Annotated in this window: 99 protein-coding genes, 1 other RNA gene, 1 pseudogene and 1 riboswitch (1 of these 102 running past the window's edge); of the genes and pseudogenes, 68 read left to right on the plus strand and 33 right to left on the minus strand. The window is 47.8% G+C overall.

The window, feature by feature from the left end; genetic code table 11:
* A protein-coding gene (locus ACFPXP_RS21500; RefSeq protein WP_379896528.1) for a glycine betaine uptake BCCT transporter crosses the window boundary here: on the minus strand, positions 1-1,307 show its 5' portion. The gene continues 250 nt to the left of window position 1, outside the view; the window shows 1,307 of its 1,557 coding nt (coding positions 1-1,307); the start codon lies at positions 1,305-1,307; its stop codon lies beyond the left edge, outside the window.
* A 319-nt stretch (positions 1,308-1,626) separates the two neighbouring features.
* Between ACFPXP_RS21500 and ACFPXP_RS21505 the strand changes: the two genes are divergently transcribed.
* Positions 1,627-3,378 carry an ABC transporter ATP-binding protein gene (locus ACFPXP_RS21505; protein ID WP_379896529.1) on the plus strand — a complete coding sequence of 584 codons (1,752 nt, stop codon included), beginning with the start codon at positions 1,627-1,629 and terminating at the stop codon, positions 3,376-3,378.
* The gene (locus tag ACFPXP_RS21510) at positions 3,359-5,182 is read left to right on the plus strand and encodes an ABC transporter ATP-binding protein (RefSeq protein WP_379896530.1); all 1,824 of its coding nucleotides are present in this window, start codon (positions 3,359-3,361) and stop codon (positions 5,180-5,182) included. The genes ACFPXP_RS21505 and ACFPXP_RS21510 overlap by 20 nt, the downstream gene beginning before the upstream one ends.
* A 154-nt stretch (positions 5,183-5,336) precedes the next feature.
* On the opposite strand, the gene ACFPXP_RS21515 is transcribed toward ACFPXP_RS21510, so the two are convergent.
* Positions 5,337-5,825: a CarD family transcriptional regulator gene (locus tag ACFPXP_RS21515; protein ID WP_379896531.1), complete on the minus strand. Its 489-nt coding sequence runs from the start codon at positions 5,823-5,825 to the stop codon at positions 5,337-5,339.
* A 407-nt stretch (positions 5,826-6,232) separates the two neighbouring features.
* Between ACFPXP_RS21515 and uxaC the strand changes: the two genes are divergently transcribed.
* From uxaC to ACFPXP_RS21545, 6 genes are all read left to right on the plus strand, one after another.
* Complete coding sequence (uxaC, locus tag ACFPXP_RS21520; protein ID WP_379896532.1) at positions 6,233-7,633, plus strand: glucuronate isomerase; 1,401 nt, start codon at positions 6,233-6,235, stop codon at positions 7,631-7,633.
* A gap of 148 nt (positions 7,634-7,781) precedes the next feature.
* A complete protein-coding gene (locus ACFPXP_RS21525; RefSeq protein ID WP_379896644.1) occupies positions 7,782-9,377 on the plus strand; it encodes an ABC transporter substrate-binding protein in 1,596 nt (531 codons plus the stop codon).
* Between the two features lie 19 nt (positions 9,378-9,396).
* Positions 9,397-10,389, plus strand: coding sequence for an ABC transporter permease (locus ACFPXP_RS21530; RefSeq protein WP_379896534.1), 993 nt, complete (start codon positions 9,397-9,399; stop codon positions 10,387-10,389).
* The gene (locus ACFPXP_RS21535; RefSeq protein ID WP_379896535.1) at positions 10,386-11,258 is read left to right on the plus strand and encodes an ABC transporter permease; all 873 of its coding nucleotides are present in this window, start codon (positions 10,386-10,388) and stop codon (positions 11,256-11,258) included. Before ACFPXP_RS21530 ends, ACFPXP_RS21535 begins: the two co-directional genes overlap by 4 nt.
* 76 nt (positions 11,259-11,334) lie before the next feature.
* The gene (locus tag ACFPXP_RS21540; RefSeq protein ID WP_379896536.1) at positions 11,335-12,258 is read left to right on the plus strand and encodes an ABC transporter ATP-binding protein; all 924 of its coding nucleotides are present in this window, start codon (positions 11,335-11,337) and stop codon (positions 12,256-12,258) included.
* Positions 12,248-12,868, plus strand: coding sequence for an ABC transporter ATP-binding protein (locus ACFPXP_RS21545; protein ID WP_379896537.1), 621 nt, complete (start codon positions 12,248-12,250; stop codon positions 12,866-12,868). The genes ACFPXP_RS21540 and ACFPXP_RS21545 overlap by 11 nt, the downstream gene beginning before the upstream one ends.
* Before the next feature lie 112 nt (positions 12,869-12,980).
* On the opposite strand, the pseudogene ACFPXP_RS21550 reads toward ACFPXP_RS21545, so the two are convergent.
* From ACFPXP_RS21550 to ACFPXP_RS21560, 3 genes and pseudogenes are all read right to left on the minus strand, one after another.
* A pseudogene (locus ACFPXP_RS21550) lies at positions 12,981-13,584 on the minus strand (FMN-binding negative transcriptional regulator).
* A gap of 116 nt (positions 13,585-13,700) precedes the next feature.
* Positions 13,701-14,219: a GNAT family N-acetyltransferase gene (locus tag ACFPXP_RS21555; RefSeq protein WP_379896539.1), complete on the minus strand. Its 519-nt coding sequence runs from the start codon at positions 14,217-14,219 to the stop codon at positions 13,701-13,703.
* Positions 14,220-14,243: 24 nt separating this feature from the next.
* The gene (locus ACFPXP_RS21560) at positions 14,244-14,696 is read right to left on the minus strand and encodes a MarR family winged helix-turn-helix transcriptional regulator (RefSeq protein WP_379896542.1); all 453 of its coding nucleotides are present in this window, start codon (positions 14,694-14,696) and stop codon (positions 14,244-14,246) included.
* A 299-nt stretch (positions 14,697-14,995) separates the two neighbouring features.
* Here ACFPXP_RS21560 and ACFPXP_RS21565 point away from each other — a divergent pair, with 299 nt between their 5' ends.
* Both ACFPXP_RS21565 and def read left to right on the plus strand, forming a co-directional pair.
* Positions 14,996-15,238, plus strand: coding sequence for a helix-turn-helix domain-containing protein (locus ACFPXP_RS21565; protein ID WP_379896544.1), 243 nt, complete (start codon positions 14,996-14,998; stop codon positions 15,236-15,238).
* 4 nt (positions 15,239-15,242) lie between these two features.
* Positions 15,243-15,764: a peptide deformylase gene (def, locus tag ACFPXP_RS21570; protein WP_379896545.1), complete on the plus strand. Its 522-nt coding sequence runs from the start codon at positions 15,243-15,245 to the stop codon at positions 15,762-15,764.
* Positions 15,765-15,841: 77 nt separating this feature from the next.
* Here the strand turns inward: def and ACFPXP_RS21575 are convergent, their stop codons facing one another.
* Together ACFPXP_RS21575 and ACFPXP_RS21580 are read right to left on the minus strand one after the other, a co-directional pair.
* Positions 15,842-16,531, minus strand: coding sequence for a CidB/LrgB family autolysis modulator (locus ACFPXP_RS21575; RefSeq protein WP_379896547.1), 690 nt, complete (start codon positions 16,529-16,531; stop codon positions 15,842-15,844).
* The gene (locus ACFPXP_RS21580; protein ID WP_379896548.1) at positions 16,528-16,899 is read right to left on the minus strand and encodes a CidA/LrgA family holin-like protein; all 372 of its coding nucleotides are present in this window, start codon (positions 16,897-16,899) and stop codon (positions 16,528-16,530) included. The genes ACFPXP_RS21575 and ACFPXP_RS21580 overlap by 4 nt, the downstream gene beginning before the upstream one ends.
* A 117-nt stretch (positions 16,900-17,016) precedes the next feature.
* Here ACFPXP_RS21580 and cidR point away from each other — a divergent pair, with 117 nt between their 5' ends.
* Positions 17,017-17,928 (plus strand): cidABC operon transcriptional activator CidR, encoded by a 912-nt coding sequence (gene cidR, locus ACFPXP_RS21585; protein ID WP_379896549.1) that lies wholly within the window; start codon positions 17,017-17,019, stop codon positions 17,926-17,928.
* Positions 17,929-18,049: 121 nt separating this feature from the next.
* Complete coding sequence (locus ACFPXP_RS21590) at positions 18,050-18,535, plus strand: DUF456 domain-containing protein (RefSeq protein ID WP_379896550.1); 486 nt, start codon at positions 18,050-18,052, stop codon at positions 18,533-18,535.
* A 342-nt stretch (positions 18,536-18,877) separates the two neighbouring features.
* Here the strand turns inward: ACFPXP_RS21590 and ACFPXP_RS21595 are convergent, their stop codons facing one another.
* Genes ACFPXP_RS21595 through ACFPXP_RS21605 form a run of 3 tightly spaced genes read right to left on the minus strand, consistent with a single transcriptional unit; the run spans position 18,878 to position 19,880 of the window.
* Positions 18,878-19,303, minus strand: a complete 426-nt coding sequence (locus tag ACFPXP_RS21595) for a hypothetical protein (RefSeq protein WP_379896551.1) — start codon at positions 19,301-19,303, stop codon at positions 18,878-18,880.
* Positions 19,300-19,518: a hypothetical protein gene (locus ACFPXP_RS21600; protein ID WP_379896552.1), complete on the minus strand. Its 219-nt coding sequence runs from the start codon at positions 19,516-19,518 to the stop codon at positions 19,300-19,302. Before ACFPXP_RS21600 ends, ACFPXP_RS21595 begins: the two co-directional genes overlap by 4 nt.
* Positions 19,519-19,559: 41 nt before the next feature.
* Complete coding sequence (locus ACFPXP_RS21605; RefSeq protein WP_379896553.1) at positions 19,560-19,880, minus strand: hypothetical protein; 321 nt, start codon at positions 19,878-19,880, stop codon at positions 19,560-19,562.
* Positions 19,881-20,164: 284 nt separating this feature from the next.
* On the opposite strand from ACFPXP_RS21605, the gene ACFPXP_RS21610 reads away from it, so the two are divergent.
* From ACFPXP_RS21610 to ACFPXP_RS21625, 4 genes are all read left to right on the plus strand, one after another.
* A complete protein-coding gene (locus tag ACFPXP_RS21610) occupies positions 20,165-22,147 on the plus strand; it encodes a beta-galactosidase (protein WP_379896554.1) in 1,983 nt (660 codons plus the stop codon).
* Positions 22,148-22,220: 73 nt separating this feature from the next.
* On the plus strand, positions 22,221-22,622 hold the full coding sequence (locus ACFPXP_RS21615) for a GNAT family N-acetyltransferase (RefSeq protein WP_379896555.1): 402 nt from the start codon (positions 22,221-22,223) through the stop codon (positions 22,620-22,622).
* Positions 22,623-23,124: 502 nt separating this feature from the next.
* Positions 23,125-23,517: a Fur family transcriptional regulator gene (locus ACFPXP_RS21620; protein ID WP_379896556.1), complete on the plus strand. Its 393-nt coding sequence runs from the start codon at positions 23,125-23,127 to the stop codon at positions 23,515-23,517.
* The gene (locus tag ACFPXP_RS21625) at positions 23,496-24,305 is read left to right on the plus strand and encodes a winged helix family transcriptional regulator (protein WP_379896558.1); all 810 of its coding nucleotides are present in this window, start codon (positions 23,496-23,498) and stop codon (positions 24,303-24,305) included. The genes ACFPXP_RS21620 and ACFPXP_RS21625 overlap by 22 nt, the downstream gene beginning before the upstream one ends.
* Before the next feature lie 189 nt (positions 24,306-24,494).
* Here ACFPXP_RS21625 and ACFPXP_RS21630 read toward each other — a convergent pair whose 3' ends face one another.
* From ACFPXP_RS21630 to ACFPXP_RS21655, 6 genes are all read right to left on the minus strand, one after another.
* Positions 24,495-25,103 (minus strand): GerMN domain-containing protein, encoded by a 609-nt coding sequence (locus ACFPXP_RS21630; RefSeq protein WP_379896559.1) that lies wholly within the window; start codon positions 25,101-25,103, stop codon positions 24,495-24,497.
* A gap of 51 nt (positions 25,104-25,154) precedes the next feature.
* The gene (locus tag ACFPXP_RS21635) at positions 25,155-26,540 is read right to left on the minus strand and encodes a sensor histidine kinase (RefSeq protein WP_379896560.1); all 1,386 of its coding nucleotides are present in this window, start codon (positions 26,538-26,540) and stop codon (positions 25,155-25,157) included.
* Positions 26,537-27,229, minus strand: a complete 693-nt coding sequence (locus ACFPXP_RS21640) for a response regulator transcription factor (RefSeq protein ID WP_379896561.1) — start codon at positions 27,227-27,229, stop codon at positions 26,537-26,539. The genes ACFPXP_RS21635 and ACFPXP_RS21640 overlap by 4 nt, the downstream gene beginning before the upstream one ends.
* Positions 27,230-27,321: 92 nt before the next feature.
* Positions 27,322-27,660, minus strand: a complete 339-nt coding sequence (locus tag ACFPXP_RS21645) for a L,D-transpeptidase (RefSeq protein ID WP_379896562.1) — start codon at positions 27,658-27,660, stop codon at positions 27,322-27,324.
* Positions 27,661-27,965: 305 nt separating this feature from the next.
* Complete coding sequence (locus ACFPXP_RS21650) at positions 27,966-29,309, minus strand: FAD-dependent oxidoreductase (protein WP_379896563.1); 1,344 nt, start codon at positions 29,307-29,309, stop codon at positions 27,966-27,968.
* A gap of 117 nt (positions 29,310-29,426) precedes the next feature.
* The gene (locus ACFPXP_RS21655; RefSeq protein WP_379896565.1) at positions 29,427-30,458 is read right to left on the minus strand and encodes a LacI family DNA-binding transcriptional regulator; all 1,032 of its coding nucleotides are present in this window, start codon (positions 30,456-30,458) and stop codon (positions 29,427-29,429) included.
* Positions 30,459-30,774: 316 nt separating this feature from the next.
* Between ACFPXP_RS21655 and hrpB the strand changes: the two genes are divergently transcribed.
* From hrpB to ACFPXP_RS21670, 3 genes are all read left to right on the plus strand, one after another.
* A complete protein-coding gene (gene hrpB, locus ACFPXP_RS21660; protein WP_379896566.1) occupies positions 30,775-33,270 on the plus strand; it encodes an ATP-dependent helicase HrpB in 2,496 nt (831 codons plus the stop codon).
* A gap of 158 nt (positions 33,271-33,428) precedes the next feature.
* Entirely contained in the window at positions 33,429-34,133 is a 705-nt protein-coding gene (locus tag ACFPXP_RS21665; RefSeq protein WP_379896567.1) for a GNAT family N-acetyltransferase, read from the plus strand.
* Positions 34,134-34,768: 635 nt separating this feature from the next.
* Positions 34,769-36,964, plus strand: coding sequence for a DNA topoisomerase III (locus tag ACFPXP_RS21670; RefSeq protein WP_379896568.1), 2,196 nt, complete (start codon positions 34,769-34,771; stop codon positions 36,962-36,964).
* Positions 36,965-37,179: 215 nt separating this feature from the next.
* Here ACFPXP_RS21670 and ACFPXP_RS21675 read toward each other — a convergent pair whose 3' ends face one another.
* Together ACFPXP_RS21675 and ACFPXP_RS21680 are read right to left on the minus strand one after the other, a co-directional pair.
* Positions 37,180-37,419, minus strand: a complete 240-nt coding sequence (locus ACFPXP_RS21675) for a hypothetical protein (RefSeq protein ID WP_379896569.1) — start codon at positions 37,417-37,419, stop codon at positions 37,180-37,182.
* Between the two features lie 82 nt (positions 37,420-37,501).
* The gene (locus tag ACFPXP_RS21680; protein WP_379896570.1) at positions 37,502-39,046 is read right to left on the minus strand and encodes an MDR family MFS transporter; all 1,545 of its coding nucleotides are present in this window, start codon (positions 39,044-39,046) and stop codon (positions 37,502-37,504) included.
* Positions 39,047-39,361: 315 nt separating this feature from the next.
* Here ACFPXP_RS21680 and ACFPXP_RS21685 point away from each other — a divergent pair, with 315 nt between their 5' ends.
* Together ACFPXP_RS21685 and ACFPXP_RS21690 are read left to right on the plus strand one after the other, a co-directional pair.
* The gene (locus ACFPXP_RS21685; protein WP_379896572.1) at positions 39,362-40,249 is read left to right on the plus strand and encodes a cation diffusion facilitator family transporter; all 888 of its coding nucleotides are present in this window, start codon (positions 39,362-39,364) and stop codon (positions 40,247-40,249) included.
* 380 nt (positions 40,250-40,629) lie between these two features.
* Positions 40,630-41,814 (plus strand): hypothetical protein, encoded by a 1,185-nt coding sequence (locus ACFPXP_RS21690; RefSeq protein ID WP_379896573.1) that lies wholly within the window; start codon positions 40,630-40,632, stop codon positions 41,812-41,814.
* Positions 41,815-41,841: 27 nt separating this feature from the next.
* Here ACFPXP_RS21690 and ACFPXP_RS21695 read toward each other — a convergent pair whose 3' ends face one another.
* Together ACFPXP_RS21695 and ACFPXP_RS21700 are read right to left on the minus strand one after the other, a co-directional pair.
* Positions 41,842-42,378 (minus strand): hypothetical protein, encoded by a 537-nt coding sequence (locus ACFPXP_RS21695; protein ID WP_379896574.1) that lies wholly within the window; start codon positions 42,376-42,378, stop codon positions 41,842-41,844.
* A gap of 166 nt (positions 42,379-42,544) precedes the next feature.
* A complete protein-coding gene (locus ACFPXP_RS21700; protein WP_379896575.1) occupies positions 42,545-43,576 on the minus strand; it encodes a YeiH family protein in 1,032 nt (343 codons plus the stop codon).
* Between the two features lie 119 nt (positions 43,577-43,695).
* On the opposite strand from ACFPXP_RS21700, the gene ACFPXP_RS21705 reads away from it, so the two are divergent.
* Entirely contained in the window at positions 43,696-44,574 is an 879-nt protein-coding gene (locus tag ACFPXP_RS21705) for a LysR family transcriptional regulator (RefSeq protein ID WP_379896577.1), read from the plus strand.
* Positions 44,575-44,781: 207 nt separating this feature from the next.
* Here ACFPXP_RS21705 and ACFPXP_RS21710 read toward each other — a convergent pair whose 3' ends face one another.
* Entirely contained in the window at positions 44,782-45,267 is a 486-nt protein-coding gene (locus ACFPXP_RS21710; protein WP_379896579.1) for a FixH family protein, read from the minus strand.
* 275 nt (positions 45,268-45,542) lie between these two features.
* On the opposite strand from ACFPXP_RS21710, the gene ACFPXP_RS21715 reads away from it, so the two are divergent.
* The 7 genes from ACFPXP_RS21715 to ACFPXP_RS21745 all read left to right on the plus strand — a co-directional run bounded on the left by ACFPXP_RS21715 (position 45,543) and on the right by ACFPXP_RS21745 (position 54,521).
* Positions 45,543-46,589 (plus strand): ABC transporter substrate-binding protein, encoded by a 1,047-nt coding sequence (locus ACFPXP_RS21715; RefSeq protein ID WP_379896580.1) that lies wholly within the window; start codon positions 45,543-45,545, stop codon positions 46,587-46,589.
* 15 nt (positions 46,590-46,604) lie between these two features.
* On the plus strand, positions 46,605-47,390 hold the full coding sequence (locus ACFPXP_RS21720; protein WP_379896581.1) for an ABC transporter permease: 786 nt from the start codon (positions 46,605-46,607) through the stop codon (positions 47,388-47,390).
* 1 nt (position 47,391) lies between these two features.
* Positions 47,392-48,132 carry an ABC transporter ATP-binding protein gene (locus tag ACFPXP_RS21725; protein ID WP_379896583.1) on the plus strand — a complete coding sequence of 247 codons (741 nt, stop codon included), beginning with the start codon at positions 47,392-47,394 and terminating at the stop codon, positions 48,130-48,132.
* A 40-nt stretch (positions 48,133-48,172) separates the two neighbouring features.
* Complete coding sequence (gene cysK / locus ACFPXP_RS21730) at positions 48,173-49,099, plus strand: cysteine synthase A (RefSeq protein ID WP_379896584.1); 927 nt, start codon at positions 48,173-48,175, stop codon at positions 49,097-49,099.
* Positions 49,100-49,334: 235 nt separating this feature from the next.
* A complete protein-coding gene (locus ACFPXP_RS21735) occupies positions 49,335-52,244 on the plus strand; it encodes an EAL domain-containing protein (RefSeq protein ID WP_379896585.1) in 2,910 nt (969 codons plus the stop codon).
* Positions 52,245-52,287: 43 nt separating this feature from the next.
* The gene (locus ACFPXP_RS21740; protein WP_379896586.1) at positions 52,288-52,776 is read left to right on the plus strand and encodes a GAF domain-containing protein; all 489 of its coding nucleotides are present in this window, start codon (positions 52,288-52,290) and stop codon (positions 52,774-52,776) included.
* 80 nt (positions 52,777-52,856) lie between these two features.
* The gene (locus tag ACFPXP_RS21745; protein ID WP_379896587.1) at positions 52,857-54,521 is read left to right on the plus strand and encodes a glutamine--tRNA ligase/YqeY domain fusion protein; all 1,665 of its coding nucleotides are present in this window, start codon (positions 52,857-52,859) and stop codon (positions 54,519-54,521) included.
* A 76-nt stretch (positions 54,522-54,597) separates the two neighbouring features.
* Here the strand turns inward: ACFPXP_RS21745 and ACFPXP_RS21750 are convergent, their stop codons facing one another.
* Positions 54,598-55,947: a hemolysin family protein gene (locus ACFPXP_RS21750; RefSeq protein WP_379896588.1), complete on the minus strand. Its 1,350-nt coding sequence runs from the start codon at positions 55,945-55,947 to the stop codon at positions 54,598-54,600.
* Positions 55,948-56,195: 248 nt separating this feature from the next.
* Between ACFPXP_RS21750 and ACFPXP_RS21755 the strand changes: the two genes are divergently transcribed.
* Together ACFPXP_RS21755 and ACFPXP_RS21760 are read left to right on the plus strand one after the other, a co-directional pair.
* Positions 56,196-57,506 carry an MFS transporter gene (locus ACFPXP_RS21755; RefSeq protein ID WP_379896589.1) on the plus strand — a complete coding sequence of 437 codons (1,311 nt, stop codon included), beginning with the start codon at positions 56,196-56,198 and terminating at the stop codon, positions 57,504-57,506.
* A gap of 201 nt (positions 57,507-57,707) precedes the next feature.
* A complete protein-coding gene (locus ACFPXP_RS21760) occupies positions 57,708-58,592 on the plus strand; it encodes a hypothetical protein (protein ID WP_379896590.1) in 885 nt (294 codons plus the stop codon).
* Between the two features lie 101 nt (positions 58,593-58,693).
* Here ACFPXP_RS21760 and ACFPXP_RS21765 read toward each other — a convergent pair whose 3' ends face one another.
* Positions 58,694-59,314 carry an HD-GYP domain-containing protein gene (locus ACFPXP_RS21765; RefSeq protein WP_379896591.1) on the minus strand — a complete coding sequence of 207 codons (621 nt, stop codon included), beginning with the start codon at positions 59,312-59,314 and terminating at the stop codon, positions 58,694-58,696.
* Between the two features lie 245 nt (positions 59,315-59,559).
* Between ACFPXP_RS21765 and deoC the strand changes: the two genes are divergently transcribed.
* The 5 genes from deoC to ACFPXP_RS21790 all read left to right on the plus strand — a co-directional run bounded on the left by deoC (position 59,560) and on the right by ACFPXP_RS21790 (position 62,306).
* Positions 59,560-60,249, plus strand: a complete 690-nt coding sequence (gene deoC / locus ACFPXP_RS21770; RefSeq protein WP_379896593.1) for a deoxyribose-phosphate aldolase — start codon at positions 59,560-59,562, stop codon at positions 60,247-60,249.
* A gap of 92 nt (positions 60,250-60,341) precedes the next feature.
* On the plus strand, positions 60,342-60,617 hold the full coding sequence (locus ACFPXP_RS21775; RefSeq protein ID WP_379896594.1) for a hypothetical protein: 276 nt from the start codon (positions 60,342-60,344) through the stop codon (positions 60,615-60,617).
* Positions 60,618-60,840: 223 nt separating this feature from the next.
* A complete protein-coding gene (locus tag ACFPXP_RS21780; protein WP_379896645.1) occupies positions 60,841-61,623 on the plus strand; it encodes an aldo/keto reductase in 783 nt (260 codons plus the stop codon).
* Positions 61,624-61,752: 129 nt separating this feature from the next.
* Positions 61,753-61,995, plus strand: a complete 243-nt coding sequence (locus tag ACFPXP_RS21785; RefSeq protein ID WP_379896595.1) for a hypothetical protein — start codon at positions 61,753-61,755, stop codon at positions 61,993-61,995.
* Positions 61,992-62,306: a hypothetical protein gene (locus ACFPXP_RS21790; protein ID WP_379896596.1), complete on the plus strand. Its 315-nt coding sequence runs from the start codon at positions 61,992-61,994 to the stop codon at positions 62,304-62,306. Before ACFPXP_RS21785 ends, ACFPXP_RS21790 begins: the two co-directional genes overlap by 4 nt.
* A 54-nt stretch (positions 62,307-62,360) precedes the next feature.
* Here ACFPXP_RS21790 and ACFPXP_RS21795 read toward each other — a convergent pair whose 3' ends face one another.
* The gene (locus ACFPXP_RS21795) at positions 62,361-62,489 is read right to left on the minus strand and encodes a hypothetical protein (RefSeq protein ID WP_379896597.1); all 129 of its coding nucleotides are present in this window, start codon (positions 62,487-62,489) and stop codon (positions 62,361-62,363) included.
* A 519-nt stretch (positions 62,490-63,008) separates the two neighbouring features.
* On the opposite strand from ACFPXP_RS21795, the gene ACFPXP_RS21800 reads away from it, so the two are divergent.
* From ACFPXP_RS21800 to ACFPXP_RS21810, 3 genes are all read left to right on the plus strand, one after another.
* On the plus strand, positions 63,009-64,913 hold the full coding sequence (locus ACFPXP_RS21800) for an LTA synthase family protein (RefSeq protein ID WP_379896598.1): 1,905 nt from the start codon (positions 63,009-63,011) through the stop codon (positions 64,911-64,913).
* 190 nt (positions 64,914-65,103) lie between these two features.
* Entirely contained in the window at positions 65,104-65,634 is a 531-nt protein-coding gene (locus ACFPXP_RS21805) for a hypothetical protein (RefSeq protein WP_379896599.1), read from the plus strand.
* 180 nt (positions 65,635-65,814) lie between these two features.
* Complete coding sequence (locus tag ACFPXP_RS21810; protein ID WP_379896600.1) at positions 65,815-67,506, plus strand: zinc ribbon domain-containing protein; 1,692 nt, start codon at positions 65,815-65,817, stop codon at positions 67,504-67,506.
* Positions 67,507-67,582: 76 nt separating this feature from the next.
* On the opposite strand, the gene ACFPXP_RS21815 is transcribed toward ACFPXP_RS21810, so the two are convergent.
* A complete protein-coding gene (locus tag ACFPXP_RS21815; protein WP_379896601.1) occupies positions 67,583-68,395 on the minus strand; it encodes a zinc ribbon domain-containing protein in 813 nt (270 codons plus the stop codon).
* Positions 68,396-68,533: 138 nt separating this feature from the next.
* Between ACFPXP_RS21815 and ACFPXP_RS21820 the strand changes: the two genes are divergently transcribed.
* Positions 68,534-69,355, plus strand: a complete 822-nt coding sequence (locus ACFPXP_RS21820; protein WP_379896602.1) for a lipoate--protein ligase family protein — start codon at positions 68,534-68,536, stop codon at positions 69,353-69,355.
* Between the two features lie 4 nt (positions 69,356-69,359).
* On the opposite strand, the gene ACFPXP_RS21825 is transcribed toward ACFPXP_RS21820, so the two are convergent.
* Positions 69,360-70,091: an alpha/beta hydrolase gene (locus ACFPXP_RS21825; RefSeq protein ID WP_379896603.1), complete on the minus strand. Its 732-nt coding sequence runs from the start codon at positions 70,089-70,091 to the stop codon at positions 69,360-69,362.
* A 367-nt stretch (positions 70,092-70,458) separates the two neighbouring features.
* On the opposite strand from ACFPXP_RS21825, the gene pdhA reads away from it, so the two are divergent.
* The 6 genes from pdhA to hflC all read left to right on the plus strand — a co-directional run bounded on the left by pdhA (position 70,459) and on the right by hflC (position 77,269).
* Positions 70,459-71,541: a pyruvate dehydrogenase (acetyl-transferring) E1 component subunit alpha gene (gene pdhA / locus ACFPXP_RS21830; RefSeq protein WP_379896604.1), complete on the plus strand. Its 1,083-nt coding sequence runs from the start codon at positions 70,459-70,461 to the stop codon at positions 71,539-71,541.
* Positions 71,542-71,544: 3 nt separating this feature from the next.
* Positions 71,545-72,525, plus strand: coding sequence for an alpha-ketoacid dehydrogenase subunit beta (locus ACFPXP_RS21835; protein ID WP_379896605.1), 981 nt, complete (start codon positions 71,545-71,547; stop codon positions 72,523-72,525).
* A 21-nt stretch (positions 72,526-72,546) separates the two neighbouring features.
* Complete coding sequence (locus ACFPXP_RS21840) at positions 72,547-73,836, plus strand: dihydrolipoamide acetyltransferase family protein (RefSeq protein WP_379896606.1); 1,290 nt, start codon at positions 72,547-72,549, stop codon at positions 73,834-73,836.
* A gap of 3 nt (positions 73,837-73,839) precedes the next feature.
* A complete protein-coding gene (gene lpdA / locus ACFPXP_RS21845) occupies positions 73,840-75,246 on the plus strand; it encodes a dihydrolipoyl dehydrogenase (protein ID WP_379896607.1) in 1,407 nt (468 codons plus the stop codon).
* Between the two features lie 170 nt (positions 75,247-75,416).
* Complete coding sequence (hflK, locus tag ACFPXP_RS21850; RefSeq protein WP_379896608.1) at positions 75,417-76,400, plus strand: FtsH protease activity modulator HflK; 984 nt, start codon at positions 75,417-75,419, stop codon at positions 76,398-76,400.
* Positions 76,397-77,269: a protease modulator HflC gene (hflC, locus tag ACFPXP_RS21855; RefSeq protein WP_379896609.1), complete on the plus strand. Its 873-nt coding sequence runs from the start codon at positions 76,397-76,399 to the stop codon at positions 77,267-77,269. Before hflK ends, hflC begins: the two co-directional genes overlap by 4 nt.
* A 76-nt stretch (positions 77,270-77,345) precedes the next feature.
* On the opposite strand, the gene motB is transcribed toward hflC, so the two are convergent.
* Entirely contained in the window at positions 77,346-78,188 is an 843-nt protein-coding gene (gene motB, locus ACFPXP_RS21860) for a flagellar motor protein MotB (protein ID WP_379896610.1), read from the minus strand.
* Complete coding sequence (motA, locus tag ACFPXP_RS21865) at positions 78,160-78,981, minus strand: flagellar motor stator protein MotA (protein ID WP_379896611.1); 822 nt, start codon at positions 78,979-78,981, stop codon at positions 78,160-78,162. The genes motB and motA overlap by 29 nt, the downstream gene beginning before the upstream one ends.
* A gap of 306 nt (positions 78,982-79,287) precedes the next feature.
* Here motA and ACFPXP_RS21870 point away from each other — a divergent pair, with 306 nt between their 5' ends.
* Both ACFPXP_RS21870 and ACFPXP_RS21875 read left to right on the plus strand, forming a co-directional pair.
* Positions 79,288-79,578 (plus strand): hypothetical protein, encoded by a 291-nt coding sequence (locus ACFPXP_RS21870; protein WP_379896613.1) that lies wholly within the window; start codon positions 79,288-79,290, stop codon positions 79,576-79,578.
* A 153-nt stretch (positions 79,579-79,731) separates the two neighbouring features.
* Positions 79,732-80,382, plus strand: coding sequence for a hypothetical protein (locus ACFPXP_RS21875; protein ID WP_379896614.1), 651 nt, complete (start codon positions 79,732-79,734; stop codon positions 80,380-80,382).
* Positions 80,383-80,470: 88 nt separating this feature from the next.
* On the opposite strand, the gene ACFPXP_RS21880 is transcribed toward ACFPXP_RS21875, so the two are convergent.
* From ACFPXP_RS21880 to ACFPXP_RS21890, 3 genes are all read right to left on the minus strand, one after another.
* Positions 80,471-80,944, minus strand: coding sequence for a C40 family peptidase (locus ACFPXP_RS21880; protein ID WP_379896615.1), 474 nt, complete (start codon positions 80,942-80,944; stop codon positions 80,471-80,473).
* A gap of 4 nt (positions 80,945-80,948) precedes the next feature.
* Positions 80,949-81,084, minus strand: a riboswitch (cyclic di-AMP (ydaO/yuaA leader).
* 109 nt (positions 81,085-81,193) lie between these two features.
* Positions 81,194-82,012, minus strand: a complete 819-nt coding sequence (locus ACFPXP_RS21885; RefSeq protein WP_379896617.1) for a hypothetical protein — start codon at positions 82,010-82,012, stop codon at positions 81,194-81,196.
* An 11-nt stretch (positions 82,013-82,023) separates the two neighbouring features.
* Positions 82,024-84,042: a M1 family metallopeptidase gene (locus ACFPXP_RS21890; protein WP_379896618.1), complete on the minus strand. Its 2,019-nt coding sequence runs from the start codon at positions 84,040-84,042 to the stop codon at positions 82,024-82,026.
* A 150-nt stretch (positions 84,043-84,192) separates the two neighbouring features.
* Here ACFPXP_RS21890 and ACFPXP_RS21895 point away from each other — a divergent pair, with 150 nt between their 5' ends.
* Complete coding sequence (locus ACFPXP_RS21895; protein WP_379896619.1) at positions 84,193-84,705, plus strand: YwhD family protein; 513 nt, start codon at positions 84,193-84,195, stop codon at positions 84,703-84,705.
* Positions 84,706-84,998: 293 nt separating this feature from the next.
* Here ACFPXP_RS21895 and ACFPXP_RS21900 read toward each other — a convergent pair whose 3' ends face one another.
* On the minus strand, positions 84,999-87,089 hold the full coding sequence (locus ACFPXP_RS21900; RefSeq protein WP_379896621.1) for a transglycosylase domain-containing protein: 2,091 nt from the start codon (positions 87,087-87,089) through the stop codon (positions 84,999-85,001).
* 385 nt (positions 87,090-87,474) lie between these two features.
* Between ACFPXP_RS21900 and speE the strand changes: the two genes are divergently transcribed.
* The 4 genes from speE to argS all read left to right on the plus strand — a co-directional run bounded on the left by speE (position 87,475) and on the right by argS (position 91,616).
* Positions 87,475-88,302, plus strand: a complete 828-nt coding sequence (speE, locus tag ACFPXP_RS21905; protein ID WP_379896622.1) for a polyamine aminopropyltransferase — start codon at positions 87,475-87,477, stop codon at positions 88,300-88,302.
* A gap of 24 nt (positions 88,303-88,326) precedes the next feature.
* Positions 88,327-89,196: an agmatinase gene (speB, locus tag ACFPXP_RS21910; RefSeq protein WP_379896623.1), complete on the plus strand. Its 870-nt coding sequence runs from the start codon at positions 88,327-88,329 to the stop codon at positions 89,194-89,196.
* Between the two features lie 327 nt (positions 89,197-89,523).
* The gene (locus ACFPXP_RS21915; RefSeq protein ID WP_379896625.1) at positions 89,524-89,946 is read left to right on the plus strand and encodes a DUF1934 domain-containing protein; all 423 of its coding nucleotides are present in this window, start codon (positions 89,524-89,526) and stop codon (positions 89,944-89,946) included.
* Positions 89,943-91,616 (plus strand): arginine--tRNA ligase, encoded by a 1,674-nt coding sequence (gene argS / locus ACFPXP_RS21920; RefSeq protein ID WP_379896626.1) that lies wholly within the window; start codon positions 89,943-89,945, stop codon positions 91,614-91,616. Before ACFPXP_RS21915 ends, argS begins: the two co-directional genes overlap by 4 nt.
* A gap of 5 nt (positions 91,617-91,621) precedes the next feature.
* Here the strand turns inward: argS and ACFPXP_RS21925 are convergent, their stop codons facing one another.
* Positions 91,622-92,788, minus strand: coding sequence for a S8 family peptidase (locus ACFPXP_RS21925; RefSeq protein WP_379896627.1), 1,167 nt, complete (start codon positions 92,786-92,788; stop codon positions 91,622-91,624).
* 528 nt (positions 92,789-93,316) lie between these two features.
* Here ACFPXP_RS21925 and rpoE point away from each other — a divergent pair.
* From rpoE to ACFPXP_RS22000, 15 genes are all read left to right on the plus strand, one after another.
* Positions 93,317-93,871: a DNA-directed RNA polymerase subunit delta gene (gene rpoE / locus ACFPXP_RS21930; protein WP_379896628.1), complete on the plus strand. Its 555-nt coding sequence runs from the start codon at positions 93,317-93,319 to the stop codon at positions 93,869-93,871.
* A gap of 527 nt (positions 93,872-94,398) precedes the next feature.
* The gene (locus ACFPXP_RS21935; RefSeq protein WP_379896629.1) at positions 94,399-96,006 is read left to right on the plus strand and encodes a CTP synthase; all 1,608 of its coding nucleotides are present in this window, start codon (positions 94,399-94,401) and stop codon (positions 96,004-96,006) included.
* 152 nt (positions 96,007-96,158) lie between these two features.
* Positions 96,159-96,545: a response regulator gene (locus tag ACFPXP_RS21940; protein WP_379896630.1), complete on the plus strand. Its 387-nt coding sequence runs from the start codon at positions 96,159-96,161 to the stop codon at positions 96,543-96,545.
* Between the two features lie 220 nt (positions 96,546-96,765).
* Positions 96,766-97,620 carry a class II fructose-1,6-bisphosphate aldolase gene (fba, locus tag ACFPXP_RS21945; RefSeq protein ID WP_379896631.1) on the plus strand — a complete coding sequence of 285 codons (855 nt, stop codon included), beginning with the start codon at positions 96,766-96,768 and terminating at the stop codon, positions 97,618-97,620.
* A gap of 156 nt (positions 97,621-97,776) precedes the next feature.
* Entirely contained in the window at positions 97,777-99,033 is a 1,257-nt protein-coding gene (locus tag ACFPXP_RS21950; RefSeq protein WP_379896646.1) for a UDP-N-acetylglucosamine 1-carboxyvinyltransferase, read from the plus strand.
* 69 nt (positions 99,034-99,102) lie between these two features.
* On the plus strand, positions 99,103-100,398 hold the full coding sequence (rho, locus tag ACFPXP_RS21955) for a transcription termination factor Rho (protein ID WP_379896633.1): 1,296 nt from the start codon (positions 99,103-99,105) through the stop codon (positions 100,396-100,398).
* A 167-nt stretch (positions 100,399-100,565) separates the two neighbouring features.
* The gene (gene rpmE, locus ACFPXP_RS21960) at positions 100,566-100,763 is read left to right on the plus strand and encodes a 50S ribosomal protein L31 (protein ID WP_379896634.1); all 198 of its coding nucleotides are present in this window, start codon (positions 100,566-100,568) and stop codon (positions 100,761-100,763) included.
* Between the two features lie 81 nt (positions 100,764-100,844).
* Entirely contained in the window at positions 100,845-101,261 is a 417-nt protein-coding gene (locus ACFPXP_RS21965) for a hypothetical protein (RefSeq protein ID WP_379896635.1), read from the plus strand.
* A 94-nt stretch (positions 101,262-101,355) separates the two neighbouring features.
* Positions 101,356-101,619: signal recognition particle sRNA large type (ffs, locus tag ACFPXP_RS21970), an RNA gene on the plus strand.
* Between the two features lie 141 nt (positions 101,620-101,760).
* A complete protein-coding gene (locus ACFPXP_RS21975) occupies positions 101,761-103,188 on the plus strand; it encodes an ATP-binding protein (protein ID WP_379896636.1) in 1,428 nt (475 codons plus the stop codon).
* Positions 103,189-103,277: 89 nt separating this feature from the next.
* Positions 103,278-105,017: a DNA polymerase III subunit gamma/tau gene (dnaX, locus tag ACFPXP_RS21980; protein ID WP_379896637.1), complete on the plus strand. Its 1,740-nt coding sequence runs from the start codon at positions 103,278-103,280 to the stop codon at positions 105,015-105,017.
* A gap of 2 nt (positions 105,018-105,019) precedes the next feature.
* A complete protein-coding gene (locus ACFPXP_RS21985) occupies positions 105,020-105,334 on the plus strand; it encodes a YbaB/EbfC family nucleoid-associated protein (RefSeq protein WP_379896638.1) in 315 nt (104 codons plus the stop codon).
* Positions 105,335-105,364: 30 nt separating this feature from the next.
* A complete protein-coding gene (gene recR, locus ACFPXP_RS21990) occupies positions 105,365-105,964 on the plus strand; it encodes a recombination mediator RecR (RefSeq protein ID WP_379896639.1) in 600 nt (199 codons plus the stop codon).
* A 203-nt stretch (positions 105,965-106,167) separates the two neighbouring features.
* Entirely contained in the window at positions 106,168-106,464 is a 297-nt protein-coding gene (locus ACFPXP_RS21995; protein ID WP_379896640.1) for a YaaL family protein, read from the plus strand.
* The gene (locus ACFPXP_RS22000) at positions 106,461-106,724 is read left to right on the plus strand and encodes a pro-sigmaK processing inhibitor BofA family protein (RefSeq protein WP_379896641.1); all 264 of its coding nucleotides are present in this window, start codon (positions 106,461-106,463) and stop codon (positions 106,722-106,724) included. Before ACFPXP_RS21995 ends, ACFPXP_RS22000 begins: the two co-directional genes overlap by 4 nt.
* Positions 106,725-106,975 lie beyond the last annotated feature (251 nt).

The following is a 106,975-nucleotide window of genomic DNA, read 5'->3' on the forward strand; positions in this document are numbered from 1 at the left end:
TTGACGACGTTCGGCGGATTCAGACTTCCGCCTGTCGTTTGCATCCCCAGCACGAACGTGGCTGAATCCGCGGAAGTGATAAAAAAAGTAGCGATGAGCAGTAGAGTAACTATATTTAACAGAAAAGAAAGCGGAAGCTGCTCATATACATAAAAAATAGCCGTCTCTAATGTTTTATCGGATATGATCATGCCATCAAAATGCTCCAAATGAATGGCTGTTCCTCCGAAGACTGAAAACCAGAAGGCGCATACGAGGGTGGGAATGAACAGTACCGCGATGACAAACTCCCGGACCGTGCGCCCCTTCGACACTCTGGCGATAAAGGTGCCGACGAACGGTGCCCAAGCAATCCACCAGGCCCAATAAAACACCGTCCAATTTTGAACCCAGACCGCTCTCTCCTCATTAAAGGGAGCCAGTCTGAGTCCCATACTCGGCAAGTTTTGAATGTATTCACCTAAAGCTGTGATGAAGAAATTCATTAAAAATACCGTAGGTCCGACAAACAATACCGTCAAGAATATGATAACGGCAAGCACCATGTTGGTATTGCTCAAATATTTAATGCCTTTCTGCAATCCGGTGGATGCTGACAAAATGAATAGTACGGTCACAATGGCGATGATGATGAGCTGTATAGTAAACGTGTTCGGCAGACCGGTCAAGAAGTTCAGCCCGCCGTTTATCTGTGCGGCTCCGAGACCGAGAGAAGCAGCAACGCCGAAAACCGTTGCGAATACGGCAATCACGTCAATGGTCGTGCCGATTGGCCCCTTCGTTCGATCCCCAAGCAGTGGACGAAGAGCGGCACTCATCAATCCGGGATAGCCTTTGCGAAATTTGAAATAGGCTAGGGCGAGTGCGATGGTCGAGTAGATGGCCCATGCATGCAAGCCCCAATGCAGGAAGGTGTACCTCATTGCAAGCCTAGCGGCTTCATCCGTTTTGGCTTCTCCAAGCGGTGGACTGGCATAGTGGGATATCGGTTCGGATACGCCGAAAAAGAGCAGACCAATCCCCATTCCTGCACTGAACAGCAAGGCAAACCAAGTCAGCTGCCCAAATTCAGGTTTATCTTCATCTTTCCCCAGCTTAATTTTTCCGTATTTGCTGAAGATGAGAAACAAGGCGAACAGTAGAAAAATAGTGGCGCAAAGCTGATAAAACCAACCGAACGATTCCATGAAAAACGCTTGTGCGGACAACATGGAACGGCTGAGATGGTCAGGAAACAATACACCCCACAGTACAAATACAGCGGCGATAGCTATCGATATCCAAAATACAGGTGTTCTGTTTTTCATCGTCGGTCACTCTCCTCCGGAAATCGTGCGCTGCCCCATCCTCTGTTTACGGCATTGTTCAATACCTCATGAGCAGATGTTACTCTTGCCCATTTCCAGCGAATGAAGGATATGTATTACGATACAAAGGGCTGTGCACAAAACATTTGGAATTAGTATGTTGATCTGGTCCAGATTCGATACGAATGAAGTAAACTATCCTCCTGATTGGGGTCATTAGACTAAAAATGGAATGCGCTTACAAGAAAATGCACCCCATAACAGGCAATTTCAGTTATACTATGGAGGACTAGATTGTTTAGAAACGGAGGCGGAGCCATTGCTTAAGGTATTGTCTTACATCAAGCCTTACCGCAGGTCGGCACTCGTCGCCTTGTTCCTGATGCTTGCGGAATTGTTCGTGGAACTTCTTCATCCTTTGCTGATGGCGAAAATTATTAATGATGGGGTGATGAACCGCGACCATTCTGTCATATTCGTATGGGGAGCGGTCATGGTTTTATTGGCGCTGATTGGTTTCGCGTCAGGGATTGTGAACTCTTTTTTTGCTGCTCATGTCAGTCAGGGATTCGGGTTTGATGTCAGGCAGAAACTGTTTGGGACGGTCCAATCTTTCAATTATGCAACTTACGGCAGATTTCAGACCTCGTCTTTAATTACTCGCATTACGAATGACGTCACACAGGTGCAAAATATGATTTTTATGGGTCTGCGGATTATGATGCGGGCCCCGTTGTTTTTGCTGGGCGGCCTTGTGATGGCCTTGTGGGTTGATTTCAGCTTGGCGCTTATACTTGCGCTCATTATGCCGGTGTTAGTTCTTTTTTTGTTTCAAATGCTGAAAAAGGGACTCGGACGCTTCCGCACCGTACAGGAAAGGCTGGATCACACGAATGGAGTGCTGCGGGAAAACTTGATGGGGATGCGGCTGATTAAGTCGTTCGTTCGCGGCGCACACGAGATCCATCGGTTCTCCAAATCGAATGAGCAGCTGCGAGACAAGACCGTATCTGCACTGCGCTTGATGGAGCTGACGATTCCGGTCGTCATGCTGCTGATGAATGTCAGCGTGCTGTTCATCGTATGGCTAGGTCACGAGCACATCATGGCCAGTCGTATTGAAGTAGGGGACGTCGTTGCCGTTGTTAATTACGCGACGCGCATGGCGGGGTCTTTAACGGCACTGTCGATGATCTTTACGACTCTGTCACGAGCGAGAGCATCTGCGGAGCGAATATCCGAGGTGCTGGATGCGGAGCAGCAGCCGATGCCAGCGTCAGGGACGGGAACAGAAGCCGAGAATACCAATATATCGACAGGAGAAGTGGTATTTGAGCGTGTCAGCTTCACGTATCCTGAGACGACAGTTCCTGTGCTGCAGTCCGTTTCCTTCCAAGCGAAGGCTGGGACGATGGTGGCCGTACTAGGAGCGACTGGCTCGGGGAAATCATCGATGTTTCAGCTGATCCCTCGGCTGTATGAGCCCGCAAGCGGCAGGATCCTTATAGATGGGTGCGATATTCGCAGCTTGGAGGAGGAAGAGCTCCGCCGCTGTATCGGATACGTCCCGCAACAGGCGGTGCTGTTCTCCGGCACGATCCGAGAGAATATATTGTGGGGCAAAGAAGATGCATCTCCCGAGGAGATCGTCTGGGCAGCGAAAAACGCCCAAATCCATGATACGATCATGAAGCTGCCGCAGCAGTATGAAACGGTATTAGGACAAAAAGGAGTCAATCTGTCGGGCGGTCAGAAACAGCGTCTGACCATCGCCCGGGCGCTCATCCGCAAGCCGAAGCTGCTCCTGCTCGACGACAGCACGAGCGCCTTGGATTTAAAGACGGAAGCAGCGCTGCTTCAGGCGATACACAGGCTGTCGTGTACGACGATGATCATTACACAGAAGATCAGCACCGCTAGGAGTGCGGATCATGTGCTTCTGCTCGAAGAAGGCAGGCTTATCGCGCAGGGCCGGCATGAACAGCTGCTCAGCGCCTCGCCGCTGTACCAAGCCATCAGCCGTTCTCAGTCGGGAGAGGAGGCGGTGACTCATGTCAGAACTGCAGATTAAACGTGGACAGGATAAACAAGGGTCTCCCCTACTAAAGAAGGAGACCCAGAAGAAGCGGCCTACGGTCAAGAATGGAGCGGAGACGCTTAAGAAGCTGTGGCAATTGATGTCCCCCCATAAAGGCAAACTTGCGCTTATTCTGAGCATGGTGGTCGTAAGCTCGATATTGGGGCTGCTGGCGCCTTATTTGCTGGGTGCGGCGATCGACCATCTGAATGAGGAACGCAGCGTGTTGTGGTTCATCGCTGCATTAGCCGGAGTTTATGTGCTTCATGCATCTGCCACTTGGATTCACAACATCGGCATGATCAAGGTGGCGCAGCAAGTGGTCTTCACGATGCGCGGCAGGCTGTTCGAGCAGCTTCACAAGCTTCCGATCGCTTATTTTATGAAGCGTCAGCACGGCGAACTCATGAGCCGCGCGACGAGTGATATTGAAAATGTGAGTCAAACGCTGAATAGCTCTTTCATTCAAATTTTCTCGAGCATCATCACCTTTATCGGAATGATCAGTCTCATGCTGTGGCTGAGTCCTCTGCTTACCCTGCTGACGCTCTCGATCGTACCAGCGATGTTCTTGGGTATGCGCTGGATTACAAACCGGACCGGCAAGTATTTCAAGGCACAGCAGCGCCATTTGGGGGAGCTGAACGGCTATGTAGAGGAGACGCTTTCGGGACAAAAAATCGTCAAGGCTTATTCCAGGGAGCAGGATGTGATTGCAGAATTTCATGCAAAGAATGAACAGCTGAAGGCAGCAGGATATTGGGCGCAGACGTATTCCGGCTTTATACCGAAGCTGATGAATATGCTGAATAACTTAAGCTTCGCGGTCATTGCCGGCGCTGGTGCACTATTGGTGCTCGAAGGGTACGTCTCTATTGGGATTATCGTGACGTTCGCTGAATATGCCAGACAGTTCACACGTCCGCTTAATGATTTGGCCAACCAATGGAATACATTCCTATCGGCAATCGCTGGAGCTGAACGGGTGTTTGAAGTGTTAGAAGAGAAAGAAGAAAGCAGTGATGAGGATGCTGCCGGTGATCCGGGGGCCATCCGAGGGGAAATCGAATACCGCCATGTTTCCTTTGGTTATGAACCTGGCCAATCGATATTAAGCGGTATTCATTTCAGGGCGATGCCGGGAGAAACGATTGCCTTGGTCGGACCTACCGGTGCCGGTAAGTCGACGATTGTTCAGCTGCTCTCCCGATTCTTTGACCCCAATGAAGGAACGATTCTAGTGGACGGCATTGATATTCGTAAGATCAGGCGCAGCAGTTTGCGCCAGCAGATGGGGTTTGTGCTGCAGGATGTCTTTCTGTTCCAAGGTACAATTCGCGATAATATCCGCTACGGGCGGCTGGATGCGACGGACGAGGAGATTGAACATGCGGCGAAGCTGGCGAATGCCCATTCCTTCATCATGAAGCTGCCGATGCAGTATGATACGGTGCTGAGCCAAGACGGAAGCGGCATTAGTCAGGGACAGAAACAGCTGCTGTCGGTCGCGAGGGCGATCTTGGCCGATCCGTCGATTCTAATTTTGGATGAAGCGACGAGCAGCATTGATACGATTACGGAAATGAAAATTCAAGAAGCGTTGACGGTATTGATGAAAGGGAGAACGAGCATTGTCATCGCGCACCGCTTGAACACGATTCAAAACGCTGATCAGATTTTGGTACTGGAGGACGGCCGGATCATCGAAAAAGGTACGCATCAGTCGCTGCTGAAGCAGCAGGGCGCGTATTATCAGCTGGTCCAAAGTCAATACAAAAGAGGGCGGTCCGCTGTATGACAGCGAAGCAGCTATGTCTGCAAATGGACTATAGGAACGCCCCGGGAAATAAGAGAGGCTTAAGGCAGATGAACACGAATGTGCATCTGCCTTAAGCCTCTTTATCTGTCGTCACATGATGAATACTCGATCGCTAAATCACCAATTCAAAAGCTCAGGCTTGTTTTTGCAGCGCCTGACTGAGCAGCTGCTCCGCTCGTTCCTGTTCAATGTCGCGGGATAGCACAAGCTCGCTGATGAGCAGCTGCTGCGCGTTGTCCAGCATGGAACGGTCCTCGTTGCCAAGCGTCTTTTCCCGACTTAACTGGGTCAAATCACGAATGACATCGACCCCTTCAAAAATATCGCCGGATTTGAGCTTGTTCATCAGATGGCGATACCGTTGGCTTGGGATCACTGCAGGCTCCTCAGGGCGTTCATTTTGAAAAGAGGCTAATGCCGTATCCATCGTCTCTGAATCAACCAGTCCACGAATGTTTAAATTGGATATTTTGGCCTTAGGGATCATAACCTGCATGTTATTTAAAGGCATTTGCAAAATGTAATAGAGCTGCTTTTCACCAAGTATTTCCTTCTCCTCAATGGCCTCTACGATACCTGCGCCATGCATCGGATAAAAAATCTTGTCGCCTATTTCAAACATAAGCCCACCCCCTAAAGTTATTGTCATTAAGTATACCATACATCGGTTCAATACAAAAAAATAGCAAAAGGCTAGGACGCGAGTCACTGCATAAGCCAGTCATCCCCCTTTCAGATGCTGCGATTAGGGTAAGAAGCAGTCTCGTCCTACAGTATATGAACGATGATCCCTTTTTCATGACATGGAGTCAATGGTTCTCAATACGTCGAAGTTCGCATCTCTGCATCGTATTCACGGCGATGGCTCGAGGTGAAAGAAAATTCAATCAAATAAATTGATCAAATAATCATATCATTATAATTTTTTTTAATGTTCACGTGAACATTTTTGATTGTATTTTTGATTTAGGCAGAGTACGCTTATGTTAGGCTTTTATTTTAAATATTTTAGGGCGGGGTGTTAAAGCGATGAAGAAGTTTATGGATGAAAACTTTCTGCTCACGAACGAAACGGCAAGAAGTCTGTACCATGATGTTGCCAAGGATTTGCCGATCATCGACTATCACTGTCATTTAAGTCCTCAGGAGATTTACGAAAACAAGTCGTACCGTACGATTACAGAAGTTTGGCTGTATGGCGACCATTACAAGTGGAGAGTGATGCGGGCAAACGGTGTGGATGAACGCTGCGTCACAGGCGATGCCAGCGATTATGATAAGTTCATGGCATATGCGAGAGCGCTTCCAAGCGCGATTGGAAACCCATTGTACCATTGGTCCCATCTCGAGCTGCAGCGCTATTTTGGAATTACGGACATCATTAATGAGAAGAACGCGCCTGCCATTTGGGAAAATGTAAACGCTCAACTGGCTGAAGGCGGATTTGGAGCCCGGGACTTGATCACCAAGTCGAAGGTGAAGGTCATCTGCACGACCGATGACCCGACCGATTCCTTGGAATATCACCTTAAGCTGAAGGAGGATGCCTCCTTTGAAACGAAGGTGCTGCCTTCCTTCCGTCCAGATAAGGGGCTGGAACTGAATCGTGAAGGCTTTACCGCCTGGGTGGAAAAGCTGAGTCAAGTATCCGGTCAGGCAGTGGACAGCTATGACGGATTTTTGTCTGCATTGGAAGCGCGTGTCCGCTTTTTCCATGAGGTCGGAGGCCGCGTTTCGGATCATGCCTTAGATTATGTACCGTATGCGGAAGCGACGAAAGAAGAAGCCGCCGCGATATTCCAAAAGGCGCTGAACGGTCAGAAGGTCAGCCATGAAGACGAAATGAAGTACAAAACCTATACGCTGGTGTTCCTCGGCAAGCTGTATGCGGAGCTGGGATGGGCGATGCAGTATCACATGAATGCTTCCCGCAACAACAATCCGCGGATGTTCGAAAAGCTCGGCCCGGATACCGGCTTTGATTCGATGAACGACAGCGCAATCTCCATTCCGCTGTGCCGACTGCTTGCAGCACTCGAGCAGGACAATCATCTGCCGAAGACCATTTTATACTCGCTCAACCCGACGCAGAACCACACCATTGCCGCACTGGTCGGAAGCTTCCAAGGCGGGGGCATTCCGGGCAAGATTCAATTCGGCTCGGCTTGGTGGTTTAACGATACGAAGGAAGGCATGATCGCGCAAATGAAGGCGCTGGCGGATATTGGGCTGCTCGGCCGCTTCGTCGGCATGCTGACGGATTCCCGCAGTTTCTTATCCTACACGCGGCATGAATATTTCCGAAGAATTCTGTGCAGCTTGATCGGCGAATGGGTAGAAAACGGTGAATTCCCGGACGACCGTGAACTGCTTGGACGTATTGTGCAGGATATTTCTTACGATAATGCCAAGGCGTATTTCGGATTCTAACAAACTGAAAAGCAGCTCCAGGGTTCTCGCCTCAAAGCGCGACATGCGCGGCAGGGGAGAGCCCTTGCTGTATGGAATACATATAGGGAACAGAAAGATGGATAGAGATGGAGAGGGTACAAACGTGTGGAGAACAAGGAAACGGTGGATGGCGTTGGCTTTGATGGCGCTGTGTATTGCACTTATAGCGGCAGCGGGCTGCTCAAGCGAGTCCGGTAATCCGCAGTCTGCGGGAAGCGACGTCACAAGAGATGAGCTGATTTTAGCGGTGGGAACGGAGCCGGAAATGGGATTCGACCCGACGACGGGATGGGGACGGTACGGTTCTCCATTGTTTCAGAGTACGCTCTTGAAGCGAGATGATGATTTAAACGTCGTGAATGATTTAGCGGAGACTTATGAAGTAAGTTCGGACGGGAAGGTTTGGACGGTGGAGCTTCGGCAGGGCGTTCAGTTTTCCGACGGGGAGCCGTTAACCGCGGAGGATGTCCAGTTTACGTTCGAAACGGCTGCAAGCAGCGGATCGGTATTGGATTTGCAAAATTTGCAGCAGGTCGAGGCCGTAGATAACGATACGGTTCGATTCACATTGAAGCAGGCGCAGTCGACTTTTTTGGATGTATTGATTACGACAGGCATTGTGCCCAAACATGCCTATGGAGAGGATTATGCGGAACGACCGATCGGTTCTGGACCCTACCGACTGCTGCAGTGGGATCAAGGGCAGCAGCTGATCGTTGAAGCGAATCCGCTGTATTATGGGGAAAAGCCTTTTTTTCAAAGACTCACCTTTCTATTTATGAATGAGGATGCGGCGTTCGCTGCCGCAAAGGCGGGGGACGTCGATATTGCATATATTCCAGCCGCGTTCAGTAGGCAGCAGGTGTCTGGAATGCGCCTAGAAAACGTACACAGTGTGGACAACCGAGGCATCATGTTCCCGGTCGTTCCGGCTGGCGGGGAGAATGAACAAGGCGAGCCCGTTGGAAACGATGTGACGGCGGATCTGGCGATTCGCCAAGCGATCAATATCGCGGTGGATCGGCAGGCGCTCGTAGATGGCGTATTGGAGGGCTACGGTACACCTGCGTTTACAGTGAATGACGGCCTGCCTTGGTGGAACCCGGATTCGATCATCGAGGACGGGGATCCAGAGGCGGCGGCAGCGTTGCTTGAGGCGGCCGGATGGACAGATGCGGATGGGGACGGTGTGCGTGAGAAGAACGGCTTGAAGGCGGAATTTACGCTTCTTTATCCCGCAGGCGACTTGACCCGCCAATCGCTGGCCATTGCCGCTGCAGATATGATGGTACCGATCGGTATACAGATTCAGGTGGAAGGCAAAAGCTGGGATGAGCTGCGCAAGCAGATGCACGCGAATGCGGTTATGTTTGGCTGGGGCAGCCATGATCCGCTTGAAATGTACAATTTGTACCACAGCGAAAAGATCGGCATAGAGCTGTTCAATCCAGGTTATTACAAGAATGACAAGGTGGATGCTTACTTGGATGCGGCGATGAAGGCGGTGAATGCAGAACAAGCGATGCAGCATTGGAAGAACGCGCAGTGGGACGGTGAGACGGGACTCAGCGCGAGGGGCGATGCCCCATGGGCATGGCTGGTCAATATCGATCATCTGTATGTAGTGAATGAAAAGCTGGATATTGGAAAGCAGCGTATTCATCCGCACGGCCACGGCTGGCCTGTCACCGATAATGTGGTAGATTGGAAATGGAACGAGTAGCAGACGAGGACGGGGATTCATGTTACGAAGTGCAGGGTTGTTTTTCATTCAAAAGACGGTGCGGCTGGTACTGCTGCTGACCGCTGTCAGTATCATATCGTTTCTGCTTGTTCGAAGCTCTCCCATCGATCCGGTCCAGGCTTATGTGGGAGCAGATATGGTGCGGCTTGGTCCAGAGCAGAGAGAGGCGATTGAAGCCTACTGGGGACTCGACAAGCCGCTGCTGCAGCAGTTTGGGCAGTGGAGCTCGTCGCTGCTGCAGGGAGATCTCGGCACGTCGATGATCTACCGCCGTCCGGTCGCGGATGTGATTGGGGAACGGTTTATGAATTCGGCGGCGCTGATGGGTGCGGCATGGCTGTTCTCCGGGTTCATCGGCTTTGCAGCGGGGGCTTTAGCAGCGATGCACCGCAACCGCTGGTTAGATCGCATCATCCGCTCCTACTGCTATATATTGGCTTCAACGCCGGCGTTCTGGATTGGACTGCTGCTGATGATGGTGTTTGCCGTTTGGCTGGGTTGGTTTCCGGTCGGCATGGGTGTTCCAGCCGGCGTGCTTGCGCAGGATGTGACGCTTATGGACCGTATTCACCATATGATACTGCCGGCTCTCACGCTCAGTATCGTCGGCATCTCCAGTGTGGCGCTGCATACGCGGCAGAAGCTCATCGACGTGCTTGGCAGTGATTACGTGCTGTTCGCCAGAGCGCGGGGAGAGCGCGGGATTCGGCTGTTTTGGCGTCACGGCTTGCGCAATACGGCGCTGCCGGCACTGACGCTGCAGTTTGCGTCATTCAGCGAGCTGTTCGGGGGTGCCGTGCTGGCGGAGCAGGTATTCTCCTATCCGGGACTTGGCGAAGCCGCGGTTCAGGCAGGTCTGCGCGGCGATGTTCCGCTGCTGCTCGGCATTGTGCTGTTCAGCGCGGTATTCGTGTTCGCCGGCAATACGATCGCGGAATTGGTCTATAAGCTGATCGATCCACGGATGAGAGAAAGGGGGCGCGCTGTATGATCGGCCGTCATCGCGAGATAGAGTCTGTTCGCCGAGCCCCCGCTTTCTTGAATTTGAGGCGGCGAACGCTGCTGTGGATCGGGCTGACGGCGGGACTGCTGCTGTTCACGGTGCTGGGCAGCCTGCTTATGGTGAGCGATCAGCAGCTGAATTCGAATTTAGAGCTGCGCAATGCACCGCCCTCATGGGAGCATCCTTTCGGTACGGATTGGCTGGGCCGAGATATGCTGGCGCGAACGCTGAGAGGCTTGACCTTAAGTCTGGGCGTCGGCCTGACCGCCGCACTGTGCAGTGTCGGAATTGCCTTCGCCCTAGGCCTTGCTGCGGCAGTGATGGGACGAACCGTTGACCGTCTGATCACGTGGTTAATTGATTTGTTCCTGAGCGTGCCTCATCTGATCACGCTCATTCTGATTGCATTTGTGATGGGCGGCGGCGTGAGGGGAGTCGTCATCGGCATCGCTTTCACACATTGGCCCAGTCTGGCCCGAGTGATTCGCGCGGAGGTGCTGCAGCTCAGATCGGCCCATTATGTGCATGTCTCTCGCAAGCTGGGCAAAAACAAGTGGTGGATAGCGATGAAGCATATGGTACCGCATGTGCTGCCGCAGTGCTGGATTGGACTGCTGCTGATCTTTCCGCATGCCATCCTGCATGAAGCGGCGATTACGTTTCTAGGGATGGGGCTTTCACCGCATCAGCCGGCGATCGGTATTATTTTGTCGGAGTCGATGCGCTACTTATCGATCGGGATGTGGTGGCTTGCTTTCTTTCCGGGGATGAGTCTGGTCATGATGGTGATGCTCTTTGACCGTATGGGAGAAAATGTACGACGTCTGATGGATCCAAAGCATGAGCGTTTGGAATGAATCGTATGAACGATAGGAATGACAAACGAACAGCTTTAATCAAGCATCTGTTAAGCGGTAATGAGGGGGTGAAAGGGTGCCGATCTTAGAGGTGAAGCAGTTATCGATTGCGTTCGAGCAATATGGGAAAGGATTGAGGCAGGAGACGCTTAAGGTCATTCATCGGCTGGAGCTGACGATGAATGAAGGAGAGATTACAGCGGTCGTCGGATCGAGCGGATCGGGCAAAAGCCTGCTTGCGCATGCGATCCTCGGTATTTTGCCGCAAAACGCCAAGGTGACAGGCGAGATGAAGTATGACGGTCAGCGGCTGACCCCGAGCCTTCAGTCTGTTCTGCGAGGCAAGGAGATCGCCTTTATCCCGCAATCGGTCAGCTATTTGGACCCGCTCATGAAGGCAGGCAGGCACGTACGGCTTGCGGTGCGGGAGGGCAAGCCAGCCGAGGAGCAGCGTCGCGTCTTTGAACAGTACCGATTGCCGCGGCAGGCGGAGAAGCTGTACCCCTTCCAGCTGTCCGGCGGTATGGCGCGGCGGGTGCTCGTCTCGACCGCCGTCGTCAGCAAGGCGCGGCTGGTCATTGCCGACGAGCCGACGCCGGGCCTGGACCCTGCGGCGATCGAGGAGACGCTGCGCTGGCTGCGCGAGCTGAAGGAGGATGGCAGCGCGGTGCTGCTCATCACGCACGATCTGGAAGCGGCGCTGCAGGTCGCCGACCAGGTCGCCGTGCTGTACGCGGGCACGTCCGTCGAGCAGGCGCCCGCGGCTGACTTTGCCGGCAGCGGCGAGGCGCTGCGGCACCCGTACAGCCGCGCGCTGTGGCGAGCGCTGCCGCAGAACGACTTCGCGCCGCTGGCCGGCACGCAGCCGACCCCGCGGGCTCTGCCGCCGGGCTGCCTGTTCGCGCCGCGCTGCAGCCACGCGACGGCAGCGTGCGCGCAGGAGCTGCCGGAGCAGCGAGCCGTTCGCGGCGGGAGAGTGAGGTGCATTCATGCGACTTGAAGCGGAGAAGATCAGCTTTCGCTACGGCCGTGAGCCGTGGATCCTCGGGGATGTGAGCTTCAGCATCTCATCGGGCGAAATTGTCGGACTGTCCGGCGCAAGCGGCGGCGGAAAGACAACACTTGCCCGTATTTTAGCTGGCTACGAGCAGCCCGCTCAAGGATCGGTTCGGCTGGATGGAAGACCGCTGCAGGAAAGCGGGGACGGCGCACATCCAGTTCAGCTCGTATTTCAGCATCCGGAGCAGGCGGTCAACCCGCTCTGGAAATCAGGCGACACGCTGCGCGAAGGCGGCGATCCTGATTCGGAGCTGCTGCGGCAGCTCGGCATCGAGCCAGATTGGCTAACCCGCTGGCCGAGCGAGCTGTCGGGCGGCGAGCTGCAGCGCATCTGTGTCGCGAGGGCGCTGCTGCCCTCGACCCAGTTTCTCATCGCCGACGAGATGACGACGATGCTAGACGCCATTACGCAGGCGCAAATTTGGCAGGCGGTGCTGCACATCGCGGAGCAGCGTCAGATGGGCGTGCTGGTCATCAGCCACGACCCGCATCTGCTGAAGAGACTGTGCAGCCGCATCGTTCGGCTGGACGAGCTGCAGCCGTGTCCTTGACTTTGTAACGGCCTTGTATGAACGGCTCCTCCGATGTTAGATCGTGTCTCCCTTTTTTCGGGGGCGCGAGTAAGGGGCTGTTCGGCTTATCCTCATGGTTCGTTAAATAACGTTATCTTTTTAGATTTTGTTTCATAAGAGAAGCGATCTTTTGTTCATCCTCATTTTGAATCCGTTCCAATTGATGGATGACGAGCTCCTGCCGCTCTATGGAATGGTTTTGGCTTAACTTTGCTTTTCCCTCGATCTTGGATCTTGAATCCTTGGATCCCTTTATTCAGCGCAGCGATAAGGTCTGCGTCTGCATCTTGCCATCGATAGGGATGATCGGGAGCTTCATACTTCAAAATCATGTCATGCAGGGAATCCATCAACTCTTTCTCATCCTCCATCAGGCTGACCTCGCCGTATACATGAACGGCCACATAGTTCCAAGTGGGAACGGCTTGTTTTGTTTCATACCATGAAGGAGAGATATAGCAGTGCGGACCGTGAAAAATAGCTAAAACCATTTGGTTGCCAATATCGTTCCACTGCGGATTCGGACGAGCAAAATGCCCATACAAGAATTGATTCTCCTTATCCAACATTAAAGGTAAGTGTGTAGCAAAAGGTGCTCCGTTGTGCTGTGAAATCAGTGTTGCGAAGCTATGTTCTCGGATCATGTCATAAGCGAATTGGATATCATCCATTTGAAAGTGCGAAGGAATGTACATGTTTTTGTCCCCCTTTTTTTGTTTACATGACATAGAAAGAGCGCTGCCGCATCATCAAAAAGCTCCCGGGATCACGGATGTTTAATAATTGGCATGGGCATCATTCCGGGAAAATGCTATTCAATTGCTTTCGTCATGATCCAATCGATCTGTTCTTCATCGCCCATATAGAAAGAGTGGGTTCCGGTTTGAACAAACCCCATTTTCTTATAAAAGGCAATTGCAGCTTCATTGTTTTCCCATACACCGAGCCAAACCTTCTCTTTATTTTGTTCTATCGCTATTTCCATCGCTTTCTCTAACAGACATTGGCCAAGCCCTTGTTTTTGAAAGGTGCTCTTGATATAAATTCTCTCGATTTCAAGGGATTCGTCACCCATTTTTTCAGACTGGGCATCATGGGTGTTGATCTTTAAATACCCGGCCATTTCCTCATTGGAATAAATGAAATAAAACTCCGAAGATTTATTCGATAATTCTTTTTCTAGTTGTTGCAGGTGAAATGCCCTTTCCAAATAGGCCCGCATATGCTCGGGAGAATTTTGATCCTTGAATGTTTCATAAAAGGTTTCAATACTCATTTGTTGGAGCTTGCGGGAATCTTCGGGGGTGCACTTTTTGATATGGATCGTCATTTCATGATGCCTCCTGTCATAGAATCAATACGTTCTCTCGTTTCCCTTTTTTACAAATTCCCAATCTCTTTCGATATTTTTTCTTACTTTTTGAAGAAGATTGTAAAGGGTGTCTGCTTCTCTTTCGGAAAAACCCTCTAATGCTGAACGATTGGAATGATCATTCTCTCGTTTTAAAAACGGGTAGACCTGCTGCCCTTTCTCCGTTGGAAAGAGCTTTTTGATTTTTTTGTTATGTGGATCGTCTTTCTTTTCAATAAATCCATTCATTTCAAGCTTTTTAATCGCACGAGCTGCAGTCGTTCGGTCTACTTTGATCATCTCAGCTAACTTTTCTTGTATGATTCCTGGGTTTTCATATATGCGCACAAGGTACAAATACTGCCCCTTCGTCAGGTCATATTGCTTGAATTCGATATTACTGATGGAGTCTAATGCCCTTGCGATCATGCCGATTTCACGAAGAATTTCCTTCATTTGGAACTCCTTAGTTCATATTTTTTGTTGCAAACTCAATAAAAACCATTTGTTTAATGTACTCTATTTTTGCTGCATTTGCAATAATAAGTGGAACATTTTATCTATTAGATGAACTAGCTCAATCAGCTCAACGAAATATAAAGGGGCGGCGAAATGATGAGAACCGGATCTCTTTTTTATGGGGAAAGAAAGGGATATGGACCCTTGCGCAATCTCTCAGTAAGGAATATAATGGTTGATATTAGGCAATACCTAAAAATATAAGTCGACAACTAAAATACTTGGAGGTAAAGCGAATGCTAACATGGATGCTGCGGAAAATCATGGCCGAGCGGGGGATTTGGACCGGAGCTGAATTAGCCAGACTGCTGGCGGAGAAGGCGAATTACCATCTATCCGCGCCCTCGATTAGTGCTTTGTTAACTAAGCAGCCTAGGCAGATGAAAGCCGAGACGTTGGATGCTTTATGTACAGCCTTGGACTGCACGCCGAACGATCTGTGGGTATACACACCGCCTCACAAGGTGAAGGGAGCTTAAAGAGATGACCGTAAAAGAGATTTTGCCCTTCGGAGATCCCATTTTGCGTAAAAGGGCAAAGCCGGTGGAGAAGGTGGACGAAAGAACGAAGAAAATCCTCGATGATCTCGGAGAAACCTTATATGCCAGCGAGGGGAGGGCTGGTCTAGCCGCACCTCAAGTCGGGATCCTCCGAAGGCTGATTGTTATGGATTGCGGAGAAGGCTTGATCGAGCTGATTAATCCGGAAATTCTAGAGATGAGCGGGGAACAGATCGGGCCGGAAGCCTGTCTGTCGTTCCCGGGCTATTACGGCCAAATCCAAAGGGCGGATCGTATTAAAATCAGCACCTGGAACCGGCAGGGGGAGACGGTCATTCTCGAAGGAGAGGGTTATTTGGCTCGCTGTATGCAGCATGAAATCGATCATTTGAACGGTGTGCTGTTTGTGGATCATGTGAAGGAGAAGTGGCTGTTACATGAGGAGACGAAGCAAAGAATCGATGTGATGCAGGTGATTAGGCTTACCCATCAAGGATCGAAATGATGTGAAAATCAGCCGGGTTCATAGTGCATGAAAAAGCCAGGCGAGCTCTCATTCCTGCCTGGCCGTGCGATGAATGTTCAAAGAAATGGATCGATCATCATGAATACCGAAGGTGTCAAAAAAAGTGTCACTAAGGCGGCGATAATCATTGAAACGCTGGAGACGGTGCCCGCCAAGGAACTGAATTCGAACGCTTTTGAAGTACCCGCGCCGTGGGCGCTCGTACCGAGCAGCACGCCTCTGGCGACATCGTCCTTAATACGAAACAGGCGGATGATGGCGGGCCCGATGGCACTGCCCAAAATCCCGGTCAGAATCACGAAGACCGCCGTGATCGTCGGTATGCCGCCGATCCATTCGGACACATCCATGGCGATCGGCGTGGTGACCGAGCGAGGGACGAGGCTGTAGACGATTTGCGGATTGAGATGAAGCACGAATGCCATGAGCGCAGAGGAAACGGCGGCCACCGCCGCACCGGCAAGCACGCTGATCAAGATTTGAGATGCGTGTTTTTTGATGAGCGGGTAGTGCTTGTATAAAGGAATCGCGAACGCGACGGTAGCCGGACTGAGCATATACGACAGCCATTTTCCACCGCTGTTATACGTTTCATAGGAAGTGTGGGTGAAGATCAGCAAAACGACGAGAGCCGCAGGCGTGACCAAAAGTGGTGAAAGCCAGAACATTTTTTTGGCGCTGTAAGCGCGTTTTGCCAGAATATAAACCACGAGTGTGGCAGTTAAGCTGATGAATCCGGCGATCATTTTCCTTCACGCTCCTTTACGTCGGCGAATTTTTGTGCCAGCAAGCCGCTCGACATCATGACAACAGCGGTTCCGATCCCCACAATGAGGAGGACGCGGAGTCCGTCATGCAGCAGCAGCTGCTTGTAGGAGATGATGCCAACGGCGGAAGGAACAAAGAAAAGCAGCAGCTCAGCCAGCAGAAAGCTGGCGCCCATTTCCAGCCATTCGAGTTTAAGAACGTGCATCTTGAGTAATATAAACGTAACGATGAGTCCAATAATACTGCCGGGAATCGGCAGATGGAGCCATTCGGCGAGCAGATTCGAAATCGATGCGATGGCAATAAGCAAACCGATTTGGACGGTTGATTTATAAGCAGCGACCACAAGAACCGCCTCCTTTCTGAATGAAAGTGTACATCAGTTATTTTCATAGGTAAAATGAATATATAGAATGATTTGCATTCCATTTATCTATGGATCGGGAAAAGGAGGCGCATGCCGTTGGATATTCGCCATCTGCAGTACTTTCTAGAGGTCGCCAAGCATCAGAGCTTCACGAAAGCGGCCGAAGCTTTATATATTACACAACCGACGATCAGCAAGCTGATCAAAAATTTAGAGGAGGAGTTAGGCATCCTTCTCTTCGAGCGCGTCGGCAAAAGGGTGGAGCTGACCGATGCCGGAGAGGTGCTGCTGCAGCAGGCTCAGGGAATGGTGCAGTCGTTTGAGCACATGACCGTGCAGCTGGGGGATCTGCTTGAACTGAAGCACGGCCGCATTCGAATGGGACTGCCTCCGATGATCGGTGCCAGTTATTTTCCGAAAATGATGGGAATGTTCCGCCAAAAGTATCCGGGCATTCAGCTGGAGCTGTTCGAGGACGGGGCCAAGAAGGTTGAAGCGGAAGTAGAGGCGGGGCATTTGGATATCGGGGTGGTGCTGCTGCCGACAAAGCCGGAGCTGTTCGATATGATTCCGTTCGTGGAGGATCAGCTGATGATCGTCGTCCATGCGGACCACCCGCTGCTGGAGCTGGATGAGGTCCGGTTAAAGGATCTGGAACACGAGCCTTTCCTGCTGTTTCGGGAGGACTTCGCGCTGCACGACCGCATTATCGAGGAATGCCGTAACACCGGATTTGAACCGAATATTATGTATAAGAGCTCGCAGTGGGACTTTATTAGTGAAATGGCGGCGGCTAAGCTCGGCATTGCTCTATTGCCGAATACGATCTGCAAGGAGCTGACCACGAGACAGGTACGGATCATTCCGCTGAAACAGCCAGTCATTCCATGGCATCTGGCGATGGTCTGGAGGAAAGACCGCTATTTATCTTTTGCCGCGAGAGAGTGGATTCGCTTCTCCAAGACGATGCTTGGAACGACGGAGGAGGGGTCTAGGCTGCAGGGATAACATCACCTGTCAGTCTCGATTAAAATGCGAATGGGCTCATTTTGCAACGGTCCCCTTGATCGTTCGTATGACAGTAAAGGAACTTAAATTAAGAGGTAAGCGGCCATAGGAGGCGAAGCGGTTGGAAATTGTCGCATGGATCATTGTGATTGCTTTGTTAGCCGTAGGGATGGCAGGGGCGGTCTTTCCGATTTTGCCGGGCGTACTCGCGATATACGCAGCGTTTTTTGTGTATGGCTTTATGATCAGCTTTGATCCGTTTGGGTTTTGGTTTTGGTTCATCCAGACGGTATTTCTGGTGGCGATCTTCATCGCCGATTACGTGGTCAGTGCGAAGAGTGTGACCAAATACGGCGGAAGCCGGGCTTCGGTCGTCGGTTCTACGATCGGTATTCTCATCGGGCCGTTCGTTATTCCCGTTGCTGGTCTGGTGATTGGACCTTTTCTAGGCGCGGTGATGGGGGAGTTACTGCATAAGCCGGATTTTCGCAGCGCACTCAAGGTGGGCTGGGGTTCCCTCATCGGGCTCTTGTCCAGCACAGTGATGAAAATCGTTCTGCAGATGCTGATGATCGTTATTTTCGTGGTATGGATTATATGGGGTTGATCAATAAGTTTTTTTAAAAGTTTTCCGCCGTGATATTTGTATTGCCTAATCCACATACGTGAAGCTTCATGATGAACTCCTAATGAACTTGCAATGCTAAAGACACCTTCAGTACTATTTTGATACCGATCAGTAGCCTGTAATTTCAATTCTAAAACGGTAATAAGGCAAAAAAACTTTACCTCCATTGTTAGACATGACTAACAATGGAGGTAAAGTTCACATCTTTACGGAAATAAATGAAGCTGCTGATGAAAAAAATTATTCGTTTATTTTACGGAGTTAGCATAGAATTTAGTTTTTGACTGTTCAAAAAACAGTATTGATCATTGCCTACATATATTAATTAGGTTTTACGATTTCCTCATGTGTTTCTATGCCATCTGACCATTTAATGATGATCGAATGTATATCGCTCCATTCTTTTGTTGACAGAAAAGATTCAGTAAATATACCTTCGTTTATGTTGACTATATTAGAGCCCTCAGGACCTTGAAAGGAAATTGGACTTAGCCTATTTCCTTTCAAGGTCCTAAATGTAATATCCACATTTTCTACGTTTTCTTCACCAGTATATGTTAAGAGTAAGATAAACGAATCGTTATGAAACTTTTCATCCACTACAAAATATACTTGACTCCAGTTTGCTGAGTTAATTGTTTTCACATACTTGCTAGAAGTTGTGATTTTTAAGGAGGTAAAATTAATAATAATGAATACGAGTACAAAAATACATATAAATAAAGTAAGTGTAAATTTAAATTTCATTTTAACAGCCACCCATGATTAAACCCGGAAATTAGATTTACATTCCAACCAACACCAGTACCTAACCTAGCTTCATGGTGACCTGACAACATATGATTATTATTCTCATCTACTACTCCGTTTTCATCTACTCCATAAGCTTTATAAGAATAGTATGAGGAACCATCTGCAATGTCAAATCCATCCGTCCATGCTAAGCCAAATTTATCAGTCATAGTATTAGTTGGTTCATATTTCTAATCCCAGTTGTAATTGACTAAAATGAAACGGAACCTCTTGGGGAACTTATTTCACTAAGAGTAATTGCATGTGTAAAGTTATCCCAAGCCCCCATAGTCATGATAAGATCGTTATTTTTCTCAACTAGAGTTGCATTTGTTACGGTATGAGAATGATATTGTGCTCTACTTTTGTAAATAAGTCTCTTTTGGTCAGTTTCAAATAATTGAATTAATTCCATTGGATAGTCTGCTTGTTCCAGATAAAGATTTAGTTGTTCTTCACTAACAGTTAAATAATCACCGCCCTCATTAATAGATTCTGCTACAATACTTGATGAAACTACGAAAACAAACAAAGAACTAACAATAAACCAGTGTAGTGTAACATCCTTTTTTTGTGATAATAGTATAATAAAAATCCAAAGTAAACCTTTTCTGTAATTTGATCATAATGTTGTATCGATGATTAAGCTAGGTTTCTTAATTATTTTGAGTTGGATAGAGTAGTAGTCTATAACAATAAATTATACTTTTCTAAAAAGCTTGAGAGTTTACTAATTGCATTTTCCTTCCCTCCATGCATTCGCTATACTGATACCATATTTACTACATTGAGCAGGATGCAAGGAGGCACACACATATGCGCATAGGAGTGGATTATTATCCGGAGCATTGGGATCGTTCATTATGGGAGCAGGATGCGCAGCTGATGAAGGAGACGGGCGTGAAGCTCGTTCGTTTGGCGGAATTCGCCTGGAGTCGGCTGGAACCGGAAGAAGGGAAGTTTCAGTTCGAATGGCTGGATGACGCGATCGAGCTGTTTCATCAAAAGGGTATCGAAGTCGTACTGGGTACGCCTACCTGTACACCGCCGAATTGGTTAGTCGAGAAGCACCCCGATGTCCTTCCTGTGGATGCCCAGCTGCATCCGCGGTACCCTGGAGTCAGAGGACATCGGTGCTATAACAGCCCGTCGCTTCACCGTTATACGAAGATCATCGTCGACAAGCTGGCACGAAGGTATGCGAATCATCCGGCGGTGATCGGCTGGCAGACGGATAACGAATTCGGCTTGAATGAGTGCAACTGTGAGAACTGCAATGAACAGTTCAGAGCTTGGGTGCGCGCCAAATACGGCGATTTGGAAACGGTGAACCGAGAGTGGGGAACCGTTGTGTGGAGCGGAGAGTACAGCCGATGGAGTCAGGTGACGACACCGCTCGGCGGTTCACCGCATCTGAATCCGTCGTATCAGCTGGACTACTACCGTTTTCAGATTGATTCTTGCGTGGTTTTTCAGCAAGTTCAGCTTGAGATTTTAAGGGAGCAGTGTCCGAACCAATTCGTAACGCACAATATTTGGAGCTATCCGACGATGCTGGACTATTATAAGGTGTGCGAACCGTTAGACTTCGCATCTCTCGATTATTATCCGAATACGAATCCGGACAAAGCGGATACGAATTTATACAGCGGAGCGCTGACGCTCGATTTGACAAGAGGCATCAAGAACAAAAACTTCTGGATTATGGAGACGATGAGCGGGCCGCCGGGATGCTGGTTCCCGATGTGGAGAACGCCGCAGCCTGGATTCATTCGCGCTTTCTCTTGGCAGTCCATCTCCAGGGGAGCCGATACGGTCGTCCATTTTCGCTGGCGCAGTGCCACGATCGGCGCAGAACAGTTTTGGCACGGCTTGATCGACCACAGCAATGTACCGGGAAGAAGATTTAGAGAATTCGCACAGCTGTGCAGGGAAGTGAACAAGCTGTCCGACCAGCTGGACGGTACGGAATTGCGAAATGACGTCGCTCTGCTGCATTCGCATGAGCAGTATATCGCCTTCCGCATTCAGCCTCAGGTGGAAGGGATGGATTACTTCGATAACTTGAAGGTTTACCATCGAGCTTTAACCAAGCTCGGAGCAGGCGTGGATGTGAAGAATACGACCGATTCGCTGGACGGCTATAAGCTGGTGGTGGCGCCGTCGCTGTATCTTCTGGATGAGGAGATGGCGGCGAAGCTGCACGCTTTTGCAGAGGCTGGGGGGACGCTGGTGCTCACGCACCGCACCGGTGTGAAAAACATGAACAACGTCTGCTGGATGGAGCCGCTGCCAGGACCGCTTGCGAAGACGGCCGGCATTCAGGTCGAAGAATACGATCCGATTGGAACGCATGTGCATACGTTGACGATGAACGATGATAAAAGCTACACCTGCACGCAGTGGTGTGATGTCATCAAGCCAGTGACAGCGGAGACCATCGCTGCTTACGCAGACGATTTCTTTGCGGGGAAGCCTGCGGTCACCGTCCATCCCGTAGGAAGTGGAAAGGTCATCTATATCGGAACGCAGCCCGAGGAAGCTTTCTTCGTTGATTTATTCCAAGCGCTCATGGAGGAGTCCGGTATACAGCGTTTCAAGGATCTGCCGGATGGAGTACAGATTTCTGTACGCCAAAAAAGGAACGAACAGTACTTATTCGTACTCAATTTATCTAAAGAAGTCAAAACGGTCGAAATAGGTGCGAATTATAAAAGTATGTTAACAGATGAATGGCTAGAGCCTGTAGTCGAGCTGGCACCTTATTCCGTTGATATTGTTCAGTATACGGCAGGATAGGACTTGAGAAAGGGTGACGCCAGCCTTTCACAGTGTTACAATAAATGGAAAATTGGAGATGGGGGCTGGTGCCATGGGCCGTATTGAGTACAAAGTCAATGAACCCGTTCGTGTGGAAGACGTTATTCGAGTATTTCGGAGCAGCGGCATTCGAAGGCCGGTAGATCAGGAAGAACGAATTCAGCAAATGATCGATCACTCCCATCTCATCATATCGGCTTGGGACGATGAAAAGCTGATTGGCGTGGCGAGGGCGCTAACGGATTTCAGCTACTGCTGCTATTTGTCCGATCTGGCGGTTGATGCGGATTACCAGCGCAGCGGGATCGGCGTGCAAATGATAGAACGGGTGAAAGAGAAGATCGATGAACAAACCGCACTTATCCTGCTGTCGGCTCCAGAGGCGATGGAGTATTATCCCAAGATCGGATTCGAGAAGATCGAGAACGGATTTATCATTAAGCGAAAATGGTAACTGCGGAAATAGAGAAGAATAAGAGCTGTTATGGGGATCGACCCAAGTATGTATAGTTTATTTGAAACGATCATACTCATTCCTTTGTTGTGCATGCTAGACATCGTGGTCTTTTTCCCCGGGCTCATTAAGCGAATCGTTAGCGGCAGGATGAAGCTAGTCGATTATCAGCTTAAACTCATTAGAATTTATGTTCTTTCGGCTGTCATTTTATGTTCCGTTTTGTTTGCATTTACAGACTTCTTTAGTCAAGGAGGTTAATATGTATAGCGCAAATGAGGCGGCGAGCTTTATCGTCTTCGCGTTCATTGGATAACAGAAGGAAATGATTCCATGAAATCTACTGCATATGCACTCCGTACAAGGGGTGCTTTTTCTTTTGAAAAAAGATTCACAATAAAGGGAACGAAAAAATAGGTCTTCTTGACCGATTCTCAATTAAGATTTATACTAAATCTAAATTCAATTCATCGATGACTGGAATGATCGTATGAGCACAAATATGAATAAAATCAATTTGACCACACAAAGGAAAGTAATCTACGAAATTATTCAGGAGAGGGACGACCATCCGACGGCCGCAGAAATTATCGAAAGGCTTCGAGAGAAAGGCCATCACTTCGCATACGGAACGGTCTACAATTCCCTGCGCTATTTAACGGACGTGGGATTAATTCAAGAATTGAAGCTCGGGGAATCAGCCAGCCGATACGATGCGAGAACGGATGACCACCAGCATATTATATGCCGCAGCTGCGGCAGAGTGGATGAAGTATTGACCGAAATTCCAAGAGCATGGGTAGACGCGGTGGCTGGGGAGACGAAGTACAGCATAGAACATGCCCATGCCGTATTTGAAGGAGTGTGTGCCGAATGCAGAACGCTAAAAAATTAAATGCACAGCAATTCATCTTGACCATGGCGGACACATCATCTTACGGCGGAGGCGGTATGCGTACGGAGCAGCCATCCGTGCCGGAAGGCAGCTTCTGTTCTACAACGAATCGGATTGTACTCGCCAGTCCGTTTCCGAATCAATTTCAGGATTTAATGGGAGAGCTGTCCTCCAGCTGCTTCGATCTCTTCGTCCTGCATCGCTTGGAACCGGTGCTGCTCAGAGAGAGCGGAGCCGATGTGCTGATCGTCGATCTGACGCACCCGATGGCGAGTGAGGATATTCTCAATTTAGAATGCTTATCCACGATGCAGAGACCGGGATTCAGTATCGTGTATTTAACTCGCCGGGATCAGCAGACCGATCTGTATACATTGCCCGTCCAAGGAGAGGTGCTCGTATGGCCTCTAGAGGTAGGGGAAATTGTCCAAATGCTGCAGGATATGATCAACACGCATCCTCCCGCTGCCGATGAACAGCATCGGCCGGGCATGTATTGCTTCAAAGATCTCTGTATCGATGTGAAACGGATGATTGTGATTAGACAGGAAGACCGCATTGAGCTGACGAAGACGGAGTTTGAGCTGCTGCATTTGCTGTTGACGGCCGATGGCTCCGTATATTCAAGGGAAGAGCTGATGGAGAAAGTATGGGGCAGCTCATTCCTCGGCAGCAGCAATACGGTCGATGTGCACATTAAGACCATTCGCAAGAAGCTAGGAGACAGCGCAACATCGCCGAAATATATTGCAACCGTACGCGGTGTAGGATATCGCTTGGCGATATAGTGTGAGTCAGTACTAGCGGAAATGATATATAATCTTCCGAGCTCTCAGGCATTTCCACCACATTGATCGCTCAATTAGAGAAGTTCAAATTGCATTAAATCATAATTTATACTCTGCGGTACAAGAAAAAAGGAATGGTGTCCAGTGATGGAGCACCATTCCTTTTTTGATTTCGCAGTTTTTTCGGTTCTATTCCTTCCACTCGTAGTTTTCGGGATCCTGCGATGCGTAAGGCTCATTAATCGTCATATGTCCGAGCAGCGATTCTTCGATCTGTCCTTCGATCAGGATCTGCGTTTTCTCTGCGCCGAACTGATTCATGATCAGGCCGATTTGGTCGAGAAGGAACAGCTCGCCTGTCGAGCCTAAATTGGCGTTTTTAATTTCTTTGGAAAAGCTGACGTAGGCGATGCCGTCTTTGATCTCCACTTTCTCCAGTACGACATCCGGAGGTACGAGATTATTCAATCCATCGATTTGGGGACCGTCCATCCAGGCTTCCAGTGCAGCCGTCGGCAGTTGTTCCTCGGATTCAACTGCGACCTCCTGCTTCACACGATACATCTTCATTAATTCATCGTCAGAATAGTAGAGTGTTACCGTTTCCTGTGTCAGGTTTGGTTCTTCCTCTTCAACGGGTGAAACATTGTTCTCGTTGTGCACGGCACCGTTATTCGAGCTGGAACCGGATGTGTTGTTGCTTTGGTTATTTTGATTATTGTTTACAGTCCCGCATCCGCTGAAAGCCAGAACGGCGATCATCGCGAACAGCATCAATGCCAATGTTTTTCTTTTCATGAGTGTATTCCTCCTTTGATTGGTACAATGCCATTGTAGACCGAGATTGTATCATGAGAATGATTCGGATGTAACAGTTTTGTTACGTGGGAAAAACAGCTCGAAACAGGTTCCTTCACCTGGTTTAGATTCAACGTGAATACTGCCCTCATGCAGCTCCATCATCTGCTGAACGATGGCGAGCCCAAGTCCGCTTCCTTCTTGATTCCATCCGGATGCCTTATTGGAGCGATAAAACGGTTCGAAGATGTACGGTACATCCGCAGGATCGATGCCATAGCCTTGATCGCACACTCGGCATAAGGTTTCACCGCCCATATCATGGAGGGACAGATTGATTTCGCGCTGGGCGGGCGAATAAATCAGTGCATTGGACAATAGATTGTCCAATGCAGGGAAAAACAGCCCCGGATCGGCATACAGGCCGTTTCCATCTCCACCAAATAAGATGCGAATTTGCTTGCTTTCCGACATGTGGCGAAATTGCTCTTCGACGTGTGCCTTTATCTCTTCCATCGTAATTGTTCTGCGCTGAAGCGGCTTGTCCGCCATTCGGTACACTTGAAGCATCCCTTGAATCGTTCGCCGCATCTTCGAAATTTGATCTCGTAAATCAAGAAGGTATTCTCTATGCATCGCTTCATCGTTTCGAAGATCCGGCAGGTTCTCGGCGATGAGCTGGATCGTGGCCAGCGGCGTCTTCAGTTCGTGGGAAGAGGTGCTGATGAACCGTCTCTGCCGCTGTTCATAGGCTTCGATTTGTTTCACCATGAATCGGATTTGGTCGACCAATTCACCGATCTCGTCATTCCCTCTGTATTTCATCGCGAACCTGCGCCGCTGCGGCGTCACGCGCTTTAAGTGGGTATTCATCATACGAAGCGGTCGTGTAAACCAGGAAGCGACGAAGTAAAACAGGAAAAATCCAGCTACCGAGGCAATGGCAACATAGAACAGCACGCGGGAGCGGAATGAAGTGACGTCCTCATAGACCCCGTTGATATCTTTGATGAGAAGGATATAGCCATCGGCACCGCCGTGCAGAGCCAGCAGCGAATACTGTACATAGCCGAAGTTCTCGGTATGGGTATAGTGAACCGCGGGCGGCGTTTGGTCCAGCACTTCAACACTGAGCTTATCGCCAGGCTCTATCTCCTGAAAGGCGTCATAGACGACTTGAAAATTGAAATCCAGCACGAATATGCGGGTGGAGAAGAGACCACTGTAATAATCAAGATAGCCCTCCGCGCGTTCCGGAAACTTGGGGTATAGGCCTTCAATCCGATTGGAAATCGTGTACCCTTCCGATAAGGCCAGCTGTTCGCTGTTTTTCAAAGAGCGCTTCTCATAAATCGGTGTGATAAGTGAATAAAGAATGACCATACCGATCAGCCAAAATATCGAGAAGACGATCCACAGCCGATAATGAAGCTTCATTCCTGTCCTCCGAAGCGATAGCCTAATCCGCGTACGGCATGCAGCACCTGCATTCCAGAGAGATCTGCAATCTTCTTGCGCAGACGGCTCACCGTTACATCGACGGTTCGATCGCTATAGCCTGCCGTCGTCCCCCATACTTTGTCGAACAATTCATCTCGTGTATAGACTTTCTGCGGGTGTTTCATGAACAGATCCAGCAGCTTGAACTCCGTGCTGCTTACATCGGTTTTGTTTCCATTGTAGTGGAGTGATAACGTTTCGGTATTTAACTCAAGGCCTTGGTATGTGATGAATGGGGTTTCCGTGAGGGACAACTGTCCATTCAGCTGACTTCGGCGCAGAAGCGCTTTGACCCTGGCCAGCAGCTCTCTTTGGTGGAAGGGTTTGGTCAAATAATCGTCGGCACCAACCTCCAAGCCAACCACTTTATCAATTAATTCTTCTTTGGCGGTAATCATCATAATAGGGACCGATGATGCTTTGCGAATGATGCGGCACAACTCAAGTCCATCCATGCCGGGCAAGGTCCAATCAAGCAGCAGCAAATCATACGACTTCAACTGGAAGGCTGCCCATCCTTTGTCTCCGTCATGCTCGACATCCACCTCAAGACCTTCCTTTTGTAAAATAAATGCGATGTTTTTGGCCATGACCTTCTCGTCTTCGACCAGCAATACTTTGTGCATCCCGCATCCTCCCTTCACCCTATATACTACCGCATTCTTCGGAGAATCCCCAACATTCATTTTTAGGAGAAGGCCGAGCTCGGTATGCTGAACTATGGCCGAATCGTAACAGCGGTACCTATTGGAACTTTGGCGGAAAGCTCGAGAACATCCTTATTGTGCATCCGGATACATCCTTTGGAAACTCTTTTTCCGATGGAGGACGGATCGTTCGTTCCATGAATACCGTAATGAGGCTTGGATAGTCCCATCCAAAAAGCGCCGTAAGGCCCGCCCGGATTCCGCTGTTTATTGACGATCGTATATCGACCGGTCGGTGTGGCGGTCGCGATCGTCCCGACGCCGACGGGATAGGTCTTGACCCATTTGCCGTCCTCGTATAAATGAAGCTTAAAGTCTGATAAATCGATAATGATATGATATTTGGACATGCTCTTACGCTCCTTTTCACGTCATACAATGTGTCGTTCTGCCCCTCTATCATATTGGATCCAAAATCAAGTCGTGAGATTCTCAGGCGAAGTGCGTCTCTCCAAGAATCGCACGGATTATCCTATGTGCCAAATGCGGAGTTTGCGTGGACAGTGGTTGAATGAAGTGATAGGTGGAATCTTCCGATGAACTATGCGTCATCGCTTTGAAATCATCGACATAAATGACTTCATTTCATGATAAAAAGGCCAGCTCGGGCTGATTATGAACCCTTGGCTGGCCAATGTGATGAAGGATTATAAAACTAAATTCCGAGCTCCGCGCCTGAAGCAATCAATCGCTGCTGCAGCTGCTGAATATTTATGTCACGAGCAGCCGTATGATTCTGTGCGGTTATGGCTGCTGCCGCTCCAGCAGCCTCACCGATCGCCATGCAGCTTGGTGTTAATCGGGTGGTCGCCTGAGCTTCATGGGTGGTGGAGATGCATCGGCCCGCGAGCAGCAGGTTGTCAACGTCTTTCGGTACGATTGACCGATAAGGAATGTCATAGGCGCCGCCTTCCCGAATGAAATTCGCCGTTATGCCTTTTCCTTCGGGATTGTGAATGTCGATCGGATATCCGCTGCGGGCGATGCAGTCCGGGAAGCGGGCACCGCTTAACACGTCCTCACCGTTTAAGACATATTCTCCAATGATTCTTCTCGTTTCTCGAATGCCGATTTGAGTGCCGACTTGGGATACGTAGGCGTGCTCGAATCCTGGAATCCACTGACGGAAAAAGCTCTCCAGCATAAATACCTGCTTGCGGCCTTCGATTTCCGCTTTCGACAAGTCCTCCGCCTTCAGCGGGTCAAGACCGGATACGCGCGAGACGTTGACGAGAACCTCATCTGGGCCGGGACCCGTGAAGAACAATACACCGTCTCGCGGCAGCGGGAGGTCGGCTTGTTTCCAGAGGGAGAAGAAGCCGCTGACACCGGTTAATGGCAGCTCGTCAAGCTGATCGATGAGTGATTTCTCGTAAAATTCCTGCGGGTGCTGCTGCATGTAACGTTTGACAGCTTCCAGCTGGACGCCTTTCATTCGGAATTTCATCGTCATGGGCTGAACCTTGCTGCGCTCGTTGCCGAATTCCCAGGGCGCACCGGCTAAATAGGCTAATTCTCCGTCACCGGTGGCATCTACAAAGGCTTTCGCCCGAATCGTCAATGGGCTGGATCTGCTGCGGACCGTGACGGCTTGGATCCATCCTTTTTCCATCCTAGCATCGGTCAGTACGGAGTGAAGAAGCAGCTCTACCCCTGCTTCCTCTAGCATTTCAAACGCGAGCAGCTTATACCGTTCTGGATCATAGGGGGTTAAGGTATGAACGAATCCGACGGTATCCCGCAGATGACCGGGGGATGCATTCACCTGCTGAAGCCGGTCAACAATTTCCTGTGCGATGCCCCGAATAACCTGCTGTCCCGTTGCGGTATGAAATGTCATCCATGGATAGACGAGCGCGAGCGTGGACATGCCCCCGAGGAAGCCGTAGCGTTCGACCAAGATGGTCTTGGCTCCGGAGCGGGCGGCGGAAATGGCCGCGGCGATACCGGCAGGTCCGCCTCCAAGCACGGCGACATCGTATGTTTGTTCAAAACTCATTTACAGCACAACCTTTCGTATTTGGAGCGCTCCCAAAAAGGGGTGCAGGAAATAATAAAGCGGTACGCAGGCTTCGGCGTCATCTGCTTTTAGCCTGCGGGGTGAAGGATTTGACTCTCAGTCAATCCGCTTTACTGAGCTGCCTCGAATGATCAGCTCGTTCGTGACCATGATTTCAGCCGGCTCGGAGAAGTCAGCTTCCCTCTGAATGATCTTAATGAGCAGCTCTGCCGCCTCCTGACCGAGTTTGGTTTTAGGCTGACTGACGGTCGTAAGCGGAGGATGAAAGAAGGCAGCCGCGGCGATGTCGTCATAGCCGACCACGGAAACGTCATGTGGAACGTTCAAACCATGCTCATGCAAAGCTTGAATGGCTCCCATGGCCATCAAGTCGTTTCCAGCGAATATTGCATCGAATGTGACTTCTTTGCGCAGCAGTTTCTTAACCGCTTCCGCCGCTTTATGCTGATCGGCTTCTCCCTGTACAATCAGCTCGGAATCATATGGAATGCTCGAAGCTTCCAGCGCCATGCGGTAGCCTGCAAGCTTCTCATCTTCATGGTATGAGTCGGGGATCCCCTGTATACATACGATCCGTTTATTGTTCTGCCCAAGGAGGTGCTGTGTGGCTTTATAGGCACCTTGCCGATAATCGGATGTGACACAAGGATAAGTGACATGCTCGAACTTTCTTTTCCCCACCAGTACAAAGGGGAGCTTGCGTTCGCTGTAATACTGCAAATACTCTTCTTTGATGTATTCGCCCATAATAATGAAGCCATCTACCTTGCGCTTGTCTCCGATCTGCTTCCAATACTCCTTATCGGATTCACTTCGGTTAGAGAATAACAGTAAATCATAATGATGGAGCGTAGAATGACTCTGTATTCCCTGCAGCACCTCGTAAAATAGATGATGCTTCAAGAATAGGGGATCATCTCCGAATACGACGACGCCGATATTTTCGGTTCGCCCTCCGGCCAAACTTCTCGCTTGGGAATTCGGGTAGTACCCGGTCTGCTCAATAATGCTCAGAACCTTCTCCCGAACTTCATTTTTTACGCCGGGCTGACGGTTTACTACACGCGATACCGTTCCTCTCGAAACACCCGCTAAACGGGCAATGGACTCTAATGTGTGCTTGCTCAATAGGATCACCTTATTTGGGAGCGCTCCCAGTATTATCTTAATGGTAACGTCTTCTCCTTGTGATGTCAACCGGACTTTGAAACGGATATGATGCAATCCTGAACTTTAAAGTGGTTTCATTCCCTTTATTTCCTTTTATTGTTTCCCCTCTTCCTCTTTTTCACGCTCAAATAAGCAAATCTTTATTAAAAGAGAAGGGGTGCTATTATAACTATAATAATATACTTATGATAATTAGGTTTGTTATAATGTTGCGATGAAACCGCTAGTTATGGATACTAGAAATAGGAAACCATGAACGAATCGGAGGAACAGCGTGAAGCATTTACCTATATATGATGTGCTGAATCAACTCCAAGAAGTACTCAGCCATCACAATCGAGCGATACTCGCTGCTCCGCCCGGAGCAGGGAAAACGACGGCTGTGCCGCTGGCTCTTCTGGACGAGCCTTGGCTCGAGGGTCGGCGCATTCTGATGCTGGAGCCAAGAAGAATGGCGGCGAAGTCTGCTGCGGTCTATATGGCTTCGCAGTTAGGCGAACAGGCAGGGCAAACGGTTGGATATCGGATGCGAAATGACAGTAAGGTGAGTCGGCATACCCGTATTGAGGTCATTACCGAGGGTATCTTAACACGACTTCTGCAAGACGATCCTGCATTAGAAGATACGGGAGCGGTCATCTTTGATGAATTTCACGAAAGGAGCCTGCATGCGGATCTCGGATTGGCCTTATGTCTCCAATCCCAATCGATTCTAAGGGATGACCTGCGATTGTTGGTCATGAGCGCTACGCTGGATACCGAAGCGGTGTCTGAACTGCTGGATGGCGCACCGGTGATTCAGAGCGAAGGCAGGGCTTATCCGGTAGAGACCCATTATAGGCCGGTTTCCAAGGATGAGCCGTTGTGGAAAAGCGTTGCACGACAGGTCGAAGATGCTTTTCGACAAGAACAGGGGAATATGCTGGTCTTTCTTCCGGGTGCGGGAGAGATCCGCCGCACGATGCGGGAGCTGGAGTCAGTTCATTTTCCTTCACCTGTCACGGTAGCTCCATTGTACGGACAGCTGCCGCAGGCAGAGCAGGAGAAAGCGATCATGCCATCGCCAGACGGTACGCGAAAAGTCGTGCTGGCCACGTCGATTGCAGAAACCAGCTTAACGGTGGAAGGGATACGTATCGTGGTGGACAGCGGATGGAGCAGAGTGCCCAAATTCTCTCCGAGAACGGGGATGGGCAGGCTGGAAACCGTTCCGCTGTCTAAAGCGTCCGCGGAGCAAAGACGAGGCAGGGCTGGCCGCTTGGAACCGGGAGTTTGCTATCGAATGTGGTCCCGGCGTGAGCATGACCAGCTGCCGGAGCAAAGTGAGCCGGAGATGAAGCAGGCGGATTTATCGGCATTGGCACTGGAGCTCGCAGGCTGGGGGATCGATCACCCCTCCGAGCTTAGATGGCTGGATCCCCCTCCAGAAGCTGCATATCGAGGGGCGAGACAACTGCTCAGCCAGTTGGGAGTGCTGAACGAAGATGGACGTATCACCGAGCACGGCAAAGAAATGGCGAAGCTCGGAACGCACCCTAGGCTGGCGCACATGATGCTTAAGGCACGATCCATCGGGCAAGGATGGCTTGCTTGCGTGATGGCTGCGATGCTTGGAGAGAAGGATTTTGTACGAAATGGAGCAGACCGCTTTGGAATCGATCTGCAGCAGAGGATCGAATATCTGCTCGGTGACCGGAAGGTCCAATTGCATCCATCTGTGGATGCAGGGATTTACCGGCGAATTCTAGAAGAAGCCGACAGGCTGGGACGAGAACTGGCCATTACGAAGGAGAGTGAGCCGACAGCGGAGCACTGCGGACTGCTTGCGGCATTCGCTTACCCGGATCGCATCGGTCTAAACAAAGGGAGAGGTCAATTTCTTCTTAGCAGTGGCCGAAGGGCTGTTCTGCCATCAGACTCTCCTCTTGCAATCGAACCGTATATTGTTGCTCCTGCACTGGATGATCGTCTGCCCGACAGCCGAATCTATTTAGCGGCGACTCTGTTAGAGCAGGTTATGGAGCGGAACCTAGCGCATCAAATACAAGAATATACGCTGGTAGGGTGGGATGAAGAAGCCCAAGCTGTAAAGGTGAAGCATCAGTGGAAGATTGGGTCTATCCTATGGAAGGAACGAAGTGAGGCCGATCCGAACCCGGAACGGGTGCAGCAAGCTCTGCTCGCAGGTATCCGGAAAGAAGGGATTTCGATCTTTCCATGGAGCGCAAATGCGAGACGACTGCAGAAGCGGATGCAGTTTTTGCGCCAGATGGAGCCGGACATACCCGATGTATCGGATGAGGCGCTGCTGGATTCGTTGGAACAATGGGCGGCGCCATATGTTGCAGGTATGAAGAGCAAAGCGCAGCTGCAGCGTCTGAATATGGCCGACATTCTACGCAGTCTGTTGACATGGGAACAGCAGAGACTGCTGGAAGAGGAGGCTCCGGACAAAATCACGGTGCCTAGCGGCTCGCGGATTACCATCGATTATGAACAAGAAGGCGGTCCCGTGCTCGCCGTGCGGCTGCAGGAGCTGTTCGGATGGACAGAGACACCCCGCATTGGAAAGGGGAAGGTCCCGCTATTGCTGCATATTTTATCACCGGCAAACAGGCCGGTTCAGATTACTCGGGATTTGGCACATTTTTGGCAGAATACGTATTTCGATGTGAAGAAGGATTTGAAGGGAAGATATCCGAAGCATGTATGGCCGGAGGATCCATTGACGGCACAGGCAACGAGAAGGACAAAGCCGAAGCCTACGTGAAGCTGTATGCCGTATCTGCAGGGAGCAAATCCATATCCAGTTATGGAGAATGAATAGCGGTTCAGGCAGCGATGGACTGCACAGAGCATTAAAAGTTATAATCATATGCAGAAATGAACTTCATATGGATTTGCTTCATTTAAGGTGTGAGTAGGTTCATGGAAATCAATAGTTCTAAGGATAAAGGAGGCGTCGTTATGCTGCAGTATCATCGAATTACGAGTATACAGGATCCGTTATTTGCGAAAATGCATCAATTGATGCAGGACATCTTTCCGCCCGAGGAAGTGCTGGAATTTAAGCTGTGGGAAGAGCCGCTGCAGGATCAGGGGCTTCGCGTATGTGTCGCAGTACATGAAGGGGAAGTCGTCGGGGCCACCGAATACCGCTACTATGCGCAGTGGAACGTAGCGATGACGGATTTCACGATCATTGGACGCCCTGGACTCGGCATCGGCAAATTTCTGGCTGATCAAAGAGGAGCGGATCTGAAGCAGTGGGCTGGCAAGCCCGTAAAAGGCATGTTCGCGGAAATTTATGATCCGTATCGTGTAGAGGAGCATGCCTTCGGGGGTGTGAAGCCGATGGATCCGTATGTACGTAGAGAGGTGCTCTCCCATATGGGATACAAACGACTTGATTTCCCTTATGTGCATCCTTCTTGGCAAGGTGACGGGGAGGCGGTATCCGGACTCGACTTATGCTTCCTCCCGATGGCAGAGGACTTGCAGGAGCTGGAAGCAGACTTGATTGTCGATTTCTTGAGAACGTATTATGCGATATTGCCGAATAAACCGCAAGCTTGGCTCGACATGGTGAGCGGTTTGGAACAGAAGCAAACTGTAGCGCTGCTCCCGCTGTAAGCCGAGTCAGCGGTATACACGAATTCCGGAAGAGGCTGCCGATATGAAAGCGCTGGCCTGCCCCCATGAGAATAAGTGACAATGACGTCATTTGTTGAACTCAAGGGCAGCAGAGGCGCTTTTGGGGCAGTCTTTTTTTCGAAATATAAATCATATCTTAAATAGCTGTACTATACGCCCATCAAAGCTTCCGGAACGATACGGAGCTCCACCTCACGTTGATAGGTTGTTTCATGGCGATTTTGGTTTCACTGGGGACTCCTGAATGGAGTTTCCGGCTCTTCATCTTCCCCGAGCAAAATGCCGAAACACAAATAAAGCATCGCGTTTAGAATAAATAACGGCCATTTGAGAACTTTTGGAAGGGTATTCATTGGACTTCCTCCTTAACGATATACATTGAATTCTCGGAGCGGGAATGGTGTTGATCCGTTGCCTGCACACGAAGTGAGATATCCTTGATGTGAGTATACATAAAGAGAAGCAGGCTGTTTTGATCAAAATTGCGGCATGAATCCGAGGGGAGTTCAAGCGGTTTATCCTCGAGTGACAAAATGGTACACTATATGGAATGAGTCTTAAAGATTAAAGATTAGACGCAAACAGCTTGAAATATGAAGGTAGTGAGGTAACCGATGAGTAAATCTTTAATATTGGCGGAGAAGCCCTCCGTCGCAAGAGATATCGCGAGAGTGATGAATTGCGGCAAGAAAGGAAACGGCTTCTTCGAAGGAACGCAGTATATCGTCACGTGGGCACTGGGACATCTCGTCACATTGGCAGATCCGGAAACGTACGGTGAGCAGTATAAAACGTGGAGGCTTGAGGATTTGCCGATGCTGCCGTCCAAGCTGCAGCTGGTCGTCATTCGGGAGACAGGGAAGCAGTTTCAGACGGTCAAGACACAGATGCAGCGTAAGGATGTTAAAGACATTGTGATCGCCACCGACGCTGGACGGGAAGGGGAGCTCGTCGCCCGCTGGATTATAGAGAAGGCGCACGTGCATAAGCCGCTGAAGCGGCTGTGGATTTCCTCGGTAACGGATAAAGCGATCAGGGAAGGCTTTCAGAAGCTGCGCAGCGGGAAGGAATATGAACCGCTCTATGCATCTGCGGCAGCACGTGCGGAGGCGGATTGGTTCGTCGGCATCAACGCGACAAGGGCGCTGACGACGAAATACAATGCACAATTGTCCTGCGGACGGGTGCAGACGCCGACACTTGCGATGATTGCCCGCAGAGAAGAAGAAATTCGCAGCTTCGTGCCGGAGACGTTTTACGGTGTAAAGGCCGTGACCGATCACGGACTGCAGCTGCTGTGGCAGGATGCCAAAACAAACAGCACCCGTACATTCAACAAATCGAAGGCTGAACAAGTGCTGCGAGCGGTTCAGCAAAAGCAGGGCACGATTACCGAGCTCCGCAAAACGATGAAGAAGCAGTATTCTCCTGCGCTGTATGATCTGACCGAGCTGCAGCGGGACGCAGATAAGAAGTTCGGATTTTCAGCGAAGGAAACGCTGTCGATTATGCAGCGGCTGTATGAAAATTACAAAGTATTAACTTACCCGAGGACGGACTCGAGATATTTATCATCCGATATCGTGGATACACTGCCGGAGCGTGTAAAGGCCTGTATGGTACAGCCTTATGCGGCGGCAGCTTCAAAAATATTAAAATCTAAAATTCGTGCAAATAAGTCTTTCGTAGATGACAGCAAAGTATCGGATCACCATGCCATTATTCCGACGGAGCAGCCGGCGATGCTGAGCAAGCTTAGCGATAAAGAGCGGAAAATATACGATTTAGTCGTCAAACGGTTTTTGGCCGTACTTAGCCCGCCTTTTGAATATGAACAGACATCGATTCAGGTCAAAATTGGCGAAGAAAGCTTCGCCGCCAAAGGGAAAAGAGTGATTTCCGCAGGATGGAAGGAACTATTCGGTTTGGATGCGGAGGACGATGATGCGCCGGAGGAGCTCAAGGATCAGCTGCTGCCCGAGCTGGCGAAGGGGCAATCACTGCCAATTCGCACTGCCTCTATGACACAGGGGGAGACGAAGCCGCCGGAGCCTTTTACGGAAGCGGCTCTGCTGTCGGCCATGGAAAACCCGGTGAAATACATGGCGGGAGAGAACAAGGAATTGATTCGTACCATTGGCGAAGCGGGCGGAATTGGCACCGTCGCGACACGTGCGGACATTATCGATAAGCTGCTGGGCACGTTTCTGGTGGAGAAACGGGGCAAACATCTATATATCACGTCCAAAGGGAAGCAGCTGCTTGAGCTGGTTCCTGAAGAACTCCGCTCGCCGGCGCTCACCGCAGAGTGGGAGCAGAAGCTGTCCGCGATCGCCAAGGGCAAGCTGAACAAACAATCCTTCATCGGTGAAATGAAGGGATATGCCGAGCAAGTGGTCCGGCAAATCAAAATGTCCGATAAAACGTTCAAGCATGACAACGTATCGACAACACGCTGTCCGGATTGCGGCAAGCCGATGCTGGAAGTGAAAGGGAAGCGGGGACGAATGCTCGTCTGCCAAGACCGTGAATGCGGCCATCGCAAGCAGCTTGCCCGTACGACGAACGCTCGTTGTCCGAACTGCCACAAGCGGATGGAGCTGCGCGGAGAGGGCGAAGGACAAATTTTCGTCTGTGCCTGCGGTTATCGGGAGAAGCTGTCCGCGTTCGAAGCAAGAAAGGGCAAAGAAAAGCAGGGCAAAGCATCCAAGAAGGATGTCGCCCAGTATTTAAATCAGCAAAATAAGCAGGATGATGAACCGATCAATACGGCGCTGGCGGATGCACTTGCGAAGCTGAAGCTGGAATGATGCAGGTACGATAAAAGTTGCAATGGAAACAGCAGAAAATCCTTGTTCCGTTCGTTGACCATTGGACGGAGCAAGGATTTTTATGTTGAGCGCGTTATCCAAAAAAATGATATAATTTACATAAAATTGTATGTTGGTGTTGAAGATCTGGATCAAAAAAGAAGATAGGAGCACGCTGATTTGCTCCCATCTCCCCGACATCCCCAATATTCGGTTTATACAGGTCGTACCCATACACTTAAAGCATGCTCACCTTCGGCGAAATAAGTATCGAGAACAAAGTAGAGCGCCACAGATGCGACAACCCCTAGAACGATGAACATGCCCATACGCTTAAACCGCTGCTTAAATCCTTCAACGACCGCCCAGCTGAATAAAGAGAAAATAAGGAGCAGGGAAGTGAACAGGGTTATCAGCAAGGCTCTTGATATATCGCTAATATCTACTAAAGACACACAGGTTCATCCTTTCATCGTTTCACATGTTTCTTTCACTAGTTTATCATCATGAGCTTCCAAATGGAATGAGTGTGCGGTTTTATTCGCTTACTTCAGGCTGTTCAATTCTTTTGCGAATTTCGATTCGCTCGCCGCCCATGTAAAATACCGCTGCAGCTGCTAGAGCGATCGGGATAAGGGACAGCAGGAACATGTAAGTAATCGAGGATGACATTGCATCGACGATCTTGTCCAGAACGAAATCCGGAATCTGCGCACGCTGCTCGGGTTCAAAAATTTCCCTTGGATCACCGAAATCCCCCATTTGAATGCCTCCACCAGGCGCATCCGCGAACGACTGCTCCAGCTTCGAGGCGAACGTCTTGCTTTGAATTGAGCCCAGGATGGTGATGCCCAGCGTCATTCCAAGAGAACGGAAAAACTGATTCGTTGAATTGGCCGACCCCCGGTGATGCACCTCTAAATTATGAATGGAGGCGGTAGGCAGCAGGGGGAACGAGAAGCCGACCCCGAAGCCGACGAGCACCATGAAGACCGTCAGCATCCAGCGCTCCGTATCTGGACTGATCGTACTAAGCAAGTACATTCCTGCCGCGTAGGTGATGATCGATATCACCATTAAATTGCGGTAAGACGTCTTCGTCTGAAAAATGCCTCCTATCGAGCTGCCTGCGACAGAGCCGAGCATCATCGGTGTGAGAATCAGCCCCGCACTCGTCGCCGAGCCGCCGTAAACGGCTTGAACGAAGATGGGGATGTAGACGGTCAAGCTGATGAACGTCGCACCGTACAGGAAAGCGAGAATTTGGGATGAAGCGAACAAACGACGTTTGAACATCCAGAATGATATGATCGGTTCGCTGGCCTTCGTTTCCGCGTATAGAAAGACAATAAAGAAGATGAAGAAAACAGCAAACAGGCTGATAATCGGCAGCGAGCTCCATTCCAGCACCCTGCCGCCCATCTCTTTGCCGCCTAATTCCAATGCGAACATTAAAGCGACCACCGCAATGACCAAAGTGGAAGCGCCCCACCAATCGATGCGCGGCTTGGAATGAGAAGGAGATTCCTTATAGTACTTCAGAATAAGAAACAGCGATGCTGCGCCAATCGGCACATTGACGTAAAAAATCCAATGCCAGCTTATGTATTCCGTAATATAGGCGCCCAGCAGCGGGCCGAAAACGCTGGATAATCCGAACACGGCGCCAAGAAGGCCTGTCATTTTGCCCCGTTTCTCAGGCGGGAAAATATCAAACACGATCGTGAAGGCAATCGGCATCAACGCACCGCCTCCGATGCCCTGGATGGCGCGGTAAATACTGAGCTGCACCATGCTCTGCGCGAGTCCGCATAAGGCGGATCCGACCAGAAACACCGTCAGTCCAAAGACGAAGAAACGCTTTCGCCCGTACATATCCGACAGCTTGCCGAAGATCGGCATTCCTGCCATGACGGCCACCATATAAGCCGAGGTGACCCAGACGAACTGCTGCACGCCGCCTAAATCAGCGACAATGCTTCCCATCGCCGTAGCGACAATGGTGTTGTCCATCGCAGACATAAAAATAGCCAACAATAAGCCGGCTACGACAAAGTTAATATGTTTATTCTGTTGTACCATGACTCGCCTCCGCAAAAGCAATTTTTTCCATTATATATGCAGATAGGACGAAATACAATCGCTGCTATGATTGTCCAACAATAATTCCCAAAATGTTTCCCCCAGTTAAACCGGTTGCCCGATGCAAACTGCTTTTCCACACAGCAACACTGTTTCTCTAGACCCACACGAGCTTTGAATGATACGATGACGAAGCGAATAAATCTGCTTCCATTATTATACCGGAGTATGATGGACCGGTGCATGTTCTATAGGGAAATGGGAAACATGTTACAAGATTGGAGCAGGCAACGGGATGACGGAGGAGCGGGCAGGATGGAGACGTATCAGGATTTAAAGCAGGGGGAGAAAGGTGCCTGGGTAAGTATAGGCGCATATTTATTGCTTTCGGCGATCAAGCTCGGAGTGGGATTTTATGCGGCATCTGAGGCGTTAATGGCAGATGGCTGGAACAATACGACGGATATTATCGCATCGGTGGCCGTACTGATAGGGCTGCGTATTTCAAGGAAACCCCCGGATGAGGATCATCCGTATGGGCATTTCCGCGCAGAGACCATATCCGCGATGGTCGCCTCTTTCGTTATGGCAGTGGTAGGCATAGAAGTGCTGTGGGGAGCGGTACGTACCTTTATGGACGGGACAGAGGGAACGCCGGATCCACTAGCGGCCTGGGTGGCGCTCGGCAGTGCGGTTTTCATGTACGGTATTTACCGCTATAACCTGCGTCTGGCAAAACAAATCAACAATCAGGCACTGCTTGCGGCAGCCCAAGATAATCGCTCGGATGCTTTCGTCAGCGTGGGAGCTCTGATCGGCATCGTCGGCGCTCAGTTCGGTGCAGCCTGGCTCGATCCATTGGCAGCATGCGCAGTCGGATTAATCATTTTGAAGACCGCATGGGATATATTCCGCGAGTCGTCCTTGACTCTAACGGACGGGTTTGACGCGGTGGAAGAAATCGAGGAGCTGTCCAAATGTATCGAGACGATTGCGGGTGTTCGGAATGTAAAGGACGTGAAGGCGAGGAGGCATGGCAATCGGGTGTTTCTGGATGCCACCATCGCCGTTTCACCGCAGATGAGTGTGAAGGAAAGCCATGACATTACAGAAAAAATCGAACGTCAGCTAAAGAAGCAGTATCATATCAATTACGCGCATATTCATATTGAGCCGGACGAGCAGCAACAGCGCATAACGTAATTTTTGTCGAATTATATCGAAAAATAATAGAGATAAATGATATCGTAAAATAGAATGAACATGGATGAAAACTCGTGCATTACGCACGTTTTTTTTCTAGTTTTTAAGCGAAAAATGCAGTGGTCTGATAAATGTCATTGACAAGACGTATTGGACGTATTGTTGGATTAAGCAAATTTGCAAGATTAGTAGGCTGGCTGCCAGCAGGCCGCAAGTACAGGAAAGGATGACGTCGCAAATTGCGGACGTCCGACTTTCAAATATAGACGAGAGGATGTAAATTGTTCCTTAAGCCTCTGTTCTTCACGAATGGAAATCGAATATCATGAAAGGAATGGAAACATTCTGACATCTTTGATTTTCAAGGGGTGTGAAGAAGGATGGAAACAGGAGCAACCATTCATGTTCAGCAGCAGAGAAGAATGGAACCCTTTTATTGGATTTTAACCTTTGAAGTATTCACTTTGGTTTTGCTGTTTGGCATCAGTCTAATCGTAGGCCCTGTATGGCTGTACGTTGTGTTTAAGTCTAGCTGGCTGCTGCTGCTTTTGCTGCTTATTCCGATTGGCATTTGGGTTGTAAAGCTTTCACTGCAGCAGTTGAAAAGGCGGATTTGGCACAACCGTCATCTGAACGCGTATCGGCTTGAGGCCGATCGGATTGATATCCAGGAATGGACACCTTATGAGCCGCAGCCTGTTTTTGGGAGAATAGACCTACATAAAGTGAATAAGGTGATCTGCGGAAAATATGCGGCCCAGAATCATTATGCGTATAAGTCATCCGGATGGCATGAGAGACAGGCGCGAATTCATCTGCTGCCCGTCTTGTATATTATATATTCGGAGTATCTGGGGGAGCCCAAAATTGTCCCGATCCATTTCTATGAGGACGACGGTATTAATCGGTGGCTGGCGGCGTTCAGCGGCAAGGGAGTTCCTCTCAGCTTCAGCAGCACGCTTCTTGGAGATCACCCAGATCCCGAGCAGCTTCGATCCTTGATGATTGATGAGAGTTTAATCGATTTCGAGTTTTCAGGCAATATTTATCGGCAGATGGATGAACTGATTGAGGCATCTACGGATAAGCTGTACGCGTTACAAGAGCAGACGGTCATGGAAGCGGGATCAGCTGAAACAGGGCCGCTGGTGATTAGGCCGAAGAAGAGCGGGTTTGGATCTTGGCTGGCGGCATCGCTTCCTGCGATTGCATTGCAAGTGGGCGGATTGTTCGGTCTAGTTCTGCTAGCGGAGCATGACGTCATTGATCACGATAACTTTGGGCTTTGTTTCGCTTTGCTTGGGATGACGGAGTTCGTATACTTGTGGATGCAGAAAAGAAGACATCCGCTTCATATGCTGTGGTTTATGCTGATGATCTTTGTAGTCATGACCTTTACGGGCACAGCACTTGCCGAGCGCGGACTGATTGCTGATGAAATGACCACAACGGCGATCGGCACAGTCATACTGTATGTCGTGCTTGTTTGGCTTCCATACTGGCTCATGCGCTATATCAAACCGAGCCCGAAGCAGCCATATCGAAATGAAAAAGCCGGGGGATAGTATCCCTCGGCTTTTTCACAGGTCATTCTATTCAACATCTTCTTCGAAAAAATATCGATACGTCCCCGTTTGGTTTTCTCCCCAGAAGGAGTCGATCTCTTTCTTTTCCCCTGGCTTTAACGAGATATGTTCATAGGTTTCATCTTTTATTTTTTTATCATTCTCATCATAGAAATATACCGTTACTTCTCCTTTGAACTCCAGTGTTTCACTGAAATTGCCGGCATACACCTTCATTTGGTAATCTCCGTCACGATTCTCGAATACGCCGACCGAAAGGACGACTTTATCCAATTCTGAAGGATCGCTGTAATCGACCATTTTCCGCTCATAATGCTCCTGCAGCGATTCAAACATTTGCTGCTCGGTATATTTTAAATCATAAGTTGCAACGGCAACTGGGATGGTAACGATCACATAGAAGGCGATAAAGGCTCCGGCGGTGCTCTTGAACACAGTTTTCCGTTCATATCCCCCGGCAACCATCGCGATCCAGGCGATGACACCCAGAATCAGTACAGCAACATGCCAGATCGAAATAAACATTTCTGGATATAAAGTCATTGAAGCAACCTCCACAGGCGTTTTCACTTAACCTCCATTGTATAGAAGGGACGTTCATCTGAGCAAGCACCTATTGAACTATAAAGCTGGCAGCTTTCTGATTTGATGATCGGAGCGATATCAGACTTTAGACTTAACTCCCATTTCTCTGCAAGTTCTCATTGAACTATATCCAAAGGGCGCCAAGGAAGGAAAGAAAAGAAATCACAATTGAAATAAGCAGTAAAGACGTGAGAGGCTTTATACATTGCAGGTTCATTTGTTTGAAATGAACCTTTAATCCAAGTCCAATCATAGACATGCACAGCAGCAATCCGGCGAGCGGTTCCAGCAGCAATATCAGGATCCCTCCTGCATGAAAATAAGACAATACGGTGCCGAGTACACTGAACGCTGCGAACCCGAGTAAGAACCAAGGATAGGGGAGTTTTCCGGCAGAACGAGATGCATCTGCGGACGGCAGCCTGTGTGCTATGAGCAGGCAGACGGGAATGAGCAGCAGCACCCTTCCCAGTTTGGCCATAATCGCATATGTGACGGCTTCTTCTCCGGCGGGTGCGGCAGCCATTGCTACGTGGGCTAGTTCATGAAGACTGAATCCCGTCCAAATACCATATTGAACATCGCTCAAAGGCAGAAATGGGAGCAGCAGTGAATATCCGAAAGCAAAACATGTACCGGTAATCACAATGGCACCGATACTTAATATCGTGAATTCTTCCTTCGGCTTAAGGATAGAGGACACAGCGGCGATCGCGGCCGCACCGCAGATGCCTGCGCCTGCGCCCAGCAGAAGGCTGAGCTGCTGATCGGTGCGGCGTAGTTTTCCTAAGACGATCATTCCGATGATCGCAGTGGCCACAATCAGCGAATCCACCAGGAGCAGTCCTACGCCGTGCTTCCAAAGGACGAGCAGGTTAAGTTTGAACCCATATAGCATGATCGCCCAGCGAAGCATATAATGGGAAGCGAAGCGAATGCCTTTCTCTCCAAATGAGGCGGTTCCGAACTTGTACCGGTATACGATAGCCAGTACAAGAGCCGCGCCTAATGGGCCGATTCGTTCCAGCATCGGAAGCCGTGCGAGGCCGAATGCAACAATCGTGAGCAGCAGACAGAAGCCGATGCCATTCACATAGCTTGAGATTTTAGAACCGGGAGTGCCGGCCGGATGTTTCTTTATCATGGGTAAATTCATGATGCGACCTCCTTCATATGCATCCATCATACGCTCCCTCTTTTAATTAGAAAAATAAATGATTATAATATAGTTCATAACAAAACACTTATGCATGATACAGACAGGAGTAAGACCCGATGGAACAACAACTGCAGGTTTTTATTAAAGTAGCGGAGCGGGAGAGCTTTTCACGAGCGGCAGAAGAGCTGCATATGACACAGCCGGCTGTAAGCCAGCATATCAGTTGGTTAGAGCAAAGGCTGGGGGCTAAGCTGCTCGATCGAACCAACAAATATGTCAGATTGAACGAAGCAGGGCGAATCGTCTATCGTCATGCCCTTGAAATGAGAGGAGTACATGATCGGATGGTCATGCTGCTGGATGACCTCCAGCACAAAGCGCAGGGGAGTCTTCATATTGGCGCAAGCTATACGTTCGGAGAATATGTGCTGCCTCACGCCGTATCTACCTTGAGAACCCAGTATCCGTTAATTGAACCAACCATCTATATTGGCAATACGAAAGAAATTGCAGATAAGGTTTCGGTTCACCAACTGGATATAGGGATCGTAGAGGGAAAGGTCGAACATCCACATATAAGAATGGATGAGGTTGGAGAGGATGAGATGGTTGTCATTGTAGGAAGGAATCATAAACTGGATAACCATACTCCCGTTAAGCCTGAGGCATTGAATGAGGAGACTTGGATTGTAAGAGAACCGGGTTCGGGGACTAGAAGCGCTCTAGATCGATTTTTCCTTGAGCACCGACTGCAGCCAAAGCAGCTAATGCAATTCGGCAGCACGCAAATCATTAAAGAGTCCGTCGAAGCGGGACTGGGGATTACGCTCATGTCCAGATGGGCGATCCGAAAGGAGTTAAGCCTCGGAACACTCAAGGTGCTTCAAATTGAAGGGACACCCGTACTGCGGCAATTCTACTCCATCACCCATGCGGCCACAACACCGACGAAAGCAATGAAGGTGTTTCTGAAGCTGCTGAAAGGTGAAGAGTGAACCATCCCAAGTAATGAAAGATAATAAAACAACTGCACCTTCCGGGATATACGATTTCAGCCGGATGAGGTGCAGTTTTTTATGTTAGTCCATGTTTTGTTTGAAGAATCCGTTTCAATAAAACCTTCCTTGAAAATAGCGGCCAAACAGAGCAGCTGATGCGACGGTCAACCTGAGACTCTTAAGCACCAGCCTTACTTTATTGTTCTAATGTTCGTGCTGTCCTTCATGTCCATCCATCGGCTCTTCCATATGAGATTCATCCGATTCTGTATCGGCATCGGTGCTCTCAGGCGGATTCCCGACGATGAATTCGGTCTTCGGCATGCGGTGCGCATTACGGGCGGTGACGTGTGAAACTACATAATAGATGCCTTCTTCTTCGAACGTTTTGGCAATGCTGTACATGTTTTTATCCTGCGCCTCTAATGGGATCATTTCATGCTCTTCCTGTCCTTTTTTCCACACTTCAAATTGGACCTCTGAAGCATCCTCCACAGGTTCACCTTCTAGTGACACTTCCGCAGCGATCGTTACCGTATCACCGGGCTGAATCGATTCCGGCGTAATCTCGACAGATACCTCTAATTCAACCAATTCTGGTGGAACCGATGACGAACCCGAATGGTTATTGTTATTTCCGCAAGCGGAAAGCACGAACACGAAGCATAGAGCAAGCCATATTTTCTTCATTTGCATTTAATCCTTTCCAATTCATTCTAGCCCTATTGTATAAAAACGTAAGCACAGTTACAAATGTAACAACTAAAAGCCATGATGACATGAGTATGAACGCTGAGCAGCTCTGATCACTGATGGTTTCAGATGCTTCAAAATGAATAAAAACTTGCACTTAAATTCATATTGACGAAAAGGGGTTTATCGCCTAAAATTAATCCCATTAAACCCACTAAATAAATAGGGATTGTAATGAATTGATAATGAACGATGGAAGGGGTTCAATCTCGATGTTTTCAGAAAAAGCAAGTGGATTAAAGAAATGGTCTGTATTTGTCTTATCTTTCATTTTGGTATTAAGTTTGGCTGCATGTGGTGGAAACAACAACAGCGGCAATGAAGGAGCAAGCGGCGAAGAGAAGCTGGAAAAGATTCGTATCGGTTATTTGAACGTAATGGATGATGCGCAAGCGATTCTTGCTTATCAAGCGGGAATTTACGAGAAATATGGATTGGATGTAGAAATGCAGCTGTTTACCAGCGGTACGGATTTGATTAAGCAGATGGTTGGCGGACAGCTGGATGCAGGCGTACTAGGCTTTACGAACGCATTGTCTTGGATTGATAAGGGCTCGGATTTGAAAATTGTCGGCGGAGCGCAAATGGGCTTCCATGCGATGCTTGTGCATGAGGACAGCGGAATCGAAACCTTGGATCAGCTGAAAGGTAAGAGTGTAGCTTCGCAAAAAGCGGGAAGCACCGCCGATGTCGTACTGAATGGTGTAGTATGGGAGACCGCTGGATTTGACAGAGAAGATGTTACGATGCAGTACGTATCGCCTGCCGTAGCGATCCAATCGCTCGCAGCAGAAAAAGTAGACGCTGCCTTCGTCTTTGAACCGTACAGCTCCATCGCTCAGCTCACTTATCCGGTGAAGCAGATTTATGAAATCGGGCAAGAATGGCCTTTCCCTTGCATGGTGACGATCGCAACAGGGGAAGTCGTGAAGGAGAATCGAGAGCTGATCAATAAGATGCTGGATGCGCAAAAAGAAGCGATTGAAATGCTGGAGAATGAGCCGGCTAAAGCGGCAGAATATATTACGAAGGAATTTATTAAGGAAGATGAGCTGCAAACCTCGGATGGCGGAACGGTGAAAGCACAGGAAGTAATTCAAGCGTCGATCGAATCTCAGGAATTTAGATGGGATATTACCGAGCAGGATATTCAAAGAATGGATGAAGTCGCTCAGATGATGGTCGATCAAGGAATCCTGGAAAAGAAAATCGATGTGAACCAAGCACTAGACTTGACGTGGCAGAAACAATATGAATAAACAGGGTGTTGACCAATGAATCGCAAACTACGAAAGAGCTGGAATCATCTATGGCCCTTTTTGGCAGCGGCGGCAAGTCTCTTGCTGCTGCTCCAGCTGGGGCATTTAAATAATCCGATCATTATCCCGTCTGTTGTGGATGTCTTTGATCGGCTTTTTGACGAGTTGTCCGATGGGGCCTTTTGGAGTGCGCTCGGTGCCAGTATGTACCGGTTGGGCATCGGTTATCCTATCGCCTGTCTGCTTGGGGGCTTCATGGGTCTTCTTGCAGGATTGTCCAAGAAATTTGCCATGTTCCTAAGAAGCCTGATCGCGATTTTACAGTCCATTCCTCCGATCACGTGGCTTCCGTTTCTCGTCATTATTTATGGATTTAACGATACGCCGATTATCATGATTATTGTCATCGCGAGCTTCTTCCCGATGGCGCTTTCCGTAATGAATGCTGCGGAAGGAGTCAGCCGGACACATTTGGAAGTGGCGAAGGTGCTTGGGGCAAACAAGGGGCAGCTGCTTCGCAAGGTATATTTGCCTGAGACACTGCCTGCCTTTATTACCGGTGCGCAGGTTGCTTTCGGGAATGCATGGCGGTCGCTTATTGCTGGGGAAATGGTCGGCAGTGCAGCCGTCGGCCTTGGATTTGCGATCAGCTTTTCCGGAGAAGTAGCGGATATGCAGGGTGTTGTCATGTACATTATCGTTATCGGTACGATCGCCACGATATTAGACCATGTCGTGCTGGAGCAATTGAAGCGTAAATTATTGAAATGGAGATATATTTCGGGAGGCGGGGATCAGTAAAATGCAAACTCTAGAATTGCGCGGTGTGAATAAATCCTTCGGCTCCCTGCAAGTTCTGAAAGACATCAACCTTACGATTGGCAAAGGCGAATTCGCGGCGATTGTCGGTCCGTCCGGCTGCGGCAAAAGCACAGCGCTGCGCATGTTCGCAGGCTTGGAGTTTCCTTCGGAAGGAGAGGCATTGGCAGACGGTGAGTCCATTACGAAGCCGGCGCCGAATCGGATGCTTATTTTTCAGGAACATGCGCTATATCCTTGGTCAACGGTCGAGGACAATGTCGGTCTCGGCTTGGAACTAGCTGGAATCGGCAAGGCTGAACGGAGGGAACGGATCAATGCCGTGCTTGAGAAGGTAAACTTGTCGGGATTTAACAAATATTATCCGTCTCAGCTTTCCGGCGGAATGAGACAGCGGGTCGCCATCGCAAGAGCGCTGATCATGGATCCAGACGTGCTGCTGCTTGACGAGCCTTACGGCGCACTGGACGCAATGACTCGTCTAACGATGCAGAATGAGCTGCTCAGGCTGTGGCAGGGCACGGGCAAGACGATGCTGCTCATTACGCATGATATCGATGAAGCTCTCTATTTAGCGGACAAGGTATATGTGATGAGCGCAAGGCCGGGGCAAGTGGTGCGCACGATCGATTTGGCGATGCCGAGACCGAGAAACCGGAATGGCGAGGAATTCGCAGCTCATAGACGGGAAATCATGAACTTGTTGGGATTAGACGAAGGATAATTTCAGCTGTACGCGAAGTGAAGAGGAGTGAGAGGCAGCGATGAAAATAGTTTCCTCCGTTCTGGACCTGATCGGTGATACCCCAATTGTACAATTGAATCGGGTGCCCGATCCCTCCGGAGCATCGGTTTATATGAAACTCGAATATTTCAACCCTGGAAAAAGTGTTAAGGATCGGGCGGCGTTCAATATGATCCATGAAGCAGAGAAAAGCGGAAGGCTCGTACCCGGTACGCATACCATTATCGAGCCGACATCAGGTAATACAGGCATTGGCTTAGCTATGGTGGCTGCTGCCAAAGGCTATCGCTGTATTATCACCATGCCCGAGAATGCCACGAAGGAACGGGTTAATGTGCTGCGCGCTTACGGAGCGGAGGTGCATCTAACCCCTTCGACGCAGGGGATGCGGGGGGCGATTGAGCGTGCAGAACAGCTTGCCGCTTCCATTCCGAACAGCTATATTCCGATGCAGTTTGAAAATCCTGCGAATTCGGATGCGCATCGAACCACGACCGCCGTGGAAATCCTCGAGGCTTTTGAAGGCAAGCTGGATGCGCTTGTATTAACGGCCGGCACGGGCGGTACCATTACTGGAGTAGGCGAGGAGCTGAAGCGAAAAATCCCCGGACTACAAATCTATGTCGTTGAGCCGGCGGGTTCCCCCGTGTTGTCGGGTGGAACGCCGGGTCCGCATAAAATTCCCGGCACGGGTCCAGGATTTGTGCCCCGCATTCTAAACCAGAACATCTATGATGAAATATTGCATATTCAAGATCTGGATGCCCAAAGCATGGCGCGCCAGCTGGCGGCGCAGGAGGGCATCTTGGTTGGGCCTTCATCAGCAGCATCTGCTTTTTTCGCTGTAGAAAAAGCAAAGCAGCTGCCGTCAGATGCGCGTGTACTGTGCCTGGCTCCAGACAGCGGAGAGCGTTACTTGTCTTCCGACTTATTCGCAGATGCATAAAGATTAATAGAGATCAGCAGAACGCGTGTTTTTCTTTATAAAAGAAATTCTGCTGTTTCGCAGCCCTGTTCATGCCATCAAGACATGAGCAGGGCTATTATTCATGCTTGGACTATCGATTCCCATGGCCTATTGCAAATCGGATGAGTGGATTAAGAACGGACAAAAGGAATTCACTGCAAAGTGTCGAAGTAATCCATGCTTGATGATTCTTCATATATTGGGGTGCTGTTCATTGGAATGGATCGACATAAGATATGTCATATGGATCGTCATAGCTTGTCTTGCCACCGCTTTCATTCAATATTATTGGATGAAGAAGCGGGATTCCGCCTCACGTCCAGGCGGAGACGACAAAATAGAACCTTTGCAGGCGGAGCAGGTCATGAAGCATATGGCCTATCACGATGTTTTGACTGACTTGCCCAATCGGTACATGCTTCAAGAGAAGCTGGAAGAGGCGATTGAGAATTGCAGCAAATCAGGAAAAGATGCGGCCGTGCTGTATTTGGACATCGACCGCTTTAAATCGATTAATGAGATGATGGGCTACAACACCGGCGACGCCTTTCTGAAGTTTGCGGTACAACGGATTCGCAATGTCATCCATCCCGAGGATCAGTTATTCAGGCTGGAGGGCGATGAGTTCGTCGTTCTGGTGCAGGGGACGGACGAAGAGGAAGCGGTAGAGCTCAGCAATTCGATTATCCAGTGCTTTGCCCGGCCATTTTACCTGCATCACTATGAATTTTTCTTGTCTGTCAATGTAGGGATTTGCCTATATCCAAGGCCTGGATTAGAGGAGCAAAGCCTGCTTCATTCCGCGCAGGCGGCGATGGTATATGCAAAAAAGCAGGGGAAGAACCGCTTTCACCTTTTGGATCAGGAGCATTATGAACACTTAAATCAAAAATCGGAGCTAGAATTGGAGCTGTATAGAGCCGTCGAACGCGGGGAGCTGGGGGCGTACTATCATCCGCAAATTTGTCTGGAAACCGGAAAGGTAATTGCCATCGAGGTGCTTCTCCGATGGGATCATCCACAGAAAGGGGTTATCGGGCCAAACCTCTTTATTCCACTTGCCGAGGAAAATGGCTTAATTGTTCCGATCGGAGAGCATGTCATTAGACAGGCTTGTCTTCAAATGAAAAAGTGGCTGGATGAAGGCAGTCCTTTGCAGTTTATATCCGTCAACATTTCTGCCCGGCAGTTTCTTCAATCCGATGTTCTGCTGACTGTCAAAGAAGCGCTGAAGGAAAGCGGATTGCCTGCCCATTTTCTTGAACTGGAAATCACGGAAAGCGTCATGATTGAAGTCGAGCGGACGGAACGGATTTTACATGACCTTAAGGAACTGGGGGTTCGGATCAGTCTTGACGATTTTGGGACAGGCTACAGCTCCCTTTATTATTTGAAAAGACTGCCCATCGACCGTCTGAAGATTGACCGCTCCTTCGTACAAGACAGCGTGAACGATCTCAGTGACGCGAATATTGTAAGAGCGATTATCGCCGTGGCCCGCAGCCTAAAGCTGGAGGTCATTGCAGAGGGCGTCGAATCGAAGGAGCATCTTACGTTCCTGCAGCAGTATTTATGTGATCAGGTACAGGGGTATTTTTTCGGCGAGCCTTTTCCGGCAGAACAAATGAAGGAAGCCGTAGATGAAATTGAGCAAATGCTGCCGATGTATACGATGAACTATAGACAAACCGAGGCGAGCCGTCTTGAAGAGGAATTTCGTTTAGCCAAACAAGATTTAATGGATTTGCTCCGTCAGCAGCAGGGAATGATGATGAAAATTGAAAAAGTGGAAGGGAAGTTCATTCATACGCTGTGTGAAGGAGATTTGATGTATCGGCTCGGATTCGTATCGGAGCAGATTGTAGGCAAAGAATTGAGCGATTTCCTTCCTGCCGAGAAAGCAGCGTTGAAGCTGGAATATTATGAACGGGCGTGGCAGGGCGAAGAGAACGTGCTGTATGAAGGCAGCATGAACGGCATTTATTATATCGCTTCTTTAAGACCGGTCTACCGTCAAGGTAAAGTCGTCGAAATCATTGGATCCTGTGTAGATATTACAGAGAAAAAGCAAGTAGAGGAGCGGCTTCGGAAAAGCGAGGAAAAATATAGGCTCATTACGGACAATATGAGCGATCTCATTTTTATGATTCGCAGCGATGGTACTGTGAGCTACGCTTCCCCCTCGTTTGAGACGGTGCTGGGCCATTCCCCGGCGGAGCTGCATAATCAGCAATTTATCGATTATATTCACCCGGAAGACCATCACTTTTTGCATAAGCAATTTCAGCATATGAGCCGGACCAAAAAAGCGATTGTACTCCAGTTCCGCTGTATCGACTCCGCTGGTGAAGTGGTGGTGCTGGAGGCTAATGCCACGCCGGTATTTTATACTGACGGAAAGCTTCGAAAAGTAGTGGTGGCGGCGAGGGATGTCACGGAGCAGAAAAGAGCGGAGGAGCTGGTACGCAAGTCGGATCGACTGACGGTCGTAGGTGAATTGGCCGCCGGAGTAGCTCATGAAATTCGTAATCCGTTGACGGCGATTAAGGGGTTCATCAAGCTGCTGGAAAATGATCAGGTTAAACCGCAGTATTTTCAGATCATGATGGAGGAAATGGACCGGATCGAGATGATCGTCACCGAGCTGCTTATGCTCGCCAAGCCGCAGGCGCTGCAGTTAAAGCCGGTACATATTCGGGGGCTGCTCAGCAGTGTCACGGCTTTGCTGGAAACACAGGCGATTATGAACAATATTCAAATTCAATTAGAGGCGGAGGAACGGCTGCCTGTTATATTAAGCAACAGCGGTCAGTTGAAGCAGGTTTTCATTAATCTCCTCAAAAACGCCATTGAAGCGATGCCGCAAGGGGGGAATATTACACTCTCTGCTTACGCATCGGGTGAGATGTTGTGTGTTGAGGTCAAGGACGAGGGCAGCGGAATCAGCCAGGAGCGGTTGGAGAGAATCGGGGAACCGTTCTACAGTACGAAGGAAAAAGGGGTAGGACTGGGTCTCATGATCAGCCAAAAAATGATCAAACAGCTGGACGGTCAGCTTACCATAGAAAGCGAAGTAGGCAAAGGGACTACGGTGAAAGTGGAATTGCCGCTGCAGCAAAGGTAAAATAGAGTGTATGCTTCACATCTGACCAGACGGAGGTTATCTCATGTTTCATGCATCATTGTACAATGGCACCCGGGAAGAAAACGCAAAGCTGCTGTATTCGCAGCTGGATAGCTTGCTCGAAGGGGAGCATCATCTGATCGCCAATTTAGCGAATGCTTCTGCTCTATTAAATCAGTTCCTGGATCGCATTAACTGGGTCGGTTTTTATCTTTGGCAAGAGGAAACGCAAGAGCTGGTGTTAGGACCGTTCCAAGGACTTCCGGCTTGTGTTCGCATTTCTTCTGGCCGCGGTGTTTGTGGAACGGCCGCAAAGACGAGAAAGACCGTAGTTGTTCCCGACGTGAACCAGTTTCCCGGCCATATTGCCTGTGATGCAGCGTCTCAATCGGAAATCGTCATCCCTGTCATGAAGAACGGTACACTGATCGGCGTGCTGGATATTGACAGTCCTGAGAAGAATCGATTCGATGAACAAGATCAGCGAGAGCTGGAGCTATTCGTGGAGCGGCTCGCATCTCATTTAGAATAAAGAATGTACATGGCAGACGCTGGCTATTATAATGAAATATAAGTTTTTTCGGAATAGGGAAGAAAGGCAGGGAGCAAACGATGGAGAATAAGACACAATCCTCCCATTTTATTCGCAACATTATTATGGATGATATAAAAGAAGGTCGGGCCCAGCATGTCGTGACTCGGTTCCCGCCGGAGCCAAACGGTTATCTGCACATCGGCCATGCGAAGTCGATTTGCCTGAATTTTGGAATCGCGGATGAATTTCAAGGCAGGACGCATCTTCGGTTCGATGATACGAATCCGACAAAAGAAGATACGGAGTATGTAGAGTCGATTAAAGAGGATGTGAAATGGCTCGGCTTCGATTGGGAAGCTTTATATTTTGCTTCAGATTATTTTGAGGAAATGTATGCAAGAGCGGTGCTGCTCATTCGGAAAGGCAAGGCCTATGTCGATGATCAAACAGCGGAAGAGATTCGCCTTAGCCGCGGCAGCTTCGAGGAACCGGGGAAGGAAAGTCCTTACCGCAACCGTTCGGTAGAAGAGAATTTAGAATTGTTCGAAAGAATGCGCAAAGGTGAATTCAAGGACGGGGAGAAGGTACTCCGTGCGAAAATTGACATGGCATCGCCGAACATTAACATGAGAGATCCCGTGCTTTACCGCATTGCGCACGCGACACATCATAATACGGGGGACAAGTGGTGCATTTACCCGATGTATGATTTTGCGCATCCATTGGAAGATGCGATCGAAGGCGTGACGCATTCTCTCTGCACGACGGAATTTGAGGACCATCGTCCGCTTTATGATTGGGTCGTTGCGGAATGTGAGATGGAGCATGTTCCTAGACAATATGAATTTGGCCGTTTGAACTTAACGAATACGGTCATGAGCAAACGGAAGCTGAAGCTGCTCGTTGATGAGAAGGTCGTCGATGGTTGGGATGACCCAAGAATGCCGACCATCTCCGGTCTGCGCAGAAGAGGGTATACACCGGAAGCGATTCGTGCCTTTGTTACCGAGACGGGAGTTTCCAAAGGAAGCGGTGTGGTCGATACCCGCATGCTGGAATATTTCGTGAGGGAGGACCTGAAACTAAAGGCCCCGCGTACGATGGGTGTGGTGAAGCCGCTGAAGGTGGTCATTACGAATTATCCGGAAGGCCAGGTAGAATGGCTGGATGCCGAAATCAATCCGGAGAATCCGGACATGGGCATGCGGCAAATTCCGTTCTCCAGAGAGATTTATATCGAGCAGGACGATTTCATGGAGAATCCACCAAGCAAATACTTCCGTCTGTTTCCCGGCAATGAAGTTCGGCTGAAGCACGCTTACTTCATTAAGTGCGAGGATGTTGTGAAGGATCAGAACGGGAATGTCATTGAAATTCACTGCACGTACGATCCGGAGACGAAGAGCGGTTCAGGCTTTACGGGGCGTAAGGTGAAAGGAACGATTCACTGGGTGGAAGCGTCTCATGCGGTGCCTGCGGAATTTCGTCTGTACGAGCCGCTCATTCTGGATGAAGAGATGGAAAGCTCAGACCAGTTTCTGAACCATCTCAATCCGAATTCACTGCAAATTTCAAACGGATTTGTAGAACCGGATATGAAGAACGTCAAGGGACATGATAAATTCCAATTTTTCCGTCATGGCTACTTCAACGTGGATCCGAAGCATACGACAGCGGATCAAATCGTATTCAACCTCATCGTCTCGCTCAAAAGCTCGTTTGATATCAAGAAAGCGGAATAATGATTTCCGCTTTTTTTTCCATTTTTAATGAATGAAGAGGTCTGCTGTTTCTTCGAGGGATATCTTGTCTTTCTCTTTACGTCTCCTCATGCTTTTCCAGCTGCAGCAAGCTTTCTTCCTCCAGCTTATCCATTCGCTTAATGCGAATGCGCAGAATTCGCATTTGGTCTGTCTCCTCGACGGCGAATTCAAAGCCTTCCAATCGAATGGACTGTCCCTCCTCAGGTGGAAGGTCGACCTTGGATACCATCCAACCCCCGATCGTATCATAGTCCTCGCTGTCGATATGGATACCCAGCAGGTCGTTGACTTCCTCAATCAGCATGCGCCCATCGATGGAATAACGTCCTGCATCCAGCTTTTCGATTTCCGGGCGTTCATTGTCGAATTCATCCTGAATCTCGCCCACGAGCTCCTCAATAATATCCTCCAGGGTGACAATTCCCGCTGTACCGCCATATTCGTCGAATAAGACGGCGATTTGAGTATGGTTTTTCTGCATCAGCTTCAGCAGGGCGCTAATTTCGATGGAGTCCGGTACGCTAGCTAACGGACGGACGATCGTCATCATATCCGCTTCGAGGCCGGCTTCATTTTGCAGCTTCAGCAAATCCTTCATATGAACGAAACCGACCAAATGGTCTTTATCCTCCCCCATGACCGGAAATCGTGTAAACGTCTTTTGCAGGGCAAATTCCAAGTTGTCCTGAAAGGAAGAGGAGGCCTGCAAGCAGACCATTTCCGTACGCGGAATCATTATTTCCCGCGCATTCGTATCCGCGAAGTCAAAGACGTTGTCCATTAGTGCCAGCTCCGTATTGTCAATAAAACCGCTTCGATGGCTTTCCTTCATTAATATCCGAATTTCTTCCTCTGTATGAGCCGATTCACTTTCGCTTGCAGGTTCGATGCCTATCGCTTTAAGTAACGCATTCGCAGTGCCGTTCAGCAGCCAGATGAAGGGATACATGACTTTATGAAAAGCGATCATCGGCGCGGAAGCCCAAAGTGTCACGGCTTCTGCTTTGCGGATAGCCAGCGTTTTCGGTGCCAGCTCCCCCAGTACAATATGAAGCACGGTAATGATGCTGAATGCGATAATGAAGCTGATCGTATGAATGGCAACCGTTCCGAGTCCCATGGAAACAAAAATCGGCTCCAGCAAATCCGCGATCGCTGGCTCACCGACCCAGCCTAATCCAAGGGAGGCTAGTGTGATTCCTAACTGGCATGCGGACAAATAAGCGTCCAAGTGCACGACGAGGTTACGGGCAAATTTCGCTCGCTTGTTTCCTTCTGCGATTAACGTCTCGATGCGGCTTTTTCTTACCTTTACCATGGCGAACTCCGCCGCAACGAAAAAACCATTCATAAATACAAGCAGGATGACTAAAGGGATGCTGAGCCAAAAAGGAAATGAGTCCATAACATAAACAGCCCGATTCGTAAGTGACGAAAGCAGGCTTTCCTCCTTATCGGTCGTGTGCCTTTCGTATCTATTAGCATTGAACAGAACGGGTAAAATATACGCCGGAGCAGAGCGTCAGGGAATAAAAGGAACCCTTGTATGGATGGCAAAATAAAATTTTTGTAAACGGTTTAAAATTCGATCGTTTTTTTAAATTAGACCTGTTATGCTTTGAGTATCGAGGTTATGACGAGAGGGGCAACGGAATGAATAAGAAGGCGATTCGAGGCTGGATGATGTATGATTGGGCGAATTCTGCGTTCGCGACAACCATAATGGCTGCTGTTCTGCCTGTATTTTTTTACGATGTGGCGGCAGTGGATCTGAAGGAGTCGGATGCGACGGCCTATTGGGGGTATGCCAACGCTGCGGCCGTTTTCTTGGTAGCCCTGCTCTCTCCCATCTTGGGAGCGATTGCGGATCACTCGCAGTCCAAGCTGAAATTTCTGAGATATTTTATGGGACTTGGCGTTATATCCAGCGGGCTGCTGGTATGGGTAGGCGAAGGAGATTATATTTTAGCCTTGCTGCTGATGATTGGCGGAACCATTGGTTTTTCTGGAGGAAATGTATTTTATGACGCGCTGCTGCCGTCAGTCGCACCGAAGGACAAGATCGACCGCATCTCCAATATGGGATATGCGTTCGGCTACATTGGGGGAGGACTGCTGCTTGCCATTAACCTGCTGATGATTATGAAGTATGAATGGTTTGGCTTCCCCGACAAGACGACAGCGACACAGCTCTGTTTTTTAACAGTGGCGATATGGTGGGTGCTGTTCTCTGTACCTATTTTCCGTCACGTCAAGGAATATCCATCCAGCCGAGGGGAAGCATCACATACTTCTAAAGGGACCACCGGGGCGACAAAGGAAGGATTGAGGCGGCTTCGTGTCACGTTCCGTGAAATTAGAAGGTACAAGCAGCTGTTCCTCTTTTTGCTTGCTTTCTGGCTTTATAACGACGGCATTTCGACCATTATCAAGATGGCAACGATTTACGGCAAGGATATCGGCATCGGAAGTGAGGATTTAATTGCTGCACTGCTCATTACTCAGTTTGTCGGGATTCCCTGCTCGATGGCCTATGGCAAAATCGCCGAAAAGATCGGTACCCGCAGAGCGCTGTTCAGCACATTGTGGATCTATGTCATCATTGTCGGCGTCGGCTACTTTATGACATCAGCGCTGCATTTTTACATCCTCGCCGTTGCGGTGGGTCTGGTACAGGGGGGATCACAGGGCTTAAGCCGATCGATCTTCAGCAGCATGATTCCCAAAGGGAAAGAGGCCGAATTTTTTGGATTTTATGGGGTTTCGTCTAAATTCTCCGCCGTATTTGGACCATTGTTATTTGGATTAGTTGGACAATGGACCGGTTCCAGCAGGCTGGGCATCCTCTCTCTTATCGTGTTTTTCATCGCTGGAATCTTCCTGCTGTGGAAAGTTAATATTGAGGAAGGACGAAGGCAGGCACAAACCATCACTCCTTCATCGGCGCCGCCCTTTTCCGGATAAATATAGAAGCCCTTCGGGGCTTTTTTCGTGTTTTTAGCGGCGCAGTGCATCATTAGACAAAAACCAGCGGAAAAGAAACAAGCTTCAACGAAAATAGAAGGGTTTCCCTAGGCGCCGTTAGACAAACATTTTATAGGATTAGCCCTAAACTATACGTAGAGGATGATGGAATACCAGACAACATGGTGAGGGGGCTGTCTTATGCTGTATGTAAATCATGGTCGAAAGACGGCGTGGGTATGCGGATTATCGGTGAAAAGCTATGTAGAAGTGGAAGAGGCGGTGCAGAGCAAAGTAGAAGAGCTTCAGTCATGGGACATTGGAGCGGGGGGCAGGATATGCTTACATCTCCCCGATTCGTTTACGCTGCTGGAGTGGGTGATTGCTTGCTGGCGAATGAAGATTTCTTTGCTGGTACTGGGTCAGAAGGATGATGCTTTACGGATGGGCAGCAAACTGCAGCGATTTCGTCCGCAGCTTTGTGTCGAATCGAATATTCCTCTGCATTTATCGAGTACCTATGCTTTTCGAGAGAAAATCGATTACCGAGTGAAACGAATCGGCGATTACGATGACGCCTCAGTGGTGGCGGATGAAATGAAAGATTTCAACGCGTTATATGAATTCAGTGATACGTTCGGTGAAGAACCCCGCATTCGGACAGCAAGATCCATATGGGATGAATGGCATGGACAAATGAGATCCGTCAGAAACCAAGTTGGACCAAGCAGCAGGGTGCTTTGCATGGCACCGATCCATAGAAGCTTCGGTTTAATCAGTGCGGCCCTATATACGATGCATCGGGGAGGAACCTTATACTTCACTTCCTATTACAGAAAGGAAGAATGGCTTGAACTGCTCATCTTGAATCAAATCACGCACATGTATGCATTGTCCAGCCAATACAAATGGTTTAAGGCGGCAATTGAATTGGCCTCCCCTTATTTGAAACATAGGCTGCAGCTTCTAGCGGAGCATACCCCGCTCGGAGCGGATATCGATTCATTTTATCTTCAGCATACAGGGCATCCGATTGTATCGCCATATGATGAGGTAGAAGAGGCTCTTTCACAACCCATTTCATAATAAGGAAACGAGCATAAATCAAGTCAAAATGAGTAGCGTGATGCGCCCAGCTTTGGGGGCATCATTTTGATTTTTTAGCCCATGAGATGAATGGAATAGACCTATTTCTTTTGTGATTTGCTGCTGAAAATGGACTGCAGCATCGCTGTGAAATGTTCGAGAATCTCTTTATCAAACATGATGTCATTCCAAATGTAAAGCTCTTCGATTCGGGATTTCAAGCCCTGCAGTTTAAAATGCGGGGAGCACTCCCCCAGTATGGTGGCAAAGGCATCGATGATGGTCAGCACCCTCACTTCATAAGAAAGTTCGTCCCATTTGACTTGAAAAGGAAATCCGCTTCCATCTAAATGCTCGTGGTGATACAGCACCATTTCCTCGGAAATATTGCCTATTTGGAAGTGTTCGACAATCTGCATAGTTAAGGCAGGATGTTCCTTGTATGTTTCCCAAGCTCTTCGATCGATTAAGAAATCCCTTAAACAATGGGAGGACAGATGGAGGACGCCCAGATCGTGTGCTAGCACGGAACGGATAAACGTTTGTTTTTCATCTTCGGTCATTCGGGTTGCTTCTGAAAAAAGGAGTGAAAGCTCGGCTGCGGTGAGCGTGTGCTGGTAACTTGGCAAATGATGATTTTTCAATCTTCTCAGCAGAAAGGTTAAAGCTTCATCCATATACGGTTTCAGCTGGTGATGCATCAGTAATGGAGACGGAAACATGTCTATCCCTCCTTATGGAAACGCGAGTGTAAAGTATCGTTTGCGAAAAATGAAGCTGATGCCCATAGAATTCGCAGTCGCTGATCGTTTTCAGCCCACAGCCAGTAAATCCCTTTATACATACTGACCGAAAAGAGAAACGAAAAGTTGCAGAAACCTTTTCATTTCGTCCATGTTGTCGTCTTGATTTTGGTCGAGGGTATGTTAGACTTCATTTACATATAATAAGGAAGGGTGAATCATCCATGGAAAAGGAACGAAGGAGTACAGTACAGCTGGCAAAATATATTGATCATACCCTTTTAAAACCGGATGCCGCAGAAGAGCAAATTCGTAAGCTGGTTCGTGAGGCGCAGCAGTATCAATTCGCATCGGTTTGCGTCAACCCGCGTTGGGTCAAGCTGTGTGCACAGCTGCTGGCTGATTCGCCAGTGAAGGTGTGTACGGTGATAGGTTTCCCTCTAGGCGCCGCCAGTCGAGAGGTGAAGGCTTTCGAAACCCAAAGAGCCATTTTGGATGGCGCCGAAGAGGTTGATATGGTGATATCCGTTGGCGATCTGAAAAGCGGTAATGATGAGGCGGTAAAACAAGATATACACAGCGTCGTAGAAACCGCACAAGGCAAAGCGATCGTCAAGGTGATTATCGAAACTTCGCTTTTGACAGACGCTGAAAAGAAGCGGGCTTGTGAATTGGCAGTAGAAGCCGGCGCTGATTTTGTGAAAACATCGACCGGTTTTTCCGGCGGTGGAGCAACTGTGGAAGATATCCGGTTGATGAGGTTGGTCGTAGGCGAGCGGCTGGGCGTGAAGGCTTCCGGAGGTGTGCGTACAGCAGAGGATGCCTTGAAGATGATCGAAGCCGGCGCGACTCGAATCGGGACGAGCGCTGGAACCCACATGATGAATGGAGAAGCTTCCGGTTCGTCATATTAATGGATCCGGCATCATCCGCCGAATATTTCATCCCCCTCCTTGTTATTCTATAGCTGTAAGCACAAGTATACGAATAACAGGAGGCTTTCCAAATGAACAGAAAAGATTCCAGCCTGCAATCGCAAAATCCGATTTCTCAGGCACAGAACTCTGTCGAGTCCGCCCATAATGCGGTAAGTCAAGCGCAGACCCATCCGAATGAACAAACCATCGATCAGGCCAAGCGCTCGCTTGAGCATGCACAAACGGCAGTTCATCAGGCGATGACGAGCCATAATGATCAGGCGGTTGAGATGGTTCAGGACATGCTTAGCCAGGAACAACAGGAGCTGCTGCAGGTGGAGGATCAATACCATTCTCATCAGTAATCTTAAGTTGTTAAGATTCATACAACACCAAATCGTCTTGATCCATTCATCATGAAAAAGTGAAAGTCAGACCCATGCTGTCTAAGAAGTATACATAGTATGGGTCTTTTTGATTTGGGCTGCATTCGGCCCTATGGTAAAATATAGGGGACAGCCAGTATGTTAAAAGGAGTGGAACAAGTTGAACCTGCAGGAACGTGTTACGTTAAACAACGGTGTGAAAATGCCTTGGTTTGGTCTAGGTGTATTTAAAAGCAAGGAAGGCGAAGAAGTGCAAAATGCGGTGCGTACCGCCATTGAGTACGGATATCGCAGCATTGATACCGCAGCGCTTTATGGAAATGAAGAAGGGGTGGGCACCGCGATTCGGGAAAGCGGGGTTGCGAGAGAAGAGCTGTTCATCACAACGAAGGTGTGGAACTCCGATCAAGGCTATGAGTCTACATTGGATGCTTTTCACTTAAGTTTGAAGAAGCTGCAGCTGGAATATGTCGATTTATATTTGGTGCATTGGCCGGTGAAAGGCAAGTATACGGAGACGTGGAGAGCGTTGGAGAAGCTGTATAAGGATGGGCTCGTCAAGGCGATCGGTGTGAGCAACTTCCAGCCGCATCATCTCGATGATATTTTGAAGTCTGGCGAGATCGTTCCAGCTGTCAACCAAGTGGAATATCATCCTTTGCTTCAGCAAAAGGCTGTACATGAATATTGTAAATCGCACGGTATACAGATGGAGGCATGGAGCCCGCTTGCTCAAGGGCAGCTGCTGAGCGACCCTGTACTAGAAGACATTGCGAAGAAGCACGGGAAGACGGTCGCTCAGGTCATTCTTCGTTGGGACCTGCAGAACGAAGTCGTCACCATACCTAAATCCGTTACTCCGGAACGGATCAAGTCCAATTCCGAAATTTTCGATTTTGCGCTCGATGCTTCGGATATGGAACGGATCGCAGGGTTGAATAAAGATCAACGAGTGGGCGCGGATCCAGACAATTTTGATTTTTAATCACTTAGGAAACAACGTATTGTAAGACGCCATGACGTTCATGGCGTCTTTTTTGGAATATGATCAGAATCATTCATGAAATGAATGGCATTCGGGCATAATACCTCCATGATAACGGGGGTGAGGCTTTTGGATCTGTTGACGATACTGCTGCTTGTGATTGCCGGAGTATCCATCATCGGAGTCATAATGACATATGCGCTTGGGAAAGAACAAAAAGCGAGAAAAGGCCCGAATGATTCGGGAGTTCCGCAGCCGATCGCTAAGCATAAGGTTGCGCTGAATCCGGTCTTTATGGCCTATATTCTGTTTACCATCATCATTGTTGCCGTTATTGCCATCGCAGCAACTTATTGGGGGGCTACGCAATGAAAAAGACATATTTCGTCTCCGTGCAAGCAAATTCGATATTGGAGGAAAAAGGTTCCGCCGCATTCGAATTTGAAATTCAAGCGACCGATCAGGAGTTGGATCAATTAGCGGCATTGTTCGAGGAAAAGGAAGACTCTGAGAACGCCACGTTTAGACAAGCAGGTATTTCTTCCGTCCCATACCATGAGCTAGATGATGCCAACGATACGTATGATGCGACAATGATCGACGTCTATAAAAAAATATATGAACTTGGGACAGAAGAGACCAAGAGACATATTGAACAGATGGGCATTTTGTCGCCAGCATAATGTAACTAGAAAAAACCGAGAAGTCTCGGTTTTTTCTGCATGTGCTAGAAGGGGCTAATCACAAAGGTCCTTTTTTACAACCTTACCGGCAAACGGCTCATGCTGGTCTGAAAACTGCTCTACTCGGCTGGGCTTACCGGCAGGGCCTCGGTTTTTTGGCGAATTGTTTCGTCCCGTCATCATGAACACCCCCTTTGCATGTTTAGCATGTCAAGCTAAGCGGCAGGGCATGCATACGCCCAACAACTTACAGTGGAAATAATGAACCGTTAGGATTCCTCCAACCTTATGATTCACATCTCGCACGTTTTCCCACGGAAGACGAGTCCTTTCCTATCCTTCTTATCCTTCTAAATTCTTCTCAAATTTCATCATGGATAGAAGAACCACCAATGAAACCTGTATCCTTTTCACAGCGAGATTCGTCTATTAAGTAATCCTTGAATGATTTGGGTGGACATGCCCAATTGGTCTAAAACCAGATTAAAGCGATGCAAAACAACGAAAAGAAGGGATGAAACCCCTTTATTTTCTCGATAAGCGTGAATAAGCGGAAACCTGTGCTTATTTGTTCATCGCATGTTGCAACTTTTTGTTTTACAATTCGTTAATATGAATGAGAGTTGTAAAATATAGGTTTTTATATCCATGCTTGGTGGTTTATGGCTTTAGTGGAAGAGAGATTAGGAGGATATGAAAGCAATGAAATGGATAAAAAAATGGACGGTAGATAACTGGTCCAGACTTTGGTTGTTCTATTTGGCGATCGGAATGATCTGGCTGAAAACATATTTGGTTCAAAGATTTCAGTTTAATTTACCAGTCGAGTCTCCCTATCAGGAGCTGATTTTGTTTATTACGCCGGTCAGCTCGACCATGCTGCTGCTCGGTATAGGTTTGTTGTTTTTTAAGAAGAGAAGTAATTTCTCTGTCATTTTAATCAGCTTTTTAACATCAGCTATACTGCTGGCAGATTTGATTTATTACCGGTTTTATAATGACTTTATTACCTTGCCGGTACTGTTCCAGGCAAAGAACGTTGGAGATTTGGGCAGCAGCGTTTCGACCTTATTCTCATTTACGGATCTTCTCGTATTCCTGGATACGGTGGTCTTAATTCTACTCACTTACGTGAAGAAGGTGCCGCAGGTTCGGATACAACGACCAGAACTCGTCAGCGTATTCGCATTCGCCATTATTGTGTTTTTCGTGAACTGGAGCATGGCGGAGTCCGTACGTCCTGAACTGCTGACACGTACATTTGACCGCAACATTGTCGTGAAGAGCATCGGAAATATCAATTATCATATTTACGATATCGTCCAGAGCTCGAAGATGTCTTCGAAAAAGGTTTTTGCGGACAGCAGCGACTTAATGGATGCTGAAAAATATTTGCAGCAATCGCCAAAGGATATACCATCCGATGAACTGTACGGCATTGCCAAAGACAAAAACGTATTTTTGATTTCGATGGAGTCACTTCAAGGCTTTGTCATCAATCGTAAAATGTTTGGTCAAGAAATTACGCCGTTCTTGAATGACCTTATTGAGGACAGCTATTATTTCGAGAACTTCTATCATCAAACAGGCCAAGGGAAAACCTCCGATGCGGAATTTATGATGGATAATTCGCTGTATCCTTTACCAAGCGGTGCGGTATACTTCACGCATGCGAACAATACGTATACAGCAACGCCATCGATCTTGAAGGATCAGGGCTATTATTCTGCGGTATTCCATGCCAATGATGCATCGTTTTGGAATCGCGAGTTAATGTACGACACATTAGGCTATGACAACTACTTCGCGAAGGAATATTACAACATCACACCGGAAAACTCGGTAGGCTGGGGTCTGAAGGACATTGATTTCTTCAAGCAAACCGTACAATTGGCGAAGGATTTGCCGCAGCCGTTCTATGCTAAACTGCTTACGTTAACGAACCATCATCCTTACGAATATAGTAAAGAGGATCAGATGATTCCTGAGTTTAACTCCGGAGACGGTTCCTTCGACCGTTATTTCGTGACGGTTCGTTATTTGGATGAGGCATTGAAAAACTTTTTCGATGAAGTAAAGAAAAACGGATTGTATGAAAATTCAATCTTTATTATGTACGGTGACCATTATGGGATCTCTGAAAACCATAACCGTGCGATGGGTGAATTTTTGAATAAAGAGGAAATTACTCCTTATGATTCTGTACAATTGCAGAAAGTACCGCTGATTATCCATATTCCAGGCCAGGAAGGAAAAACGCTCGATACCATTTCCGGTCAAATCGATGTGAAGCCGACTCTCCTTCATTTGCTTGGAGTAGATGATTCGCAGGCGGGCGTTAATTTCGGTCATGATTTGTTCGCAGAGAACAAGCCGCAACTGACGGTGCTTCGTAACGGAAGCTTCATTACGGATGAATATGTCTTCGCACAGGAAACATGTTATGAGAGAGAAACCGGCGTTGAAGTAGACAGTGCAAATTGTGAGCCGTTCCAAGATAAAGCAGCGAATGATTTACAGTATTCGGATGAAATTATTTACGGAGATTTACTCCGCTTTATATTACCGGAAAATGAACAAGAGGACGCCGATAAGGCTGCCGAATAATGGATAAAGCCGCATACCTTGAAGAAACCCACAGAGCTGATTCTGTGGGTTTCTTCGCGTGCAGAGGAATAAGAAGAGAGAGCCGTAATTGTCTTCACAGGAAAAAGGGGTTGGGGTAGATGTATATTTTTGTCAGCGGCTTCGCATACTACGCCATAGAATATGGCTTGAGCAAAAAGGAGATGGGTTAGTGATGAAATTACAAAAGCTGTTTTTGGCTGTGACTGCGGTCATGCTGGCAAGCAGTACACCCGCAGCAATGGCTGAATACAAGCAGGATCCAGCTTCCGGTCACATGCACATGCATGAGGCGCCGGCACTGGATGAGAGCAAACGAATGGAAATGCTGGTGGCGACGGAGCAGGAGTGGCACACGCTGAACAAGTTGATGATGGAAAAGCTTGAGAAGAAGAAGCAGGCTGTGCAGAAGAGGGACGAGCTTCTAACTTTAATTGTGAGTGCGGCGAAAAAAGGTGATACCGAGGCCCTTAAAAAGGCAAGTGAGATTAGAGGGCAGATGGGAATGTCACACGAGAATCGCAAATCGACAGGAAAGGCCGTACATGAGGCGATGAGAGCAGCCCATGAAGCAGGGAAAACAGGAGACACCAAACAGGTGAAGGTCCATCTGAAAGAGGCCATATCCGGGTTTGAACAGTCCTTGGATCAAATGGATGAGAGACTTAAGCAAATGGATCAGGCGATCCAAGCTTTGAAATAAATGAGGCAAGACTAGAATGCGGGAGCGCCATGCTTCCGTATTTTTTGTGCGTTGAGGAAGTGGTCGGCCTTTTGCAATCGTTAAAAATACGTTATTTACAGGCTGAGAAAGAGGAATACAAGCGGTTTTTGTCGAATAGAGGGAATGACTTGTTAGTTTACATATTAGGGGGAGAATGGATTGAAGTATTGCCAACAATGTGGGGCTGAGCGTGTGCAGGGTCAAAAATTTTGCGGATCCTGCGGCGCGAAATTTATTGAGACGGTTACTCAGCAGCAGGTTGACGAGCTGCAGTCTGCACAGCAAGAGAACGAACAACGACATACAGCAGACCATGAGGAACATGTGGTGGAGGAGGCTTTTGTTGCCGAGAAGCATGAGGGGAACGAGCGGACGGAGCAAATTCCACGATACGTGAAGGTTGAGCAGGAGTCAGGAGATATTGACACGCAGGGGCAAGTACCTCCATCTGAGCACGTGTCAACTTTAGAGCCGAACAAGCCGAAAGCTCCAGGAACCCAAACGGCTCAATTTAAAGTTCATTCAAAGAAGAAGCTTTCGAAGAAAATATGGATTCCTGCTTTCATCGTGCTGCTGATTGCTGCAATAGCTGTAACCGGATGGATTCTTGGCTCGAAATACAGCTCTGCGGAATACGCAATAGATCGCCTCGAACAGGCCGTTGATGATAAAGATGCGGAGGAGCTTCTAAATTTGCTCGTCTCTGAAGATAAGCAGTGGAAGCTGGACGAGGAACAAGCCGAGAGCTTCATTCAAGCCTTAGACGGCCATGGGGACTTTAGAGAAGAGTTGTTTGCTCAACTCAGAGAGGAAGCAGGCTCTTCAAGTAGTGCTAACAAGATTAAAGTTTTTGAATCGATGGGCGGCGGGTCGTCGGACAGCTCCTTCTTAACGCTCAAGAAGGAAGGGAAGCAGTGGTTTTTCTTTGACCGCTATGTCTTTGAGGTGCAGCCATTCTATATGGATGTAAGCACGAATTTGGAAGACACCGTCCTATCCATTAACGGAAAGGAAGTAGCTACAGCGGACGAAGCCGACTACGAGGAGCAGTTTGGACCGTACATGCCGGGAGTTTACGAGGTTACGGCACAATTGGAAACGGAATACGGACCGATTGAAACTACGAAGGATGTCGAATTGTTCTCCGATTCGGTTCAGCGAGTCGATCTGTTTCTGAATGCCGATTATGTGATGATCTATTCTAATGAATACGATGCGGTACTTTGGGCCAATGAGGAGGAGATCGGGACGATCCCTTCAGATGGTTTGCTGATCGGTCCACTGGCGGTGGATGGAACGGTTTCCGTGAGAGCAATCAAGGACTATGGTTGGGGTACAGCGGAAAGTGAAGAATACATTATTGAGGATGCAGCAGATGTGTATTTGGAGCTCAATCCGTTGAACGAGGACGTAAAGGCTCAACTTTATGATACATTGAATGACTTTGCAGTATCTTGGATTCAAGCCTATACACAGATGGACGCCAACTTACTGCTGAATGTAACGGATGAACAGCGTCAATTCCATAAGGATGATATGGATGCAGTCTTGAATCAAGGGTTGCTAATAACAGGAACTGCGGAATATACTACATACGATGCAGATAGCTTTTCATATTTTTACGATGAATGGGATACGAATGAACACTATGTATCCGTTGATATGATGGCCGAATATTTGATGAGTGTATATTACCAAGGAGAAGAACCCATACTGGAAATCTATCAGTATCCTTGGACTGTTTATTTAATCTACGATTCTGCAACAAGCCGATGGTTGGTAGATGGAGTAGAAGACCTGTATGATTTTTATCCTTATGAGCCAGTAGATTTTGAACTGAGCGGTATTTAATTCAATTACGAGTAGGGGCTTTCTACAGTCAGTTGACTGCGAAAGCCCCTCATTTCATTTATTGACTTGGATTTATTTAGAGAACGCCAAACAAAATCACGATAACAACGAAATAAATGAGCAGCGTTCCGTAGAATGGATCGATTCCTTTGGAATCCTCTGTCCGCATCGAATAGATCGTAAAGCCAACCGAAGCGGCGATGCTGAGAAAACCAAGCACGACTAAATAGGATGTAATGTCATTGCTGATCACTTTGAAAATCGCAACTAATAAAAAGATGGCCGAAGGAATGACGAGAAAAGAACCGAACCTGGCGGCTGTATCTAAAATGGAATGAGTCGCTTTCATCCATTTGCTGACTAGGAAGATAAGTCCGATCATCACTGCCGCAACGATGACAAAATAGATGAACGGCTTAAAGAAGTGCTCGGTGAATCGATTCGTATCTCCGTATAAATATTCCTCGAAGTCAGAAAGATCGATTCCCGCATTCAAATAAAACAGGTTGCCTTCAATAATAAAGTAGGCAAAGGCAAAGAGGATCGACATAACTCCTAATTGAATAAATCCATTAATCTTTTCCGTTTCGTTGACCTTTTCGCTGCGACGAGCGGGAGCTTTGAAATTGTCCAAAATGAACTCCCAATATTTTTTCAGGATCACAGCTGCCGGGTGCGGCTGGGATGGAGCAGGAACGGCCGTATAAGCAAATGCCCCCTGCTCTCCACTATGTTCGCTTGGAGCTTCCTGATATAATGGTTGTTGTGGCTGCGGTTGCGGCTGAACCTCCGAGGCAGCTGCGGTTTCACCTGACGGGGTTTTCGTCCCGCAGGAGGTACAGAATTTGACGGAATCGGACAATGGCTGTCCACAATGTGTGCAAAACATCAATAAATTCTCTCCTTTATGTATCATTTTCGTACTCGACCATCAGGCATTATTCGACATTTATTGGTTTAAATCCTTTCAAAATACCCAAAAAATTCACAATTTCAGTGTAGCTCATACAGAATTAGGAGGCTCTCCATGATTTCTTTCGAACAAGGCATAGATATCATCAACGTCGATCTTACAGCTGAACAAGATCTTTTACTGCCGTTCGCCTTTGAAGAAGTGCTGTGCAAACAAGTGGGCAAAACCGGGAGGCCCGCACTTCATTTGTGGACTTATCCTAAAGGGCTTGTGATGGGACTAAGAGATCGCAGACTCCCGCATGCCGCAGAAGCCATGAAGTTCATGAAAGAACGAGGATATGAAACCATCGTACGGCATTCTGGCGGAGCAGCAGTGCCGCTGGACGATGGCGTGCTGAATGTGTCGCTTATTTTGCCAAAGCCAGCAGGGACCATGGATTTTCATCGTGATTTTGATACGATGGTACATTTTATGAAGCAAGCTGCCCAATATTACAACGTAGGTTTTGATGTCGGTGAAGTAAAGGGGTCGTATTGTCCTGGAGATTATGATCTGAGCATAAAAGGGCTTAAATTTTGCGGAATCGCGCAGCGGAGACAGACGAAGTCCTTTGTCGTGCACGCCTTTATCATCGTAGAAGGCAGTGGATCGGAACGAGCGCAGCAGGTGAAGCAATTTTACGAGCGCGCTGCAGGTTCCGATCCAGCATTGGAATATCCAAGGATTAGACCGGAGAATACCGGTAGTTTGGTAAAGTTGACAAATGGCAAAATATCGTCTTTGTCTGATTTTCGGACGAGCTTGATGCAGGTCGTATTGGACAAAACACCATCGATAACGCTGTACCGAAGCTATGAACAGACAGGTCTGTCAGAGGCGTCTCTACTGATGGCACAGCATCTTAAGGAGCGTTATGACAAGCATATTTCATGAACAATCAGCTCAATAGAAAGTAGCTGAGCGCCTCAGGCAGTTCCTTCTGCCAAAAACCCCAAATGTGCTTTCCTTCTCTTTCCAAATAAACAGGTCGGACATTCTTCCGCTCGAGGATCTCCTTCGTTTCGCGGTTCAGCTGCAAGAAATCGAAGGTTCCTCGTTCGGTTTTCACCTCTGTTTCATCGGTTCCAATCAACATATAGATATCGAGAAAGGACAAGTCGGGTTCCTGCTGGAGCCTAGTGATCGTAGAGGGGAGGAATGCCCCTGATAAACTCAAAACTTTTTTGAATAATTCAGGATAATCTAAGACAAGATGTAAAGAGACTGTACCGCCTAGGGAATCTCCGGCCAAAATACGGTCATCGGGCTGTGGTCTGACAGGATAACGCTCTTCGATAAACGGAAGCAATTCTTTTGTGAAGAATTGGCAGTATGCCCCAAAACGACTTCCGTCGGGGGAGTATTCATTTGTGCGTTCCGGCATGTTGACATCTACACCGACAATAATGGCGGGCTGCAGCCCTTCATCGAGAATGAGACGTGTGGCATGTGTGGCAATTCGCCCAAAATTGAAGAATTCCTCTCCATCCTGACAATAGATTGCTGGGTAAGAATGCAGCTCATTGTATCCAGGAGGCAAATAAACACGCAAGTTTCTTTGCATTCCCAAAAACGTAGAATCCAGTTGTTCTTTGACAATCGTACGCTGATAATATTTGGAATCGCTCATGGCTTCCTCCTTAAAGTTGAATTGATTTGCTGCTTATCTGTAATTCTATAACCCTGTTACATACTGACACAGGGGGGCGAAACGATCCCTTGATGTAGTCCATCTTATCAGAAGATATTGGACATGAGAAAGTCAGTAAAAAACGGGCTCTTGCGAAGATTCAAAAGTTTTTAATAAAAAAGACACAAAGGAGATAGAAATTTGCTCAACTGTATTATATAATTATTTTAGCTGTTATATATATGGAATTGATTTTTTTTAACTATTTTCAACAGTTACAATGTATTTCTGTCCTAGAACAGAAAAGTGAAAATGGTATAACAGTTTGACAAAAGCCTTTAATTTTTATGAATGAGGTGAACGGTACATGAGTAAATTGCCGCACGAGGTTTACACCGAAGATGTGAAACCATTATCTATTCTTTCACTTGACGGGGAAGTCGTAAACCCCGATTTTATGCCTAAATTAAGTGATGATCAGCTGAAAGAATTAATGAGAAGAATGGTTTTTACCCGCGTATGGGACCAAAGAGCAGTTAGCTTGGCTCGTCAAGGACGCCTTGGCTTTTATGCTCCAGTTTCCGGACAAGAGGCATCGATGGTTGGCAGTGAGTTTGCATTAGACAAAGAAGATTTTATTTGTCCAGGATATCGGGATATGCCGCAGATCGTTTGGCATGGACTTCCAATGTATCAAGCGTTTCTGTACTCTCGGGGTCATCAACACGGGGGACAAATTCCTGAAGGCGTGAACGTGCTTCTGCCTCAAATTATTATTGGTGCACAAATCGTTCAAAGTGCCGGCGTGGCGATGGGCTTGAAGAAACGCGGCAAGAAGAACGTTGTTATTGCATATACCGGAGACGGCGGTTCCTCTCAAGGGGATTTCTACGAAGGAATGAACTTTGCGGGCGCCTTTAATTTGCCTAACATTTTCTTAGTTCAAAACAATGGTTACGCGATTTCCACGCCTTTCTCCAAGCAAACGGGTGCTAGATCGGTTGCTCATAAATCTCAGGCTGCCGGACTTCGCGGTGTACAAGTTGACGGTATGGACGTACTTGCCGTATACCAGGCTGTGAGTGAAGCAAGAGAGCATGCCCTAAACGGTACGCCTACTTTGATTGAGGCGATTACTTATCGCTTTGGTCCGCACTCCATGTCCGGCGACGACCCTACGAAATACCGCACGAAAGACGAAGAAGGCTCTTGGTCTGAACGCGATCCTTTGGTGCGTTTCCGTAACTTCATGGAGAAGAAAGGGCTTTGGTCCGAAGAAGAAGAAAATACCGTGGTAGAGGAAGCCAAAAAAGCAGTAACTGAAAATATTAAGAAAGCGGAGCAAGCTGAAAAAATGACCGTTCCGGGTCTCATTGACAGCATGTTTGAAACGACGCCTGCTCATTTGGAAGCGCAGAAGGCTCAATTTTCTGCTAAGGGGGATAAATAAGTCATGGCTCAACTGACGATGATTCAAGCGATTACTGAAGCGCTCAGATTTGAATTAGAGCGTGATCCGAATGTTCTTGTTTTTGGTGAAGATGTAGGTAAAGTGGGTGGCGTATTCCGTGCAACGGAAGGTTTGCAAAAACAATTCGGTGAAGAACGGGTATTCGACACCCCGCTTGCTGAGTCCGGTATCGGCGGATTGGCCATTGGACTTGGAGTAACTGGCTTCCGTCCGGTTGCAGAAATTCAGTTTATCGGTTTTATTTTTGAAGTCATGGATTCCATCTGTGCACAGGCATCCCGTATGCGTTACCGTTCCGGTGGACGATACAACAGCCCGATCGTATTCCGTACACCATTTGGCGCCGGCGTCCATGCACCAGAGCTGCACTCTGACAGCTTGGAAGGAATGATTATGCAGACTCCTGGCATCAAGGTTGTCGTTCCATCCAATCCTTACGATGCAAAAGGATTAATGCTTTCCGCCATTCGGGATAACGATCCCGTATTCTTCTTAGAGCACCTGAAGCTGTACCGTTCCTTCCGTGATGAAGTTCCTGAGGGAGATTACACGGTGCCGATCGGTAAAGCGAAGGTTGTTCGCGAAGGCACGGATGTAACGCTTATCGCTTACGGTGCAATGGTGCATACGGCACTGCAGGCTGCGGAAGAAATTGAAAAATCTCAAGGCGTCAAAGCAGAGGTCATCGACCTTCGCACACTCGTTCCGCTTGATATCGAAACCATTGTAGAGTCGATCAAGAAGACGAACCGTGCGATTGTTGTACAGGAAGCACAAAAATCTGCAGGTGCTGCAGCGGAGATCATTGCTCAAATCAATGAGAATGCCATTCTTCATCTGGAAGCACCAGTACTTCGCGTGACCCCTCCAGATACAGTAATTGGTTTTGGCCAAATCGAGAAGGAATGGGTACCGGATGCTGCTAGAGTGATCAAAGGCATTCAAGACGTATTAGCATTTTAATCCAAAAGGAGGAGACCTACTGTGGCTATTTATCAATATAAATTTCCTGAATTGGGCGAAGGTCTTCATGAAGGGGAGATCGTCAGCTGGCATATTAAGCCGGGTGACACCGTGGAAGAAGACCAAATCATCATGGAAGTGCAGAACGACAAGGCGGTTGTTGAAGTTCCTTCCCCTATCAACGGTAAGGTTGTTGAAGTAAAGGTATCAGAAGGTACGGTTTGTGTTGTAGGCGACGTTGTAGCAACCTTTGAAGTGGAAGGCGAAGTCGAGGGTGCAGGCGAAGAAGCTCCAGCGGCGAAAGAAGAAGCGCCGCAAGCTGCACCTCCAGCAGCGGCACCACAAGCACAAGCAGCAGCGGCTCCAGCGGCAGCAGCAAGCATCGCTGATGTAGATCCTCGCGAAGTATTGGCTACGCCAAGTGTTCGCAAATACGCACGTGAGCAAGGCGTTGATATTCGCCAAGTACAAGGTACAGGCAAGAACGGAAAAATCACAAAAGAAGATGTCGCAGCCTTCGCATCTGGCGGCGCTCCAGCAGCGGCACCTCAAGCACAAGCAGCAGCGGCTCCAGCAGCAGCTTCTCAAGCGGTTGTTGTTGGTGGAGACCGTCCAGAGGAAAGAGTTCCTTTGAAGGGAATTCGGAAAGTCATTGCCAATGCAATGTCCAAGTCGGTCTATACGGCTCCACACGTCACCATCATGGACGAAGTCGATGTGACCAAGCTTGTAGAACTGCGTAAAAAGGCAAAGCCGGTTGCTGAGCAAAAAGGCGTCAAGCTGACTTATCTTCCATTTATCGTCAAAGCGTTGGTTGCTGCAGTCCGTGAATATCCAGCACTGAATGCTTCGATCGACGATGAGAAAAGTGAAATTGTTTATAAAAAATACTACAATATCGGAATTGCGACTGATACCGATAACGGCTTGATCGTACCGGTTATCGAGCACGCAGACCGCAAGAACATTTGGAGTATTGCAGATGCAATTCGCGATCTGGCTGTCCGCGGACGTGAAGGCAAACTGGCTCCAAATGAAATGAAAGGCAGCTCGATCAGTATTACCAATATCGGATCTGCAGGCGGTATGTTCTTTACTCCGGTCATTAACTATCCGGAAGTTGCTATTTTGGGTACGGGCCGTATTTCACAAAAACCGGTCGTGAAGGATGGCGAAATCGTCATCGGTCAAGTAATGAACTTGTCCCTAAGCTTCGACCATCGTCTCATTGATGGTGCAACAGCCCAATATGCAATGAACTACATCAAGAAACTGCTCGAAGATCCCGAAATGCTAGTCATGGAGGTGTAACACATGGTTGTAGGAGATTTTTCAACAGAAGTAGATGTGTTAGTTGTCGGTGCAGGTCCCGGCGGATATGTGGCAGCCATTCGTGCCGCACAGCTAGGGAAATCTGTCGTCATCGTCGATAAGGCAAATTGGGGCGGTGTATGTTTGAATGTCGGATGTATCCCTTCCAAAGCGCTGATTACGGCAGCTCATCGTTATGAGCACATGAATCATTCTGCGGATATGGGAATTACAGCGGAAGGCGTTAAGATCGACTTCACGAAAGTACAAGAGTGGAAGTCCAGCGTTGTCAATAAGTTGACCGGCGGTGTCAGTGCTTTGCTGAAAGGCAATAAAGTTCAGATGATCCAAGGGGAAGCTTATTTCATCGATGAAACGACCGTCAGCGTCAACAGTGAAGATGAAAGCCATCGCTTTAAATTCAATCACTGCATTATTGCGACAGGTTCCCGTCCGATTGAGCTGAAGACTTTCCCATACGGAGAGCGGATTCTATCTTCCACGGGCGCGCTCAGCTTGCAGGAAATTCCTGAGAGCATGGTCGTTATCGGTGGTGGATATATTGGAATCGAGCTTGGTCAGGCGTATGCGAAATTCGGAACGAAGATTACGGTTCTGGAAGGCTCTGACTCGATCCTGCCAGGTTTCGAGAAGGATATGACTCGTTACGTTGCTAAAAACCTGAAGAAGCTCGGCGTTGAGACGGTTACTGATGCATTGGCTCAAGGATATACGGAAACAGCTGACGGCGTGGAAGTGACCTATACCGTGAAGGGCGAGGAGAAGAAAGTATCTGCTCAATACGTGCTCGTCACTGTGGGACGTCGTCCAAACACGAACGATATCGGTTTGGAAGGTATTGGCGTCAAAATGACGGACCGCGGCTTGATCGAAGTCGACAAGCAGTGCAGAACAAGCATTCCGAATATCTATGCGATCGGCGACATTGTTCCTGGTTTGGCATTGGCACACAAGGCTTCCTATGAAGGAAAGGTCGCTGCCGAAGCTATTGCAGGGCAGCCATCCATCGTGGATTACAAAGCTATTCCAGCCGTTGTATTCTCCGATCCGGAAATGTCCAGCGTAGGTATTACGGAGACGGAAGCAAAGGCACAAGGCATTGAATATGCTGTAGGCAAGTTTAATTATGCGGCCAACGGACGCGCGCTTGCATTGAACAGTGCAGAAGGCTTTGTAAAAATCGTTGCAGATAAAGCAACAGGCGTCGTTCTTGGCGGTCAAGCGGTGGGTGCGGAAGCATCTAACATCATCGCCGAAATCGGATTAGCGGTTGAAACGGCAATGACATTAGAAGATATTGCGCTGACGATTCATGCACATCCAACATTAGGCGAGATTGTGATGGAAGCCGCTGAAGGTGCATTAGGACACGGTGTTCATCAACTATAATCATCAACATTCATAAACGATAAAGGCCGTTTTCCAGCAAAGCTGGAAGACGGCCTTTTTTATTTATCCAATGCTCATAAAATGACGCCTTGGTAGCATCAAAACTGGAACCAAAGACCTTGTTTTTACGTAAGAACATATATCACAGAACAGAGAGAGGGGAACCCATAATGAACGGTCATGAACAAGAGTCCTTTCAGCTGCCAAAGCTGCCGAAGGGATTTTGGAAAAAGTTGATCATTGTTGGGGCGATCATTATCGTGATTGCCGTTGGCTATTCGATGTTTTATACCGTAGAGGAGCATGAAAGGGCAGCCATTCTAACATTTGGTCAATATTCGGCTACGGAAGGACCAGGTTTACATTTTAAACTGCCATATCCGCTTCAGGAAGTCGTCATCCTACCAGCGGAAAAGACGCAAAAGGTCCATATTGGGTATAGGGAAGTGAACGGGCAGATTGAATCTGTTCCTGAAGAATCGCTCATGATTACAGGAGATGAAAATATCGTCTCCGCTGATGCGGTCGTGGAGTGGAAAATAAGCAATATTGAACAGTATCTTTATAATATTGAGGATCCCGAGAAGTTTTTGCGCAATGCAGCTAGTGCATCGATTCGCTCGGTCATCGGCTCGAATAAGCTGGATTATGTCATTACGGACGGGAAAACTGTCATTCAAACGGAAGTGAAGAGCAAGCTCGAAGAACTTCAGCTGCAATATCAAACGGGGATTCAAATCATCGATTTGAAGTTCCAGGATATTGAACCGCCGGAGGGTGAAGTGCAGCAAGCGTTTAAGGAAGTAACCAATGCTCGTGAGGAAAAAAATACGAAGATTAATGATGCGCAAAGGTATACAAACGATAAATTACCAAAAGCTCGCGGTGAAGCACAAGCGCTATTGGAAAATGCTGAAGGGGAGAAAAAGTCCCGGATATTAAATGCCGAGGGGGATGTCGCACAATTTAATGCGATTTTCGAAGAATATATGAAGAATCCCGCGGTCACAGAGAAACGTTTGATTTTAGAAACGCTGGAGCAGATTTTACCGAATGCCAAAATTATCATCACCGATCAAGGCAGCGACACGGTAAATTATCTTCCGCTGAATGAATTGCTGAACAGCACGAAGAAAGGAAGTGAGGAGGAATGAAGAAGCGCTGGCTGATTGGTACACCGATTGTTGTGATTCTCGGACTGATCCTGCTCTTTTCCTCAGCATATATCGTTCGTGAAGGTGAATACAAAGCCGTTTTACAGTTTGGCGAAGTGCAGAGCATTAAAGAGAATCCAGGTATTCATTTCAAAATTCCGTTTATTCAAAGCGTAACGAGCCTGCCAAAGTATCAGATTATTTATGATAGTTCTCCATCGAATATATTAACTCTCGATAAAAAACCGATTATTGTCGACAATTACACCGTCTGGAGAATTGAAGATCCACAGAAATTTTTAAGAACACTGCAGACGGTTGAGAATGCGGAAGGTCGTATCGGTGATGCGACTTATAACGCGGTAAGACGGAAGCTATCTGAAATTGAATATGGAAAAATTATTTCTGAAGAAACAGCCCGCGGCAATTTAAATGATGAAATTACGAAAGAAGTGGCCTCCGTCTTGGAAAGGGACGGGTACGGCATCGCCATAACAGATGTCAGAATAAAACGTACGGATTTACCGGATGACAACAAGCAGAGTGTCTTCAATCGGATGATATCCGATCGGAAGGCCATTGCGGCTAGTTACTTGTCCGAAGGGGATGAAGAGTCTCGAAAAATCACCTCCAATGCAGACCGGCAGGCGACAGAAATCGTCGCACAGGCACAAGCGGATGCAAAACGCATCATCGCGGAAGGTGAACAAGAAGCTGCTCAAATCTATAATGAAGCTTACAGTAAAGATCCAGACTTCTACAATTTATATCGGACGCTGCAGAGCTACAGAACCACATTGAACGGTGAACCTGTCATTATGCTCCCTATCCATTCACCGTACGCAAGTATATTATTAGGCGGAGAGTAATCAGTCCATAGGGATTGGAACAGAATATGACAATAAACAAGGCTGCGATCTTGAAGTCGCAGCCTTGTTTTATATATTATTGCTGGTCTGTCGTGGAAATCTCAACCTTATCTTCTTTAAACTTACGCAGGATGGACACCTCAACGCGGCGGTTTTGTGCTCTTCCGACATTCGTGTCATTACTGGCTACAGGGCGATATTCACCGTATCCCGTCGCACTGAACCGTTCCGGTTTAAGCTGTTTGTCCTCCAGCAATATTTTCATGAAGTTCAGGGCTCTCTCCGTACTTAAATCCCAGTTAGAAGGGAATTGCGCTGTTGAGATGGGGCGATTGTCCGTATGACCGGCAATGATAACTTCATATTCAGGGTAGGCTTTCAGCAAGTCACCAATGGCATGCGCCATCTTCTCTGAATCAGCCTTCACCTCGGCGCTTCCGGAATCGAACAATGCATTATCGCGAATCGTAATGAGCAGGGAAGATTCATTCAGCTTCGTCCCTAATTGATCCTTTAACCCATTATTTTCAATATATTCATCCAGTTGTTTCTTCAGTTCTTCCAGCTCAAGCTGCTCCTGCTGCATTTGCTCCATTTTTAATTCCTGTTCTTCTTGCAGCGCGGCTAATGTATCAGAATCGATGGTAGAATCCGTAGGACTTGGATACACTTCGGTATCGGGATCGGTATATCCGCCGCTTTGATCAATAGGACTTGGTGAGGTCTCAAAGAAGCTTAATCCTCCAGTAAAAGCGTCATTGAAGGATTCTTTGATTTGATCGAACTTTTTCTGATCCACTTGACTGGATGCGAACAAAACGATAAATAAGGCCAAGAGCAAAGTTAATAAGTCCGAATACGGTACGAGCCAAGATTCATCGACGTGCTCCTCATGATGCTCCTTGTGCCGCTTCTTCATTCATCGTCTCCCCCTTCGAGTCCGCTTCTTCTAATGATTTTCTTTCTTCAGGGGTTAAGAAGACGGACAATTTTTGACTGATGGCAATGGTTGAGACACCAGACTGAATGGAAAGAAGACCTTCTACAATCATCAGCTTCATGTCGACTTCCTTTTTGGACAGCCGTTTTAGCTTGTTCGCTATAGGGTGCCATAGAACGTAACCAGAGAAAATACCGAAAAGCGTAGCAACGAAAGCAGCTGCGATCGAATGACCTAATTTTTCGATATCGGTCAAGTTCCCAAGCGCTGCAATCAAACCAACCACGGCCCCTAGTACTCCCAGTGTCGGAGCATATGTACCAGCTTGGGTAAAGATGCTTGCGCCGACCCGGTGGCGATCCTCCATCGCGGAGATGTCTTCCATCAGAACGTCTCTTACAAAATCGTGATCATTGCCGTCAATGATCATCCGCATGCCGCCTTTGAGGAAAGCATCGTCGATTTCATCAACTCGGCTCTCTAATGCAAGAAGTCCTTCTCTGCGTGTAATGGAAGCCCATTCGACAAACAGATTGATCAGTTCCTTTTTGGAAAGCAGTTTAGGCTGTGCGAAGACCAGTTTAAACAATTTTGGCACGTTTTTTAGATCTGACATTGGGAACGCCATCAATACGGCTGCGGCTGTTCCGACGAAGATAATTAAGATCGCCGCATAGTTCAACAGAACGGAGATATCCGCGCCTTTCATGACCATCCCGACACCGACGGCGATAATCGCAAGTATGATTCCAAAAACAGATGATTTCTCCATAGCTACTCTCCTTTATTTGTACCTGCAAAGCGGAATGCAGGCTGTACTTCTTTGAAAACGATTTTAACATGGGGTATTCGACAAAAACATACGCAATGTGCTGTAATCTGCACTCTTCATTGTTATCGGCAAAATGTAAGAAATTCTTAAGAGGAACTTCACGCAAGTAACTCTAAAATTCGACAGGAAAGAGATGGTTATTGGACCTGTGAATGAGAGATGCTGGGGATTGTCCTATTTTGCAATACATGAGAACAAAATGGTATGTTAGTACCAACAAGAAAAACCAAAGGAGGTGCTGGAAGGATGGGTGTTAAGTTTGGAAGAGAGTATGAACAAATTCATCAAGAACTGACCGAGGCCATTTCGAAAATAGATAAATTTTATGAGATGTTTGAAATGTCAGAATTCCATTGGTCGCATCTTGCAGAAGATGAACAACATAAATGTGCGGCGACATTGGCTGATGATATTTTCTATGCATTGGGTGAGGATCCTGAAATAGAGGTCGGAAGCGGTAAAATTACTTACGTTCATCAGCTTCACCACATCACGGTGCACGATGGACAGGATTTACGAGTCATCTCCTTAATATGAGACGAAACCGCTTCGGCTGAAGCGGTTTTTTATATGGAATAAATCAGGATGGTATGGGAAAAACTTCAATAGCAACTTTGCTTTGTCGTACGCGTATCCATACATAACAGTCCAGTAACGGAAAAAACAACATGATGGTGGGAGGAGTAATTAATGAAAAACGCCGTTGCTTTGTTGCTGCTTATCGCACTGATCACATTCCCAGCTTGTTCCTCATTCCATAATAACTCGAATGAACAAGGCATTTCGCTGACCAACGAGCAGGCCGTTCCGAATGAAAATGCCGATTCGGGAGCAACGGATGAGCAGATTGTGACGGAAAGGGCGATGGAAGCCGTACAGTTATTGAAGGAACAAAATTTTAATCAGCTGTCCAGCATGGTCCATCCGGAAAAAGGGGTTCGATTGAGTCCATACGCTTTCGTGTATTTGGATCAGGACATTACGCTTTCCGCTGATCAATTGGTCTCCGAGAGCGTTAGTAGGGAAATGAGGGTTTGGGGACATTATGATGGATCGGGAGAGCCGATTGAAGCGACTTTTAGCGGATACTATGAGCAATTTATATTTGATGTAGACTTTTCACAGCCAGATGAAACGAGCTTCAACCGCAGAATCGGACAAGGGACGACTGCCAACAATGCGTTTGAGGCTTATCCTGAAGCGCACATCGTGGAATTCCATATTCGGGGAATCGAAGAGGAAGCAGAGGGAATGGATTGGAGAAGTCTCCGCCTTGCCTTTGAACAACTGGACGGTACTTGGTATCTCGTTGGAATCATTCACGATCAATGGACGATATAATCGGGCAGGCGGTTCGTTATGAACAAAAAACACAGCTCCCTTGGAGCTGTGTTTTTTGTCTGTTATGTAGATCATATACATTCATATTCTATTGTTGCGGTTGTTCCACAGCGATCCGGTCATACAGGTATTTACCCAGCACTCGGCGGGCTTTCACATAACGCTGAGCATAGTACTTCTCGCTCATATCGCTGATGATGACGCCGTCATCAGTAGCAGAATGAACGAATTTGTTATTGCCTAGGTAAATCCCAACATGGGAGATGCCATCTCCGCTCGTGTTGAAGAACACAAGATCGCCTGCACGTAAATCCTTCTTCTCCACAGGGTTTCCTTTGGAGGCCTGTGCACTGGAAGAATGAGGTAGTTCGATGTCGAATTGCTTGAATACGTATTGAGTGAAACCGGAGCAATCGAAGCCTTTGGTTGTCGTTCCAGCCCATTCGTAATCTGTTCCCAGCAATTCGTCTACGGTTTCTTCCAGCGGTGATGCTGCCCATGCACTGCTAGAAAATGCAAGCAGCAGCACGATCGATAGCACCATGATGCTATATTTTTTCAAAGCAAAATACCCCTTCCGATGCCTGCGAGGTTAGCTTATGGGTTCGGTCGAAGGTTCCCTAAGGCTCTGAACATCAAGCCTATTCACCCGAAGTGGTTCCCCCGTTTCCCTGATTCCAGGGAATTCGGCAGTATATTTTCACAAAGAAGAGGTATTCGCCCTTAAATTGCAATTTCCTTCTTTTTCACTCGAAAAAAATTTCATCTTGTTGAAACTTGCTTTAGTTTTTCACGTTATAAGGCGAGAAAATCATTGCTGGTGATTCATTTTCCAAAGCTCATAGTGCGAGCCGATTTCCCAAAATCGAAATAATACGCGGACGAGATGGTAGACCTGATATAAAATGACTGCAAGCAGTCCTGCCCAAAGCCACGAGGCCAGGAAATACAAGGATGTAGCGGCAATCACTACGCCAAAGACCGCAGCGCTAATAAGAGCGGATCGGTGCAGCATGGTCGACAAGGAAGTGATGCCTTTGAGCAGCTCAGTTTCAGTCAGTAATCTGAACTGGTTGTACATGAAGATAAGCTTCAAAAAGATGAGATACACCAAGTAAAGTGCGAAAGTCAGCCAAACCTCCTCCAAGTACGGCAGCAGCTCATAGTGCGTTTGCAGCTTGCCGATCCATAAAGGGAGAAGCCAGTAGAGAGGGGCAGCTGTCAGCACTACCCTGAGTCCATAATATAAAGCGAACACTTTAGCATATTTTTGGACACCTTTTCGGAAGGAACGGCGCTGTCTGTGGCCTGTCACGTGGAAGGTGTAAAATAATCCGGATTGAAGAATCGGCGTGAGTACCATTCGAAGGAGAAGCAGCCCTCCTAATCCCCATAAATACGGTTCAATCATATCGGTTTTTGTCAGGCGAAAATGAAATTCAAGCCAGTACAGCTTCAGATCCATAGGGTTCAGGACATCGCCTGGATACCTCTGCAGAATGGGCACCGTAATCGATCGAATTAAACGGTAAAGGAAGAAGCCCCAGATGAAATGATAAAAGTAAAACATCAGTATTAATAAAGGGTGCCCGTAAGCTGTTCGCCAGCCGCGTAATAGTAACTGCTTCAAAACGTGTCACCTCACCATCCCAGTAGTCCAAATATAAATTCTAATGCTTGCGCAGTGCCGATATTCCATTTGGTTTCTTCTTCCTTCGGAACTTCCGCCTTCATGAAATTGTTGATTCGGAGGTTCTCCAGGGTTTGTTCGTAGGATCGATCCAGTCCCGCCCAAGACAGCGGTGCTGAATGAGTAAAGCGAAACACGAACTGCTTTTCTTTGCCTTCCCAGAGTTTGGTGACCTCCGTCCCGTCGTCAAATCGGAATAGAATGGATACTGGAATATAGCTGCCGCCGTTTCTTGTAATGGTGACGGAAGACTCGTAGGCTTTTTGTCCGTTTTGCTGAACGACTTTCGTATCGATTTGTTCGATACGATAATCCACCATTTGTCCGTCGAAAACAAATTGTTCAAAGAATTGATCCCATTCCTTTTTGGTGACTTGCTCGAGTACCGTTTGAAAGCTGGTACTGTCCGGATGTTTAAACTTCCATCGCTGAAAATAGGATCGGAGCACCTGCTGCATTTTGTTCTCTCCGATTTCATCCTCTATGGCCAGTAAAATCAGCTTGGCTCTTGTGTACACATTGTCTGCGTAATGCTGATGGTTGTCATAATGCCATGAATCCAGCTTTAATGGAGCGGGATTGGTCATATAAATCGATTCGACCGGCGTAACAGGCGAAATATCAAATTCCTTCTCCATGACTTTATCCTCGGCATATGAAGTGAACCCCTCATCCAGCCAGGCTTCTTCAAATTCATTGCTGGCCACCATGCCATACCAGTATTGATGACCAATCTCGTGGACGATGACGCGCTCCAGCTCATAACCAGGATTGGCCTCATCGGCTGCCCACCCTGTAATGAGTGTCGGATATTCCATGCCTCCCGCACCGTTTGCCCCGGCAGGAGGGACGACAATCGATAAGGTCGAGTAAGGATATGTACCATACCACTTGCTGTAGCTGCTTATCGCTTTTTTGGCTGCGTAGAAGTAGCGGTCTTTCAGCTCTTTGTGAGAAGGATCCAAATATAGCTTGATTTTCATGCCTGGTACCGCTGAGGAAGAGAACGACATTTCTTCATAAAGAAAGTTGGGAGAAGCCGCCCATGCAAAGTCGTGTACGTCGTCGGCGTAGAAGTGGTAGATTTTACGGTTTTCGGCTACTTTGGTCTTCGAGGCAGGGAAGCCCGTTGCGGCAACGATGTAATTAGAAGGGACGTTGATTTTGACATTATAGATTCCGAAGTCGGAATAAAATTCCGAATTGCCGTGATATTGGTGCAGATTCCACCCTTCATCCGTCCGCCCTCTGGTGCCTTTCGGTTCATATACCGCGATTTTTGGGAACCATTGACCCGCCATAATAAAGTCATCCGCATAACCCATGCGGGCATAGACGCGAGGAAGCTCTACTTCAAATCCGATTTGCAAAGTGAGTTTCTCGTTAGGCTGTACATCGTCCGGCAAACGAACCTTCAGCAACGTATGGTCGTCCGGATTTTCGTCATCCGGCTGCACATACTGGACTCTATGCTTCAGCTCATCTCCGTCTGTCGTTTGGATCGACGTGATTTGTATGCCTCCGAATGAGTCTTCCTGCATTTTATCAGCTCTAAGCTGTCCCCCGGATTCCTTATAGAAGGTGGTGTTCTTCGATTCAAAGGCATTGGCATACAGATGCAAATACACTTCCCTTACAGGCTCTGAACCGGGGTGCTTCCATGTGAGAGTCTCTGTACCGATTAACGATTTATCCTGTTCGTTCAGCTCCACATTCAGATGGTACTCGACAATCCGCTGACTTAGTGCGACTGGTTTGGGCTTCTCAGGGGTAATGACCGTATCCGGTGCGGGCGGAACGTTATTCAGTCCCATCCCTTGTCCTGGCTGCTGCGTGATCGGTGCATTTTGGTAGGCAGCTTGTTCAGGCTTGGCCTCAGGCACAACATAAGAAAGCACCGCAGCGGTGAGGAGGATTACCACGGCCGGAAATACGAATTTTTTTCGCAGCTTTAAGCTCGATTCCTTCATCCATTTCACCTCGTTGACAAGCATCTGTTGCATGTATATGCGGGACAAGAATAGATTAGTCTCGGGAATGAAAACTTCTTGTGCAAAAAGATGAATTGTAGGGGGGTTATCAGCTATAATGGTAGAAAAGCGTAGAGTGAAGGGTGCGAAATGATGGATAACAAAAAGCTTTCACTGAATATTATTTCAACGAAAAAAAACGCACATCAAGGGTTTGGCTCGGGTATGATCGACTTGAGCAATTTATCCAGTGTGATTATTGATGGCGACGAGGCGTATATTGACTTAGGCGCATTGCACGCCAAGAGCAAGGTGGAGCGGAGAATCAAATTTCTGACAGAACGCTCAGAGGTTCCAAACGGTCGGACGGTGTGGCTCGTCTGGGTGGCGGTAGATCGCACGGAGCAAGGCGCCTATTATGCCGGATTAACCGCATGCGAGATGTTGATCGACACGGAGGCGAGAAGAGGATGGAAAATTCTTGCCCAGCACGTGAATTTGATGGACCGCGCACTAAAGAGAAAAGTCATTCTTGATGGTTTGGGCACGAAGGAGAAAGGGCTTCTTCGTCAAGTATTGATCGACAACAATGCAGATATATGGGAACGGACACCGCAGGAAATTAAAGATCAGCTCGAAGGTGAAGGGTCTGAGCAGCAGTGATTTCTTGGAGGCAATCCAACGATTTCTTTGAATGATTGTTCGAACGAAAGTAATTCATTTTCGTTTGAACGCGAAGGTAGAAGAGTAAAGGAAATCCAACGATTTCTTTGAATGATTGTTCGAACGAAAGTAATTCGTTTTCGTTCGAACGCGAAGGTAGAAATCGTTGGATAGGGTTGTACGTTCGAAATTTTTCATATAAAATGGTGAAAGATGTTTCGGCATCACACACTAGGACAGAAAAGAGGCAGGCGCTCTGAGCGTCTGCCTCTTTTCGCTTGTTTAGCGGTGCATTAATCATTCCACCAACGCTTCAAATCCTCCAGCCAAGATCGCTGCTTTTGGGACTCGTCTGTGACCTCAGGGTCTTCTGCGGGTGGTTCGGGACTGTGTGCAGTACAATATTCGGAAGGTTCCGTCCCGCGAACGAAAGCCTCCAACCGGGCGTCTGGGCAATCAGGCGTAGCGAGCAATCCGCTTTCTGGATCAATGTAAACATGCACGACATTTTCCGGAATGGGGAACAGCTTTGGAGGAATCGCCTCCAGTGCCTTTTCGGTAAATTCCGCGAAAATCGGTGCAGCTAAAGTGGATTCTGCAGAGCTGATGACACGGCCTTTGTCATGGCCGACCCATACGGCTGTGGCCAGTTCCGGGGTGAATCCAACCATCCACGCATCGCTGTCGGTCGTGCCTGTTTTAGCGGCAACGGGTCGTTTCATCAGATGAGCGACACGGCTGCCCGTCCCACCGTTTTCAAATACGCTTTCCATTAAATAAGTCAGCACGTATGCGTGCTCCGGAGCAACGACCTGCTCATGCGTAGTCTCCGCTTCATATAGCACATTGCCCTGTGCGTCAACGATTTTGAGAATGGCTATTGGCTTCATACGTACGCCTTGATTTGCGATCGTACCGTAAGCGGAAGCCATTTCCAACGGACTCACGGGTGACGTTCCTAAAGCAAGGGAAGGGAGCGCCCTTAATTTGCTGGATATGCCGAGCGCCTGAGCGGTTTTGACAACCTCTTCGGCACCGACATCCATAATGGTGTGTACGGCGTAAATGTTATCTGAGTGGGCGATGGCGTATCTTAGATCGATTTCCTTATTCGGATACTTGTTCGCAAAATTGCTGGGCATATACGTTTTCTTTCCATTGTCATATGTGAAAGCGGTGGGTTCGCTTTTATACGTATGAGTTGCTGTGAAATCGTTGTGCTGCAGCGCCGTTAAATAAACAAACGGCTTGAAGGCCGAACCAGGCTGCCTGGAGCCGCTGAGCGCCCGATTATATGTAGATTCTTCGTATTTCCTCCCGCCAATCATGGCTTTAATATAGCCGTTTCGAGGATCGATGGCAACAAGAGCGGCCTGCGGTTCAGCCCCATCCATATATTTAGCGACAACTTCTTCTGCAGCTGCCTGCATCGATAGATCCAACGTGGTGTACACCTTAATGCCGCCTTCGTCGAACATTTTTTCGTCCAGGCCGAGTTCGTCTACGGCAATGCTTCGTACATAATCCCGAAAATAGGGGGCTAGGGAAGGCTTAGGTCCTTCTAAAGGCTTGAATTCAAGCTGTTCATCTAATGCCTGCTGCTGCTCCTGCTTCGTAATGTATCCGAGATCGACCATTTTTTGCAAAATGACGTGTTGCCGTTCAATCGCGTTTTCTTTATTCAAATAGGGAGAATAGTAGGCCGGTCCTTTCGGCACGCCTGCGAGCAGTGCGCTTTCCGCTAAAGACAGCTCGGAGGCATCTTTTCCGTAGTAGGCCTGTGCGGCGGTTTGAACACCGTATAGGGAATGGCCGTAATATACCTCATTCAAGTACATCTCTAAAATTTCTTCTTTGCTGTACTTCATCTCCAGCTGGAGTGAATACATCGCTTCTTTGAATTTCCGAGTCCACGACTTTTCATGGTTTAAGTATAAATTTCTAGCAAGCTGTTGGGTAATTGTGCTGGCGCCTTGCACTTTGTCCATATGCTGTAAATTGACTAGAGCCGCACGGGTTAATCCTTTAACATCCAACCCAAAATGGTCAAAGAAACGCTGATCCTCGATCGCTAAGGTAGCCTGAACTAAATAAGGGGATATTTCCTCCAGCGGAACGAGCTGCCGATTTTGACCGGAATAGTATTCATCGATGACTTTTCCATTTATATCGATGATTTGTGACGTTTGCGGTATGTATGTGACTGGCAGGGCTTGTCCTCTTAAATAGAGCAAAAAGCACCCTGAGACCAAAAAGCAGGCGATGAAACCGAACGCCAAAAAGGAAGAGCAGCGCTTGAGGAGGCGAAAAGACTTATTCGGTTTAGGGATAGTGGGTGCGGATTCCGATCCTTCTTCAGGGACGGTGTTATGCAGTTCAGTCATGAAGAGGCGCTCCTTTCTGCAGCGGCAAAGTTCCTTCAATTACCAGTATGGTTGATTGTTATTTTTGCTATACATTGCACCCGGATGAATTGTAGAAAATCGTTCGTACATTTGATTGGATTTTTCCTTGGCAACACTGGATATGATTGCATTTTTGCATGATTGATCTATAATACTAAGGGATGTGATCTGGTAGTGACGAAAGATCCTTACCCGTTGGATGATTGCAAGGCAAATAGGGAATTCTGGGGTAAAGATCCGCTTATGTATCGCAGCAGGGCTAGACGGGGCTGTCCCGCCTTTTGCGAAAGGCTTGCTGGCAAGTCATTTCCTTGTGTAGGGCATGGCTCTGATGAAAGAGTTCAATGAGAAAGAAGGAATGAAGATGGAGCTTTGGTATACGGAGAAACAGACGGAGACATTTGGCATTACAGCAAAAATTAAAGAGACTCTCGTGACGGAAAAAACGGAGTTTCAAGATTTGGCGATTATTGATACGGAACAATTCGGACGTATGCTCGTACTGGACGGCATGGTCATGACCACCGTTAAGGACGAATTCGTATATCATGAGATGGTGGCCCATCCGGCACTATATACACATCCTGATCCAAAGCACGTGCTGGTGGTCGGCGGCGGAGACGGTGGAGTCATCCGCGAAGTGTTGAAGCATCCGCAGGTAGAGAAAGCAGTGCTTGTTGAAATTGACGGCAAGGTGATTGAGTATTCCAAGAAGTATTTGCCGGAAATCGCAGGCGAACTGGACAATCCGCGGGTTGAAGTCATTGTTAATGACGGTTATATGCATATCCATGACCATAAAAATACGTATGATGTCATTATGGTCGATTCGACAGAACCGGTAGGTCCAGCAGTAGAGCTGTTTACGAAAGGGTTCTACCAGGGCATTTATGATGCGCTGAAGGAAGACGGCATTTTCGTGGCACAGACAGATAATCCATGGTTCAAAGCGGATTTAATTCGCAGTGTGAATAAAGACGTGAAGGAAATTTTCCCGATCGTTCGCGTATATCAGGCGAATATTCCGACCTATCCAAGCGGACTGTGGACCTTCACGATGGGAAGCAAGAAATACGATCCGCTGGAAGTCGATGAGGCGCAAATTCCGGAAATTGATACGAAATATTATACGCCTCGACTGCATAAGGCAGCATTTGCTTTGCCGAAGTTCGTTGAGGATCTTTGCAAATAGACGTAGGAAGGAAGACAAGCTACTATGCGTTTGGATCAAGCCTACTCCGGCAATATTTTTATCGCGAGCAGTGAAGACTACGCATCTGCTCAAGCTGTCATCTACGGAATGCCGATGGATTTCACGGTCAGCTTCCGGCCAGGTTCGCGTTTTGGTCCGGCCCGTATTCGCGAGGTCTCTATTGGACTTGAAGAATACAGTCCGTATCTAGACCGCACGCTCGATGAGATTCGTTATTTCGATGCGGGGGATCTGCTGCTGCCATTCGGTAATGCGGGACGCAGCTTGGAAATCATCGGAGAATACGTTGAGGGACTGCTGAAGGATGGGAAGATGCCGATCGGTCTTGGCGGTGAGCATCTCGTCAGCTGGCCGGTCATCCGCGAAATATACAAGAAGTACCCCGATTTGGCGGTCATTCATATTGATGCTCACGCAGATCTTCGAGAGCAATACGAAGGGGAGCCGCTGTCTCACTCGACTCCAATTCGGAAGGCGGCCGAGCTGATGGGCGGCAGCAATATTTATCAATTCGGCATTCGTTCCGGCACGAAGGAAGAATTCGAATATGCCAGAAAGAACATTCATTTTTATCCGTTTGATGTGCTGGAACCGCTGATGAAAGCTTTGCCAGAGCTGGAAGGTCGTCCGGTTTATGTAACGATTGATATCGACGTGCTTGATCCATCTGCTGCGCCGGGAACAGGTACAGCGGAAGCGGGAGGTATCACGTCTAAAGAATTGCTTGCAACAGTGCATGCCATCGCCCGATCGAAGGTGAACGTCGTCGGTGCCGATGTCGTGGAAGTAGCACCGGTATACGATTCGTCGGAACAGACCCAAATTGTTGCCTCCAAGCTCATTCGTGAAATGCTGCTTGGATTTGTGAAGTAGTTGGACTGAAGTCCTGCATTTGCTTTGTGTGAATGCAGGACTTTTTTTGTAATCCAAATCCGGGTATCCAATCCAACCCCATCAAATTTTTGATTATCAAGGGCTTTAATTAGAATAGAAATATGGTTTAGACACCAACCTTAATCTCATTCGCGCGGGAAGGAATTAAACTTTGAAGCTCGCTTTATGAAGGCTAGTTATTTTAAATCAGAGAGGATCTTGAATCATTGCGTTGGGCGGTCAAAGCGGATATGATACTCTATAGAACAGCGCGGCTCATCTATGGTACAATATGATAATCTTTTCTTATTCAGGAGGCTATGTAGCATGTCGCAAGCAGGGCAGCCTGTACAGATTCGGATTGACAGCAGGCAGGATGGAGAAGCTTGGTCGACTATAGTAGACGGATGGATATATCCCAAAGAATCTTCACTGTACATTCGGTACGAGGAGACAGATGAGGCGATGGGACGGACTGCGACGACGATCAAAGTGACGGAACAGGAGATCACAGTGACACGCCATGGGGATATCGAATCCAGGCAATCGTTCATACACGGACAATCCTGCGGCGGTTATTATACGTTACCGCAAGGTCGCTTGAATCTTGCAACGGTTACGCACCACATCCATAATCGCCTCGTACAAGGCATCGGAACCTTGGCATGGTCTTATGATTTGCTCATTCATGAGGAGCATGCAGGCAATGTGGAATTAACGTTACATATACAGGAGGGTCATCAATCGTGAATGTGTTGGAAAAAGTCAAGAATGGCTTGAAGGACGAAATTATGCAGGCGGTCGTGAAGGCTGGCTGGGTAGAGCAAGATGCCGTACCGGAGATTCATCTGGAAGTCCCGAAGGAAAAGGGCCACGGCGACTTCTCGACGAACATTGCGATGCAGCTTACACGCATTGCAAAATCCAATCCACGGAGTATTGCGGAGCAGATCGTAGGCCACATCCAAGGGGAGAAGGTTTATGTTGAGAAGGTCGATATCGCTGGTCCGGGCTTTATCAACTTCTATATGAATAAGCAGTACCTGCATAAGGTCATTGAGGAGGTTCGCTCCGCAGGCGAAGGATACGGACGGAGCCATGCGGGTAAAGGAGAGAGAGTGCAGGTCGAGTTCGTCAGCGCCAATCCGACGGGCAGTCTTCATCTCGGGCACGCTCGCGGGGCCGCTGTAGGTGATGCTCTATGCAATCTACTTGATTTCGCAGGTTACGATGTCTCCCGCGAATACTATATTAATGATGCTGGAAATCAGGTTTTGAATTTGGCTGCATCAATTGAGGCGCGTTACCTTCAGGCGCTCGGCAAGGAGGCTGAGATGCCGGAGGACGGCTATTACGGGGAAGATATTAAAGGGTTCGCCCAGGAGCTGGCTGCCGAGAAAGGCGACTCTCTGCTGGAACTGCCTGCAGAAGAACGCACGGCTTTCTTCCGATCTTATGGCCTGGAGAAGGAACTTGCAAAGATTAAGCGCGATTTAGCTCGTTTCGGTGTTCATTTTGACGTATGGTACAGCGAAACTTCTCTTTATGAGACAGGAAAGACGGAAAGCATTTTGCAGGAGCTGAAGGAGAAGGGACAGACGTTTGAGGAAGAAGGAGCAACGTGGCTGAGAACGACTCCATACGGGGACGACAAGGATCGGGTACTCATTAAAAATGATGGCAGCTTTACTTATTTGACTCCTGATATTGCCTACCATAAAGATAAGTTTGAACGCGGCTTTGACCGCCTTATCAATATTTGGGGTGCTGATCACCACGGCTATGTTCCGAGAATGAAAGCGGCCATGCAGGCTTTAGGCTATGAACCAGATCGCTTGGTCGTGCTCATTGCGCAGATGGTCAGCCTTTACCAGGATGGGGAAAAGGTGAAGATGTCCAAACGGACAGGCAAAGCGGTGACGTTAGAGGATTTAATGGATGAGGTAGGCGTGGACGCGACCCGCTATTTCTTCACGATGCGCAGTACCGACTCGCATCTGGATTTCGATATGGATCTGGCCGTCTCCAAGTCGAATGAAAACCCTGTCTATTATGTTCAGTATGCTCATGCACGGATATGCAGTATTTTCAGGCAAGCTGCTGAGCAGGGAATTGACAGAGTTTTAGAAGGTCCGCTGGATCTGTCTTTATTAAGCAAGGAATCGGAGTTCGATTTATTGGATAAGCTGGCGCAGTTCAGCGAGGAAATTACCGCTGCGGCGGAGCAGCTTGCTCCGCATCGCATCGTTCGTTACATCTATGAATTGGCTTCCCAGTTCCACAGTTATTATAAAGCGGAAAGAGTGATTACTGACGATACAGCGTTAACACAAGCTAGATTGGCCCTATTGGATGCTGTAAGGACCGTTTTGGTCAACGGCTTGAAGCTTATCGGTGTTTCTGCACCAGAACAAATGTAATATGGTTATTTTCGCTTGCTCTTCTTGCGAAGAAGCAAGCTGTCTACAGCCCGCAGCGCATGGACTTCGCCTGCGGTCTTTTGTTTTGTTCGGGCGATCGTTTTAAGGGGCGAAGCATGCTTCCGCAGTTTCCATTTGAGCTGCTTCAGCGTAAGACCGGGCTTGACAGCAAGCATCAGTGCGATGACACCGGTGACATGGGATGTAGCCATGGAAGTGCCGCTCAGTTCATTATAATGGTGCCGAGTCCATGTGGACAAAATCTGCTCTCCCGGCGCATAAATATCAACATCCGCGCTGCGGTTGCTGAATTTGGCGATTTTTCGATCCGTGTTCGTGGCACCGACAGATATCGTTTCTGCGAATCGGGCTGGATAGTCAATCTCGCCTCGCTTTCCGTCATTTCCCGAAGATGCCAGCACAATGCATCCAGCGTCCACGGCTCTTTGAATTGCTGCCATCAGGGCGCTGCTTTTCTCCTTCATGCCGAAGCTCATATTAATGACTTGTATGCGGTGGCGTACACACCAATCCAATCCTAAGATAATATCGGATATATAGGCGCTTCCGTTCATGTCAAATGCCTTCACAGGGTGGATAATCGCCTGGGGAGCTGCACCGAGCATCCCGGATCCGCGGGAAGAGGCAGCAATCGTGCCGGCAATATGCGTACCGTGCCCATTGTCATCGATGGGGAGATGAAAGCGACGGAGCACATTGATTCCACTTGAGATCGAATGTCTTAAATCAGGATGGTTATAATTGATGCCTGTATCGATAACCGCGACGTGGACTCCCTCTCCCATCGATTTACGCCAAGCCTTAGGAGCTCTAATTTGATGGATTCCCCAGGGAATGAATGGCTTTTCCGAAATAACTTCAACGGAGGAAGGGAAGGCGTGTACCTTGGCCTTGCGGTCTGGTTCAATGCTTCGAATACTCGGCAGCGCATCGAACACATCAGGAAGCTGCAGAGGAAACATGAACGAATGAATGAATGCGAGAGGATGGATGTGTTGGAGGTGGGACAGGCTTCGTTTTAACTGCTTTAAACGATGTAAGCACTTTTGATATTCCTTCTTGCTTTTGAACTGCACGATTTGGCGTGCGGAAGAGGCCTTTTTTTGCTTCAGAAGGGAATTCATATGATGCAGCCACCTGTAATAATCCAAAGCATCTCCCTCCCCAATTAAGTGTCAGATATGCAGTATTTTATGTGGGAGCTGGTGGCAGGGACTAAGCCAACGGCCTTATTTCCTCAGAATGGGCAAATAACGGTATCCGTTTATGATGCAGGTCCATAAGATGAAAGGAGAAGAATTTCGGGCTTAAAGCTTCGGTTATTGACCGGAATCGCCTGGCCTGGGATACAGTCTTAGCGGGGACATTGTCTTCGCTTTTTTTTAGTTCTCGTGACGGAATCATTGTCTAATTGCATGCAATGTCTTGAATCGGCGAAAGGCAGCTTATTGGCAAATTGATCATATCGATGAATAGATGTGGCAATTACACCGAAGGACAGTATAGGAAAAGACATGATGGTTAAGCTGATAAAGCTGGCGTTTGACTATGGCTGCATATGGTATCTTATGGATTTAAAGGCGGAGTTGCATTTTTGGAAAAAATAAGGTTTACTTAAGGATGATATATTACATAGTTGACGAAAGAGTCGTATATCACTTGGAAAGGAAGTGTAATGCGTGAGCAGCGAATACACTCTGAAAATTACGGACGAACAAGCTCGAGAAATGCCGATGGTTGATCTGGCTTTCCTTATATTAAAGGCCGCGAATACGCCTTTTTATTATCGGGATCTCATGCAGGAAGTGGCAAAAATCAAAGGGATTCCTGAGGAAGAAGTTTTAGATGTCATCGCCCAGTTGTACACGGAAATCAATATCGACGGACGCTTTGCTTGTGTAGGCAATAACCTATGGGGACTCAAGAGATGGTATCCGCTTGAGAAGGCAGATGATCCAATGAGTGCTTCACGTCCGCGTATCATTAACGACGACGACGATGATGATATAGATGAGGAATTGTTCGAAGACGAGCAGGAATATGAAGGCAGCGACGATGAAGACGTGGATTACGATGCTGTGGACGACGAGGAAGAGGAAGAAGAATTTGCGGATGAAGAAGTCGACGAAGATATGGATGAAGAGCTGGAAGAACTGGATGAAGAATTGATTGACGACGAGGAAGAAGATCAAGAAGAGGAAGAAGATCTTACCTTCGATGAAGAAGAGGACTAATTCCTCTCTCTTCTCTTGACAGGGCCAAGTGCAGAGAGTAAACTATTGCATGGGCTAAATAAGTGTCTAATCGTAAATAGGTACATCGAACATGTATTTTCGATTTGGAACAAATTAAAGTGCCTCGTTCTTACGGGAGTACTTTATTTTTTTTACCAAGAAAAAATGGATAAGTCTGCATTTGGCAGGGCCGCTTTAAATAAATCGGTTTTGGCCATAAAACATTTTCGTTCGATGAGCTTCAAATGATGAGTCGTTGAACCAGGTTTTACAGACGGTTTCAGAAGTAAATAACCTGTGATGATCATGAAGGTGCGAAGCATGAGGAGCGCAGGTTTTCACAATATTCCCGCGAAAAGCTGATTTTTTCGTGGGTTTATGGTTTGTTTGGGCCATTATAATATATACACCCTCGTCCAAACAGCTGCATTTCCACCATTCGGAATCCTCTATTTGGAGGAAATGATGTTAGTCCCCAAGGGAAAAAATAGACAGAACAATGCGGTGTGCTAGGAGGTTAACAGATCGTGGCAAAGTTCATTTTTGTGACCGGAGGAGTTGTTTCTTCCCTTGGAAAGGGGATTACGGCTGCTTCTTTAGGAAGATTGTTAAAAAACAGGGGCTTTAAGGTAACGATCCAGAAGTTCGATCCGTACATTAACGTGGACCCTGGAACGATGAGTCCTTATCAGCATGGGGAAGTATTCGTTACGGATGACGGTGCAGAGACGGATCTGGATTTAGGGCACTATGAGCGGTTTATCGATATTAATTTATCGAAAAACAGCAACGTAACGACGGGGAAAGTATACTCCTCGGTCATCACGAAGGAGCGCAGAGGCGAATACTTAGGCGGAACGGTGCAAGTGATTCCTCACATTACGAATGAGATCAAGGATCGAGTATATCGCGCTGCTAGAGAAGCGGGATCGGATGTCGTTATTACCGAAATCGGCGGCACCGTAGGGGATATCGAGAGTTTGCCGTTTCTTGAAGCGATTCGTCAAATTAAAAGCGAAGTCGGTCGCGAGAACGTCATGTATATTCATGTCACCTTAATTCCTTACCTTAAAGCTGCGGGTGAAGTGAAGACAAAGCCTACCCAACACAGCGTAAAGGAGTTAAGAAGCATCGGTATTCAGCCGCAAGTGATTGTTTGCCGCACAGAGCATCCGCTCACGGATGAAATGAAACGGAAACTGGCGCTGTTCTGCGATATTGATTCGAACGCTGTCGTTGAGTGCATCGACGCTGATACATTATATGAAGTTCCGCTTATGCTTAGAGATCAGGGCTTGGATGAAATTGTAGTGAATCACTTGAAGCTGCCGAATCGAGCTTTGGATATGACGGAATGGGAAAGTCTTGTTCATAAAGTCAAGAATTTGGAGAAAACGACTGAAATCGCCATAGTAGGGAAATACGTCGCTCTGCATGATGCTTATTTAAGCATTGTGGAGTCTTTAGGTCATGCCGGTTTCGATTGCAATGCCGAAGTGAAAATCCGGTGGGTTAACGCAGAGGAATTGTTCGACGATAACGTAGGTGAGATTTTAGCGGGCGTTGACGGTATTCTCGTGCCTGGAGGATTCGGTGATCGCGGTATTGAGGGCAAAGTATCAGCGATTCGCTATGCGAGAGAAAATAAAATTCCTTTCTTTGGAATCTGCTTGGGTATGCAGGTAGCTGTCATTGAATATGCAAGATCGGTAGCCAAGCTGGAAGGGGCGAACAGCTCTGAAATAAATCCAACCACATCGTATCCTGTCATCGATCTGCTTCCAGAGCAAAAGGATATTGAAGATCTTGGCGGCACGATGAGATTAGGACTTTATCCTTGCAAGATTGCCGAAGGTTCATTGGCGATGAAGTGCTATGAGGACGAGCTGGTTTATGAGCGGCATAGACACCGCTATGAGTTTAACAATGAATATCGTGAGCTGCTGGAAGGCGTTGGATTAAAAATTTCCGGCACATCACCTGATGGTCGTTTGGTTGAAATTGTCGAACTCGAGGATCACCCATGGTTTCTGGCGGTTCAATTCCACCCAGAATTTACATCCAGACCTAACAGACCTCAGCCATTGTTTAAGAACTTCGTACGGGCAGCGCTCGAATTAAAGAAGCAAGCCTAAAGCATCTGAATAACAGGATGTTTTTGTCAAAAACATGCATATTATTTTCCTTACAGAAGGAAATCCCAATTTTGTGGCGAACTTACTTTTAAGATAACGCAGATAGCTGCAAAAAAAGATGCGGTCAACCATCTCTGTTTGGAGGTAATATCATGGGGAGCGGTGAGAAGAAAAAACTGCTGATTGTCGACGATCAGAACGGAATACGCATTTTGCTGACAGAGGTTTTCAGCAGTGAAGGGTACGAGACGTTCCAAGCCTCAAATGGCAAAGCGGCGCTCGAGATCGTAAAGAAGGAAAAACCGGAATTGGTGCTGCTGGATATGAAAATTCCGGGAATGGACGGGCTCGAGATTTTGAAACATATTAAAGAATGGAACCCGGAAATTAAAGTCATCATGATGACGGCGTATGGTGAATTAGACATGATAAAAGAGGCGACTGACCTTGGCGCACTTATGCACTTCACCAAGCCTTTCGACATTGATGAGCTGCGTTCAGCGGTCAATGGACATCTTAATCATGGTTGCTCTGTGTAATGAATAGCCCTAACCCAGGGCTATTTTTTTTGCCCGTTTCAAGGATCGTATATGATTTACCCGATAAGTAATGGGGAAAAGTAATTAAGGTTGGACAGGTCAAGATGAATATTACTTAAAGTTTCCTGTTTTGTGACAAGCCTCATACCATTCCTTGCTTGGCTGTGGTATAATAAAAGGCGTGTTATTTTCGGAAACAGTTGAAGGAGGAAAAGAAATCATGCCATTGGTATCGATGAACGAGTTTTTGCCTAAAGCAAAAGCAAACAAATTTGCAGTAGGCCAGTTTAACATGAATAACCTTGAATTTGCGCAAGCCATCATGGAAGCTGCAATTCAAGAAAAATCCCCATTTATTTATGGTGTCAGCGAAGGCGCGATTAAATACATGGGATTAGAATTTACTGTCGCAATTGCGAAAGCAGCAGCTGAGAAATCGGGACTTCCGATCGCTCTTCACTTAGATCACGGCAGCAGCTTTGAAGTGGCTATGCAATGTATCCGCGCCGGCTTCTCTTCTGTTATGTTCGACGGATCTCACTATACATTGGAAGAAAATATTCGCTTGACCAAGGAAGTTGTTAAAGCGGCACATGCCATGGGCGTTTCCGTTGAAGGAGAGCTCGGTACAATCGGCGGCGTTGAGGATGACATCGCTGTGGACGAGGCACACGCTGCGCTTGCAAAACCTGAAGAAGCGATCCGTTTCTACGAAGAAACTGGCGTAGACTGCTTGGCAATCGCTGTCGGTACTGCACACGGTATGTATAAAGGCGAGCCTAAAATCCACTACGATATTATCGAAGAGGTTGCAAAGGCTGTTCCTGTACCAATCGTGCTTCATGGCGGTTCCGGTGTACCTGATGATGCGATTCAACAATCCATTAAAGCAGGCGTTGGCAAAATCAACGTAAACACCGAAAACCAAGTGGCTTGCACCGATGCTATCCGCGAAGTATTGAATAAAGATGCTAACGTATATGATCCTCGTAAATATTTAACACCTGCTCGGAATGCAATGATCGAGGTCGTTCGTTCCAAAATTAAACTGTTCGGCAGCAGCAATCAAGCATAAAATATGCATATTGCATTGGATATGCTCTAAAAACAAGGGGGAATTCATCGAAGAAACCGTTCTTGATGAATTCCCCCTTTCTTTTTTTGCTAAACCCATATAAAATGGCACTTGGGAGTTACGACTTAAACCCTCGGGGGAGGACAAGTAAACATGCTGGAAAAATTGATGGTCACCGGAGGCCGGCCCCTCAAGGGAACGGTTCGCATTAGCGGTGCCAAGAATAGTGCAATCGCTCTTATCCCTGCAGCTATTTTAGCTGAATCTCAAGTCATTTTGGACAATATGCCCAAACTCAGTGATGTGATGATTTATCAAGAACTGCTGGAGGAGCTCGGTTGCTCCGTAAAGTTCGAAGGTGAATCCATGTGGATTGATCCATCTTCGGCGATTTCTGTACCGCTTCCAAATGGCAATGTAAAAAAGCTTAGAGCATCCTATTACTTAATGGGGGCACTGCTGGGTCGTTTTGGTGAAGCTGTTGTCGGTCTGCCCGGCGGATGCAACTTTGAACCGCGGCCAATCGATCAACATATTAAAGGATTTGAAGCATTAGGTGCTGTAGTAACGAATGAGAAGGGCGCTATACACATCAAAGCTAAACAACTGACTGGAGCAAAAATTTATCTGGATGTTGTCAGCGTCGGTGCAACGATCAATATTATGCTGGCAGCCTCAAGGGCAAAAGGAACCACAATTATTGAAAACGCGGCTAAAGAGCCTGAAATTATAGATGTAGCTACATTACTGAACTCCATGGGCGCAAGAATTGCTGGCGCCGGTACCGAAACGATCCGCATTCAAGGTGTACAAGCTTTGCAGGGCTGCAGGCATTCCATCATACCCGATCGCATTCAAGCCGGTACTTATATGATTGCAGCGGCTGCTACGCGTGGAGATGTTGTTATTGATCAAATTATACCGAAGCATATGGAAGCCGTAACGGCAAAGCTTCTTGAGATGGGTGTTCAGGTTCAAGAAATGGATGAATCGATTCGAATTATTGGACAACCTCGCTATGAGGGAATCGATGTAAAAGCTCTCGTATATCCCGGTTTTGCTACAGACCTGCAATCGCCCATGACAAGCCTGTTAACTCAAGCAGAGGGCATTAGTGTTCTTACCGATTATGTATACAGCAATCGTTATAAGCATATTCCCGAATTGATTCGCATGGGTGCAGATATTAAGCTCGAAGGCAGGTCTGCGATCATACAATATTCAAAATTAAACGCTGCCAAAGTCAAAGCTACCGATTTAAGGGCCGGTGCAGCACTTGTGATTGCCGCATTGACTGCCGATGAAGGTGTTTCTGAAATTACGGGTCTGGAATACATTGACAGGGGTTATGATCAACTTGTTGAGAATTTAACCATGCTCGGAGCCGAAGTATGGAGAAAAAAGGAAGAATGAATAAGGTATAAGCGACAAGGCAATGCTATATAATAAATAAATTTCTAGATTAAGTGTGGTGTAATGCATATGGAGAGTTCCCAGTTATCGCTTGCCGACCTAGAGGCACTCAAACTGACAGAACTTTATGCTCTAGCAAAAAAATATCAAATTCAATATTATGGTCAATTAAAAAAGAAAGAACTTATTTTTGCGATATTAAGAGCTCAGGCAGAGCAAAGCGGACTTATGTTTATGCAAGGTGTATTAGAAATATTGCCGGAGGGCTATGGTTTTCTTAGACCGATTAACTATTTGCCTAGTCCAGAGGATATTTACATTTCCGCCTCTCAGATTCGAAAGTTTGATTTGCGAACAGGGGACTTGGTATCCGGCAAGTGCCGGCCGCCTAAAGAGAATGAAAGATACTTCGGTCTGCTTCATGTTGAAGCGGTGAATGGTGAAAATCCGAACAGTGCCTCCGAAAGATTGCATTTTCCTGCACTCACCCCTCTGTATCCTCAAGATCAGATTGTATTAGAAACCTCTCCTGAACAACCGGCAACCCGTATCATGGATTTGCTTGCTCCGGTAGGGATGGGGCAAAGAGGCTTGATCGTCGCGCCTCCCAAAGCCGGTAAAACGCTGCTGCTGAAACAAATCGCCAACAGCATATCTACGAATTTCCCGGAGGTGGAATTGTTCGTGCTGCTGATCGATGAGCGTCCCGAGGAAGTAACGGACATGCAGCGTTCTGTTAAAGGTGAAGTCATTGCCTCTACCTTTGACGAATTGCCAGAAAATCATATCAAGGTAGCCGAATTAGTCCTAGAAAGAGCGCTGAGGTTAGTAGAACATAAGAAAAATGTTGTCATTTTGTTAGATAGCATTACACGTCTCGCTAGAGCGTACAACTTGGTCATTCCGCCTTCTGGCCGGACACTGTCCGGGGGGATCGATCCAGCTGCTTTCCATCGGCCGAAAAGATTTTTTGGTTCTGCCCGTAATGTGGAAGAAGGGGGCAGTCTGACGATTTTGGCTACGGCGTTAGTTGAGACAGGATCTAGAATGGACGATGTCATTTACGAGGAGTTTAAAGGTACGGGTAACATGGAACTGCACCTGGATCGTAAGCTGGCAGAGCGTCGTATTTTCCCTGCGATCGATATTCGCCGTTCGGGTACACGCCGTGAAGAGCTGCTGATGAGCAAGGAGCATCTGGATAAAATTTGGACGCTTCGTAAAACGCTGCAGGACAGCCATGAGTTTGTCGACGCCTTCTTGAAGCGATTAAATGAGACGAAGACGAATGAGGAGTTTTTAGCTTCATTGGATTCCCAGCCAGGCGGAGGTCAGGGACGAAAAAATAAAATCAGTGCTTCTTAAGACGGAGTAAAAAGAAGTATAGGAACAGCTGCTTAATATTCATTTACTCGAGAAAAACTGCCATATAAAACAAGTTGCTTCAAGTATATGATCGTGCTATAATTCACTCATGTGTCTATTACTCTGGGTCGACGGTTACAGACTCAGGGCGGAAAGAGGTGAACGAAATGAAACAAGGTATTCATCCGAAATACGAAGTAACAACAGTTACTTGCGCTTGTGGGAACAGCTTTGAAACGGGTTCCGTGAAAGGAAATGTTCGCGTGGAGATTTGCTCTTCGTGTCATCCATTCTTTACAGGTAAACAGAAGTTTATCGACGCAGGCGGTCGTGTGGATAAGTTCAAAAAGAAATACGGTCTATAAGATTTGCGTCTTTTACCATTATGACGCAGTCATATACAAGCCTCCGTTGGTTCATCCTATGAGCCAAGGGAGGTTTTTTCATTGATGAGAATGAAAAAAATAATCATTTGTCTGCTGATCCTGATGGTAACGGCTCTCATGAGTACTGCCTGCGGTCGTGACAACGATAAAGTAAAAACATACGGAAACGATGGATACTTAGGTTTAACCAATGCCAATCCCAACTTTCCGCTCAGTCCGGGTTATCACAATTACCGCAATGACTCACAATTAATAAAGCAAACCTTGTCCGGTATTCAGGAGGTCGAAACCTACACGGTGAATATTAACGGGGGCGACCTGTACATTAAACTTGGGATACCAGATGGCTACAGCAGGGCAGAAATTGAAACGATCGAACAAAATGTTTACAAACAACTGACTTACATGCTGCCGCGTTATACCATCCATCTGACAAGCGATAAAAGCAACATGGATCGTAATGAACAGGTGGACTGACGAAACATGCACGCTAAGCTATAGGCTAGTGGCAGCACTGGTAACTTTTGCAGACGGTTGATATTTTGTGCTGTATCCGATATACTAGTCTTTGCCGTGCTAGATGGGGAGGTAGCGGTGCCCTGTAACCCGCAATCCGCTGTAGCGGGGTTGAATTCCTATCTGAGGTATTGTCGATGTGAGGACGGCCTATACACGTAGTGTTGACGGCTGGGTCCTTCGCAATGGAAACCTGTGAACCCGGTCAGGTTCGGAAGAAAGCAGCCGTAAGCAGGACCTTCCATGTGCCGAAGGATCGCCCAGCCTGAGCTGGCGATATAGGTGCGCTTGGGTCGCAATATCGATGATAGGTGCACGGTATTACATATCATATTGAGGAAGCATTTGAATCGCTTGTTTCAACAAGTGAATCGAATGCTTTTTTTATTGACCTTATAGAGAGGAAACGGCATTCGGAAATCGAAAATAATATGTAAGATATTGGAGAGAGGTGAAAAGCTTGTCCTTTCCGCTCCTAATGCAAATACCGTCCTCCATGGAGGATCTTTACAATTACCTGAATCAATGTTGTTTTCAGTCTGTTGTCGTGCTGGATCAAGATGAGGAGGTACTGTTTTGTAATACCGCTTTTACGGTCAAGCTTGGATACAGCCTTGAAGAAATCAAAGGAACTGGTTTTCGTGATCTGTCTCCGGAAACGGAATCCGCCCAATCGTTGTTGGTTAAAGGATTCACACAAACGAACACACTTCCGAAGATTCAGATTGCAGACAAGTCAGGTGTGATGTATTCTTCGAGCGCCGCAACCTACCGAATTGAGTTCCGGGAAGGAATGTTTTGCTACATGGTCGTTCTGTATGATTTAATGCATTCCTCGAAGGATAAGCTGATTCGCAAGTTTTCCGCTAACTTTTTAAAAGACATTAATTTAGGGGTGCTCTTAATCGATCATGAATTTAGATTGGTTGATATAAGCGACACAGCCTGCAAGGTACTCGGGGTCGAACGGGAACAAATTTTGCAGCATCCGTTGGATGAAATATTTGCTCCGATTCCGAAGGAATATCAATTCGTTCAAAGATCCATATTGGAAGGCGCCGTCATAAAAAACCATGCCTTTTCCTGGACAAATCAAAATCAACGCTATGAATTGCTGCTGGACTCGAGTGCGATTAAAGATGATTGGGGCAAAGTCGTAGGTGCTTATATTTTATTTAAAGACGTTTCGAACCTGCGGTCTTTGGAGGAACAGGTGCAGCGCAGTGATCGTCTGGCGATGATTGGTCAAATTGCCGCAGGCACCGCGCATGAGATTCGTAATCCGTTAACTTCGATCAAAGGCTTTTTACAAGTGTTGAAAAAAACGATGAGAGAGCATGGACTGCTCAGAGAGCATGAATATACGGAATTAATGCTTACGGAAATTAATCGGATCAACGAATTGGTAAGTGAATTTCTGATGCTCAGTAAGCCGAAGGAATTAAATGTGAAACGAGTAGACGTTTCCATGGTCATTCGGGAAATTTTGCCGATCATTAATAATGAGGCCATCCTGCACAATATTGACGTCCATTATGAAGCGGAGCTCCAACTGCCGTATGTGGTTGCGGATAAAGAACTGCTGAAGCAGGTATGCATCAATATATGTAAAAACGGCATAGAAGCGATGTCCAAGGATGGAACTTTGACCATTCGAGAGCGTATAGACCAGGAGCAGGCGATGATTTTGTTGGAGATTCATGATACAGGGCCGGGCATCCCGTCCTTTCTGGTGGATAAGATTTTTGATCCCTTTTTTACGACGAAGGAGAATGGCACAGGATTGGGGCTCTCTGTCTGTCAGCGGATCATTCACGACTTGGGAGGGGCCATCCGTGTATCCTCGAAAGGATACGGAACGACGTTCACGATCAGCCTGCCTTACTAACTGAAAAGAAGGTTTTTCTCCATCCTTTACTTATAGTATAATGTATGGAACACAGGCAAAAAGATTGCTTGCGCTAGGAGACAAAAGTAATGAGCCATATTGCATTATACCGTGCTTGGCGGCCGCAGCGGTTCGCTGATGTCGTCGGCCAAAGCCATATTATTCGAACGCTGCAAAATGCATTAAAGGATGAGAAATTCAGTCACGCGTATTTGTTTAGCGGTCCTCGGGGAACGGGTAAAACGAGCGCGGCCAAAATTATGGCCAAGGCTGTGAATTGTGAGCACGGGCCGGCCGCGGAGCCTTGTAATGAATGTGAAATCTGCCGCCGAATTACTGAAGGCGCCGTTATGGATGTTCAGGAGATTGACGCTGCATCGAACCGTGGAGTAGAAGAGATTCGGGAAATCCGCGATCGGGTGAAGTATGCCCCGACTGAAGTCCGGACGAAAGTGTACATCATTGATGAGGTGCACATGTTGACGACGGAAGCCTTCAATGCCTTGTTAAAGACGCTTGAGGAGCCGCCTCCGCACGTGATGTTTATACTCGCTACGACGGAGCCCCACCGAATTCCGGCTACGATCATATCCCGCTGTCAAAGGTTTGATTTTCGAAGGGTTACTCTGCAGGAGCAGGTCGATCGGATCTCTCATATTTGCGCAGAGGAGAATATTCAGGCGGATGCTCGGGCCGTTGAGTATATCGCCAGACTTTCGGATGGGGGGATGCGGGACGCTTTAAGCTTGCTCGATCAAATTTCCTCCTATACGGAAGGGCAGATTTCGTACGAAGACGTGATCTTGGCGACTGGCGGGCTGGCTGCGGATCAGTTTAAGGAACTGGCGAGTTGTATTGTTTCGCAGCGTACTGCAGATGCATTGTCCTTGATCGATCGTTGGATGCAGGAAGGCAAGAGCGCGGAACAAACGATGGAGCACTTGATCGGGTATTATCAGGACCTGCTGCTCGTTCAGCTTGTGCCGGAAGCCACTCGGATGACGGAACGAATCATTGATATGTCATCGTTTACGGATTTAGCCGGACAGTATGGTAAAGATAAGATTTTCGAGATGATCGATATTTTAAATCGTTACCATGCAGAAATGAAATATGCACCCAATTCGAAGGTGCTGTTGGAAGTCGCGGTCATGAAGCTTAGCACGCTCTCCGCTCATGCGGGGCAGGTCACCGCGGAAGCTGCAGCGCCATCGGTTCAATCGGCAGATGTACAAAAGCTGTTGAGCCGAATTGAGGAATTGGAGAAACACATCAAGCAGTTGGATGTACAGCAGCCGGGAGCGGGTAGAGGAGGAAGCGCCTCTTCCCCGTCAAGACCTTCCGCTCCATCCAGGTCTGTGGTGAGCCGAAAGCTGAATCTGGGGCCATTCCTTGAGAATAAAGGTCGCATTAAGGAGCTCCTTCCCAAATGGGGGCAGATATTAGGCCAAGTCAAGGAACGAAGAATTACGGTTCATGCCTGGCTGATGGATGGTGAACCGGTCTCGATGACCGATCAGCACATCTTAGTAGCATTCAAAAACAATATTCATCGGGAAACGACGGAAAAGCCTCAGAATAAACAGATCATTGAACAGGTTATCCAAGAAGTAACAGGAAGCCCTTATCAGCTTGAGACTGTCATGCTGAAGGAGTGGGAGCAGGCCGATTCGGCGAAGTCGGACGACAGCCAGCCGGAAATGCTCTATCTGGAGCATGAACAGGAATCAGAAGATGCGATCAAGCAGGAGGATTGGATTCGTGAGGCGATCCAATTGTTCGGCGAGGATTTGGTCACGATAAAAGAAGATGACAAAGGAGATGAATGAATATGAAAGGCAATATGAATCAAATGATGAAGCAAGTGAAGAAAATGCAGGAGCAAATGATGAAGGCACAGGAGGAGCTCGGGAATAAAACGGTTGAAGGAACCGCTGGAGGCGGGGTCGTGACCGCTACAGTCAATGGTCATAAAAAGCTGGTCAATATTGAAATTAAGCCGGAAGCAGTAGATCCAGACGATGTGGAAATGCTGCAGGATTTGATTTTAGCCGCTGTTAATGATGCGATGACGCAAGCAGATGAAATGGCCAGCCAAGATCTTGGTAAATTTACCGGCGGAATGAACATCCCAGGCCTGTTCTAATTTTATCTGACATCAAAGGAGATTTTGGGATTGTATTATCCGGAACCGATTGCTAAACTGATTGATGCTTTTGGGAAATTGCCTGGTATTGGATCGAAGACAGCTGCTCGTCTAGCGTTCCATGTGCTCCGTATGGATGAGGAAGACGTCACGAATTTTGCGAAGGCGCTAGTCAATGTGAAAAGAAATTTGCAGTATTGTACGGTCTGCTGCAACATTACGGATGTTGTGCCCTGCAGAATATGCCAGGATAAGCATCGGGATGCTTCCGTGATCTGCGTCGTTCAGGAGCCTAAAGATGTGATTGCCATGGAGCGAACGAAGGAATATCAGGGGTTGTACCACGTTTTGCATGGTGCGATTTCTCCTATTGAGGGGATCGGACCGGATGAGATTCGAATGGCCGAATTATTAAAAAGGCTTGGCGATGAGAAGGTTCAAGAGCTGATTCTTGCGACGAATCCGAATATAGAGGGTGAAGCGACGGCCATGTATTTATCGCGATTAATCAAGCCGTTCGGCATCAAGGTGACGCGAATCGCTCACGGTTTACCTGTCGGCGGAGATTTAGAATATGCAGATGAGGTCACGTTATCCAAAGCATTGGAAGGCAGAAGAGAACTGTTGTAGTGAGAAAAATGTGCAGCTGGGGTTCAGATGATCCCGGCTGTTTTTATTTTACAAAATGGTTTTGTATCCTTGAAGGAAAAATAATAAAGTTCTGCTGCCAGATCTTTTCTGTTGTATTGTTGGCTTTAAACACAAGATTTTAGTTCTAAAACCGTGCCCGCAAATCTATGTATATATCGTACAAGCTTGCGGGAGGGATTGATTTGAGCTGGACAAGTTGGATGAATAAGCTGCGCAAAAAAGCAAAGCCTTTGGAAGAAGAACTGTTATTGGAGGAAATCCAGAAAGCAAAGTTAGAGTGGGATGTTGCTTATCACCGTTTGGATGTCGTTGTCGGCATGGAACAGGTCGATTATGCGATATATGCGCTTGAGGCGGCGGAGAAACGTTACGAAATGTTGATCCGCCAAGCAAAGCAAAAGCAGCTAACGAATCTGATTGAATTGGGAATTTCAAAACGCCCGCCAACCGTCCCTGATGGAAAAGAGGTGGCGAAATGACATACGTATGGATCGGCTGCTTGTCCGTGTCGCTTCTGCTGCTGGTTTGGATGCTGCTCAGAAAAAGGGGTGCGATGAAATGGCTGGGTTATGCGATGAGCAATATCGCCCTAGCAGGCATCGCTCTTTATCTTATTAATGGTTTGGATTGGCTCGGTTCGATGGAAATCGCCATAAATTTTTATACGATCGGTACGATTGTATTGTTAGGATTGCCTGGATTACTGCTCATTTCTGCCGTGCATTGGTTTATTATTTAATCTGAGAAAAGGATAAAGAAGGGATTGGTTGATATTGCCATGCATAATATAATTGACTTTATGCTGCAGTCCGTGATATATTATGAAAGTCGCCTCAAGGACATTACTCCTGAAGCGATGATCGAAAAGAAGCATCATAAGCATCGGAAGGTGCGGTAATTGATGCGGATTGATCCTTGAAAACTGAACAGCGAGCGAATAAGTCTATTACGTTCCCTTAAGGGAACCCCGAATACCATTCGGAACAAATG

The organism is Marinicrinis lubricantis (assembly GCF_042658665.1).
Taxonomy (GTDB): Bacteria; Bacillota; Bacilli; order Paenibacillales; family KCTC-33676; genus Marinicrinis; species Marinicrinis lubricantis.

What these genes read in the sequence shown, in the direction of transcription:
- pdhA (WP_379896604.1), top strand. Translation starts at nt 70,459, where the DNA reads ATGAGTAAATTGCCGCACGAGGTTTACACCGAAGATGTGAAACCATTA.
- motA (WP_379896611.1), bottom strand. Translation starts at nt 78,981, where the DNA reads ATGGAGAAATCATCTGTTTTTGGAATCATACTTGCGATTATCGCCGTC.
- ACFPXP_RS21555 (WP_379896539.1), bottom strand. Translation starts at nt 14,219, where the DNA reads ATGACGATCCATATCAAAAAGTGCACCCCCGAAGATTCCCGCAAGCTC.
- ACFPXP_RS21700 (WP_379896575.1), bottom strand. Translation starts at nt 43,576, where the DNA reads ATGAATTTACCCATGATAAAGAAACATCCGGCCGGCACTCCCGGTTCT.
- rho (WP_379896633.1), top strand. Translation starts at nt 99,103, where the DNA reads ATGGAGAGTTCCCAGTTATCGCTTGCCGACCTAGAGGCACTCAAACTG.
- rpmE (WP_379896634.1), top strand. Translation starts at nt 100,566, where the DNA reads ATGAAACAAGGTATTCATCCGAAATACGAAGTAACAACAGTTACTTGC.
- ACFPXP_RS21900 (WP_379896621.1), bottom strand. Translation starts at nt 87,089, where the DNA reads ATGACTGAACTGCATAACACCGTCCCTGAAGAAGGATCGGAATCCGCA.
- def (WP_379896545.1), top strand. Translation starts at nt 15,243, where the DNA reads ATGACCGTAAAAGAGATTTTGCCCTTCGGAGATCCCATTTTGCGTAAA.
- ACFPXP_RS21780 (WP_379896645.1), top strand. Translation starts at nt 60,841, where the DNA reads ATGCCTTGGTTTGGTCTAGGTGTATTTAAAAGCAAGGAAGGCGAAGAA.
- ACFPXP_RS21985 (WP_379896638.1), top strand. Translation starts at nt 105,020, where the DNA reads ATGAAAGGCAATATGAATCAAATGATGAAGCAAGTGAAGAAAATGCAG.
- ACFPXP_RS21815 (WP_379896601.1), bottom strand. Translation starts at nt 68,395, where the DNA reads ATGTTTTGCACACATTGTGGACAGCCATTGTCCGATTCCGTCAAATTC.
- fba (WP_379896631.1), top strand. Translation starts at nt 96,766, where the DNA reads ATGCCATTGGTATCGATGAACGAGTTTTTGCCTAAAGCAAAAGCAAAC.
- ACFPXP_RS21635 (WP_379896560.1), bottom strand. Translation starts at nt 26,540, where the DNA reads ATGAAGCTTCATTATCGGCTGTGGATCGTCTTCTCGATATTTTGGCTG.
- ACFPXP_RS21795 (WP_379896597.1), bottom strand. Translation starts at nt 62,489, where the DNA reads ATGATGACGGGACGAAACAATTCGCCAAAAAACCGAGGCCCTGCCGGT.
- ACFPXP_RS21510 (WP_379896530.1), top strand. Translation starts at nt 3,359, where the DNA reads ATGTCAGAACTGCAGATTAAACGTGGACAGGATAAACAAGGGTCTCCC.
- cysK (WP_379896584.1), top strand. Translation starts at nt 48,173, where the DNA reads ATGAAAATAGTTTCCTCCGTTCTGGACCTGATCGGTGATACCCCAATT.
- ACFPXP_RS21940 (WP_379896630.1), top strand. Translation starts at nt 96,159, where the DNA reads ATGGGGAGCGGTGAGAAGAAAAAACTGCTGATTGTCGACGATCAGAAC.
- ACFPXP_RS21625 (WP_379896558.1), top strand. Translation starts at nt 23,496, where the DNA reads ATGCAGAACGCTAAAAAATTAAATGCACAGCAATTCATCTTGACCATG.
- ACFPXP_RS21740 (WP_379896586.1), top strand. Translation starts at nt 52,288, where the DNA reads ATGTTTCATGCATCATTGTACAATGGCACCCGGGAAGAAAACGCAAAG.
- ACFPXP_RS21870 (WP_379896613.1), top strand. Translation starts at nt 79,288, where the DNA reads ATGGGTGTTAAGTTTGGAAGAGAGTATGAACAAATTCATCAAGAACTG.
- ACFPXP_RS21685 (WP_379896572.1), top strand. Translation starts at nt 39,362, where the DNA reads ATGGAGACGTATCAGGATTTAAAGCAGGGGGAGAAAGGTGCCTGGGTA.
- ACFPXP_RS21715 (WP_379896580.1), top strand. Translation starts at nt 45,543, where the DNA reads ATGTTTTCAGAAAAAGCAAGTGGATTAAAGAAATGGTCTGTATTTGTC.
- ACFPXP_RS21800 (WP_379896598.1), top strand. Translation starts at nt 63,009, where the DNA reads ATGAAATGGATAAAAAAATGGACGGTAGATAACTGGTCCAGACTTTGG.
- ACFPXP_RS21670 (WP_379896568.1), top strand. Translation starts at nt 34,769, where the DNA reads ATGAGTAAATCTTTAATATTGGCGGAGAAGCCCTCCGTCGCAAGAGAT.
- speE (WP_379896622.1), top strand. Translation starts at nt 87,475, where the DNA reads ATGGAGCTTTGGTATACGGAGAAACAGACGGAGACATTTGGCATTACA.
- ACFPXP_RS21895 (WP_379896619.1), top strand. Translation starts at nt 84,193, where the DNA reads ATGATGGATAACAAAAAGCTTTCACTGAATATTATTTCAACGAAAAAA.
- ACFPXP_RS21615 (WP_379896555.1), top strand. Translation starts at nt 22,221, where the DNA reads ATGGGCCGTATTGAGTACAAAGTCAATGAACCCGTTCGTGTGGAAGAC.
- ACFPXP_RS21530 (WP_379896534.1), top strand. Translation starts at nt 9,397, where the DNA reads ATGTTACGAAGTGCAGGGTTGTTTTTCATTCAAAAGACGGTGCGGCTG.
- ACFPXP_RS22000 (WP_379896641.1), top strand. Translation starts at nt 106,461, where the DNA reads ATGACATACGTATGGATCGGCTGCTTGTCCGTGTCGCTTCTGCTGCTG.
- ACFPXP_RS21545 (WP_379896537.1), top strand. Translation starts at nt 12,248, where the DNA reads ATGCGACTTGAAGCGGAGAAGATCAGCTTTCGCTACGGCCGTGAGCCG.
- ACFPXP_RS21710 (WP_379896579.1), bottom strand. Translation starts at nt 45,267, where the DNA reads ATGAAGAAAATATGGCTTGCTCTATGCTTCGTGTTCGTGCTTTCCGCT.
- ACFPXP_RS21750 (WP_379896588.1), bottom strand. Translation starts at nt 55,947, where the DNA reads ATGGACTCATTTCCTTTTTGGCTCAGCATCCCTTTAGTCATCCTGCTT.
- ACFPXP_RS21630 (WP_379896559.1), bottom strand. Translation starts at nt 25,103, where the DNA reads ATGAAAAGAAAAACATTGGCATTGATGCTGTTCGCGATGATCGCCGTT.
- ACFPXP_RS21595 (WP_379896551.1), bottom strand. Translation starts at nt 19,303, where the DNA reads ATGAAATTTAAATTTACACTTACTTTATTTATATGTATTTTTGTACTC.
- ACFPXP_RS21820 (WP_379896602.1), top strand. Translation starts at nt 68,534, where the DNA reads ATGATTTCTTTCGAACAAGGCATAGATATCATCAACGTCGATCTTACA.
- ACFPXP_RS21890 (WP_379896618.1), bottom strand. Translation starts at nt 84,042, where the DNA reads ATGAAGGAATCGAGCTTAAAGCTGCGAAAAAAATTCGTATTTCCGGCC.
- ACFPXP_RS21760 (WP_379896590.1), top strand. Translation starts at nt 57,708, where the DNA reads ATGCTGTATGTAAATCATGGTCGAAAGACGGCGTGGGTATGCGGATTA.
- dnaX (WP_379896637.1), top strand. Translation starts at nt 103,278, where the DNA reads ATGAGCCATATTGCATTATACCGTGCTTGGCGGCCGCAGCGGTTCGCT.
- ACFPXP_RS21825 (WP_379896603.1), bottom strand. Translation starts at nt 70,091, where the DNA reads ATGAGCGATTCCAAATATTATCAGCGTACGATTGTCAAAGAACAACTG.
- ACFPXP_RS21775 (WP_379896594.1), top strand. Translation starts at nt 60,342, where the DNA reads ATGAACAGAAAAGATTCCAGCCTGCAATCGCAAAATCCGATTTCTCAG.
- ACFPXP_RS21665 (WP_379896567.1), top strand. Translation starts at nt 33,429, where the DNA reads ATGGAAATCAATAGTTCTAAGGATAAAGGAGGCGTCGTTATGCTGCAG.
- uxaC (WP_379896532.1), top strand. Translation starts at nt 6,233, where the DNA reads ATGAAGAAGTTTATGGATGAAAACTTTCTGCTCACGAACGAAACGGCA.
- ACFPXP_RS21560 (WP_379896542.1), bottom strand. Translation starts at nt 14,696, where the DNA reads ATGAAGGAAATTCTTCGTGAAATCGGCATGATCGCAAGGGCATTAGAC.
- motB (WP_379896610.1), bottom strand. Translation starts at nt 78,188, where the DNA reads ATGAAGAAGCGGCACAAGGAGCATCATGAGGAGCACGTCGATGAATCT.
- ACFPXP_RS21875 (WP_379896614.1), top strand. Translation starts at nt 79,732, where the DNA reads ATGAAAAACGCCGTTGCTTTGTTGCTGCTTATCGCACTGATCACATTC.
- ACFPXP_RS21575 (WP_379896547.1), bottom strand. Translation starts at nt 16,531, where the DNA reads ATGATCGCCGGATTCATCAGCTTAACTGCCACACTCGTGGTTTATATT.
- deoC (WP_379896593.1), top strand. Translation starts at nt 59,560, where the DNA reads ATGGAAAAGGAACGAAGGAGTACAGTACAGCTGGCAAAATATATTGAT.
- ACFPXP_RS21835 (WP_379896605.1), top strand. Translation starts at nt 71,545, where the DNA reads ATGGCTCAACTGACGATGATTCAAGCGATTACTGAAGCGCTCAGATTT.
- ACFPXP_RS21695 (WP_379896574.1), bottom strand. Translation starts at nt 42,378, where the DNA reads ATGACTTTATATCCAGAAATGTTTATTTCGATCTGGCATGTTGCTGTA.
- speB (WP_379896623.1), top strand. Translation starts at nt 88,327, where the DNA reads ATGCGTTTGGATCAAGCCTACTCCGGCAATATTTTTATCGCGAGCAGT.
- ACFPXP_RS21640 (WP_379896561.1), bottom strand. Translation starts at nt 27,229, where the DNA reads ATGCACAAAGTATTGCTGGTCGAAGACGAGAAGGTCATGGCCAAAAAC.
- ACFPXP_RS21565 (WP_379896544.1), top strand. Translation starts at nt 14,996, where the DNA reads ATGCTAACATGGATGCTGCGGAAAATCATGGCCGAGCGGGGGATTTGG.
- ACFPXP_RS21620 (WP_379896556.1), top strand. Translation starts at nt 23,125, where the DNA reads ATGAATAAAATCAATTTGACCACACAAAGGAAAGTAATCTACGAAATT.
- ACFPXP_RS21680 (WP_379896570.1), bottom strand. Translation starts at nt 39,046, where the DNA reads ATGGTACAACAGAATAAACATATTAACTTTGTCGTAGCCGGCTTATTG.
- ACFPXP_RS21535 (WP_379896535.1), top strand. Translation starts at nt 10,386, where the DNA reads ATGATCGGCCGTCATCGCGAGATAGAGTCTGTTCGCCGAGCCCCCGCT.
- ACFPXP_RS21600 (WP_379896552.1), bottom strand. Translation starts at nt 19,518, where the DNA reads ATGACTGATAAATTTGGCTTAGCATGGACGGATGGATTTGACATTGCA.
- ACFPXP_RS21650 (WP_379896563.1), bottom strand. Translation starts at nt 29,309, where the DNA reads ATGAGTTTTGAACAAACATACGATGTCGCCGTGCTTGGAGGCGGACCT.
- lpdA (WP_379896607.1), top strand. Translation starts at nt 73,840, where the DNA reads ATGGTTGTAGGAGATTTTTCAACAGAAGTAGATGTGTTAGTTGTCGGT.
- ACFPXP_RS21755 (WP_379896589.1), top strand. Translation starts at nt 56,196, where the DNA reads ATGAATAAGAAGGCGATTCGAGGCTGGATGATGTATGATTGGGCGAAT.
- ACFPXP_RS21610 (WP_379896554.1), top strand. Translation starts at nt 20,165, where the DNA reads ATGCGCATAGGAGTGGATTATTATCCGGAGCATTGGGATCGTTCATTA.
- ACFPXP_RS21720 (WP_379896581.1), top strand. Translation starts at nt 46,605, where the DNA reads ATGAATCGCAAACTACGAAAGAGCTGGAATCATCTATGGCCCTTTTTG.
- ACFPXP_RS21515 (WP_379896531.1), bottom strand. Translation starts at nt 5,825, where the DNA reads ATGTTTGAAATAGGCGACAAGATTTTTTATCCGATGCATGGCGCAGGT.
- ACFPXP_RS21745 (WP_379896587.1), top strand. Translation starts at nt 52,857, where the DNA reads ATGGAGAATAAGACACAATCCTCCCATTTTATTCGCAACATTATTATG.
- hflK (WP_379896608.1), top strand. Translation starts at nt 75,417, where the DNA reads ATGAACGGTCATGAACAAGAGTCCTTTCAGCTGCCAAAGCTGCCGAAG.
- ACFPXP_RS21705 (WP_379896577.1), top strand. Translation starts at nt 43,696, where the DNA reads ATGGAACAACAACTGCAGGTTTTTATTAAAGTAGCGGAGCGGGAGAGC.
- ACFPXP_RS21525 (WP_379896644.1), top strand. Translation starts at nt 7,782, where the DNA reads ATGGCGTTGGCTTTGATGGCGCTGTGTATTGCACTTATAGCGGCAGCG.
- ACFPXP_RS21725 (WP_379896583.1), top strand. Translation starts at nt 47,392, where the DNA reads ATGCAAACTCTAGAATTGCGCGGTGTGAATAAATCCTTCGGCTCCCTG.
- ACFPXP_RS21790 (WP_379896596.1), top strand. Translation starts at nt 61,992, where the DNA reads ATGAAAAAGACATATTTCGTCTCCGTGCAAGCAAATTCGATATTGGAG.
- ACFPXP_RS21915 (WP_379896625.1), top strand. Translation starts at nt 89,524, where the DNA reads ATGTCGCAAGCAGGGCAGCCTGTACAGATTCGGATTGACAGCAGGCAG.
- ACFPXP_RS21765 (WP_379896591.1), bottom strand. Translation starts at nt 59,314, where the DNA reads ATGTTTCCGTCTCCATTACTGATGCATCACCAGCTGAAACCGTATATG.
- ACFPXP_RS21645 (WP_379896562.1), bottom strand. Translation starts at nt 27,660, where the DNA reads ATGTCCAAATATCATATCATTATCGATTTATCAGACTTTAAGCTTCAT.
- hflC (WP_379896609.1), top strand. Translation starts at nt 76,397, where the DNA reads ATGAAGAAGCGCTGGCTGATTGGTACACCGATTGTTGTGATTCTCGGA.
- ACFPXP_RS21690 (WP_379896573.1), top strand. Translation starts at nt 40,630, where the DNA reads ATGGAAACAGGAGCAACCATTCATGTTCAGCAGCAGAGAAGAATGGAA.